The organism is Cedecea davisae DSM 4568 (assembly GCF_000412335.2).
In the GTDB taxonomy this organism is placed as follows: domain Bacteria; phylum Pseudomonadota; class Gammaproteobacteria; order Enterobacterales; family Enterobacteriaceae; genus Cedecea; species Cedecea davisae.
Genome location: NZ_KE161030.1, coordinates 147,331 through 258,486 on the forward strand (window position 1 = coordinate 147,331; position 111,156 = coordinate 258,486).

At 54.9% G+C, this 111,156-nt stretch carries 112 protein-coding genes, 4 tRNA genes, 1 other RNA gene and 1 pseudogene (2 of these 118 cut by a window edge); 66 read left to right on the top strand and 52 right to left on the bottom strand.

Annotated elements, in window-relative coordinates; genetic code table 11:
* Nucleotides 1-1,164 carry the 3' portion of a PTS sugar transporter subunit IIC gene (locus HMPREF0201_RS00690; RefSeq protein ID WP_039897820.1) on the top strand. It extends 162 nt beyond the left edge of the window, so only the last 1,164 of its 1,326 coding nucleotides appear in the window; the start codon falls outside the window, past its left edge; the stop codon is at nucleotides 1,162-1,164.
* A 130-nt stretch (nucleotides 1,165-1,294) separates the two neighbouring features.
* Here the strand turns inward: HMPREF0201_RS00690 and HMPREF0201_RS00695 are convergent, their stop codons facing one another.
* Nucleotides 1,295-2,515 carry an amino acid deaminase gene (locus HMPREF0201_RS00695; RefSeq protein ID WP_016517511.1) on the bottom strand — a complete coding sequence of 407 codons (1,221 nt, stop codon included), beginning with the start codon at nucleotides 2,513-2,515 and terminating at the stop codon, nucleotides 1,295-1,297.
* A 202-nt stretch (nucleotides 2,516-2,717) separates the two neighbouring features.
* On the opposite strand from HMPREF0201_RS00695, the gene HMPREF0201_RS00700 reads away from it, so the two are divergent.
* Nucleotides 2,718-4,154: an N-acyl-D-amino-acid deacylase family protein gene (locus HMPREF0201_RS00700; protein ID WP_039899075.1), complete on the top strand. Its 1,437-nt coding sequence runs from the start codon at nucleotides 2,718-2,720 to the stop codon at nucleotides 4,152-4,154.
* 20 nt (nucleotides 4,155-4,174) lie between these two features.
* Nucleotides 4,175-4,567 carry a RidA family protein gene (locus tag HMPREF0201_RS00705; protein WP_039897821.1) on the top strand — a complete coding sequence of 131 codons (393 nt, stop codon included), beginning with the start codon at nucleotides 4,175-4,177 and terminating at the stop codon, nucleotides 4,565-4,567.
* 4 nt (nucleotides 4,568-4,571) lie between these two features.
* On the opposite strand, the gene HMPREF0201_RS00710 is transcribed toward HMPREF0201_RS00705, so the two are convergent.
* From HMPREF0201_RS00710 to HMPREF0201_RS00760, 11 genes are all read right to left on the bottom strand, one after another.
* Nucleotides 4,572-5,435: a MurR/RpiR family transcriptional regulator gene (locus tag HMPREF0201_RS00710; RefSeq protein WP_016517514.1), complete on the bottom strand. Its 864-nt coding sequence runs from the start codon at nucleotides 5,433-5,435 to the stop codon at nucleotides 4,572-4,574.
* A 57-nt stretch (nucleotides 5,436-5,492) separates the two neighbouring features.
* Nucleotides 5,493-6,341 carry a metal ABC transporter permease gene (locus HMPREF0201_RS00715; RefSeq protein WP_016517515.1) on the bottom strand — a complete coding sequence of 283 codons (849 nt, stop codon included), beginning with the start codon at nucleotides 6,339-6,341 and terminating at the stop codon, nucleotides 5,493-5,495.
* Nucleotides 6,338-7,195: an iron/manganese ABC transporter permease subunit SitC gene (sitC, locus tag HMPREF0201_RS00720; protein ID WP_016517516.1), complete on the bottom strand. Its 858-nt coding sequence runs from the start codon at nucleotides 7,193-7,195 to the stop codon at nucleotides 6,338-6,340. The genes HMPREF0201_RS00715 and sitC overlap by 4 nt, the downstream gene beginning before the upstream one ends.
* On the bottom strand, nucleotides 7,195-8,013 hold the full coding sequence (locus HMPREF0201_RS00725) for a manganese/iron ABC transporter ATP-binding protein (protein ID WP_016517517.1): 819 nt from the start codon (nucleotides 8,011-8,013) through the stop codon (nucleotides 7,195-7,197). The genes sitC and HMPREF0201_RS00725 overlap by 1 nt, the downstream gene beginning before the upstream one ends.
* On the bottom strand, nucleotides 8,010-8,924 hold the full coding sequence (locus HMPREF0201_RS00730; protein WP_016517518.1) for a metal ABC transporter substrate-binding protein: 915 nt from the start codon (nucleotides 8,922-8,924) through the stop codon (nucleotides 8,010-8,012). Before HMPREF0201_RS00730 ends, HMPREF0201_RS00725 begins: the two co-directional genes overlap by 4 nt.
* 166 nt (nucleotides 8,925-9,090) lie before the next feature.
* On the bottom strand, nucleotides 9,091-9,936 hold the full coding sequence (yghU, locus tag HMPREF0201_RS00735; RefSeq protein ID WP_016517519.1) for a glutathione-dependent disulfide-bond oxidoreductase: 846 nt from the start codon (nucleotides 9,934-9,936) through the stop codon (nucleotides 9,091-9,093).
* Nucleotides 9,937-10,051: 115 nt separating this feature from the next.
* The gene (locus HMPREF0201_RS00740; RefSeq protein ID WP_016517520.1) at nucleotides 10,052-10,675 is read right to left on the bottom strand and encodes an SDR family oxidoreductase; all 624 of its coding nucleotides are present in this window, start codon (nucleotides 10,673-10,675) and stop codon (nucleotides 10,052-10,054) included.
* On the bottom strand, nucleotides 10,672-11,169 hold the full coding sequence (gene hutX, locus HMPREF0201_RS00745; RefSeq protein WP_016517521.1) for a heme utilization cystosolic carrier protein HutX: 498 nt from the start codon (nucleotides 11,167-11,169) through the stop codon (nucleotides 10,672-10,674). Before hutX ends, HMPREF0201_RS00740 begins: the two co-directional genes overlap by 4 nt.
* Nucleotides 11,166-12,512: a heme anaerobic degradation radical SAM methyltransferase ChuW/HutW gene (gene hutW, locus HMPREF0201_RS00750; RefSeq protein ID WP_016517522.1), complete on the bottom strand. Its 1,347-nt coding sequence runs from the start codon at nucleotides 12,510-12,512 to the stop codon at nucleotides 11,166-11,168. Before hutW ends, hutX begins: the two co-directional genes overlap by 4 nt.
* Complete coding sequence (locus tag HMPREF0201_RS00755; RefSeq protein ID WP_016517523.1) at nucleotides 12,502-13,386, bottom strand: heme/hemin ABC transporter substrate-binding protein; 885 nt, start codon at nucleotides 13,384-13,386, stop codon at nucleotides 12,502-12,504. The genes hutW and HMPREF0201_RS00755 overlap by 11 nt, the downstream gene beginning before the upstream one ends.
* Complete coding sequence (locus HMPREF0201_RS00760; RefSeq protein WP_039897822.1) at nucleotides 13,386-15,530, bottom strand: TonB-dependent receptor plug domain-containing protein; 2,145 nt, start codon at nucleotides 15,528-15,530, stop codon at nucleotides 13,386-13,388. Before HMPREF0201_RS00760 ends, HMPREF0201_RS00755 begins: the two co-directional genes overlap by 1 nt.
* 1,628 nt (nucleotides 15,531-17,158) lie before the next feature.
* Between HMPREF0201_RS00760 and HMPREF0201_RS00765 the strand changes: the two genes are divergently transcribed.
* Entirely contained in the window at nucleotides 17,159-17,614 is a 456-nt protein-coding gene (locus HMPREF0201_RS00765) for a hypothetical protein (protein ID WP_016517527.1), read from the top strand.
* 15 nt (nucleotides 17,615-17,629) lie between these two features.
* Nucleotides 17,630-18,139 (top strand): hypothetical protein, encoded by a 510-nt coding sequence (locus tag HMPREF0201_RS00770; RefSeq protein WP_039897823.1) that lies wholly within the window; start codon nucleotides 17,630-17,632, stop codon nucleotides 18,137-18,139.
* Between the two features lie 88 nt (nucleotides 18,140-18,227).
* On the opposite strand, the pseudogene HMPREF0201_RS23270 reads toward HMPREF0201_RS00770, so the two are convergent.
* Nucleotides 18,228-19,130 (bottom strand): annotated as a pseudogene (locus HMPREF0201_RS23270) (IS4 family transposase); the annotation flags it as partial.
* Between the two features lie 398 nt (nucleotides 19,131-19,528).
* Between HMPREF0201_RS23270 and asr the strand changes: the two are divergent.
* From asr to HMPREF0201_RS00785, 3 genes are all read left to right on the top strand, one after another.
* A complete protein-coding gene (gene asr, locus HMPREF0201_RS22305; protein ID WP_016517532.1) occupies nucleotides 19,529-19,906 on the top strand; it encodes an acid resistance repetitive basic protein Asr in 378 nt (125 codons plus the stop codon).
* Between the two features lie 229 nt (nucleotides 19,907-20,135).
* The gene (gene ydgU / locus HMPREF0201_RS23565; RefSeq protein ID WP_455423512.1) at nucleotides 20,136-20,219 is read left to right on the top strand and encodes a small membrane protein YdgU; all 84 of its coding nucleotides are present in this window, start codon (nucleotides 20,136-20,138) and stop codon (nucleotides 20,217-20,219) included.
* 271 nt (nucleotides 20,220-20,490) lie between these two features.
* The gene (locus HMPREF0201_RS00785; protein WP_016517533.1) at nucleotides 20,491-21,633 is read left to right on the top strand and encodes a Fic family protein; all 1,143 of its coding nucleotides are present in this window, start codon (nucleotides 20,491-20,493) and stop codon (nucleotides 21,631-21,633) included.
* Between the two features lie 425 nt (nucleotides 21,634-22,058).
* Here the strand turns inward: HMPREF0201_RS00785 and HMPREF0201_RS00790 are convergent.
* From HMPREF0201_RS00790 to aspA, 6 genes are all read right to left on the bottom strand, one after another.
* Nucleotides 22,059-22,134 (bottom strand) — tRNA-Phe (locus HMPREF0201_RS00790).
* Nucleotides 22,135-22,248: 114 nt separating this feature from the next.
* Nucleotides 22,249-22,824 carry a transcriptional regulator gene (locus HMPREF0201_RS00795; protein ID WP_016517534.1) on the bottom strand — a complete coding sequence of 192 codons (576 nt, stop codon included), beginning with the start codon at nucleotides 22,822-22,824 and terminating at the stop codon, nucleotides 22,249-22,251.
* 38 nt (nucleotides 22,825-22,862) lie between these two features.
* Nucleotides 22,863-24,635: a protein-disulfide reductase DsbD gene (locus HMPREF0201_RS00800; protein ID WP_016517535.1), complete on the bottom strand. Its 1,773-nt coding sequence runs from the start codon at nucleotides 24,633-24,635 to the stop codon at nucleotides 22,863-22,865.
* Complete coding sequence (gene cutA / locus HMPREF0201_RS00805; RefSeq protein ID WP_039897826.1) at nucleotides 24,611-24,934, bottom strand: divalent cation tolerance protein CutA; 324 nt, start codon at nucleotides 24,932-24,934, stop codon at nucleotides 24,611-24,613. Before cutA ends, HMPREF0201_RS00800 begins: the two co-directional genes overlap by 25 nt.
* A gap of 87 nt (nucleotides 24,935-25,021) precedes the next feature.
* Nucleotides 25,022-26,323, bottom strand: coding sequence for an anaerobic C4-dicarboxylate transporter (locus tag HMPREF0201_RS00810; protein WP_016517537.1), 1,302 nt, complete (start codon nucleotides 26,321-26,323; stop codon nucleotides 25,022-25,024).
* A 115-nt stretch (nucleotides 26,324-26,438) separates the two neighbouring features.
* Nucleotides 26,439-27,875, bottom strand: coding sequence for an aspartate ammonia-lyase (aspA, locus tag HMPREF0201_RS00815; protein ID WP_016517538.1), 1,437 nt, complete (start codon nucleotides 27,873-27,875; stop codon nucleotides 26,439-26,441).
* A gap of 343 nt (nucleotides 27,876-28,218) precedes the next feature.
* Between aspA and HMPREF0201_RS00820 the strand changes: the two genes are divergently transcribed.
* The 4 genes from HMPREF0201_RS00820 (at nucleotide 28,219) to HMPREF0201_RS00835 (ending at nucleotide 31,290) form a co-directional block, all read left to right on the top strand.
* Nucleotides 28,219-28,695, top strand: a complete 477-nt coding sequence (locus HMPREF0201_RS00820; RefSeq protein ID WP_016517539.1) for an FxsA family protein — start codon at nucleotides 28,219-28,221, stop codon at nucleotides 28,693-28,695.
* A 134-nt stretch (nucleotides 28,696-28,829) separates the two neighbouring features.
* Nucleotides 28,830-29,123: a co-chaperone GroES gene (locus tag HMPREF0201_RS00825; protein ID WP_008453772.1), complete on the top strand. Its 294-nt coding sequence runs from the start codon at nucleotides 28,830-28,832 to the stop codon at nucleotides 29,121-29,123.
* Between the two features lie 40 nt (nucleotides 29,124-29,163).
* Nucleotides 29,164-30,807, top strand: coding sequence for a chaperonin GroEL (gene groL / locus HMPREF0201_RS00830; protein ID WP_016517540.1), 1,644 nt, complete (start codon nucleotides 29,164-29,166; stop codon nucleotides 30,805-30,807).
* Between the two features lie 111 nt (nucleotides 30,808-30,918).
* Nucleotides 30,919-31,290, top strand: a complete 372-nt coding sequence (locus tag HMPREF0201_RS00835) for a DUF4156 domain-containing protein (protein ID WP_262360750.1) — start codon at nucleotides 30,919-30,921, stop codon at nucleotides 31,288-31,290.
* A 40-nt stretch (nucleotides 31,291-31,330) separates the two neighbouring features.
* Here HMPREF0201_RS00835 and epmB read toward each other — a convergent pair whose 3' ends face one another.
* Entirely contained in the window at nucleotides 31,331-32,359 is a 1,029-nt protein-coding gene (gene epmB / locus HMPREF0201_RS00840) for an EF-P beta-lysylation protein EpmB (RefSeq protein ID WP_016517542.1), read from the bottom strand.
* A gap of 41 nt (nucleotides 32,360-32,400) precedes the next feature.
* Here epmB and efp point away from each other — a divergent pair, with 41 nt between their 5' ends.
* From efp to ecnB, 3 genes are all read left to right on the top strand, one after another.
* Nucleotides 32,401-32,967 carry an elongation factor P gene (efp, locus tag HMPREF0201_RS00845; protein WP_016517543.1) on the top strand — a complete coding sequence of 189 codons (567 nt, stop codon included), beginning with the start codon at nucleotides 32,401-32,403 and terminating at the stop codon, nucleotides 32,965-32,967.
* 62 nt (nucleotides 32,968-33,029) lie between these two features.
* Nucleotides 33,030-33,164 (top strand): entericidin A/B family lipoprotein, encoded by a 135-nt coding sequence (locus tag HMPREF0201_RS00850; RefSeq protein WP_016517544.1) that lies wholly within the window; start codon nucleotides 33,030-33,032, stop codon nucleotides 33,162-33,164.
* A gap of 101 nt (nucleotides 33,165-33,265) precedes the next feature.
* A complete protein-coding gene (ecnB, locus tag HMPREF0201_RS00855) occupies nucleotides 33,266-33,412 on the top strand; it encodes a lipoprotein toxin entericidin B (protein WP_016517545.1) in 147 nt (48 codons plus the stop codon).
* 31 nt (nucleotides 33,413-33,443) lie between these two features.
* On the opposite strand, the gene HMPREF0201_RS00860 is transcribed toward ecnB, so the two are convergent.
* Nucleotides 33,444-34,052, bottom strand: coding sequence for a response regulator transcription factor (locus tag HMPREF0201_RS00860; RefSeq protein ID WP_016517546.1), 609 nt, complete (start codon nucleotides 34,050-34,052; stop codon nucleotides 33,444-33,446).
* 288 nt (nucleotides 34,053-34,340) lie between these two features.
* On the opposite strand from HMPREF0201_RS00860, the gene sugE reads away from it, so the two are divergent.
* The gene (gene sugE, locus HMPREF0201_RS00865) at nucleotides 34,341-34,658 is read left to right on the top strand and encodes a quaternary ammonium compound efflux SMR transporter SugE (protein ID WP_016517547.1); all 318 of its coding nucleotides are present in this window, start codon (nucleotides 34,341-34,343) and stop codon (nucleotides 34,656-34,658) included.
* Here the strand turns inward: sugE and HMPREF0201_RS00870 are convergent.
* Both HMPREF0201_RS00870 and ampC read right to left on the bottom strand, forming a co-directional pair.
* The gene (locus HMPREF0201_RS00870; RefSeq protein WP_016517548.1) at nucleotides 34,655-35,188 is read right to left on the bottom strand and encodes a lipocalin family protein; all 534 of its coding nucleotides are present in this window, start codon (nucleotides 35,186-35,188) and stop codon (nucleotides 34,655-34,657) included. The genes sugE and HMPREF0201_RS00870 overlap by 4 nt on opposite strands.
* A gap of 107 nt (nucleotides 35,189-35,295) precedes the next feature.
* Nucleotides 35,296-36,447 carry a CMY2/MIR/ACT/EC family class C beta-lactamase gene (ampC, locus tag HMPREF0201_RS00875; RefSeq protein ID WP_083478391.1) on the bottom strand — a complete coding sequence of 384 codons (1,152 nt, stop codon included), beginning with the start codon at nucleotides 36,445-36,447 and terminating at the stop codon, nucleotides 35,296-35,298.
* A gap of 128 nt (nucleotides 36,448-36,575) precedes the next feature.
* Here ampC and ampR point away from each other — a divergent pair, with 128 nt between their 5' ends.
* Nucleotides 36,576-37,451: a LysR family transcriptional regulator AmpR gene (gene ampR, locus HMPREF0201_RS00880; RefSeq protein ID WP_016517550.1), complete on the top strand. Its 876-nt coding sequence runs from the start codon at nucleotides 36,576-36,578 to the stop codon at nucleotides 37,449-37,451.
* Nucleotides 37,452-37,492: 41 nt separating this feature from the next.
* Here the strand turns inward: ampR and frdD are convergent, their stop codons facing one another.
* From frdD to frdA, 4 genes are read right to left on the bottom strand one after another with little or no spacing between them, the layout of a single operon-like run.
* Entirely contained in the window at nucleotides 37,493-37,852 is a 360-nt protein-coding gene (gene frdD / locus HMPREF0201_RS00885) for a fumarate reductase subunit FrdD (RefSeq protein ID WP_016517551.1), read from the bottom strand.
* 10 nt (nucleotides 37,853-37,862) lie between these two features.
* Nucleotides 37,863-38,258: a fumarate reductase subunit FrdC gene (frdC, locus tag HMPREF0201_RS00890; RefSeq protein ID WP_039897829.1), complete on the bottom strand. Its 396-nt coding sequence runs from the start codon at nucleotides 38,256-38,258 to the stop codon at nucleotides 37,863-37,865.
* A 10-nt stretch (nucleotides 38,259-38,268) separates the two neighbouring features.
* On the bottom strand, nucleotides 38,269-39,003 hold the full coding sequence (locus HMPREF0201_RS00895) for a succinate dehydrogenase/fumarate reductase iron-sulfur subunit (RefSeq protein WP_016517553.1): 735 nt from the start codon (nucleotides 39,001-39,003) through the stop codon (nucleotides 38,269-38,271).
* Complete coding sequence (gene frdA, locus HMPREF0201_RS00900; RefSeq protein ID WP_039897830.1) at nucleotides 38,996-40,786, bottom strand: fumarate reductase (quinol) flavoprotein subunit; 1,791 nt, start codon at nucleotides 40,784-40,786, stop codon at nucleotides 38,996-38,998. Before frdA ends, HMPREF0201_RS00895 begins: the two co-directional genes overlap by 8 nt.
* Nucleotides 40,787-41,169: 383 nt before the next feature.
* Here frdA and epmA point away from each other — a divergent pair, with 383 nt between their 5' ends.
* The 3 genes from epmA to HMPREF0201_RS00915 all read left to right on the top strand — a co-directional run bounded on the left by epmA (nucleotide 41,170) and on the right by HMPREF0201_RS00915 (nucleotide 43,441).
* Entirely contained in the window at nucleotides 41,170-42,147 is a 978-nt protein-coding gene (epmA, locus tag HMPREF0201_RS00905) for an elongation factor P--(R)-beta-lysine ligase (RefSeq protein ID WP_039897831.1), read from the top strand.
* 68 nt (nucleotides 42,148-42,215) lie between these two features.
* The gene (locus tag HMPREF0201_RS00910) at nucleotides 42,216-42,746 is read left to right on the top strand and encodes a GNAT family N-acetyltransferase (protein WP_016517556.1); all 531 of its coding nucleotides are present in this window, start codon (nucleotides 42,216-42,218) and stop codon (nucleotides 42,744-42,746) included.
* A 65-nt stretch (nucleotides 42,747-42,811) separates the two neighbouring features.
* Nucleotides 42,812-43,441, top strand: a complete 630-nt coding sequence (locus HMPREF0201_RS00915; RefSeq protein WP_016517557.1) for a LysE family translocator — start codon at nucleotides 42,812-42,814, stop codon at nucleotides 43,439-43,441.
* A gap of 59 nt (nucleotides 43,442-43,500) precedes the next feature.
* Here HMPREF0201_RS00915 and yjgA read toward each other — a convergent pair whose 3' ends face one another.
* The gene (yjgA, locus tag HMPREF0201_RS00920; protein WP_016517558.1) at nucleotides 43,501-44,055 is read right to left on the bottom strand and encodes a ribosome biogenesis factor YjgA; all 555 of its coding nucleotides are present in this window, start codon (nucleotides 44,053-44,055) and stop codon (nucleotides 43,501-43,503) included.
* A gap of 100 nt (nucleotides 44,056-44,155) precedes the next feature.
* Between yjgA and pmbA the strand changes: the two genes are divergently transcribed.
* Entirely contained in the window at nucleotides 44,156-45,508 is a 1,353-nt protein-coding gene (pmbA, locus tag HMPREF0201_RS00925; RefSeq protein WP_039899078.1) for a metalloprotease PmbA, read from the top strand.
* 58 nt (nucleotides 45,509-45,566) lie between these two features.
* Nucleotides 45,567-45,953 carry a cytochrome b562 gene (cybC, locus tag HMPREF0201_RS00930; RefSeq protein WP_016517560.1) on the top strand — a complete coding sequence of 129 codons (387 nt, stop codon included), beginning with the start codon at nucleotides 45,567-45,569 and terminating at the stop codon, nucleotides 45,951-45,953.
* Between the two features lie 36 nt (nucleotides 45,954-45,989).
* Here cybC and HMPREF0201_RS00935 read toward each other — a convergent pair whose 3' ends face one another.
* On the bottom strand, nucleotides 45,990-46,622 hold the full coding sequence (locus HMPREF0201_RS00935) for a CatB-related O-acetyltransferase (RefSeq protein WP_016517561.1): 633 nt from the start codon (nucleotides 46,620-46,622) through the stop codon (nucleotides 45,990-45,992).
* Nucleotides 46,623-47,011: 389 nt separating this feature from the next.
* Here HMPREF0201_RS00935 and mdcA point away from each other — a divergent pair, with 389 nt between their 5' ends.
* The 8 genes from mdcA to mdcH all read left to right on the top strand — a co-directional run bounded on the left by mdcA (nucleotide 47,012) and on the right by mdcH (nucleotide 54,092).
* Complete coding sequence (mdcA, locus tag HMPREF0201_RS00940; protein WP_039897832.1) at nucleotides 47,012-48,667, top strand: malonate decarboxylase subunit alpha; 1,656 nt, start codon at nucleotides 47,012-47,014, stop codon at nucleotides 48,665-48,667.
* A complete protein-coding gene (locus tag HMPREF0201_RS00945) occupies nucleotides 48,667-49,536 on the top strand; it encodes a triphosphoribosyl-dephospho-CoA synthase (protein WP_016517563.1) in 870 nt (289 codons plus the stop codon). Before mdcA ends, HMPREF0201_RS00945 begins: the two co-directional genes overlap by 1 nt.
* A 10-nt stretch (nucleotides 49,537-49,546) precedes the next feature.
* Nucleotides 49,547-49,846, top strand: a complete 300-nt coding sequence (gene mdcC, locus HMPREF0201_RS00950) for a malonate decarboxylase acyl carrier protein (protein ID WP_016517564.1) — start codon at nucleotides 49,547-49,549, stop codon at nucleotides 49,844-49,846.
* On the top strand, nucleotides 49,839-50,669 hold the full coding sequence (locus HMPREF0201_RS00955; RefSeq protein WP_016517565.1) for a biotin-independent malonate decarboxylase subunit beta: 831 nt from the start codon (nucleotides 49,839-49,841) through the stop codon (nucleotides 50,667-50,669). The genes mdcC and HMPREF0201_RS00955 overlap by 8 nt, the downstream gene beginning before the upstream one ends.
* Complete coding sequence (gene mdcE, locus HMPREF0201_RS00960; RefSeq protein WP_016517566.1) at nucleotides 50,669-51,469, top strand: biotin-independent malonate decarboxylase subunit gamma; 801 nt, start codon at nucleotides 50,669-50,671, stop codon at nucleotides 51,467-51,469. Before HMPREF0201_RS00955 ends, mdcE begins: the two co-directional genes overlap by 1 nt.
* Before the next feature lie 134 nt (nucleotides 51,470-51,603).
* The gene (locus HMPREF0201_RS00965; protein ID WP_016517567.1) at nucleotides 51,604-52,563 is read left to right on the top strand and encodes an AEC family transporter; all 960 of its coding nucleotides are present in this window, start codon (nucleotides 51,604-51,606) and stop codon (nucleotides 52,561-52,563) included.
* Between the two features lie 3 nt (nucleotides 52,564-52,566).
* The gene (locus tag HMPREF0201_RS00970; protein ID WP_016517568.1) at nucleotides 52,567-53,187 is read left to right on the top strand and encodes a malonate decarboxylase holo-ACP synthase; all 621 of its coding nucleotides are present in this window, start codon (nucleotides 52,567-52,569) and stop codon (nucleotides 53,185-53,187) included.
* Nucleotides 53,184-54,092, top strand: a complete 909-nt coding sequence (mdcH, locus tag HMPREF0201_RS00975) for a malonate decarboxylase subunit epsilon (protein WP_016517569.1) — start codon at nucleotides 53,184-53,186, stop codon at nucleotides 54,090-54,092. Before HMPREF0201_RS00970 ends, mdcH begins: the two co-directional genes overlap by 4 nt.
* On the opposite strand, the gene HMPREF0201_RS00980 is transcribed toward mdcH, so the two are convergent.
* The 3 genes from HMPREF0201_RS00980 to HMPREF0201_RS00990 are packed head-to-tail and all read right to left on the bottom strand — an operon-like array spanning nucleotide 54,076 to nucleotide 55,637.
* Nucleotides 54,076-55,014 carry a LysR family transcriptional regulator gene (locus tag HMPREF0201_RS00980; protein WP_016517570.1) on the bottom strand — a complete coding sequence of 313 codons (939 nt, stop codon included), beginning with the start codon at nucleotides 55,012-55,014 and terminating at the stop codon, nucleotides 54,076-54,078. The genes mdcH and HMPREF0201_RS00980 overlap by 17 nt on opposite strands.
* A 34-nt stretch (nucleotides 55,015-55,048) precedes the next feature.
* On the bottom strand, nucleotides 55,049-55,327 hold the full coding sequence (locus HMPREF0201_RS00985) for a helix-turn-helix domain-containing protein (protein ID WP_016517571.1): 279 nt from the start codon (nucleotides 55,325-55,327) through the stop codon (nucleotides 55,049-55,051).
* Nucleotides 55,317-55,637, bottom strand: a complete 321-nt coding sequence (locus tag HMPREF0201_RS00990) for a type II toxin-antitoxin system RelE/ParE family toxin (RefSeq protein WP_016517572.1) — start codon at nucleotides 55,635-55,637, stop codon at nucleotides 55,317-55,319. Before HMPREF0201_RS00990 ends, HMPREF0201_RS00985 begins: the two co-directional genes overlap by 11 nt.
* Nucleotides 55,638-56,087: 450 nt before the next feature.
* On the opposite strand from HMPREF0201_RS00990, the gene HMPREF0201_RS00995 reads away from it, so the two are divergent.
* The 10 genes from HMPREF0201_RS00995 (at nucleotide 56,088) to HMPREF0201_RS01040 (ending at nucleotide 64,842) form a co-directional block, all read left to right on the top strand.
* Nucleotides 56,088-56,390, top strand: a complete 303-nt coding sequence (locus HMPREF0201_RS00995; protein ID WP_016517574.1) for a PRD domain-containing protein — start codon at nucleotides 56,088-56,090, stop codon at nucleotides 56,388-56,390.
* Between the two features lie 17 nt (nucleotides 56,391-56,407).
* Nucleotides 56,408-56,770, top strand: a complete 363-nt coding sequence (locus tag HMPREF0201_RS01000) for an SFCGS family glycine-rich protein (protein ID WP_016517575.1) — start codon at nucleotides 56,408-56,410, stop codon at nucleotides 56,768-56,770.
* A gap of 2 nt (nucleotides 56,771-56,772) precedes the next feature.
* Nucleotides 56,773-57,069 carry a DUF4312 family protein gene (locus tag HMPREF0201_RS01005; protein WP_016517576.1) on the top strand — a complete coding sequence of 99 codons (297 nt, stop codon included), beginning with the start codon at nucleotides 56,773-56,775 and terminating at the stop codon, nucleotides 57,067-57,069.
* A 24-nt stretch (nucleotides 57,070-57,093) separates the two neighbouring features.
* On the top strand, nucleotides 57,094-57,870 hold the full coding sequence (locus tag HMPREF0201_RS01010) for a DUF4311 domain-containing protein (RefSeq protein WP_016517577.1): 777 nt from the start codon (nucleotides 57,094-57,096) through the stop codon (nucleotides 57,868-57,870).
* 9 nt (nucleotides 57,871-57,879) lie between these two features.
* Complete coding sequence (locus tag HMPREF0201_RS01015) at nucleotides 57,880-58,521, top strand: DUF4310 family protein (RefSeq protein ID WP_016517578.1); 642 nt, start codon at nucleotides 57,880-57,882, stop codon at nucleotides 58,519-58,521.
* A 54-nt stretch (nucleotides 58,522-58,575) separates the two neighbouring features.
* The gene (locus HMPREF0201_RS01020) at nucleotides 58,576-59,679 is read left to right on the top strand and encodes an amidohydrolase/deacetylase family metallohydrolase (protein ID WP_016517579.1); all 1,104 of its coding nucleotides are present in this window, start codon (nucleotides 58,576-58,578) and stop codon (nucleotides 59,677-59,679) included.
* A gap of 13 nt (nucleotides 59,680-59,692) precedes the next feature.
* Nucleotides 59,693-60,805: a DgaE family pyridoxal phosphate-dependent ammonia lyase gene (locus tag HMPREF0201_RS01025; protein ID WP_039897834.1), complete on the top strand. Its 1,113-nt coding sequence runs from the start codon at nucleotides 59,693-59,695 to the stop codon at nucleotides 60,803-60,805.
* A gap of 2 nt (nucleotides 60,806-60,807) precedes the next feature.
* Complete coding sequence (dagF, locus tag HMPREF0201_RS01030; protein ID WP_016517581.1) at nucleotides 60,808-61,548, top strand: 2-dehydro-3-deoxy-phosphogluconate aldolase; 741 nt, start codon at nucleotides 60,808-60,810, stop codon at nucleotides 61,546-61,548.
* Nucleotides 61,549-61,733: 185 nt separating this feature from the next.
* Nucleotides 61,734-62,885, top strand: coding sequence for a lactonase family protein (locus HMPREF0201_RS01035; protein ID WP_016517582.1), 1,152 nt, complete (start codon nucleotides 61,734-61,736; stop codon nucleotides 62,883-62,885).
* Nucleotides 62,886-62,931: 46 nt separating this feature from the next.
* A complete protein-coding gene (locus HMPREF0201_RS01040) occupies nucleotides 62,932-64,842 on the top strand; it encodes a BglG family transcription antiterminator (RefSeq protein ID WP_039897836.1) in 1,911 nt (636 codons plus the stop codon).
* A 102-nt stretch (nucleotides 64,843-64,944) separates the two neighbouring features.
* Here the strand turns inward: HMPREF0201_RS01040 and dolP are convergent, their stop codons facing one another.
* The 4 genes from dolP to HMPREF0201_RS01060 are packed head-to-tail and all read right to left on the bottom strand — an operon-like array spanning nucleotide 64,945 to nucleotide 68,626.
* Complete coding sequence (gene dolP, locus HMPREF0201_RS01045) at nucleotides 64,945-65,520, bottom strand: division/outer membrane stress-associated lipid-binding lipoprotein (RefSeq protein WP_039899080.1); 576 nt, start codon at nucleotides 65,518-65,520, stop codon at nucleotides 64,945-64,947.
* 32 nt (nucleotides 65,521-65,552) lie between these two features.
* On the bottom strand, nucleotides 65,553-66,143 hold the full coding sequence (gene diaA, locus HMPREF0201_RS01050) for a DnaA initiator-associating protein DiaA (RefSeq protein ID WP_008453676.1): 591 nt from the start codon (nucleotides 66,141-66,143) through the stop codon (nucleotides 65,553-65,555).
* Nucleotides 66,144-66,164: 21 nt separating this feature from the next.
* Nucleotides 66,165-66,560 carry a YraN family protein gene (locus HMPREF0201_RS01055; protein ID WP_016517585.1) on the bottom strand — a complete coding sequence of 132 codons (396 nt, stop codon included), beginning with the start codon at nucleotides 66,558-66,560 and terminating at the stop codon, nucleotides 66,165-66,167.
* Nucleotides 66,518-68,626, bottom strand: a complete 2,109-nt coding sequence (locus tag HMPREF0201_RS01060; protein ID WP_016517586.1) for a penicillin-binding protein activator — start codon at nucleotides 68,624-68,626, stop codon at nucleotides 66,518-66,520. The genes HMPREF0201_RS01055 and HMPREF0201_RS01060 overlap by 43 nt, the downstream gene beginning before the upstream one ends.
* Before the next feature lie 62 nt (nucleotides 68,627-68,688).
* Here HMPREF0201_RS01060 and rsmI point away from each other — a divergent pair, with 62 nt between their 5' ends.
* Nucleotides 68,689-69,555, top strand: coding sequence for a 16S rRNA (cytidine(1402)-2'-O)-methyltransferase (gene rsmI, locus HMPREF0201_RS01065; protein WP_016517587.1), 867 nt, complete (start codon nucleotides 68,689-68,691; stop codon nucleotides 69,553-69,555).
* Between the two features lie 142 nt (nucleotides 69,556-69,697).
* On the top strand, nucleotides 69,698-70,333 hold the full coding sequence (locus HMPREF0201_RS01070) for a hypothetical protein (RefSeq protein ID WP_039897838.1): 636 nt from the start codon (nucleotides 69,698-69,700) through the stop codon (nucleotides 70,331-70,333).
* 8 nt (nucleotides 70,334-70,341) lie between these two features.
* Here the strand turns inward: HMPREF0201_RS01070 and HMPREF0201_RS01075 are convergent, their stop codons facing one another.
* From HMPREF0201_RS01075 to kbaZ, 8 genes are all read right to left on the bottom strand, one after another.
* Nucleotides 70,342-72,231, bottom strand: coding sequence for an alpha-galactosidase (locus tag HMPREF0201_RS01075; protein ID WP_016517589.1), 1,890 nt, complete (start codon nucleotides 72,229-72,231; stop codon nucleotides 70,342-70,344).
* 23 nt (nucleotides 72,232-72,254) lie between these two features.
* Entirely contained in the window at nucleotides 72,255-73,133 is an 879-nt protein-coding gene (gene kbaY, locus HMPREF0201_RS01080) for a tagatose-bisphosphate aldolase subunit KbaY (protein WP_016517590.1), read from the bottom strand.
* Nucleotides 73,134-73,143: 10 nt separating this feature from the next.
* Nucleotides 73,144-74,298, bottom strand: coding sequence for an SIS domain-containing protein (locus HMPREF0201_RS01085; protein WP_016517591.1), 1,155 nt, complete (start codon nucleotides 74,296-74,298; stop codon nucleotides 73,144-73,146).
* A gap of 342 nt (nucleotides 74,299-74,640) precedes the next feature.
* Entirely contained in the window at nucleotides 74,641-75,075 is a 435-nt protein-coding gene (gene agaF, locus HMPREF0201_RS01090; protein WP_016517592.1) for a PTS galactosamine/N-acetylgalactosamine transporter subunit IIA, read from the bottom strand.
* A 15-nt stretch (nucleotides 75,076-75,090) separates the two neighbouring features.
* Nucleotides 75,091-75,966 (bottom strand): PTS N-acetylgalactosamine transporter subunit IID, encoded by an 876-nt coding sequence (agaE, locus tag HMPREF0201_RS01095; RefSeq protein ID WP_016517593.1) that lies wholly within the window; start codon nucleotides 75,964-75,966, stop codon nucleotides 75,091-75,093.
* Nucleotides 75,956-76,738: a PTS N-acetylgalactosamine transporter subunit IIC gene (gene agaW / locus HMPREF0201_RS01100; protein ID WP_016517594.1), complete on the bottom strand. Its 783-nt coding sequence runs from the start codon at nucleotides 76,736-76,738 to the stop codon at nucleotides 75,956-75,958. The genes agaE and agaW overlap by 11 nt, the downstream gene beginning before the upstream one ends.
* 10 nt (nucleotides 76,739-76,748) lie before the next feature.
* Complete coding sequence (gene agaV / locus HMPREF0201_RS01105; RefSeq protein ID WP_016517595.1) at nucleotides 76,749-77,222, bottom strand: PTS N-acetylgalactosamine transporter subunit IIB; 474 nt, start codon at nucleotides 77,220-77,222, stop codon at nucleotides 76,749-76,751.
* A gap of 24 nt (nucleotides 77,223-77,246) precedes the next feature.
* Nucleotides 77,247-78,539, bottom strand: coding sequence for a tagatose-bisphosphate aldolase subunit KbaZ (gene kbaZ, locus HMPREF0201_RS01110; protein WP_016517596.1), 1,293 nt, complete (start codon nucleotides 78,537-78,539; stop codon nucleotides 77,247-77,249).
* Between the two features lie 251 nt (nucleotides 78,540-78,790).
* Here kbaZ and HMPREF0201_RS01115 point away from each other — a divergent pair, with 251 nt between their 5' ends.
* The 3 genes from HMPREF0201_RS01115 to HMPREF0201_RS01120 all read left to right on the top strand — a co-directional run bounded on the left by HMPREF0201_RS01115 (nucleotide 78,791) and on the right by HMPREF0201_RS01120 (nucleotide 81,378).
* Nucleotides 78,791-79,600, top strand: a complete 810-nt coding sequence (locus HMPREF0201_RS01115; protein ID WP_016517598.1) for a DeoR family transcriptional regulator — start codon at nucleotides 78,791-78,793, stop codon at nucleotides 79,598-79,600.
* Nucleotides 79,601-79,658: 58 nt separating this feature from the next.
* Nucleotides 79,659-80,037, top strand: an RNA gene (gene rnpB / locus HMPREF0201_RS22240) — RNase P RNA component class A.
* 243 nt (nucleotides 80,038-80,280) lie between these two features.
* Complete coding sequence (locus HMPREF0201_RS01120; RefSeq protein WP_016517599.1) at nucleotides 80,281-81,378, top strand: AAA family ATPase; 1,098 nt, start codon at nucleotides 80,281-80,283, stop codon at nucleotides 81,376-81,378.
* Nucleotides 81,379-81,446: 68 nt separating this feature from the next.
* On the opposite strand, the gene HMPREF0201_RS01125 is transcribed toward HMPREF0201_RS01120, so the two are convergent.
* A complete protein-coding gene (locus tag HMPREF0201_RS01125) occupies nucleotides 81,447-82,148 on the bottom strand; it encodes a pirin family protein (protein WP_016517600.1) in 702 nt (233 codons plus the stop codon).
* 105 nt (nucleotides 82,149-82,253) lie between these two features.
* Between HMPREF0201_RS01125 and HMPREF0201_RS01130 the strand changes: the two genes are divergently transcribed.
* Nucleotides 82,254-83,144, top strand: a complete 891-nt coding sequence (locus HMPREF0201_RS01130) for a LysR family transcriptional regulator (RefSeq protein ID WP_016517601.1) — start codon at nucleotides 82,254-82,256, stop codon at nucleotides 83,142-83,144.
* A gap of 38 nt (nucleotides 83,145-83,182) precedes the next feature.
* On the opposite strand, the gene mscM is transcribed toward HMPREF0201_RS01130, so the two are convergent.
* From mscM to rsgA, 3 genes are all read right to left on the bottom strand, one after another.
* Nucleotides 83,183-86,521 carry a miniconductance mechanosensitive channel MscM gene (gene mscM, locus HMPREF0201_RS01135; protein ID WP_039897840.1) on the bottom strand — a complete coding sequence of 1,113 codons (3,339 nt, stop codon included), beginning with the start codon at nucleotides 86,519-86,521 and terminating at the stop codon, nucleotides 83,183-83,185.
* 36 nt (nucleotides 86,522-86,557) lie between these two features.
* Nucleotides 86,558-87,523 (bottom strand): archaetidylserine decarboxylase, encoded by a 966-nt coding sequence (asd, locus tag HMPREF0201_RS01140; protein ID WP_016517603.1) that lies wholly within the window; start codon nucleotides 87,521-87,523, stop codon nucleotides 86,558-86,560.
* 79 nt (nucleotides 87,524-87,602) lie between these two features.
* The gene (gene rsgA / locus HMPREF0201_RS01145; RefSeq protein WP_039897842.1) at nucleotides 87,603-88,658 is read right to left on the bottom strand and encodes a small ribosomal subunit biogenesis GTPase RsgA; all 1,056 of its coding nucleotides are present in this window, start codon (nucleotides 88,656-88,658) and stop codon (nucleotides 87,603-87,605) included.
* 113 nt (nucleotides 88,659-88,771) lie between these two features.
* On the opposite strand from rsgA, the gene orn reads away from it, so the two are divergent.
* The 4 genes from orn (at nucleotide 88,772) to HMPREF0201_RS01165 (ending at nucleotide 89,802) form a co-directional block, all read left to right on the top strand.
* Nucleotides 88,772-89,317, top strand: a complete 546-nt coding sequence (gene orn, locus HMPREF0201_RS01150; protein ID WP_016517605.1) for an oligoribonuclease — start codon at nucleotides 88,772-88,774, stop codon at nucleotides 89,315-89,317.
* A 185-nt stretch (nucleotides 89,318-89,502) separates the two neighbouring features.
* Nucleotides 89,503-89,578: transfer RNA gene (locus tag HMPREF0201_RS01155), tRNA-Gly, on the top strand.
* Between the two features lie 36 nt (nucleotides 89,579-89,614).
* A tRNA-Gly gene (locus tag HMPREF0201_RS01160) sits at nucleotides 89,615-89,690 on the top strand.
* A gap of 36 nt (nucleotides 89,691-89,726) precedes the next feature.
* Nucleotides 89,727-89,802, top strand: a tRNA-Gly gene (locus tag HMPREF0201_RS01165).
* A gap of 273 nt (nucleotides 89,803-90,075) precedes the next feature.
* Here the strand turns inward: HMPREF0201_RS01165 and queG are convergent.
* The gene (gene queG / locus HMPREF0201_RS01170) at nucleotides 90,076-91,215 is read right to left on the bottom strand and encodes a tRNA epoxyqueuosine(34) reductase QueG (protein WP_016517608.1); all 1,140 of its coding nucleotides are present in this window, start codon (nucleotides 91,213-91,215) and stop codon (nucleotides 90,076-90,078) included.
* On the opposite strand from queG, the gene nnr reads away from it, so the two are divergent.
* The 15 genes from nnr (at nucleotide 91,214) to HMPREF0201_RS01245 (ending at nucleotide 108,894) form a co-directional block, all read left to right on the top strand.
* Nucleotides 91,214-92,725 carry a bifunctional ADP-dependent NAD(P)H-hydrate dehydratase/NAD(P)H-hydrate epimerase gene (nnr, locus tag HMPREF0201_RS01175; protein ID WP_016517609.1) on the top strand — a complete coding sequence of 504 codons (1,512 nt, stop codon included), beginning with the start codon at nucleotides 91,214-91,216 and terminating at the stop codon, nucleotides 92,723-92,725. The two genes, queG and nnr, sit on opposite strands and share 2 nt — an antisense overlap.
* Nucleotides 92,726-92,729: 4 nt before the next feature.
* Nucleotides 92,730-93,191, top strand: coding sequence for a tRNA (adenosine(37)-N6)-threonylcarbamoyltransferase complex ATPase subunit type 1 TsaE (tsaE, locus tag HMPREF0201_RS01180; protein WP_016517610.1), 462 nt, complete (start codon nucleotides 92,730-92,732; stop codon nucleotides 93,189-93,191).
* Between the two features lie 13 nt (nucleotides 93,192-93,204).
* Nucleotides 93,205-94,533: an N-acetylmuramoyl-L-alanine amidase AmiB gene (amiB, locus tag HMPREF0201_RS01185; protein ID WP_016517611.1), complete on the top strand. Its 1,329-nt coding sequence runs from the start codon at nucleotides 93,205-93,207 to the stop codon at nucleotides 94,531-94,533.
* Nucleotides 94,534-94,542: 9 nt separating this feature from the next.
* Nucleotides 94,543-96,423 carry a DNA mismatch repair endonuclease MutL gene (mutL, locus tag HMPREF0201_RS01190; RefSeq protein ID WP_016517612.1) on the top strand — a complete coding sequence of 627 codons (1,881 nt, stop codon included), beginning with the start codon at nucleotides 94,543-94,545 and terminating at the stop codon, nucleotides 96,421-96,423.
* Nucleotides 96,416-97,360 (top strand): tRNA (adenosine(37)-N6)-dimethylallyltransferase MiaA, encoded by a 945-nt coding sequence (gene miaA / locus HMPREF0201_RS01195; RefSeq protein ID WP_016517613.1) that lies wholly within the window; start codon nucleotides 96,416-96,418, stop codon nucleotides 97,358-97,360. Before mutL ends, miaA begins: the two co-directional genes overlap by 8 nt.
* A 101-nt stretch (nucleotides 97,361-97,461) precedes the next feature.
* Nucleotides 97,462-97,773 (top strand): RNA chaperone Hfq, encoded by a 312-nt coding sequence (hfq, locus tag HMPREF0201_RS01200; protein ID WP_016517614.1) that lies wholly within the window; start codon nucleotides 97,462-97,464, stop codon nucleotides 97,771-97,773.
* Between the two features lie 75 nt (nucleotides 97,774-97,848).
* Nucleotides 97,849-99,129: a ribosome rescue GTPase HflX gene (gene hflX, locus HMPREF0201_RS01205; protein WP_016517615.1), complete on the top strand. Its 1,281-nt coding sequence runs from the start codon at nucleotides 97,849-97,851 to the stop codon at nucleotides 99,127-99,129.
* 84 nt (nucleotides 99,130-99,213) lie between these two features.
* Nucleotides 99,214-100,470: an FtsH protease activity modulator HflK gene (hflK, locus tag HMPREF0201_RS01210; RefSeq protein ID WP_016517616.1), complete on the top strand. Its 1,257-nt coding sequence runs from the start codon at nucleotides 99,214-99,216 to the stop codon at nucleotides 100,468-100,470.
* A gap of 2 nt (nucleotides 100,471-100,472) precedes the next feature.
* Complete coding sequence (hflC, locus tag HMPREF0201_RS01215; protein ID WP_016517617.1) at nucleotides 100,473-101,477, top strand: protease modulator HflC; 1,005 nt, start codon at nucleotides 100,473-100,475, stop codon at nucleotides 101,475-101,477.
* 61 nt (nucleotides 101,478-101,538) lie between these two features.
* Entirely contained in the window at nucleotides 101,539-101,736 is a 198-nt protein-coding gene (locus HMPREF0201_RS01220) for a DUF2065 domain-containing protein (RefSeq protein ID WP_039897843.1), read from the top strand.
* A gap of 102 nt (nucleotides 101,737-101,838) precedes the next feature.
* Nucleotides 101,839-103,137 (top strand): adenylosuccinate synthase, encoded by a 1,299-nt coding sequence (locus tag HMPREF0201_RS01225; protein ID WP_016517619.1) that lies wholly within the window; start codon nucleotides 101,839-101,841, stop codon nucleotides 103,135-103,137.
* Nucleotides 103,138-103,314: 177 nt separating this feature from the next.
* A complete protein-coding gene (gene nsrR, locus HMPREF0201_RS01230) occupies nucleotides 103,315-103,740 on the top strand; it encodes a nitric oxide-sensing transcriptional repressor NsrR (RefSeq protein WP_039899082.1) in 426 nt (141 codons plus the stop codon).
* A gap of 37 nt (nucleotides 103,741-103,777) precedes the next feature.
* A complete protein-coding gene (rnr, locus tag HMPREF0201_RS01235) occupies nucleotides 103,778-106,222 on the top strand; it encodes a ribonuclease R (protein WP_016517621.1) in 2,445 nt (814 codons plus the stop codon).
* Between the two features lie 195 nt (nucleotides 106,223-106,417).
* Complete coding sequence (gene rlmB / locus HMPREF0201_RS01240) at nucleotides 106,418-107,149, top strand: 23S rRNA (guanosine(2251)-2'-O)-methyltransferase RlmB (protein ID WP_016517622.1); 732 nt, start codon at nucleotides 106,418-106,420, stop codon at nucleotides 107,147-107,149.
* Between the two features lie 110 nt (nucleotides 107,150-107,259).
* Nucleotides 107,260-108,894: an isovaleryl-CoA dehydrogenase gene (locus HMPREF0201_RS01245; protein WP_016517623.1), complete on the top strand. Its 1,635-nt coding sequence runs from the start codon at nucleotides 107,260-107,262 to the stop codon at nucleotides 108,892-108,894.
* 19 nt (nucleotides 108,895-108,913) lie between these two features.
* On the opposite strand, the gene yjfN is transcribed toward HMPREF0201_RS01245, so the two are convergent.
* A complete protein-coding gene (gene yjfN / locus HMPREF0201_RS01250) occupies nucleotides 108,914-109,189 on the bottom strand; it encodes a DUF1471 family protease activator YjfN (protein WP_016517624.1) in 276 nt (91 codons plus the stop codon).
* Nucleotides 109,190-109,345: 156 nt separating this feature from the next.
* Entirely contained in the window at nucleotides 109,346-109,675 is a 330-nt protein-coding gene (gene bsmA / locus HMPREF0201_RS01255) for a biofilm peroxide resistance protein BsmA (RefSeq protein WP_016517625.1), read from the bottom strand.
* 166 nt (nucleotides 109,676-109,841) lie between these two features.
* On the opposite strand from bsmA, the gene yjfP reads away from it, so the two are divergent.
* Nucleotides 109,842-110,570 carry an esterase gene (gene yjfP / locus HMPREF0201_RS01260; protein ID WP_016517626.1) on the top strand — a complete coding sequence of 243 codons (729 nt, stop codon included), beginning with the start codon at nucleotides 109,842-109,844 and terminating at the stop codon, nucleotides 110,568-110,570.
* Nucleotides 110,571-110,572: 2 nt separating this feature from the next.
* On the opposite strand, the gene ulaR is transcribed toward yjfP, so the two are convergent.
* A protein-coding gene (gene ulaR, locus HMPREF0201_RS01265) for an HTH-type transcriptional regulator UlaR (RefSeq protein WP_016517627.1) crosses the window boundary here: on the bottom strand, nucleotides 110,573-111,156 show its 3' portion. The gene runs 172 nt beyond the window's last position; 584 of the gene's 756 nt are visible here — the last part of the coding sequence; the start codon falls outside the window, past its right edge; the stop codon is at nucleotides 110,573-110,575.

A 111,156-nucleotide genomic window follows, 5' to 3' on the forward strand; every position in this document is an offset into this window, starting at 1 on the left:
TACATGGACTTTATCGCGCCGTGGCGCGATATGCTGGATGTGCCGTTCCGTTTCACGGTTGGGCTGATGTCGCTGTACGCGGCCTTTACCATCGGATCTTTCCTCGGTAAGAGCTACAAGCTGAACGATATTACCAGCGGCCTGCTGGCGATGCTGGCGACCCTGCTGATGATTGTGCCGGTGAATATTAAACAAGGCGTGACGGTCGCCGGGGAGGCCGTTGCCGGGCGCTATATTCCTATCACTTCCCTTAGCTCACAGGGGCTGTTTGGGGCGATCATTTCTTCTCTGATTGCGATTGAGATCTATCGCTTTATTAAAGTACGCAATATAGAAATCAAAATGCCCGCTGGCGTACCGCCGGTGGTTGCCAGCTCGTTCTCAGCGCTGTTCCCGACGCTTGCCGTGGTGCTGATTTTCTGGATACCCCGCCATTTTCTGAATGTCGATATTAACGCCATCATCAGCTACATCATCATGCCGCTGAAGGGCTTTATGACCGGCACAAACCTGTTTGGCGGCATCGTAACTCAGCTGTTTATTGATGTGTTCTGGGTGCTGGGGATCCACGGCCACGCGGTGATGGGGCCGCTGATCCGTCCGCTGTGGGATCAGGCGATTGTCCAGAATATGGAGTTGTTCCAGTCCGGCGTTAGCGCTTACGACTTGCCGAACATCTTTACCGAGCAGTTCTTCCAGTGGTATGCGCAAATGGGCGGCACCGGCTCAACGCTGGCGCTGGTGGTGTTGTTTATTCGTTCGCGGGTGATTTACCTGAAACAGCTGGGAAAACTGTCGTTTATTCCCGGCCTGTTTAACATCAACGAGCCGATGATTTTCGGCGCGCCGATTGTGATGAACCCGATCCTTGCTATCCCGTTTATCCTCGCGCCGATGGTGAATACCGTGGTGGTGTATCTGTTTACTATCAGCGGGTTAATTCCGCGCATGATGGTGAAACCACCGTTTACCGTCCCGGCTCCGCTGGGGGCATTAATAACCACTAACTGGAACCTCATCGCCTGCGGGCTGGTGTTTATCTGCTTCTTTATCTCGCTGGCCATCTACTACCCGTTCTTTAAGGTTTACGAGAAGAAGATGCTGGAGACCGAGCTTCAGCAGCAGGAAGAGGAGAAGGCTAAGGCGCTGGCCGAAGCGAAGTAAATTTGCTGCTGCCCCTCTCCCCTCAGGACTGAGTGCTCTTTCATCTTCTCTCCCCAGAGTGGGAGTTCAGGACAGCATGGTTTTTTTATCCCCTCTCCCTTCAGGGAGAGGGTTAGGGTGAGGGTAAAAATTAGAATGCCGTCTCCAGCTCATCCAGCACGTTATACTCGTCGTCTACCAGCAGCAGCGCCTTCCATTTATCAAACGTCAGGCAAGGGTGGGAGGTGCTGAACACCAGAATATCGCCAACCTGCACATCCACCCCCGGCTTAAGTTTCAGCATCGCGTGCTGATCCATAATGCCGGTTGTTTCGATTGTTTCTGCCGGGGAGGCCAGCGCTTTGCCCTCGCGGTAATGGGCGACAGGCTGCGGCAGGCCGGCATCGAAGGCGCTGTCTCGCTTGCCAAAGTTCACAATCGCACGGTCGCTTTCCGGAACCGACTGCACCATCGCTACCAGTTCCAGAGCTGAAGTTAAGTCCCCGCCGAGATCGCAGGCAACCTGGTCCCGAGCCATTAACTGTTCCTGCGCTTCCTGATAAATACCGGCGTCGTGGGTGATGTAGCAGCCAGGGCGAATTGCGATGCGGCAGTTGGCCGGTTTTTCTGCGGCCAGCCAGATGTTGCACACAACGTCATACCAGACCGAGCCTGCGCCGGTTAGCAGGAATTCACCTTCTACATAGCGTTCCAGATTACAGGCCAGCGCGGCGGCATCACGCAGCAGTGCTTCGATTTTCGGCTGAGGATTTTCGCCGTGCAGCACGCCTTCGTACATCTCGAGGCCCCGCAGGCGCAGACCCGGCAGATCGGCTAATTGCCCGGCCAGGGCCAAAGCTTGTTCCGGGCTACGGCAGCCACAGCGGCCGCCGGGAACGCCAAGCTCAATCAGTACGTCCAGCGTTTGTCCCTGCTGGCTAAAGAAGGCCGACAGCGCGCGGGCGTTAGCCTCGCTGTCCACACAGCACAGGTAGTCAACGTCGGGGTACTTCTTCTTCAGCTGTGAAATCAACGCCATATTCGCTTTGCCAACCAGCTGGTTCACCATCAGAACGCGGTGGATGCCGCTAACCATGGCAATGCTCGCCTGCCAGGCGCTGCCGACGCCAATTGCCCAGGCTCCGGCTTTTTGCTGCTGCTGGAAAATCCACGGCGTCATGGTGGTTTTACCGTGTGGGGCGAGCGAAACGCCGCGTGCATCCGCATAGCTTTGCATCCAGCGGATATTGCTTTTCAGGGCTGATTTTTTGATGACGGCTGCGGGCAGGCAGACGTCTTCATTCAGGATATTGGCGGGGGGGTTAATGAGGGCTGACTTATGGGGTACAAGGTTAATTTCCTGGTATTTCATAACGCACTTCCTCCGGGGTTATTCTTTCTTTCAGATTAAGTATCAATTTTAATATGTTGTTAAATATATTGTTTTTAATTTTTACCATTGATAAATGAATAAAAGTATCATTGATTTGTCGGTGTTTTGTTTAGTTTTTCACTGTTTTTCCGGCTTGTAAATGGTTAACTTGCACGCAGATTATTATTGGCGTGAGGCGCAGATGAAGTTTGATTATCTCTTCAGGAATGTCACCGTTATTGACGGCTCGGGCGGGGCGGAATATCGCGCCGACGTTGCGATATTGGGCGACCGTATTGTCGATATTGCCCCGTCCATTACCGGCGAAGCCGAATGTGAAATTGACGGCGGCGGGCGCGTGCTGGCTCCCGGCTTTATTGACGTTCACACACATGACGACATCAACGTTATTCGTTTCCCTGAATATCTGCCCAAAATTAGCCAGGGCGTGACCACGGTGATTGTCGGCAACTGCGGTATCAGCGCGGCTGGAGCGACTATCAAAACGCAGGTCCCGGACCCGATGAACCTGCTCGGTGAAGCGGAGCAGTTTATTTACCCGACCGTTGAGGCTTACTCCCACGCGGTTGAGCAGGCGCGCCCGGCAATCAACGTTGGCACGCTCGTCGGCCATACCGCATTGCGTAACAACCAGATGGATGACCTGTTCCGCACGGCTTCGGCGGATGAAATCAGCGCCATGCGCAAGCAGTTAAAGCTGGCCTTGCAGCAGGGCGCTTTGGGGCTTAGCACCGGCCTGGCGTACGCCAGTGCGTTTCAGTCCTCTACTGAAGAAGTGATGGCGCTGGTGGAAGAATTGGCGGCAGAAAAGGGTATTTACACCACTCACCTGCGTTCTGAGTTCGAACCTATCCTTGATGCGCTGGATGAGGCCTTCCGTATTGGCCGCCACGGCAACGTGCCGGTGGTGGTGTCGCACCACAAATGTGCCGGAGCAAAAAACTGGGGGCGCACGGTTGAGACCCTGAAGCTGTTCGATAAGGTACGCCAGCAGCAGGATGTTTCCTGTGACTGCTACCCGTATTCGGCGAGTTCTTCGACGCTGGATATGAAACAGATAACCGACGAGTTCGACATCATCATTACCTGGTCCGGGCCTCACCCTGAAGTGGCGGGGCAGACCCTGAAGCAGATTGCGCAGAGCTGGTCGATGTCGCTTCACGAAGTGGGAAAATTACTGATGCCCGCCGGAGCAATTTATTACAACATGGACGAACAAGACGTGCGTCGCGTGCTGAGATACCCGGTAACGATGGTTGGCTCCGACGGGCTGCCCAACGACCCGATGCCGCATCCTCGCCTGTGGGGCGCGTTCCCGCGGGTGCTCGGGCACTACAGCCGCGATGAGAAATTGTTCCCGCTCACCGAAGCAGTCCATAAGATGACGGGCATGTCGGCGGCGCGTTTTCAACTGCCCGAGCGCGGGCTGGTGAAGCGCGGTTATTATGCGGATCTGGTTTTGTTTGACCCGGCTACGGTCCGTGATGTGGCGAGCTTTAGTCATCCGAAGCAGCCTGCGGCAGGTATTGAAGCCGTCATGGTTAACGGCGTGATGAGCTATGGCGCCGGGCAACAGGTAACTGGCCGCGCGGGAAGGTTCCTGCGTCGGCAGGCATAATTCATGAACAAGGAGCAATGATGAGCATTAAACGTTATGGCGTTGGCGGCAGTACCGGAACTGGCGGGCAGAGCCTGCCGTTTGCAAAAGCCGTTGAAGCGGCAGGCTGGCTATATGTTTCAGGCCAGACGCCGATGAAAGACGGAGAAGTGGTTGAAGGCGGTATTGTCGAACAGTCACAGCTGGCGATTCAGAACTGCGTGGATATCATGACCGAAGCGGGCTACACCCTGGCTGACGTGGTACATGTGAAGGTTTACCTGACCGATGCCCGCTATTTTCAGTCATTTAATAAGGTGTTTCGCGACTTCTTTGGCGGCCACCCGCCGGCCCGCGTTTGCTGCGTAGCGGACCTGGTGGTGGACTGTAAAGTTGAAGTGGATGTGACCTGCTACCGGGCTGACCGGGGCTAAGGTTCTAATCCCCAAGCGGCTGGCGATCCACGCCGCCGCGATGGCTGTCCAGCGCCAGCTTGATGCGGCGCAGCCGGTCTTTAGCCTGGCTTTTGTTGGCCATCGCCAGTTCGGTGGCCAGCACATCAACCATCGCCAGCATCGCATAGCGCGAGGTGCTGGGCTTAAAGATGTAGTCGTTTTCTCTGACAACCAGCGGCAGCACGATATCTGCCTGCTGCGCCAGCGGGGTTTCCTGCGGCGTAATCGCGATGACCTTAGCGCCATACTGGCGGGCAATCGCGGCGCTTTCCACCACTTCCGGCGTGTAGCCGCCCAGCGATAACGCCACCACCACGTCGTTAGATGACACCGAAGCTGCCATCATTCTGACCAGCAGTCCGTCGCTCTGGCTGACGACCGGCAGGCCAAGACGGAACAGGCGAAACTGTAACTCCTGGGCGCAAATCGTTGAGCCCCCGCCCATCCCCAGCGCCAGTATTTGGCGGGCATCGCTAAGATACGCCACCGCTTTTTTCAGCGACTGAGGGTCAAGCACCCGGCGGTTAATCTCCAGCACGTTGATGATGGTTTCATAAATTCCCTGTACGCCTTCGAGATCCGGCACGTCGAGTATAAAACGCTGCCCGACCGCCAGCGACTGAGCCAGTTTTACCTTCAGCTCGCGCACGTCTTTACAGCCAATGGCGCGGGCAAAGCGGGTTATCGAGGCCTGGCTGGTTTCCGTCAGGCGGGCGAGCTCGGCAATCGGCAGCGTCGCGGCGGACTGCACATCGTCCAGAATAAACTGGGCGATGCGCTTTTCGGTGGCCGTCAGTTCGACAAAACGGTCGGTGATGCAGGAAATGATGTCGATGGTGTAGCTCATGGCGCAACCTTGATACTGGCGAAAAGAGAGAAGATACTTTGTACCATAAAAGTGCCGTCAGGGTTGCTGCGTGATGGCCTCCATCCGCCGCTGTTTCATGGTGGCCCGAATAAAAGCGGCGATAAATACCAGCGCGGAGAGCACTACGATGGTAGGGGCGGGCGCACTGTCGATAAAGAACGAGAGATAAACACCGGCGAAAGAAATCACGATAGCCAGCGTCACGGCGACCAGCATCATCGACAGGAAAGTGCGCGTCAGCAGCGAAGCAATAGCGCCGGGCGCGATAAGCAGCGAAATAGCGAGAATTATCCCCACGGCTTTCAGCGCCGCAACAATTGTCAGCGAAACCAGGCACAGCAGGCCATAGTTGAGCAGCTTGACGTTGAGGCCGGAAACCTGGGCCTGGATAGGATCGAAGGCGTGCAGCAGCAGGTCTCGCCATTTCAGGGCTACAACCAGCGCGGTAAGCAGCACAATGGCGCCGGTTTGCAGGATATCGCTGTAGCTTACGCCGAGCATATCGCCGAACAGAATATGGTCGAGGTGGATGTCCGGCTTGAGGTAGACGTAGAGCACCAGCCCCGCGCCGAACATGCCGGAGAAGACGATGCCCATAACCGTATCGCGTTTGATGCGGCTGTTATCCTGCAAATAGCCGGTGGCAAAGGCGCAAAACAGCCCGGCAACAAACGCCCCGACGCCGAGCGGCAGGCCCACCATCCAGGCGATAACCACGCCGGGGAACACCGCGTGGCTCATGGCGTCGCCCATCAGTGCCCACCCTTTGAGCACCAGGAAGCAGGAGAGCAGCGCACACGGGATAGCGACCAGCGTGGTCATCACCAGGGCATTGATCATAAAGCCGAATTCAAAAGGAGAAAGCAGGGTGTCTAACAGGCTCATGGCGTTTGCTCCAGGCTCAGGCGCGCGCGGCGGCGGTTAGCCAGCAGGCCGTGTTTAGGGGCGAACACGAAGGTCAGCAGGAACAGCAGGGTTTGCAGAACCACGATAATGCCCCCCGTTGCGCCGTCAAGGAAGTAGCTTATCCAGGTGCCGAAGGCGCTGGTCAGGGTTCCCAGCGTGACGGAAATCACCAGCAGCTTAGGAAAGCGGTCGGTCAGCAGGTAAGCCGTCGCGCCGGGCGTGACCACCATGCAAATCACCAGGAATGCGCCAACGGTTTGCAGCGCGGCTACGGTTGTTGCCGAGAGCAGAGTAAAGAACAAGCCCTTCAGCCACAGCGGGTTAAGGCCTATGGAGCGCGCGTGGTTCTCGTCGAAGAAGGTGACCATCAGGTCTTTCCATTTCAGCAGCAGAATAGCCAGCGAGACGAAACCGATAATCGCCAGCTGCACGATGTCGGACGGGGCAATGGCGAGAATATTCCCCAGCACAATGGTCTGAATATTTACCGAAGTGGGGTTGAGCGACACCATAAACAGCCCGAGGCCGAAGAACGACGAGAAGATAAGGCCGATGATGGTGTCTTCCCGCAGGTGCGTGCGCTGGTTCAAAAACAACATGGTGCCTGCCGCCAGGCCGCCGGAGAAAAACGCGCCGATAGAAAACGGCAGGCCCAGCATGTAGGCCCCGGCCACGCCCGGAACGATGGAGTGGGAAAGGGCATCGCCGATAAGCGACCAGCCTTTCAACATCAGGTAGCAGGAGAGAAAAGCGCAGACGCCGCCAACCAGCGCCGAAACCCAGATGGCGTTGAACATGTAGCCATAGCTGAACGGCTCAAGCAGAACTGACATTACGGCTCCCCTTTTAGCGCCGCGCCGCGGATAAATGGCCGCTCGTCGTCGGTTACCACGCTGGTTTCTTTCCCGGTCAGCGTGACGTGGCGCAGCACGCCGCTGAATGCCAGTTCAAGATTTTCCTGAGTAAAGGTTTCTGCCGTTGGGCCGCAGGCCAGCACGGTGCCTTTAACCAGCACGGTATAGTCGCAATAGTCGGTTACCGCGCCGAGATTATGGGTGGAGACCAGCATGGTGCGGCCTTCATCACGCAGTTCGCGCAGCAGGCTGATGATTTGCTCTTCGGTTTTCACGTCCACGCCGGTGAACGGCTCATCGAGCAGAATTACCTGGCCGTCCTGGGCGATGGCGCGTGCCAGGAATACGCGTTTTTTCTGGCCGCCGGAAAGCTCGCCTATCTGGCGTTTACGGAACTCGCTCATCCCGACCCGAGCCAGCGCGTTTTCTACCGCCAGCTTGTCTGTTTTGCCGGGAATACGCAGCATCCCCATATGGCCGAAGCGGCCCATCATTACAACGTCCTCAACCAGCACAGGGAATGTCCAGTCAACGTCCTCGGACTGAGGTACATAGGCAACGAGGTTATTTCGCAGCGCCTGGCGAGTGGGCAGACTCAGTATCGAGATGCTGCCGCTGGCGAGGCGCACGAACCCCATAATCGCTTTAAACAGCGTGGACTTCCCGGAGCCATTAACCCCGACCAGCGCGGCAATGGTGCCGGTCGGAATTTCAAAGCTCGCCGCCCTCAGCGCCGTGTGGCCGTTACGGTAGGTGACGCTGGCGTCCTGGACGACAATTCCTGCCCGGCGACTCATTTTTTTAGCCCTTCATTAATGCCATTGACGATGGTGCTGGTGGTCACGCGAAGCAGGTCAATATAGGTCGGTACCGGGCCATCTGCGGCGCTCAGAGAGTCGACATACAGCACTCCGCCGTATTGAGCGCCCGACTCTCTTGCTGCCTGGCGAGCGGGCTTATCTGAGATGGTGCTTTCGCTGAAAATTGCCGGAATGTGGTATTTGCGAATGCTGTCGATGACTTTGCGCACCTGCTGCGGCGTGCCCTGCTGGTCGGCGTTGATGGGCCAGAGGTAAAGCTCTTTCAGGTCAAAGTCGCGGGCCAGATAAGAGAATGCGCCTTCGCTGGTCACCAGCCAGCGCTTGTCGGCGGGAATTTTTGCCAGCTCTGCGCGCAGCGGTTCGATAGTTTGTTTGATTTTCTGCTTATAAATCTCTGCATTGCGTGTATACACCGCGGCATTATCCGGGTCGTATTTGACGAAGGCATCGCGGATATTATCGACGTAGATCAGCGCATTTTGCGGCGACATCCACGCGTGCGGGTTAGGTTTACCGTTATAAGGCCCTTCGGTAATGCCGGTTGGCTGGATGCCGGTGGTTACCACAACTTCGGGAACGCCTTTCAGGTGCTGGTAAAACTTCTCAAACCACAGCTCAAGGTTGAGGCCGTTAGTCAGGATCAACTGCGCGCCCTGCGCCCGGCGAATATCTCCCGGCGTGGGCTGGTATTCGTGGATTTCAGCGCCCGGCTTGGTTATCGACTCGACCTCGGCGGCGTCTCCGGCGACGTTTTTTGCCATGTCGGCAATAATGGTAAACGTGGTCACCGCTTTAAATTTTGCCTGCGCCAGCGCGGAGCCAGAAAGCATCATCAGCGCCGTGCCGGCCGCCAGTATTATCTGTGTAAGTCTCAATTTCCCGGGCATCGTCTTCCCTCACGAGTGATTATTGATTCAGCGTTTATAGCACATGCTATAAAACATAGCTGTTGCTATAACTAAATGCAAATAATTATCATTTGTGTGATTTGAGTAAGCGGGTGCTGCGGGAAAAATACCCTCTCCCTTTCGGGAAGAGGGCTGGAGGAGGGGCTTATAAACCTAAGGTGTCAAAATCAGAAGCGTCATGGCGCTCGGCCAGTTGAACATCGCCCCAGGTGCGGTTAACCACGCGGCCACGTTTTACCGCAGGGCGGTTGGCGACTTCATCGGCCCAGCGGCCAAAGTGCTTGTAAGACGCCACGTCGAGGAATTCGGCGGATTCGTACAGGCCACCCTTCGCCAGCGAACCATACCAGGTAAAGATGGCAATGTCGGCGATGCTGTATTCATCTCCGGCGATAAAGCGGTGTTTTTCGAGCTGCTTGTCGAGCACGTCCAGCTGGCGCTTGGCTTCCATCGCAAAGCGGTTGATGGCGTATTCAATTTTTACCGGTGCATAGTGGTAGAAGTGGCCGAAACCGCCGCCCAGGTACGGAGCGGAGCCTTGCAGCCAGAACAGCCAGTTCAGCGCTTCGGTGCGCCCTGCGATATCTTTCGGCAGGAAGTGGCCGAATTTATCTGCGAGGTAAAGCAGGATGTTGCCGGACTCAAAGACGCGCAGCGGCGGCGTGACCGAGTGGTCAAACAGCGCCGGGATTTTTGAGTTTGGGTTCACTTCCACAAAGCCGCTGGAGAACTGGTCGCCTTCGCCGATGCGGATCAGGTGTGCGTCGTATTCTGCGCCGCTAACGCCCAGCGCCAGCAGCTCTTCCAGCAGGATAGTGACCTTCTGGCCGTTTGGCGTGCCGAGCGAGTAGAGTTGCAGCGGGTGCTTGCCTACCGGCAGCGTTTTTTCGTGGGTCGGGCCGGAAACAGGGCGGTTGATGCTGGAGAACTGACCGGCGTCGGTCTTGTTCCAGGTCCAGACTTTTGGTGGCTGATAGTTGTGTTCGGACATGTGGTTTTCTGCCTTCTTCTCAGGTTAGTTATCCTTCGATAATTACCTGGAAGTGTAGCAGGAGGGAAGAGCAGGCCGGGCAATACAGCCAGAAAAGCGAAAGCCCGGCGCTGTATCAGGCGGGTTTTAACCCCGGTTCAACAAGACCGTAAACCTGACCGTTAAGGCTGGGTGAACGAGCCAGTTCCGCGGCGTGGGCGGCAACATCTGCACGCATAACAAGGCCGTGGATTTCGGTGTGCTGGCTGCGAATGGCTTTGCCCGTTGGTTCACCATGAAGCAGGCCGCCGGGGCGCAGAATGGCGAAGTCCAGCGTGCTGGTTTGCAGCCAGCTTTCTGCGAGGGATTTTTCCCGTACGGCCTGGCCAAATGCTGCTTTTGCGCGATCGGATAACCAGGGCCAGCTTTCACCGCAGCCAAGCGAGGTGACCAGCACCATACGCGAAATACCCGCTTTTTCGGCGCAGTCGATAACCGTGCGGTGAGCAAGATAATCCTGCGAGCCGCCCATGGTTGAAATCACTGTGGCTTCCGTTCCCGCCAGGCGGCATGCCTCTTCCACGCGCGCTTCATCGCAGGCGTCGCCGACGACAACTTCAGCTCCGGCATTACGCAAGTTTTGCGCGGCTTCTTCATTGCGCACGAGTGCAATGACTCTGCGCCCTTCGCTAAGCGCCAGCATCGCGGTTAAAGCCCCAACCCCTTTTCCACCTGCTCCAAAAATTAACCACGGCGTCATGCAGTACTTTCCTTTAGTTTTTGAGCCAGCATGCGGAAGGCTGCAAGCTGGCTGGTTAACAACTGGCGATGTTCGTCGCGGCCAATAAATATTTTCAGCATCGCGCTCTGCGCCTGATTGAAGAACAGAATCGAAGCGGTGTCCATCCCCATGAACTGGCGTTCGACCAGCGCGATGTGGGTGCAGTTTTCCGCTTTGATATGCCCCGTCATGCCTTTCTTCCCGCGAAGGTTAAAGTAACCGTGGCGGTGGAAGCCAGAAGGAAGCTCTCCGGAGAATTCAAGAATAACATCTGCGGTGTGAACCAGCGTGGTGACGCTGCCCCATTCGCCCACCGCATCCCAAACGGTATCAAAATATTCGCCGCCCACCAGAGCCAGCGGAGGCAACTGCTTGACTACATCCAGCAGCGTGGTGCTGTATTGGGCGGCGATGGATTCCAGGGTGCCGTCCGGCTGCGTTTTTAAATATTCTTCGAGAGAAACGGGATTCATTGGGTAACTCCTTGAGGTTTTTGGTCCATATTTTCAGGCGTATTGAGCGCGGGGAGCAGTATTTGCAGAGACTGAAAAATATTGCTGGCCCAGAAGCGGCCTTCGTCCGTCAGGCGCAGGCAGGTGGAGCTGTCGCGCGTTAAGCCCGCCGCGTGCCATTGGGTTAACAGCGGCTGAAGCTCGCCGGCGTGAGCGGTCAGTTCATCAAGCGGCACGCGGGCGGTTTCGATGCCGGACTGTAGCCGGTGCCGCCAGCGATAGCCCGGGTCCGTTGTGTGGGTCATCATCATGAGTGGTTTTTTGCCAGCGGCAACGGAGGCGTGCCAGGCTTCCAGATTGCGTTCGACCATCCACGAGTAGCCGTTTACCGAGCCACCTGCACCGGAGCCAAATGCCAGGCAGTCCGCACCCTGTTTGATCAACAGGTTGTAGAGATTCCGTTCGCGCGTGGTGCGTGCCCAGTGGCTGTTGCTGATGCAGCGCCAGCCCGCATCATCCATAAATTCGCAGCCCTGAAGATAGAGGTCGCGGCGTTCAGAAGGTGAGGGAAGCGCAACCCGGCCGTTCTCCACCGCTTTGCCAAGCGGCGTTTGAGGCAGCAGGTTGAGAGCATAGAGATCGACGCCGTCGAGGCCGATGTCTCCCGCAATAGCCAGATCCTCTGCCCACAGTTTTTGATCCTGCCCCGGCAGGCCAAACAGCAGATCGCAAACTACCGCGGCGCGATCGCGCTTGCAGAGGTTTTCCATAAAACGCCTGGCGGTTGGGCCGTCTGACGTGCGTGCCATTTTTTTACGTATTTTGCTATTAAACGACTGAATGCCAATAGAAAAGCGGTTGGCCCCTGCGTCCAGGCAGGCATCTATCCGCTCATCGTCAAAGTTCAGCACCCGGCCTTCAATGGTAATTTCGCAGTCAGGGGCAAGCGGCAGGCTGCGGCGTAGGGCGGTGATAATGCGGGCCAGATCTTTGGCTGACAGAGCGGAAGGCGTACCGCCACCAAAATAGATTGCGTGGATCGGCGCGGACTGATGCAGGGGGCTGCTGGCCTCCAGTTCTATTTCTCGCAGCAGGGCATCCGTGTAGCGGGCACAATGATCTTCTTCGTAACGGTTCTGATAAAAACCGCAGAAAGTACAGTGCGTTGCGCAGAAGGGGATATGCAGGTATACCAGCCGTTTTCCTGCGGGCGCGGGAGTATTGATAACGTTCTGCCAGGCCTGCTCAAGCTGTTCTTTGGCTATGGGCATTGCACCGCGCCACGGCATGGTGGCGTGACGATCTTTAAAAGGCTGGCCGCCGGGCAATGCGAAGTGGGATTTGAGATCCAGTTCAGGTTTCATTATTAACATCGCTCATATTTTCAAAAAATAACTCACCGTTCTGGCTGGGCTCCGGCCAAAACTGGTGATGCAGCTGTTCCACGGCTTCTGCGATTCGCGGCCCCATCCCTAAAATCAACGCCTGGTCGATAATGACTATGCGCTTATTTTTCCAGGCGGAGGTGAGCGTGATCCCGGGGATGGCTTTCAGCGCGTTGGGGTCGCCTTGCGTCATTTGAGTGGTAGCCACAATCACGTCCGGGTTCGCGGCGATCATCGCTTCGGTGCTGTAGCTCTGGTATTGGCGATGCCGGGCAATATTATTGGCGCCCGCCATCTTCAGGATGGTATCCGCGACGCTGCCTGCACCCGCCACTTGGGGAAGGCTGCCTCCGGCGGAGAGAATGAACATGGCTCTTACGGGGTGACTTTTTTGCGCGCTACTTTTTGCAATGGCATCAAGCCGGTTCTGTAGATTAGCGATCAATGCCTCGCCCTGCTGAGGGCGCGCCAGGGCATTGGCAAGTGTCTGAATGTTGGCGTACATCTGGTCAACCGTGGCCGGAATACGCGGAAGAGTCAGAACATTTAGCTTCAGCTTTCGGAGCTGCTCAAAGACGATTTGCGGCTTCGCATCCTGCCAGGTAATAAACGTGGTGGGGCGCAACGAGAGGATAGATTCGCTGCTTAACTGCATCCATGTTCCGATATGCGGCAATTTTTCGCTTTCCGGCGGCCAGGCGGTTGTTTCGTCCACGCCGACGACATGCTGGCCTGCACCCAGGGCGAAGATCAGCTCGGTTAGTGACCCCCCGGCGACAACCAGTCGTTCGCTGGCGCCGGCAGAAACCGAAACGGCAAGCGCTAACAGCAGGGCAGCGATGTTTTTGCTCATCAGAACTTCCACCCAAAGCCGGCTGCCGCATTAAAGCCTGCCGCCGGGATCGCTTCCTGAGCGGTCTGATAGCGTTTATTTGTCAGGTTATTTAGCGCAAGGTTAACTTGATACTGGTCGTTCGAACCAAATTCCGCGTTGAATGCCAGGTTTAGCGTTGCCCAGCCTGGATAACGTTTTTCGGCATCGCTGGTGCTGTCTCGTGCGCTGGAGGCTACGCGAATAAACGCGTCCGACGTTAAGTTAAAGGCATTGAGCAGCAGCGTATGCTTCACTCCGACACGGCCATTGAGGCCTGGCTCGCCGGTGTTCCATGTTTTTAACGAGCTGCCTTCATACTGGCGACGCAAGATATTGCCACTCACGTAAGGAGACACTGCCCAGCCGTTGTATTCCGCACTCAGCTCCATGCCATACGTTTTGGCCCGATTTATATTGTCGTAATAGCGATAATTGCTGCGAGAACCGCTGGTATTGCCCTGGCAGACTGCCTGCCCGTTGCAGGCCAGAGAGGCAATGTAGTCTTTTGCTTCTGAGTAATAGACGGCGCTGTCTATCATCCACATATTGCCTTTATAGCGGGCGCCCATTTCGTAGTTATTGGAGTGTTCGGCGTTGAGGCCCGGATTGCCGTAAGTTACGCCGCCGCCTGCTGAGGTCTGCATAAACTGCTGCGTCAGGGTCGGGAAGACATAGCCCTGAGCAAAGGCTGCACGCAGTTCAATATCTTTAAATCCTGAATAATTCAGGCTGGTGGAGGTGACAAACTGGTTATCGCTGGTGGTCTGGCCGTTTGCAATCCTGCTGGTTGCTACGCCATTTTCAACCTTCTGAGAGTGGCTTTTCACCAGTTTTGACGACAGCCAGTACTGGCGGGCACCAAGGGTCCAGGTCCAGTCGTCCGCAAATTGCCAGGCATTTTGGGCGAACAATGACGTGTTGCTTTGCTCCGACTCATCCTGGGATTGGGTGCGGGTTTCGATATCAAAGAATCCCGTTTTTGCCGTCTGGCGCGTGTAGCCCTGTGAGGTTTGGGTAAGCTTATCGTGTTGATATTGTGTGCCTATCACCAGATCATTATTCGCCGGTAGCGAGAAGTTGCTTTGCAGCGTGACCCCCTGGGTGTACTGCTTGTCGTTGGTATGCGTCTGGTTTCTGACCGTCAGCGCTTTAATCATCGGCGACGGGATCGTCTGCGTAGTGGCGACTTCGTTTTCAAACGTGCGGGCGATAGTCTGGCTATACGCATCGAGATGGATTTTTTTCAGGTAGTCGCCGTCGGCATCAAAATCGTAAAACAGCCCTATTTTTTCACGCGTCATATCGGGGATCTTGACGCTGAAGGCATCAAACTGGTTGTCGGTATCGCTGTACCAGGTTTGGGTAGAGAGGCGGTAGCGATCGAGCGAGAGGCCAATTTTATGACGATCGAAGTTGTAGCCCAGCCAGATGCCCTGGCCGTTGTTGCGGAAGTTGGTATTGTTCAGGCGGCCATCCGGCGTGTCGCGGTTGCCTTGATCTGAATAGCTTCCGTTGATTCGATAATCGAAACGCCCGATACTTCCCCATGCCGCAGCGGACTCCTGCCAGCCAGCTGTCGACGAGTTGTAAGTCGCTTTTACTATCCCGCCCAGCGGCTTGTCTCCGCCTTTTTTGGTGATGAAATTCACCACTCCGCCGATGGCCTGGGAACCATAGAGTACGGAGTAAGGGCCTTTAACGACCTCAATGCGTTCAAGTGCCGACTCATCAATCAGTAAGCCTGCGCCATAGTCCTGCCCGGCTCGCTGGTAGGTCACCTGCTGGCCGTCAATGAGGATTAGCACGCGCGATGAGGCTTCGCCGCGGATGCGTATTTGCTTGCGTCCCGCGAGGGCGTTATCGGTTATTTCCACGCCGGGAATATCCCGCAGATCGTCGGCAACCGAAACGCTGGTTGAGTTTTCCAGCGCCTTGCTGCCAATCACCTGAATGGTTGCCGGGCTGTTCCACAGGTTGAGATCCGAGCGGCTGGTGCTGACAATCATCGTTTCTTCAGATGGGGCGTTCACGTGAGCCGGTGTCGCTACCGTTGCCGAAACAGAGGTGACGACAAACAGCGGTAAGGTAGAGAAAGCGAGCCTGTCTTTACGTGTCCCTGGCATAATTATCCATCCATATAAATGTTAATGATAGTTATTATCGTTCGTGTTTATATCCAGGAGTGAAGACGATATCCACCGTTTAACGTGCAAACCATATACAACTTTGATTTTGGTCAAAATTGCCCCCCGGCCCGGCGGTTTCTGGTTCAAAATCAATTGAAAATACAGGGATTAAATACGGGGTTAAGGGAGAGAGGAGGAGTGAGTTGCTTTTGAGACTACGTTTATAGCTATCGTTATATGTTACTTAGGACCTCGCCTATTATTTTTTCCTTTTATAACAATTAGTTAATGATCAATGGCGAAATTCTCGATCAGTGAAGCGGCCGGGTTTGGCAATGTCAGTTATGCCACTTACACCTCTGCTGTAAAGTCCGGGAAATCTGTAAAAGCCAATTATGCATCTAAGCTTATTCAATTTTTAAGTACGTTATAAGATGCAAAAAGCGGACGATATAAGATATATATATTGATGCTAGCACTACGTCGGTTAACCGTTATTTTTGCAGGATTTGCAGCACATAATTGCCTGATACCATTTGAAAATTAAGGGCTGAAAGGAGTCGTAAATGCCCTTGAAAGATATTTTGCTTGATGCAGTCTGTGAAGTACAAGCTGGAACACTCATCGCTACAACCATAGTATTTCCCACTATGGAGAAAGTTCTGAAATCGTAAATGCATTATTACCCTATAAATACCACATCCCTTAGAATGCAACGTCCGCACTGGCGTACAGCTGTCCTAGCATAGTGAACCGTTTTATTAGGATCTGATTTTTCCATAAGGCATTACTAATATGAACATGCGTTGTACCGATTCATTCTTCTTTATTTTATATATCCCAGAACACCTAATTATGTCGTCTACTAATCTCGTCGAATAGATTGCTCTTACATTCTGGCAACCGAAATTTTTGCTGTCTTTATTTGTAAGCGACGACAGGAATCACTTTCTGAAATATATGTACGGTGGTGATGTATACGCGAGGGAAATCAACCGTTACACATTTGTGCGCCAAAGGATATTTCTTTGAAACTAGGTCTGATTCTACGAAGCTGAAAAATAAATGCATAAAGAGAGAAAGAATTGGGGTAAATTTTGTTGAGCCGCTAGGTTGATAACGATAACAAAAAAAAACTAGCCACCCTACATCCCGATACTCAATTAGTCGCACCCGGTTTTGCACATGCGTAAGTTTTATCAACTATTTTTCCACTAATACATAGGTGAAAACCTGGAAAAATACGTTACGCTGTTTATTTATCGCCTTTTTTCGCTAGATAGTGCTGTTAATAGCATGCAAGTACACCAATTTATCTAGTGTGATTTGGTTTTTTCAGTCCAGGAATAAAGTAGTCTTTTGCCGCAGAACAGCGCTGGAGGTATCTCAGCAATACGTGAAATGAGGTGTTATGATGAATATTGATTTTACGTAGTCCTTTACTTCTCACTTTTGATTTTTTGGATCATAATATATGCCATGATCAATTATAATAACTAAATGTTCTAGGTTTTTTTTCATTTTAATGATGTATTTTTGTTAATTTTACATACTTCATTTTACTGTTTTTTATTTTTCATTTATAATGGATGAGTTAAGTTCAAATATTGTAGGTTGAGGGTGTTATGATAAAAAAATTGTTAGAAGAAAACTCTAAGAACACAAACGTTGAAATAATAAAAGATGAATGTGTTGATGGTGATGAGAAAATGCGAAGAATTGTCGGTAAATTCATTAGGGATGGTATGATTTATTCCTTCATGAATGTAAGCGGGGGGGCGTGGAGTTATATATCTATAAGATTTCAATTCATATATACTGCGAAAATAAAAAAAATAATTCGTAGTGATATTCTTGAGATTGTTAATTCATCAAATAAGATGATACCGTCGATAAAAATTTGTCTGAATGATGTAAAAGGTAAGGATATAATGATTAATTTCAGTTTTGAGATGCCTTATCTTAAAGGGGATGTATTAGATGATGTGATCAATCCAGCTATTGATATGATTTCTTTTGCGCCAGACTTGTTCTCAACGAGGATGACTGAAAAGGGTATTCTTCACAAGACTATATCATAATTCGAGGTGTTTATGATGTCGGTTGGTGATTTTTTAAAAATGAAGTATACAGGGAAGATCCTTACTCTTTTTTATGCGGTTATTCAGGCTGGTATATCCTTCGTGGTGATAAAAATTTCTACTGAGACTGTTAATCAGGGGAAGTTAAGTCTATCTATTACATACGCAGTCCTTGCTCTTATTTTGGGTTTAGTATCCATAGGTCGTGATCATATAATTATATATATGGATTCGTCTAGTCCATATAATAAAGAAAAAAATGAACATGATATAACAAAAATACTCCTTGAAGCAGCAAGAGAAGAGATTGAAGAGAAGAAGGACTTAATTCACACGATAACATCCAATTTAAACAATACATTTATTAATTGTAAGACATCAGTGAATAGAATTAAAGAAATAGAAGTTCTGTTAACATCCTTAAATAGAAGCGCAAAAATATCTAACTGTGGCAACTCAAAGCTATCTAAAACAAGTGGTGGAAATCTTCTTAAATCCATTATGGATGCAGGGCAGAATAGTTGAGATGTGTATGATCTTGGCTTGAGTGCATGATCGATGTAATTTTTGTCATGTAAACAAAAAACGACCCTTCGGGTATAATCCCAGTCAGTTAAGCAACTGACTGGCTTTTTTTCGCTTTTTTGTACTTATAGGGTTCTTCCCTAACCACTTTCGGAAACACCCTTTCTCTTCGTGCTGATAGCCTTACCATATACGCTATCCTCTCCAGACTCCGTAGCAACTCCGGGATACGCCTAGGCGACGCTCCCTGTAATGTCATCAGTTTTCGTGTTACCAAACTACGAGACTCTGAGAAGATCAACTGATTTGGCCAGTAACCTTTCGATCTACCCGCCATTTTTATCATCTGATAACGCACAAGATTGTCTGGCAGCAACGCTTCCCCGCAGCTACTGCTCCACAATCTCCGGTTTTACTCTGCAGAGAGAGTCTGCTCTGCATCATCGTCTGTTTGATTTCCCTGTATTCCAGCTCTATTTCGCAGGGGAGTGTACACGGCTCTGTTATCTCCCTGCCCGGATAACGCATCGCGTCTATCATTGAGGTCAACAGATGGCAGATTTTTCCTTTGCGGGTGAACGTCATCAATTGGGGCGTTATTTTCTTGCCCAACTCCGGCCACTTCTTCTTCGCCCCGTGGCGTGGTGTTCAGTTTCACCAGATGGTCACCTTTGCCCAGCTTACTGACTTCTTCATACTTCGCTCCTTTTTTCAGGGGCGCTGTTCACCCGCTTAGTTCCATGCATTCAGAAGCCCCAGAGAATAGAATACTTTATCAATTTATGTCACTGTGTTATCCCCGATCAGCTCTATCAACTGCTCTGCTGGCATATATTCACTTTCCTTGGTGGTGCCAAAGGCCGCAGTCGTTAACAGGTGACTGGTTGGCTCCATCAGGCAGACTGCAGATAAGGGCAGGGGCGACTGGCGTATCCTGTGTCCACTGGGCTATGCCATCTACGTTCAGCAGTGTCAGTCCGCACCAGTTGGGAAACGTCTTAACCGTGATAACGGGCTTTCGCAGAGCATAGAAACTTAATTCGTTAACCCAGAATAGCCGTTGCCAGTCATACTTTTTAATATATCTTTTTTCTATGGATCTCTTCTCAGCGGATAGTGCTAGTGCCAATTCGCCATATCGTTCCGGTTTTGATCCTAGTGGACACTTAGCGGTGCAGATGTAAGAGGGATTTTTTGCAGGCTTGTATGGCAGAGTGATAAATGATTTTGTTACTTGAGAGTACGGCTAAAAGCGATGCCATTCTTTGTTGTACATTTCATTACACGCCGATACCAATCACTCACTGAAGAGTTTTGTCGGCAGGCCTATAGTTCATTTCAACGGCCCCGCAGTGGGGTTAACACTCAAATAAATTCGAGGATGTCGAAATGAAAAAAGTATTAGCTCTGGTTGTTGCCGCTGCTATGGGTCTGTCTTCTGCCGCTTTCGCTGCTGACACTACTGCTACCGCTCCGGCTGCTGCTCCGGCAACTACCGCCGCTGCGCCAGCTGCCGCTAAAGCACCTGCTGCAAAAGTAACGCACCATAAGAAACACAAAAAAGCTGCCGCTCAGAAAGCCCAGGCTGCTAAAAAGCACCATAAAAAAGCCGCTAAGCCAGCGACCGAGCAGAAAGCTCAGGCTGCCAAAAAGCACCACAAAAAAGCAGTAAAACCGGCTGCCGCTCAGAAGGCTCAGGCTGCTAAAAAACACGTTAAGAAACACCATAAAGCTGCTGTGAAACCAGCTGCTCAGCCAGCAGCATAAGTTTAACGGGGCAACCCCGGTAGCTTAAAGCGTTAACACGAACACCCGGCTTGCCGGGTGTTTTATTAGGGATAAATAACGACGTTTGGAACGTATTTATCGCCTGCGGAAAAACGCAAAGAAGGGTGTCTTCTGCTTTACCCCAAACAGGTAAAAATCCCGTTTTTTACCTGTTTGCCACCGAGCCAGACACCCGGCTTGCCGGATGTTTCTTTCTGGAGTGCAGATAATGTTGCGACGCTACAGTTTCGAGTTAATCCTCTCCCTGCTGATAACCTGCGGCGTTATCGCGCTGAATTTTTGGCTTAGTTAGTTCCATCCGCCGTTTCTGTTCTCGCCTTTGGCCTTTTTGGCCGTCAAAAAGAATGTTAACCCATGCTCTCTTCCGACGATCGTGCGAAAAAATGTCTGACCGCCTTTAGCGTGGACCTGTGTTTATTTGGCCTCGCAAGATAAATCAGATAAGTGGGCTGGAAGGATTTGATATAATGTGGAATTACAAAAAATCTAATTCATAGATTATATTGAGATTTTTGCTAAACTTTTGAGATGTTGCTATAAGCAAGTTGAGATGGTTAAACATCATGGCTCAATTTAATCACTTTGAACTCTCGCTTCTGAACCCTAGTTTTGACTCCCCTTTGGTCGATGCGCTGACGGAACTGGAGTTACTACGGCATCTGAGGCTGGAAACGGATGTCCACCCTATTCTGTTTGCGCAGTTGAAAGCCGTTTTCCACATGCTGGAGAGCTTGGGTTCTGCGAGGATCGAGGGGAATCACACGACACTTGCCGACTATGTTGAAAGCAAGGTTGAAGGAACACAGAGTTCCACAGACCAGCTCAAAGAAATCAACAATATTGAAGCCGCGATGGAGTTCATTGACGAATACCTGAGCAATGGCGATGAGATAACGGAATATTTTATCCGCGAGTTACATAGCCTGGCAGTTGTGGGGCTGCAACAGGAGGGCGATAAAACGCCCGGTGCATATCGACAACATAACGTTAGTATCGCCCAGTCCGATCATTTTCCTCCGGATCACATCCGTGTTCCTGATTATATGATGGAACTGACCGCTTTTATTAATCGTGCCGACAAGCCAAAGTATGATCTGATGAAGATTGCGCTGGTACATCACCGTTTTGGCTGGATACATCCATTTGGTAATGGCAATGGCCGCACGGTCAGATTGCTGACGTATGCGTTACTGATCAAATATGGTTTTAATGTTCAGGCGGGTGGCAGGGTACTTAATCCGACAGTGGTATTCTGTAACGATCGCGAACGTTATTACGCCATGCTTTCGTTAGCCGATAAGGGAACCGATCGGGGGCTGGAGGAATGGTGCTTATATGTCCTTTCGGGGATCTCATCTGAGCTGAAGAAAGTCGATCAACTGACAAATAATGCTTTCCTGAGCAAAAAAATCCTGTACCCGGCTATCGACTTTTCGCTGGAGAGAGGACTGATAAATTTGCTGGAATCGAAAGTTCTGAAACGTGCAGTTGAGCTGGGGACGATAAAAGCAGGCGATCTCCGCACCGTTTTACCTGACCTTAAACCGACGCAGGTGACCTATCAGCTAGGTAAGCTGATTGAGCGGGGATTACTCCAGCCTGTAGAAGAAGGTGCTCGCATCTATACGGCGAAGTTTTCGAACTCATATCTGATTCGTGGGGTGATTAAGGTACTGAGGGAAGAAGGTTTTATTCCTGATTTGTGAGATCAGGGGATATCTGACTGATAATTTCTGTTTAAGTCTTCTTGGCCAGATAACGTAAATTTTAGATAAAAATCTAAAAACAAAAAACCAGCCCGTAGGCTGGTTTCTCTAAATAATGCTGCCCGGACTCGGACAAAAACGTCGGGAACGTTTTTGAACAGCGCTTGCGCTGACCCAAAGGGCGAGTATCAGGATGAGATGAGTACAAAAACGTCGGGAACGTTTTTGAACAGTGCTTGCGCGGGCCCGAAGGGCGAGTATCAGGATGAGATGAGTACAAAAACGTCGGGAACGTTTTTGAACAGTGCTTGCGCTGGCCCGAAGGGCGAGTATCAGGATGATACGAGTAACCGAACTTTAGTTCGATGAAGAGGCCAGACGCCAGAAAGCAAAAAACCAGCCCGTAGGCTGGTTTCTTTAAATAGTGGTGCCCGGACTCGGAATCGAACCAAGGACACGGGGATTTTCAATCCCCTGCTCTACCGACTGAGCTATCCGGGCAACGGGCGGCATTAAACCGTAAAGGCCGTTAGGCGTCAACGGCTTTGTCATAAAAAATAGCTGAAACCATGCTGATTGGCTGCTTTTCATTCAGAGCGGCTAAAAAGTGCAGCTTCAGGTTAAGGCACCGCCCTGGCGGCACAGCGCAAAGCGCAGAATGTCTTCTGCCAGCGTGCGGGCCGTGTCGATGTCTGCCTGGCTACGTTTGACCAATAGCTTGCTCAGGCAGCCTTCTAATACTAACTCCATCTGGTGCGCAACCATGGTCGGGTCGTCCACTTCCATCTGGGTTAGCAGCTCGTGAGTGTACTCCCAGGCCGCCTTTTTCTGCTGATCCGCGAGCTGATGGATCGGATGCGTTGGGTCAGGGTAGAAAGTGCAGGCGGCAATAAACAGACAGCCGGGGTAGCGCTGGTTATTGACGCATTCGGCCAGCGCCTGGTAGCGCCTCAGCAACTTCTGCTCAGGAGACATTTCCTCATCCAACATCAGCTGGCGGCGCCAGACATCCACCTGCGAGCTGAGATAACGCAGGGCGTCGTACAGCATGGCTTCGCCGTCCGGCCAGAACTGACGGATCTTGTCGACAGGATAATCGGCCTCGGCGGCCACCATCTCCAGCGTCGTGCTGGCTATGCCTTCTCGTTCAAGGACATGCAGGGCGTGCTCTAAAACTTCTTCGCGTTGCACGGTCTTCTCCTTACGTTTCCCAACGGGTTAAGTGTTGTTTACTGCCTGCGATTGTGCAAATGCTCGCTAAACACCTTTGCATCCATAAAGCCGGTTACGCGGTCCGCCGGTTGCTCCTTGCCGTTGGCGTCAAAGAACAAAATTGTCGGCAGGCCAAGCACCTGTAGATGCTTCAACAAAGCCTTATCGGCGGCGTTGTTTGCCGTCACGTTGGCCTGAAGTAAAACGGTGCCAGATAGCGCGCTTTGCACCTGAGGATCGCTAAAGGTGTATTTTTCGAACTCTTTACAGGCCACGCACCAGTCTGCATAAAGGTCGAGCATTACCGGCTTGCCTTTAGCGTTCGCCAGTGCCTGGTCCAGCTGTTCAACGGTGGCTATCTGATTAAAGCTAAGGTGCGGAGTATTCTGCGTGGCCGCAGGTGCACCAAACGCCCAGTCCTGTAGCGGGCGAACGCAAACCAGCGCGGCGCCAAGTAGGGCGATTTGCAGTACACGTAGCCACGATTTTTTCGCACCCAGGCTGGTAATAAAGGCCCAACTAAAGAATGCCACGCCGAGCAGGCTCCAGAGGCGCAGGCCCCAAATGTCGCCCAGTACACGCTCCAGAAGGAAGACCGGCAGGGCGAGGATCACGAAGCCAAACGCGGTTTTAACGCTTTCCATCCACGGGCCGCTTTTCGGCAGCAGCCGGTTGCCAAAGACGGTGATGAGGATCAGCGGCAGGCCCATGCCGAGGGCATAGAGGTAAAGCGTGCCGCCGCCGAGCCACATGTTCCCGCTCTGGGCGATGTACAGCAGGATGGCGCTGAGTGGCGCAGTCGTGCACGGCGAGCAGATAAGCCCGGCCAGCGCGCCCATGGCAAAGACGCCGCCTGCCGAACCGCCCTGTTGACGGTTGCTGATAAGCGCAAGGCGGGTCTGAAGCGAGGAGGGCAGTTGCAGAGTAAACAGGCCGAACATCGAGGCGGCCAGCAGGATAAACAGCGCCGACAGGCCGATAAGCACGTAAGGATGCTGTAGCGCGGCCTGGAATTGTAGCCCGGCAGCGGCAACGACCAGGCCGAGGGCGGTATACGTCAACGCCATGCCCTGCACATAGACAAAGGCCAGCAGCAGCGCTCTGGCGGTTGAAAGCCGCTGTTTACCTCCCAGCACGATGCCGGAGATAAGCGGGTACATCGGCAGCACGCAGGGAGTAAAGGCGATGCCGATCCCTATCAGGAATGCCCATAGCGAAGAGAAGGGGAGCGATGAGGGGGCGGAGTTGTCTGTGCCCCTCACCCCGGCCCTCTCCCCAGGAGGGGAGAGGGGGGAAGAAATATTGGCCTCATCTCCCGGAGGGGAGATACGGGAAGAATTTGCAGAGTCAGATTGAGCCAGGGGAGCTACCGCACTCAGCGGCACAACGCGAGTTTCCGGTGGATAGCAGAACCCTGCTTCGGCGCAGCCCTGGTAGGTCACGCTTAGCGTTGAACCTTTGCTGGCGGAATTTATCGTTACCGGCAGGGAAAGCTGGTCGGTAAAGATCTCCGTTTTGCCGTAGAACTCGTCTTCATGCCAGCTGCCTTTGGGGACGCTAAGCGGCGCAATGTCGGCGCTGGCGGGCTGGACTTTGATCTGCTGGCGATAAAGGTAATAGCCGGGTTTTATCTGCCAGTTAAGGGTGAGCTGGTGTTCGGACTGCTGGAAATCAAAGGCAAAGGCCTGATCCACCGGCACAAACTGGGTTTTATTCTGGCCGTCAAAAAGCCCGGCGAAGGCCTGCGAGCTACAAAGCAGCAGGACTAGCGTAAGGATGCGTAAAGCCATGAGAGATATTCACTGTTTCCATGTGCAACTGGCAGAACCAGTAATTCTGGAGTTTGATAAGGGTGGTGGGATTTCAGGCAGGCAAGCAGCGCTTCCTGGTGCTCCACGTCGCTTTTCAGCAGCATTTGTACTTCGTACTCCTGCTCCAGTTTCCCTTCCCAATAATAGAGCGAGGTTGCGCCCGGCAGCAGCGTAACGCATGCCGCAAGCTTCTCGGCCAAAACTTTAGCCGCCAGGTCCTGAGCGCTGGCTTCATCCGGTGCGGTACAGAGTACAACTACAGCCTGAGTCATCGACATCACAAACCTCATTACGGGAGGAAATGGCATCGACTATAGCATGAGGAGGAGAAGACGGGCCGAATTACGACCCGTCTTTGAGGAGATTTACAGCAGCACGCTACCTATCAGGAAGCCGAAGCATACCGCCAGCACTACGCCCATCGTGCCGGGAATAAAGAACGGGTGGTTGAAGACAAATTTGCCGATGCGGGTCGTGCCGGTATCGTCCATCTGCACCGCCGCAACCAGGGTTGGGTAGGTTGGCAGGATAAACAGGCCGGAGACGGCGGCAAAAGAGGCCACTGCGGTTAAAGGCGATACGTTAAGAGCCAGCGCCATCGGCATCAGTGCCTTCGCGGTGGCGGCCTGGGAGTAAAGCAGGGCCGAGGCAAAGAAGAAGATTATCGCCAGCAGCCACGGATGCCCCTGGATAACGCTGCCCGCCGTCTCTTTGATCCAGTCGATGTTAGCGGCAACAAAAGTATCGCCCAGCCACGCAACGCCGAGGATACAAATACAGGCGCTCATACCGGCCTTGAAGGTGCTGGAATTCAGGATGCTTTCCGTTTCCACGCCGCAGATGACCGTTGTCAGCGTGGCGACGGCCAGCATAATAATCAGAATCGCGTTGGTGGTGTTCATTAGCGGCGTTGCCACCAGGCCCAGGCTCGGGCTGTTGACGATGGCATAGATAACCACGCCAACCACGCCCAACAGGAAGAGGAGGACGGAGGTTTTGGCGCGTGGTTTAATTTCAATCTGCTTGTCGCCGCGCAGCTCAATCAGGCCTTCTTCCAGGCGTTTCAGATAAACCGGGTCGTCAGAGAGTTTGGAGTTGAACAGAATAGACACCAGGAATGACATCACCAGCACCGCCAGCAGCGTGGACGGAATCACGACCGACAGCAGATGAATATAGCTGACGCCGTGGCCTTCCATCACCGAAGACATGTAAACCACCGCGGCGGAAATTGGTGAGGCGGTAATGGCTATCTGGGCAGAGACCACGGCCGTCGAGAGCGGGCGGCAGGGTTTAATGCCCTGTTCTTTGGCGACTTCGGCAATCACCGGCAGCGTGGCCAGTGAGATATTGCCGGTGCCGGCGAAGATAGTCAGGAAGTAAGTCACAATAGGCGCAAGAATGGTGATGTACTTAGGGTTCTTGCGTAACAGCTTCTCGGTTTGGTGAACCAGGTAGTCGAGGCCGCCCGCAATTTGCATCGCGGAGATGGCTGCGATAACCGCCATGATGATAGAGATAACGTCGAAGGGAATGCTGCCAGGTTTCACGCCGATGGCCGCGAGAACCAGTACCCCAAGCCCTCCCGCGTAGCCAATGCCTATCCCGCCAAGCCTTGCCCCCAGAAAAATCGCTGCTAACACGATGATGAGTTCGATGACTATCATGGTTGCTTCCTTGATGTTTTAATGAGATGAAAATGAGTTGTTATGTTTTCGTATACCGTTGAAATGAAAAAGGCACGTCCGGTTGGACGTGCCTTTTGGCGTTTATGCTGATGAATTATTGTTCGTTTTCATCGGTATAGCGCTTAGCTTTGTAAGCCGGGTGCATCAGGTTATGGACGGAGAAGATATCGTCCAGCTCGGCTTCGGTCAGCAGGCCACGCTCCAGTACGACTTCGCGCACGCTCTTGCCGGTTTCCGCACAAATCTTGCCGACGATATCGCCGTTGTGGTGACCAATGAACGGGTTCAGGTAAGTCACGATGCCGATGGAGTTATACACGTAGCTTTCACACACTTCTTTATTAGCGGTGATGCCGTTGATGCATTTTTCCAGCAGGTTGTAGCAGGCGTTGGTCAGGATGTGGATAGACTCGAACATCGCCTGGCCAATAACCGGCTCCATCACGTTCAGCTGTAGCTGACCGGCTTCGGAAGCCATGGTCACAGTGGTGTCATTGCCGATAACTTTGAAGCAGACCTGGTTAACCACTTCTGGCACTACCGGGTTCACTTTGGCTGGCATGATGGATGAACCCGCCTGCAGTTCCGGCAGGTTAATTTCGTTCAGGCCGGAACGCGGGCCGGAAGAGAGTAGGCGCAGGTCGTTACAGATTTTCGACATCTTCACGGCCAGGCGTTTCAGCGAGCTGTGTACCATGACATAAGCGCCGCAGTCGGAGGTTGCTTCAATCAGGTCTTCCGCCGGTACGCAAGCCAGGCCGCTCACTTCAGCCAGCTTCTGAACCGCCAGCTGCTGGTAACCATCCGGGGTATTCAGGCGAGTACCGATGGCGGTTGCGCCGAGGTTAACTTCAAGCAGCAGTTCCGCGGTGCGCAGCAGGTTACGAGTCTCTTCGGTCAGCAGCACGTTGAACGCGTGGAATTCCTGGCCGAGGGTCATTGGGACGGCATCCTGCAGCTGGGTACGGCCCATTTTCAGAATTTCTGCGAACTCAACCGCTTTACGCTGGAAGCCTTCGCCCAGCTGGTTGATAGCGTCGATAAGTTTGATGATTGAGGCGTAAACCGCAATACGGAAGCCGGTTGGGTAGGCGTCGTTGGTGGACTGGCATTTATTGACGTGGTCGTTCGGGTTCAGGAACTGGTATTCACCTTTCTGGTGGCCCATCAGTTCGAGGCCGATATTGGCGAGCACTTCGTTGGTGTTCATGTTGACGGAAGTACCGGCGCCGCCCTGGTAAACGTCTACCGGGAACTGATCCATGCATTTGCCGTTGTTCAGAACTTCATCACAGGCCTGGATAATGGTATTAGCGATGCTCTTCGGAATGGTTTGCAGTTCCTTGTTCGCCATTGCCGCCGCTTTTTTTACCATTACCATACCGCGTACAAATTCCGGTATGTCGCTGATTTTACTGTTGCTAATGTAGAAGTTTTCAATCGCACGCAGAGTGTGAACACCATAATAGGCATCCGCTGGCACTTCCCTGGTACCTAACAAATCTTCTTCGATACGAATGTTATTTAACATGTGAACCTTCTTAGTAAAGCTGCAGATAAATGCGCTGTATTATTCACACACACGAAATGTGGTTGTGAGTTTAATTGACCGATGATTATGTCCATATTCGGCCGCGTTTTCGTGATCATATGCTGATGATAGCGAAAAGCAGTAACCTGGATCACTTATTAAAAGCCGCGTTGCATAACAATTATTAATATGTGATATAGGTCAACAGTTGAAAATTTCCAGAAAAATTTCACCGCTCAAGCATTGATCTTTTCCGCTCTCGTCGCCATTTCACCTCTACGCGTGATTGCTAACCCATTTTTGCGAGGCCACTTCAGGACTCGCCCGATTACAGGAGCGTACGGTGCGCTGGATCCCGTTTATCGCCATTTTCCTTTATGTGTACATCGAGATTTCGCTGTTCATACAGGTGGCACATGTTATGGGGGTCTTTATGACCCTGATTCTGGTTATCTTCACTTCGGTGATTGGCCTGTCGCTGGTGCGTAACCAGGGCTTTAAAAACCTGATGCTGATGCAGCAGAAGATGGCGGCGGGCGAAAGTCCGGCGGCCGAGATGATTAAAAGCGTTTCGCTGATCATCGCCGGTATCCTGCTGCTGCTGCCGGGTTTCTTTACCGACTTCCTCGGCCTGCTGCTGTTGCTGCCGCCGGTGCAAAAGCACCTGACGCTGAAATTGATGCCGCATTTACGTTTTTCCCGTATGCCGGGCGGCGGCTTTAGCGCCGGTAGCGAAGGGGGTAACACTTTCGACGGCGAGTTTCAGCGTAAAGACGACGGACCAAAGCGTCTCGATGACCAGCATCGCGACGATCGTTAAATTTTAGTTTTTTTTGTTTTCCCCCCTTGAAGGGGGGAGAGCCCATCCCCATTTCTCAGGTCACCAGCCGATAACCCGTTTGGGCCGGCGTTACCTAAATATCTGATACTGACTTTCTCAAAGGAGAGCTATCAATGAGCATTCGTCCATTACATGATCGTGTCATCGTCAAGCGTAAAGAAGTTGAGTCCAAATCTGCGGGCGGCATCGTTCTGACTGGCTCAGCAGCAGGCAAATCAACTCGTGGCGAGATCATCGCTGTCGGTAAAGGCCGCATCCTGGAAAACGGTAGCGTGCAGCCGCTGGACGTTAAAGTAGGTGACATCGTTATCTTCAACGATGGCTACGGCGTGAAGTCCGAGAAAATCGACAACGAAGAAGTGCTGATCATGTCCGAAAGCGACATCCTGGCAATTGTTGAAGCGTAATTTGACGCACGAACCTGAACGAATTTGAGGAATAGAAGAAATGGCAGCTAAAGACGTAAAATTCGGTAACGACGCTCGTGTAAAAATGCTGCGTGGCGTTAACGTACTGGCAGATGCAGTGAAAGTTACCCTCGGTCCTAAAGGCCGTAACGTGGTTCTGGATAAATCTTTCGGTGCACCGACCATCACCAAAGATGGTGTTTCCGTAGCGCGTGAAATCGAGCTGGAAGACAAGTTCGAAAACATGGGCGCGCAGATGGTGAAAGAAGTTGCCTCTAAAGCGAACGACGCTGCAGGCGACGGTACCACCACCGCAACCGTACTGGCTCAGGCTATCATCACCGAAGGTCTGAAAGCCGTTGCTGCTGGCATGAACCCAATGGATCTGAAACGCGGCATCGATAAAGCCGTTGTTGCCGCTGTTGAAGAGCTGAAAACGCTGTCCGTTCCGTGCTCCGACTCTAAAGCAATTGCTCAGGTTGGTACTATCTCCGCTAACTCCGACGAAACCGTAGGTAAACTGATCGCTGAAGCGATGGATAAAGTCGGTAAAGAAGGCGTTATCACCGTTGAAGACGGTACTGGCCTGGAAGACGAACTGGACGTAGTTGAAGGTATGCAGTTCGACCGCGGCTACCTGTCTCCTTACTTCATCAACAAGCCGGAAACCGGTGCTGTTGAGCTGGAAAGCCCGTTCATCCTGCTGGCTGACAAAAAAATCTCCAACATCCGCGAAATGCTGCCGGTGCTGGAAGCCGTTGCTAAAGCAGGCAAACCGCTGCTGATCATCGCTGAAGATGTTGAAGGCGAAGCGCTGGCGACCCTGGTGGTTAACACCATGCGCGGCATCGTGAAAGTGGCTGCGGTTAAAGCGCCTGGCTTCGGCGACCGTCGTAAAGCTATGCTGCAGGACATCGCAACTCTGACCGGCGGTACCGTTATCTCTGAAGAGATCGGTATGGAGCTGGAAAAAGCGACTCTGGAAGATATGGGTCAGGCTAAACGCGTTGTTATCAACAAAGACACCACCACCATCATCGATGGCGTGGGTGAAGAGGCCGCTATTCAGGGCCGCGTTGGTCAGATTCGTAAGCAAATCGAAGAAGCAACCTCTGATTACGACCGTGAAAAACTGCAGGAGCGCGTAGCGAAACTGGCAGGCGGCGTTGCGGTAATCAAAGTCGGTGCTGCTACCGAAGTTGAAATGAAAGAGAAAAAAGCACGCGTTGACGATGCCCTGCACGCGACTCGTGCTGCGGTAGAAGAAGGCGTGGTTGCCGGTGGTGGTGTTGCGCTGATTCGCGTAGCGTCTAAACTGAGCGCGCTGCGTGGCCAGAACGAAGATCAGAACGTGGGTATCAAAGTTGCGCTGCGCGCAATGGAAGCACCTCTGCGTCAGATCGTTCTGAACTGCGGCGAAGAGCCTTCTGTAGTGGCTAACACCGTGAAAGCGGGCGACGGCAACTATGGCTACAATGCTGCAACTGAAGAATACGGCAACATGATCGACATGGGTATTCTGGATCCAACCAAAGTAACCCGTTCTGCTCTGCAGTACGCGGCTTCCGTTGCGGGTCTGATGATCACCACCGAATGCATGGTTACCGACCTGCCTAAAGGCGACGCGCCTGATTTAGGTGCTGCTGGTATGGGCGGCATGGGTGGCATGGGCGGCATGATGTAATTCGCCTTAGCACCTTGTGTTAAAGAAACCCTCAGTCAGAAATGTCTGAGGGTTTTTTCTTTTGTCCACAGTCTGGTATAAGGTCTTACCGGGCGATAACGGCTCAATACCTTGATTACGGGGAATAACATGCGCATGAAAGTCTCATCAGGAGTGGTTGTGGCAGCGCTGCTGCTGGCAGGATGTAGCACGGGCAACTCGCTGACAGCCAGCGGCCAGAGCGTTCGTTTCGTGGAAGATAAGCCGGGGAGCGAATGCCGTCTGTTAGGCACGGCGACCGGCGAGCAGAGCAACTGGCTGTCCGGCCAGCACGGCGATGAAGGCGGCTCTATGCGCGGCGCGGCGAATGCACTGCGTAATAATGCGGCCGAGATGGGCGGTAACGTTCTGTACGGCGTGAGCAGCCCGAGCCAGACGCTGCTTTCAAGCTTTGCCCCGACCGCCAGCAAAATGACCGGCCAGGTTTATAAATGCCCGAACTGATTTAGCCTGTACCCTCTCCTTCGGGAGAGGGTAGCTTGCCTCACTTTTGCCGCAGCTGTAAATCCAGCGGCGTCTTGCTCGGCTCTCCGCCAATCTCTCTTGCCAGTTTCGGCACCATATAACCAGACACCAGCGTCAGCAGCTCGCGCATAATCGCCCGTGCTTCTTCGTCTTCCACCATGAAATGCGCCGCCCCCTGTACTTTGTCGAGTACGTGCAGGTAATAGGGCATCACGCCCGCATCAAACAGCGCATTGCTCAGGTCGGCCAGAGTCCGGGCATTATCGTTCACGCCGCGCAGTAATACGCTTTGGTTGAGCAGCGTCACGCCAGCCTGGCGCAGTTTTGCCATCCCGCTGCGGAACTCGTCGCCAAGCTCTTGCGCATGGTTGATGTGGTTTACCAGCAGAATTTGTAAGGTGGAACGGGCAAATCTTTCTGCCAGGGCATCGGTAATGCGGGCCGGAATGACAATCGGCAATCGGCTGTGAATGCGCAGACGCTTGATGTGTGGAATGGCCTCCAGTTCGTTGATAAGCCAGTCCAGTTCGCTATCTTTTGCCATCAGCGGATCGCCGCCGGAGAAGATGATTTCATCCAGTTCCGGGTGTTCGCTGATATAGCCCATCGCCGTTTGCCAGTTGCGCTTATTGCCCTGGTTGTCGGCATACGGGAAATGGCGGCGGAAGCAGTAGCGGCAGTTAACGGCGCAGCCGCCTTTAACCAGCAGCAGGGCACGGTTGCGGTACTTATGCAGCAGGCCTGGCACTACGCTATGCTGCTCTTCCAGCGGGTCGGTAGTGAAGCCTGGCGCGGCAACGAACTCCTGCTTTGCGGTCAATACCTGGCGCAGTAAAGGATCGTTCGGGTTGCCTTTTTCCATGCGCGCGACGAATGCACGCGGCACACGCAGCGCGAAAAGTCGCCTTGCTTCGCGCCCGGCAAGCAGTTCTTCATCGTCCGCTACATTTAAAATGTGCAGCAGTTCATCAGGATCGGTTATAACATCGGCAAGTTGCGTTAACCAATCTTCTCTGTGAGGGGGATTTAGGGTTACAATGTGTGCCATTTTTTTGGCTAAGCTACCAGTTAACAATTTCAGAGGGCCTTATGGCGACTTATTCTAGCAACGATTTCCGTGCCGGTCTTAAAATCATGATGGATGGCGAACCGTACGCGGTTGAAGCCAGCGAATTCGTAAAACCGGGCAAAGGCCAGGCATTCGCGCGCGTTAAGCTGCGTCGTCTGCTGACCGGTACCCGCGTTGAGAAAACCTTCAAGTCTACCGACTCTGCTGAAGGCGCTGACGTTGTCGATATGAACCTGACTTACCTGTACAACGACGGTGAGTTCTATCACTTCATGAACAACCAGACCTTTGAGCAGCTGGCCGCGGACGAAAAAGCCGTTGGCGAAAATGCTAAATGGCTGCTGGACCAGGCCGAGTGCATCGTGACCCTGTGGAACGGCCAGCCTATTTCCGTGACTCCGCCAAACTTCGTGGAGCTGGAAATCATTGAAACTGATCCAGGCCTGAAAGGCGATACCGCAGGTACCGGCGGTAAACCAGCTACCCTGAGCACCGGCGCTGTAGTTAAAGTTCCGTTGTTCGTACAGATCGGCGAAGTCATCAAAGTTGACACCCGCTCTGGTGAATACGTTTCTCGCGTGAAGTAATTCGCGAAGGTTCGCGGCGCGGTGCATTCAGGCTCGCGCCGCCGCTTTGTGAGGCAGGGAAGATGAACCGTTTACTGAAACAAATGCTTTTTCTCTCACTGTTAGCCACTGCGCTGTCGGGCTGTCATACGACCCGTGGATTCGGCGAAGACTTGCAGCATCTCGGCGGCGCTATCGAGCGCGCGGCCAACAAATAATTTCCTCTGTTCCGAAAACGCTTCACTTTTCCTTCATCGCTCCGTTTTTTGTCTATGCTTAACAAGCTATACACAAACAACATTGGTAAAAGGAAAAGCTCATGATTAAGAAAACCATTGCTGCGTTTTTCTCTCTCGTCGTTCTTTCATCCTTGTTGACCGCCTGCAATACCACGCGCGGCGTAGGTGAGGATATCCAAAGCGGCGGACATGCAATTTCTGGAGCAGCAACTAAAGCCCAGCAATAACGATTTGCGGTACGGTAATATAACCGTGCCGCTATTCTAAAACGGCCTCAGGAATATTCAGGAATAGCGCCAGTCGATTATCCGCGCCCAGTTTTAAACGAATATTACGCTTGTAGGTGTAAACTGTTTTTATACTTATATCCATTACCCGCGCGATATATTCATTATTCGCCTCTTCCTTCCAGAGTTTTAATATTCTCTCTTCGCGTAAAGTCAGTAGCGGAGTTATATGACGTTTTGTTTCACGAAACGGCGGTCGTTGTGCAATGGTCTGCTGAATAATTGCGGTTAAGTCCGGTAAAGATAGCGACTTATCCCAAATGTCATGGCTGCCCTGGGTTGCGCAGTATTCGGCAATCAGGGAGTGCTGGCCGCTTTGCAGCAGAAGAAGGCGGGTGGTGTCGCCGCAGGCGGAGTAAATGGTCGAAAGTTGCTGGATATTATGTAATGAGGTTGAAAAGCTATTAAAGTCGGCAATAACCATATTGGGCTGCCATTTTATAATTTTCTCCCGGGCGAGAAGTAAATTGTCTGTCTCTGAAATACTCACTGCCGTAGCCAGATTATTTTTCTGATTGAGCAAGTGCGTCAGTCCCTGACGGCTGAAGTAACACCTATCAACCAACAATATTTTATACATTTTCACGTTTCACGTTAATCATTACTACGGCGTTTGCAGGCTGGCAAACCACGTTTAATCATATGTACAAAAGTAGTCAAATGAATCAGGGAAATACGAGCTAATTCGCGGTCAATTCCAGGCTTAGCAAGGCCTGTCGATTGAAACGATTATTTCATTGTGGGGCGTGTAGGCGCGGTTTTCCAGAGCACTAAAGCGGTGCTAAGATAGTGTTCTCACCTAAGCCTTGCGGGACGACCCGCAAGCGCATCTTACAGCGGGGACGGCCCCATTTTTACTGGAGCTGTTATGGCCTGGATTATTCTTTTCATTGCCGGATTACTGGAAGTTGTTTGGGCAGTAGGGCTTAAATATACCCACGGTTTTAGCCGCCTGTGGCCAAGCGTTATCACGATTATTGCTATGGTGGTTAGCATGGCGCTGCTCTCCTGGGCGATGAAGACGTTGCCCACCGGCACGGCCTACGCGGTATGGACCGGTATTGGTGCCGTTGGGGCCGCGATTACCGGTATCTTGCTGCTCGGAGAGTCGGCTAACCCGGCACGCCTGATTAGCCTGGCTCTGATCGTATTGGGCATTATTGGGCTGAAACTTTCCACTCATTAAGAGCCGGGTTGTTTCACCCAGATGAGTTTATCCACCGCGAATCCCTGCCGGGTGGCGGCGGCTAGCATTTGCTGTTTAATCTCGTTGCTAATGGTTGGCGTGCGGGAAAGTATCCACAGATAGTTGAGATCCGGCCCGCAGACCAGCGCATGGCGATAATCTTTATCCAGCGCAATCACGTTGTAGCCGCCATAGAAGGGGCCAAAGAACGAAACCTTCAGCGCGGCTACGCTCGGGTCTCCGGTAAAGTAAGCTTTGCCCTCGCTTTGCTGCCACATCTGCCTGTCGGGGTTGAAGCCGCGGTTAATCACGCGCAGGCCGCCGTCATCCATAAAGCTATAAGTTGCCGTAACCTGATTCAGGCCGCTTTCAAAACTATGATCCAGCCTGGCAATTTCGTACCAGGTGCCGATAAAGCGTTTTGCTTCGAAGTTTTTAACCACCGTGACGCTGGCGGGAGGGGTTGGGGCGCTACAGGAGACAACGAAAAATGCAACCGCAAGCGCGGTGACAGCGGGCCAAATGCGCATAGCAGATTCCTTCCAGGGTTTTTAGCTAAGTGTAGATGGCGGCAGGGAAAAAAGTGTGAGCGAAGCCGGAAATAATACGGCCCGTGGTGAACAGGCCGTGAAGGAGGTTATTGCAGCGCTTCAAGAATAGCGTAGGCGGCTTTTACCCGCTCAGGATTCGGGTAGCTTTTGTTCGCCAGCATCACGATGCCCAACTGCTTTTCAGGAATAAAGGCCACATAGCTACCGAAGCCGCCGGTTGAGCCGGTTTTGTGTACCCAGGATGCCTTCACTACCGGGGCCGGTGGGTTAATAGCCACCGCGGTCTGCGGGGCAAGGGCGACTTTATTATCGCTGCCGTCGATAACCACTTTGCCCTTCAGCGGCCAGTTCAGCATTTCCCAGCCCAGACCCTGATACATGCTGCCAATCCGCCAGTAGCGAGACTGTGCAAGCTTGATCCCTTGTTGCAGATTTTTCTGTTCAACCCGCTCCGGCGCCATATTCGCCTGCACCCAGTGCGCCATATCTTCGATACTGGACTTAACGCCGTAGGCTTCTGCATCCAGCATACCCGGTGAAACACGTACTGCTTTGTCGTTGCGGTAGCCCCAGGCGTAATGGCTCTCTTCAGTGGGAGGAACGGTTATCCAGGTATGGGTCAGCTTTAATGGCTCCAGTACTCGCGTTGTCATCGCCTGCTCGAAGCCCATTCCTGAAGGCTTAACCATCAGCGCCCCAAACAGCCCAATGCTGGCGTTGGCATAGAGCCTTTTGCTGCCTGGTGCCCACTGCGGCTGCCACGACTGGTAAAAGTTGAGCAGCGAGGCGCTGTCGGTAACTTCATCAGGCACCTGTAGCGGCAAGCCACCTGCTGTATAGGTTGCCAGCTGTAATAGCGTTATTCCTTTCCACTGGCTGCCGGTTAGCTCTGGCCAATATTTTTGTGCCGGATCGCTCAGGCTTATCTCGCCGCGAGCCAGCGTATCCCCGCCCAGCACGCCGGTAAATGTTTTACTGACCGAACCAAGTTCGAACAGCGTTTGCCGGGTTACCGGCTCGTTATGCTGCACGTCGGCTTTGCCCCAGGTGAAATACAGCGGGTAGCCTTTATAGATAACGGCGACTGCCATGCCCGGGATCGCCTGCTCTTTCAGCAGCGGCGAAATCGTGCGATTAACGATTTTTTCGATCTGCTGCGCGGTGAGCTGCTTTGGCGCGGCAAAAGTAGAGCATGGGGCGGCGAGCAGCAGCGTCAGGCAGAGGGATTTTTTCATGATTGATAACCTTCCATAGAGAGATGATAGCTGTCCGGGCCCATCAGACGAGGCAAGTTTGTTGGATTTGACTCTGGATGACAAACGATTAAATTTGGCATTAGCCTTAAGATTTTCTAACGGAAAAAGCCATGACACGCAGCTATATTCCCCTTAACTCGCTACGCGCCTTCGAAGCCGCCGCCAGGCATCTAAGTTTTACTAATGCCGCTATCGAGCTAAACGTCACCCATTCGGCGATTAGCCAGCAGGTGAAATCCCTTGAAGAGCATCTGCACTGCCAGCTTTTTGTTCGTGTTTCCCGCGGCTTAATGCTCACTACGGAAGGGGAGAACCTGTTACCTGTGCTAAACGACTCGTTCGACCGCATAGCGGGAATGCTGGACCGTTTTTCCGGCGCTCAGGCGAGGGAGAAACTGAAGGTAGGCGTTGTGGGGACGTTTGCTACGGGTTTTTTGTTGCCGAGGCTCGAGCATTTTCGCAGGCGTTATCCGCATATCGATTTACAACTCTCGACCCACAACAACCGGGTTGACCCGGCGGCAGAAGGGCTGGATTACACGGTGCGGTTCGGCAGCGGAGCCTGGCATGGCACCGAAGCTACATTCCTGTGCGATGCCCCGCTGGCTCCTCTGTGCTCTGCCGCGCTGGCATCAGAGCTAAAAAAGCCTTCGGATGTCCTGAAGTTCACCCTGCTGCGTTCCTATCGGCGCGACGAGTGGGCCGCCTGGCTGCACGCCGCGGGTGAACAGCCGCCCTCGCCAACGCATCTGGTGATGGTATTTGACTCCTCCGTGACGATGCTGGAGGCCGCGCAGGCGGGTGCCGGGGTCGCCATCGCCCCGGTGAATATGTTTACTCACTTGCTGAACAGCGAGCGAATTGTCTGCCCCTTTGACACCCGTATAAGCCTGGGAAGTTATTGGTTAACGAGGCTGCAATCCCGGGTGGAAACCCCGGCTATGCTGGATTTTTCGAGCTGGCTTGCCGGGCAATGTGCAAACTAAAAAGGCCTGCACGGTGGCAGGCCTTGTCGTGTACTGAGCGGTTAAAGCGTCAGCAAACCGATGACGGTTACCACGGTTAAAATAGCGGCAAGCCCATAGAACACCCATTTCCCGGCCGGAACGTGGATTTTCAGGTCGTGCATCGCGTGGTGAATGCGGTGCAGGCCACACCACAGCGGCAGGACTATCATCAGCAGCAGGAACAGGCGGCCAATCCAGCTGTGGGAGAAGGCATACACGCGTTCAAAGCTCAGGGCATCGCCTGGGAACAGGCCAAGCGGCAGCATGATGCCGACCAGCAGCACGATAACCGGGGCGAAAATCGCGCCCCACATCCCGCCTGCGCCAAACAGACCCCAGAATACCGGCTCGTCGGAGCGTTTTGGATTTTGATTGATCACGACATCCTCCTTACCAGAACAGTGCCACAAGCAGCACAACGATAGTCACCAACGCGGTGACGGCCCACAGCCCTTTAATCACCGGCTCTGGCCCCATTTTTTCATCCTTAACGATGATGTTAGCGGCCTTAGGGGCCAGCTCAAACCAGGTTTTGGTATGCAGCAAGGCGGCGGCCAGGGTGATGAGGTTGAGAATAATCACTATCGGGTTTTGCAGAAAACCAACAAAACCAGCCCAGCTTTCCGCGCCGTGCTTCAGGGCGAAAATCCCGTAAATCAGCACGATGCTGAACCAAACGGTGGGAACCGAGGTGCCTTCCCTCAGCATATAGAAACGGTAGAAGCCAAGCTGCCGCCACCACGTCGGTGCCATGGGGCGAACATAAGGCTTACGTTTAGTCGTCATGGTGCACTCCTTAGCGTGGTTTCAGGGTGGCAATCAAAAAGTCTTTCGAACTTTCGACTTTGCCCTGCTGGATGGCGGCTGCCGGGTCAACGTGTTTCGGACACACTTCGGAGCAGAAGCCCACGAAGGTGCAGCTCCACACGCCGTTCGGCCCGTTAAGCTGCGGCATACGCTGCTTCTTGCCGTGGTCACGGCTGTCCAGGTTGTAACGATGGGCGAGGGTAATCGCCGCCGGGCCAATAAACTCAGGGTTGAGGCCAAACTGTGGGCAGGCGGCATAACACAGCCCGCAGTTGATGCAGCCGGAGAACTGGTGGTATTTCGCCATTTGGGCAGGCGTTTGCTTGCTCGGCCCCTGCTCCGGCGTACGAGCGTTGCCGATGATGTACGGCTTAATCGCTTCCAGGCTCTCGATGAAGTGGGTCATATCGACCACCAAATCACGCTCAATCGGGAAGTTGGCCAGCGCCTCCACCTTGATGCCGTTGGTGTATTCACGCAGGAAGGTTTTACAGGCAAGCTTCGGCACTTTGTTGACCATCATGCCGCAGGAGCCGCAGATAGCCATGCGGCAGGACCAGCGGTAGCTGAGATCCGGCGCGAGGTTATCTTTGATATAGCCCAGAGCATCCAGCAATGAGGTTTGCTCGTCAAAAGGCACTTCGTAGATTGCGCTATGCGGTTCGCTGTCCGTTTCCGGGTTGTAGCGCACAATCTCAATCTTCAGATTCTGCATCTCAGCCATTTGCCTTCTCCTTTTTGTCGGCGGATTCCGCTTCCGCGCCGTACACGCGTTTTGCCGGAGGCAGCGTTGTAATCTTCACGTCGCTATAGTCGAGGCGCGTGGTGCCGTCGGCGTCGCGGAAGGCCAGCGTATGTTTCAGGAAGTTGACGTCATCACGTTCGGTACAGCCTTCGTCGAGGCGCTGGTGGGCGCCGCGTGACTCTTTACGCGCCAGCGCCGAGTGCGCCATACATTCGGCAACGTTCAGGCCGTGGCCCAGCTCGATGGTGTAAAGCAGGTCGGTGTTGAAGACGCTGGAGGTGTCGGTAATGCGCACGCGCTTGAAGCGCTCCTGGAGTTCGGCCAGCTTATCGACGGTTTTCTGCATCAACTCAGGCGTGCGGTAAATCCCGCAGCCTTCTTCCATAGAAAGCCCCATCTCGTCGCGTATTTTCGACCAGTTTTCATTGCCTTCCTGGTTCACCAACTGCTTCAGGCGCGCTTCAACGTCGGTTGCCTGAGCGTTCAGCGCAGCGTCGTTGGCTGGCTGTGCCTGAGCGGCACGCTCGACGGCTTTTTCACCCGCCAGGCGGCCAAACACCACCAGCTCTGCCAGCGAGTTAGAGCCCAGACGGTTGGCGCCATGCAGGCCGACGGAGGAACATTCGCCTACCGCAAACAGCCCCTTGATGCGGCTTTCACACTGGGCGTCGGTTTCAATGCCGCCCATGGTGTAGTGTGCGGTTGGGCGCACCGGAATCGGTTCTTTAATCGGGTCAACGCCGACATAAGCCTTCGCCAGCTCGCAGATAAACGGCAGGCGCTCGAGCAGTTTTTTCTCGCCGAGATGGCGCAGGTCGAGGTAAACCACGTCCCCGCGTGGGGTGGAGATGGTGTTGCCTTTGCGCCACTCGTGCCAGAAAGCCTGAGATACTTTATCGCGCGGGCCAAGCTCCATATATTTGTTCTTCGGTTCGCCGAGCGGGGTTTCTGGCCCCATGCCGTAATCCTGCAAATAGCGATAGCCGTCTTTATTTACCAGGATACCGCCTTCGCCGCGGCAGCCTTCGGTCATCAGGATGCCGGAGCCCGGCAGCCCGGTTGGGTGATATTGCACAAACTCCATGTCGCGCAGCGGTACGCCGTGGCTGAGCGCCATGCCCATGCCGTCGCCGGTGACGATGCCGCCGTTGGTGTTATAGCGATAAACGCGCCCCGCACCGCCCGTTGCCATGACGACCGCATTGGCGCGGATTTGCACCAGCTCGCCTTCCATCATGTTCATGGCAACCAGGCCGCGAGCCTGGCCGTCATCCACCAGGATGTCGAGGACAAAATGTTCGTCAAAGCGTTGGATTTGTGGGAACTGGAGTGAAGTCTGGAACAGGGTGTGGAGCATGTGGAAGCCGGTTTTATCGGCGGCGAACCAGGTACGTTCTATCTTCATGCCGCCGAAGCGCCGCACGTTGACGCTGCCGTCAGGGCGGCGACTCCACGGGCATCCCCACTGCTCAAGCTGGGTCATCTCGGTTGGGCAGTGGTGGACAAAGTAGTCGACCACGTCCTGCTCACAAAGCCAATCCCCCCCGGCTACGGTGTCGTGGAAGTGGTATTCAAAGCTGTCGTTATCCTGCGCGACGGCGGCGGAACCCCCTTCGGCGGCAACCGTGTGGCTGCGCATTGGGTAGACTTTGGAAATCAGAGCGATTTTTGCCTGTGGGTTGGCCTGGGCTGCCGCAATGGCTGTCCGTAGGCCTGCTCCACCGGCGCCTATAATGGCGAGATCGGCTTGAAAGGTTTGCACGACATTCCTCCAGATTTTAGTGATTCGCAAAGCTACACGACCAATGGGTTGTTCACCGTCGATACGGCGGCGGCTGCGAAAGGGATTTCCCTGCTCCTTTGTAGGTAGATTGAGTATAACCGGAGGGATTTTAGGGAAATTTGATTTGTTCGATTTTTTTGCCGTTCTGTGAGCTGATTAATTACTTCTGTTAATGAATCAGGTCACATAATTGACTTTGAAAATGGTGTAAAAGCGGCAAAAAAACGGCGCGCCGAATCTAAAGGAAAGCCAGCGATTTCCCGGCTGCTCTGCGCCATAAGCAAAATTTTCTGCGCAAAATTTGTCTCCTTTCTGTGATGCGGGTAGACTTCTCGGCCTTGTATAAATACGGAGAATTACCCATGAGCGAAACGGCCACCTGGCAGCCGAGCGCGTCCATCCCCAATCTATTAAAACGCGCCGCCATTATGGCGGAGATCCGGCGCTTCTTTGCCGATCGCGGCGTTCTGGAGGTGGAAACACCCTGCATGAGTCAGGCGACGGTCACCGACATCCATATGGTGCCGTTTGAAACCCGTTTCGTTGGTCCAGGCCACTCTCAGGGCCTCAATCTGTACCTGATGACCAGCCCGGAATACCACATGAAGCGCCTGCTGGCGGCGGGCTGTGGCCCGGTTTTCCAGCTATGCCGCAGTTTCCGTAATGAAGAGATGGGGCGTCATCACAACCCTGAATTCACCATGCTGGAGTGGTATCGCCCGCACTACGATATGTACCGTCTGATGAACGAGGTCGACGACCTGCTACAGCAGGTGCTGGAGTGCGGTGCGGCGGAGAGCCTCTCTTATCAGCAGGCTTTCCAGCGCCATCTGGAAATAGACCCGCTCTCTGCCGACAAAGCGCAGCTGCGCGAAGCTGCGGCGAAGCTCGACCTGAGCAACATTGCCGACCAGGAAGAAGACCGCGACACGCTGCTGCAATTGCTGTTTGCCATGGGCGTTGAGCCGCAGATTGGTAAAGATAAGCCGACTTTCGTTTACCACTTCCCGGCAAGCCAGGCTTCGCTGGCGCAAATCAGCACCGAAGATCACCGCGTGGCCGAGCGCTTTGAGGTTTACTTCAAAGGTCTTGAACTGGCGAATGGTTTCCACGAGCTGACCGACGCGCGTGAACAGCAGCAGCGTTTTGAGCAAGATAACCGCAAACGCGCGGCGCGCGGCCTGCCGCAACAGCCGGTAGATGTTAACCTGCTGGCGGCTTTAGAAGCAGGCATGCCGGACAGTTCCGGCGTGGCGCTGGGCGTTGATCGCCTGATTATGCTGGCGCTGGGGGCAGAAAAACTGGCTGACGTGCTGGCCTTTACGGTCGACCGCGCTTAATCCCCAACTGCGTATCGCGCTGTCGGCGGAGAGTTTCGGCGGCAGCGCAGGCTTTATGGACGATAACTATGCTGACGATAAAAAGGATAACCGACCGCAGTTCACGCTATTTTGATGTCGTGGACGAGCTGTATGAAAGCGCCTTCCCGCGCCATGAAAAACGCCAGCCTGCGGCGAAGGTGAGCGCCCTGGCTAACCCGAATTACAGTCTCCAGGCCTGGTTCGACGGCGAGGAGTTTATCGGCATGATTGGCGCGTGGGACTTCGGCGACTATAGCTATATTGAGCATCTGGCGGTCAACGGCCAGCTGCGCGCCCAGGGCTACGGCAAAAGAATGCTCAGCCAGTTTTTACAGCTTTACCCGCAAACCATTCTTGAAATCGATCCGCTGACGACCGAGGTTGCCTGCAAAAGGCTGCGTTTTTATCAAAGCCTCGGTTTCTGCGAAAACAGTTATCAGCATCACCACCCGACTTATCACCCGGAAATCCCCGATCACGAACTGATCGTGCTGAGCTATCCGCAGAAAATCAGCGAGCCTCAGTATCTGCGATTTTTTGATGATTTATGCCGCGTGGTTATGGCGCGTCGGCCTTAAATTTTCTCTTCGTCCGGCGGCAAGTTTTCGCCGGGCATTGATGTGCTTTCACCAGGATCTTGTTGATGGATATCACCACTCTGTTTTTCTACGTCATTGCCGTCAGTGCGGTAATGGTCACGCCCGGCCCGTCTATGCTGCTGGCTTTAAATAACGGCGCCACCTACGGGATGCGCATCGCAGGCTATGGTTTTCTTGGTGCGGTGCTGGCTGACCTGCTGCTTATTGGCGCTGTCGGCTGCGGGCTTGGCGCGCTGTTACAGGCTTCCGAGCAGCTGTTTGCGGTGGTGAAGTGGGGCGGAGCTCTCTATTTGGTCTATCTGGCCTGCGTGCTGTGGCGCGCCCCGGCTAAAGCTTTAACGGTTAGCGCCTCGGCGGCGGTAGCGACGGGGAAAACGGCGTTTCTGCGCTCGCTGATGGTTGGCCTGTCTAACCCAAAAGGGCTGCTGTTCTTCTCGGCATTTTTACCGCAGTTCATTCGCCCGCAGGAGCCGGTGGCAACCCAGTATCTGATTCTGGCGCTGGTCAGCGCGGTAATCGACTGCATTATGATGACGATTTATGCCTGGGGTGGCCGCCACGCGATGCGTAAATTTTCCGCTAATGTTATGCGCTGGGTAAACCGTAGCTGTGCGGGGATGCTCGCCGTGCTGGCGGTTGGGGTGGCGCTCTATCGCCGCAGTAATTTGACCTGAGAAACGGGCAGGGAAGTTTTGCGCTGGCCCGGCGAAAAGCCTTCGGCCAGCGCTAACTTTTAGCGCTCTTGCTCTTCTGCGAGTTCGCGCAGATAAGAGAAGATCTGACGGTATGACTTAGGCGGCTTATTGGCCGCTTTTTCTTTTTGCGCGTTACGGATAAGCACGCGCAGCTGCTGGCGGTCAGCCTGCGGGTATAGTCTCAGCACTTCGGTCATCGCTTCGTCGCCTTCTTCTACCAGGCGGTCACGTAGCGCTTCCAGCTTGTGGAACAGCGAAACCTGCTGGTTATGGCGGTTTTTCAGCTTGTCGAGCGCCTGACGAATCGGGTCAACATCGCGGGATCGCATCATTTTGCCGATCAGCTGCACCTGGCGTCGGCGGCCTTCTTTTTTAATGCGCTGCGCCAGCTCAATGGCGGCACGTAAATCGTCGTCGAGCGGGATTTTATCGAGGGCGTTTTTACCCAGCTCCATCAGCTCCATACCCAGGCGTTTTAGCTCTTCGGCATCGCGCTTAATTTCGCTTTTACTGACCCAGATAATTTCATCATCTTCGTCTTCATTTTCATTATCGGGCACATCGTCGAGCCAGTCTTCGGGCTGCTTGGTCATATTAGGCTCCTTAAAAAAGTTGACGCGGATATTACCAGCAAAGGGGCTGCACTGCGAAATTGTTCTGATCCTGTTAGACTTGAACGACTCACCTTACATTATGGCAGTCGCGATGAAAGTAAACACGCAAGTAGCACAACAACGTCAGGTTCTGGAGCAGGCGGTTTCACAGGCGCTGGAGCTGGCGAAAGGCAAATCGGACGGCGCAGAAGTCGCGGTCAGCAAAACCACCGGTATCAGCGTCAGCACCCGCTACGGTGAGGTGGAGAACGTCGAATTTAACAGCGATGGTGCGCTGGGCATCACCGTTTATCATCAAAATCGCAAAGGCAGCGCCTCCTCTACCGACCTCAGCCCGGACGCGATTGCCCGCACCGTGCAGGCGGCGCTGGATATCGCTCGCTTTACTTCCCCCGACCCTTATGCGGGCGTGGCGGACAAAGAGCTGCTGGCCTTTGACGCGCCGGACTTAGACTTGTTCCACCCGACAGAAATCGATCCCGACAAGGCCATTGAGCTGGCGGCCAGGGCAGAGCAGGCCTCTCTGAACGTGGATAAACGCATTACCAACACCGAAGGCGGCAGCTTCAATAGCCATTACGGCATTAAAGTGTTCGGCAACAGCCACGGCATGCTGCAAAGCTACTGCTCCACGCGCCACTCGCTCTCCAGCTGCGTGATTGCCGAAGAGAACGGCGATATGGAGCGTGATTATGCCTACACCATTGGCCGTGCGATGGAAGACCTGAAAACGCCTGAATGGGTAGGTGCCGATTGCGCCCGCCGCACGCTTTCTCGCCTTTCCCCGCGCAAGCTGTCGACCATGAAAGCGCCGGTCATTTTTGCCAATGAAGTGGCGACCGGGCTGTTTGGCCACCTGGTTGGCGCGATTGCAGGCGGCTCCGTTTACCGTAAATCCACCTTCCTGCTGGACGCACTCGGCACGCAAATCCTGCCGGAATGGCTGACCATTGAAGAGCATCCGCACTTGCTGAAAGGGCTGGCTTCCACGCCGTTCGACAGCGAAGGCGTCGTGACCTCTCGCCGCGATATCGTTAAAGACGGCGTGCTGCAACAGTGGCTGCTGACCAACTATTCTGCGCGCAAGCTGGGCCTGAAAAGTACCGGCCATGCCGGCGGCATTCATAACTGGCGCATTGCCGGTCAGGGCCTCGGTTTTGAGGAAATGCTGAAAGAAATGGGCACCGGGCTGGTGGTGACCGAGCTGATGGGGCAGGGCGTAAGCGGCATTACCGGGGATTATTCTCGCGGTGCGGCGGGCTTCTGGGTTGAGAACGGCGAAATACAATATCCGGTGAGCGAAATCACCATCGCCGGTAACCTGAAGGACATGTGGCGCAACATTGTTACCGTTGGCAACGATATAGAAACACGTAGCAATATTCAGTGTGGTTCAGTCTTACTTCCGGAGATGAAGATAGCCGGTCAGTAAAGCAATGTGGCGCGTCGTTCCGCGCCCGTTTCTCATATAAAAAAGATAAGGTGAGTAAATGCGTAAGCAACTGATTGCAATGTTAGCAGTATCATCCGTTTTGTTGTCCGGCGCCGCTTTTGCTAAAGACGTTGGCGACGACATGGACATCATCGCGAAGAACTACAAAACCGTGCTTAGCACCAAAGATGCAGCCGAGCTGAAAACCTCGCTGAGCAATATGCGTGAAGCGGCGCTGGACGCGCAAAAAGGCACGCCGCCAAAGCTGGAAAACGAAGCAGCCGACAGCGCCAACATGAAAGAGTACCGCCACGGATTTGATATTCTCGTGGGCCAGATTGACGGCGCTCTGAAGCTGGCAAACGAAGGCAAAGTGCAGGAAGCTCAGGCCGCGGCCGGAGAATTTAAGGCCACTCGCGATACTTACCACAAGAAATTCCGCTAAGTTTTAAAACGGGCGGGTTTAACCCGCCCGCTGTCATTACGCCAGACTCCTCACGGCAAGCTCCAGCGCGTCAATATCGTTATTGCTCAACAACGGCCTGATGGTCTCGAACTGCTCGTCGCTAAGCCGGTACACATTCAGCTTCAGCAGCCGCTCTATGGTCGATGGATCAAAGCGCCAGGCAATAACCCTGGCCGGATTGCCGCCAACTACGCTATAGGGGCTAACGTCTTTGGTGACTACGCTCCCTGCGGCAACAATCGCCCCTTCACCAAGGGTTATTCCCGGCATAATCATCGCCCGCATGCCAATCCAACTGCCGTCGCCTATATGGGTATCCCCTTTGGGTCGATACGATCCCTTGAGGGTTTCCATAAACGGATACAGCGAAAACCAGTCGCTGCGATGCGTATTATTGCCGCCCATTAAAATAACCGCTTCCGCGGCGATGCAGACGTAATCGCCAATCCAAAGCCGATCAAGGTGGCCGATTGGTTCCCAGCTTTGGCTGAGCGCATCGCCCTGGAGATAGCGAACAACGCTGTTTTCAAAACCGTTATCCCAGCAGTCGCTGTAATAGCTGTGGCGGCCTTTAATATGAATATTGGGGTTGGTCACCGTTTCGTGCAGGTACTCCACACGAGACCAGTGTTTATCTGTCTCTGACATGATTTATTTCTCACAATAGTGTGCCCACGGAACAGGGTTCCGCCTCGGTTTACAGAAAGGAAAGCATGAAGGGCGCTAAGCGATGCGCGGCTGCTTTAACAGAGGATTAATGAGCATTGTGATGACCTTTTAGGCTTTAACATCAAGAGAGAGAACGGGGTAATTTTATCATTACCGGTGCCGGAGTAAACCTTTTACCCGCCAAAACCCCACAGGCTAGCTGAAGCCCGCCCGCTTTTCACTTTAAGTCTGTCACAAAACGAAATATCCATTATTACTCTAAGGCTAATGATTGATCCCTGAGCTTAATTGATAGCCTCTCCCGCGCGGCGCACACTTTATCCAGACTAAAGCAAATCAAAATGATTAGCTGAATCAGGAGGTTAATAATGAGTGCTAGCCAAACGCCTGCCCGCGTCTGGAACACCCGCCGCAGCGAGAAACAGCGGCGTATGGCGTCCAGCAACGTGCAGGGGAAGGTCATTCCCACCGGCAATCTTGTCGAGGTGATGGAAAAGCTGATTGCTCCGGGCGACCGGGTGGTGCTGGAAGGGAATAACCAAAAACAGGCGGATTTCCTTTCCCGCATGCTGGCCGAAGTCAGCCCGGCAAAAGTTCACGACCTGCACATGATTATGCCGAGCGTCGGACGTAGCGAACATCTCGATATTTTTGAGAAAGGCATCGCCCGCAAGCTCGACTTCTCATTCTCAGGAACCCAAAGTCTGCGTATCTCCCAACTGCTGGAAGACGGCCAGTTAGAGATAGGCTCTATTCATACCTACATTGAGCTTTATGCCCGCTTGTACGTCGATCTTGCGCCGAACGTAGCGCTGATTGCCGGGTATAAAGCCGACCGCAAAGGCAACCTGTACACCGGGCCGAGTACCGAAGATACGCCAGCACTGGTCGAAGCCGCCGCCTTCCACGACGGGATTGTTATCGCCCAGGTCAATGAGCTGGTCGACGATGATTGCGATTTGCCGCGCGTTGATATTCCCGGTTCGTGGATTGACTACGTGGTGGTTGCCGATAAGCCGTTCTTTATCGAACCGCTGTTCACCCGCGACCCGCGATTGATCAAACAGGAACACATCCTGATGGCGATGATGGCCATCAAAGGTATCTACGCCGAGCATCAGGTGCAGTCCCTAAACCACGGTATCGGCTTCAACACCGCCGCCATCGAACTGCTGCTCCCGACTTACGGCGAACAGCTTGGGCTGAAAGGCAAAATCTGTAAGCACTGGACCCTGAACCCGCATCCGACGCTGATCCCGGCGATTGAAAGCGGCTGGGTGGAGAGCGTTCACTGCTTCGGCGGCGAGCTGGGAATGGAAGAGTACATTCGCGCTCGCCCGGACGTGTTCTTTACCGGTGCGGACGGCTCCATGCGTTCCAACCGCGCGATGTGCCAGCTTGCGGGCCAGTACGCGGTGGATATGTTCATCGGCTCAACCCTTCAGGTTGACGGCCTTGCCAACTCTTCAACCGTCACTCGTGGCCGCCTTTCCGGTTTTGGCGGTGCGCCAAATATGGGCCATGACCCGCACGGCCGCCGCCATGCAACGCCAGCCTGGCTGAACATGATTACCGAACCAGACCCGATGCAGCGCGGCAAAAAGCTTGTTGTGCAGATGGTCGAAACCTTCCAGGCGGGCGTGAAACCGACCTTCGTAGAAACCCTGGACGCGGTGGAAGTTGCCAAAACTTCCGGGATGCCGCTGGCTCCGGTGATGATTTATGGCGATGACGTTACCCACGTCCTGACCGAAGAAGGCATTGCTTACCTGTACCGTGCGGAGAGCCTTGAAGAGCGCCGCGCAATGGTTGCGGCCGTAGCAGGCATTACCGACATCGGCCTGGGCGTGGATGCGAAGCGCGTGGCGGCTCTGCGCCAAAGCGGCAAAGTCGTTTACCCGGAAGATATGGGTATTCGCCGCAGCGATGCTACGCGTTCTCTGCTGGCTGCCAGCAGCGTGGCGGACCTGGTTGAATGGTCCGGCGGTCTTTATAACCCGCCTGCGAAATTCCGGAGCTGGTAATGAAATTACATCCACAGAAAGGCGTTGAGGAAAGTGTGAGCGAGCTGGCAAGGGCGGCGACCCAAAGCCTTCTTGAAGAAGCGCGTTTAAGCCCGAAACCCGGTCTGGTGGACAGTCGGGGAAACGGCGCGCATCACGACCTTAGTCTGGCGCTGATGGAGCGCTCGGCGCACAGCCTGACCCCGACATTTCATGCTCTGGCATTACAAAGCTGGGAACGTCCGGCAGACATCGCGCTGCGCCAGTTGGTGGGGCGTCTTGGCCGCGAAGGTGAGCAGCAGATGATGGCCGCTACCGGCGGCGTTAACACCCATCGCGGAGCCATTTGGGCGCTTGGCCTGCTGGTTTCGGCTGCCGCGATGCACGGCATGGCGGGCAGCAGCAAAGCTATTGCCGCTACCGCCGCCCAACTAGCGGCCCTGCCGGACGATGCCGCGCCAAAAATCTTCAGCAAGGGCTTAAGGGCGACGCGGCGTTATCGCGTACCGGGCGCCAGAGAGGAGGCTGAGCAAGGTTTCCCTCACGTCATGCATCTTGCGCTGCCGCAGCTGCGACGTAGCCGTCAGTTCGGGGCTTTGGAAAGCGAGGCGCGGGTTGATGCCCTGATGGCGATTATGACCTCGCTTTCGGATACCTGTGTGCTCTCCCGTGCCGGATTAACCGGCCTGGAAACCATGCAGAACGGCGCGCGTAGCGTGCTGGTAGCCGGAGGCAGCGCAACGGCGGAAGGCCGCAGCGCGCTGGCGGTGCTTGACCAGCAAATGCTGGCGCTCAATGCCTCTCCGGGCGGCGCGGCAGATTTACTCGCCGCAACCTTGCTGCTGGACGGTATCGCCAACGATGCCGCCCCGCTTCACACACTTATTTAACGAGGGCGTTATGGAACACATTACGTTGTCATTTCCGGCAACCCGCACGGCCAAAGGCAAGGCCCTGGCTGGCGTGGTTGGCTCCGGCGATATGGAAGTCCTGTTTACCGCAGACCAGGGGCAGGCGCTGACCATCGACATCACCACTTCCGTCGATAACAGCGAGCAACGCTGGAAAGCATTATTTACCCGTCTCAGCGCGCTGAGCAGCCTGCCTGCCGGGCAGATGCAGATCCACGACTTCGGCGCGACGCCGGGCGTGGCGCGTATTCGTATTGAACAGGTTTTTGAGGAGGTGGCTCATGCGTGACGACAGCAGCTTTATTGAACTGAGAGCGCGTGACCGTGCGCGCCTGCTGTTAGACGAAGGCAGCTACCGTGAACTGCTTGACCCGTTCGACGGCATCATCTCGCCGTGGTTAGGGCCGCAGGGCATTGTGCCGCAGTCTGACGACGGCATGGTGGTCGCTAAAGGCACCATTAACGGCGGGCCAGCGGTGGTGATTGCCATCGAAGGTGCGTTCCAGGGCGGCAGCATGGGCGAAGTCTCCGGTGCGAAAATGGCCGCGGCGCTTGAGCTGGCGGCGGAAGATAACCGCAACGGAATTCCTACTCAGGCCGTGCTGTGTCTTGAAACCGGCGGCGTGCGCTTGCAGGAGGCTAACCTTGGCCTGGCGGCGATTGCAGATATCCATGCGGCGATAGTTGACCTGCGCCGTTATACCCCGGTCATCGGCGTGGTTGCCGGTACCGTGGGCTGCTTCGGCGGGATGTCGATTGCCGCGGCGCTTTGCAGCTACCTGATTGTAACCCGCGAAGCGCGCCTCGGCCTGAACGGCCCGCAGGTTATCGAGCAGGAAGCGGGGATTGATGAATACGACTCCCGCGACCGTCCGTTTATCTGGAGCATGACCGGGGGCGAGGTTCGCTTCCAGAGCGGGCTGGTTGATGCCCTGGTGGGCGACGGCGTTCATGCCGTGAAGCAGGCGGTGAACGACGCTATTGCCAAAGGCGTACCGGCGAAGCACCGCACCGATAACTACGCGTGGTATCTGGAGCGCCTGACCCACTTCGACACCAACAAACAGGCCGATGCCGAACAGATCAAACAGCTTTTTGGGGAGAAACACTAATGAGCCAGAAACTGAATCGTGCCGCCGTTTGGCTGGACACTTTAGCCCCGAACGCGCCGCGCATGGCAGGCCTGTGCGCCTCCGTGCAGGTGGCTGACGGCAACGTTGACGGGAAACCGGCGCGCTTTATCGCCGTCGTGCCGGACGCCAATAATCATTATCCCCGCGCCGCAGGCGGCGAAGTTGGCCTGCTCGAGGGCTGGACGCTGGCAAAAGTCGTCAGCGAAACCGTTGCCGAAGACGCCGATAAGGCCGAAAAGCGCGCCATTGTGGCGGTGATTGATGTTCCAAGTCAGGCTTATGGCCGCCGTGAGGAAGCATTTGGTATTCACCAGGCGCTGGCCGGTGCGGCCGGAGCTTATGCTAACGCTCGTCTTGCCGGTCACCCGGTTGTTGGGCTGATCGTGGGTAAAGCTATGTCCGGGGCGTTTCTGGCGCACGGTTATCAGGCAAACCGCCTGGTGGCCTTTAACGACCAGGGCGTAATGATCCACGCGATGGGTAAAGAGTCGGCCGCCCGCATTACGCTGCGCACCGTAGAGGCGCTGGAAAAACTGGCCGCCACCATCCCGCCAATGGCCTACGACATTAGCAATTATGAAACGCTGGGGCTGCTTTCCGCCCTGCTGGACATCAACAACCCGGATGCGCCGCAAAGTGAAGATGTGGCAAAAGTAAATGCTGCATTAGTGGCTGCCGTTGATGAAGCTCGCACAGATAACACGTTGAAAAACAGACTCAATGCTAAGAACCGTCATAGCTCGGCGCTGGTTCGCGAACGCATGCGCGCCAGCTGGTAGTAAGCGCTGGTAATAAGACAGACCTGCCAGACGATAAAGCCAGGCGCGTACTGCGCGCCTGAGTAAAAAAAACGTCTGAAAAAATAATAACCATCGCGACCGTGCTGACTCTCTTTTTTAACCAAGGTGAAGTTATGACTTACGTGATTGTTCATGCTCTGGCTCCTATTTTTGTCATCATGCTACTGGGCTTTTTCGCCGGCAAAGCGAAGATGGTCGATAACAAAAATGTCTCGCTGTTAAACATTTTTGTCATGGATTTTGCGCTACCTGCGGCACTGTTCAGCGCTACCGTGCAAACTCCGTGGCTTGGGATCGTTCAGCAGTCACCGCTGATTGTGGTGCTGGTGCTGGCGATGTGGATAACCTATGCGGCGATTTATTTCCTGGCGACCAGCGTGTTTAAAAAGTCTCCGCAGGATGCGGCCGTACTGACTTTGACCGTAGCCTTACCTAACTACGCGGCGCTGGGTCTGCCAATCCTGGGCAGCGTGCTGGGCGAAGGCCCGTCGACTTCGCTGTCGGTGGCGGTCTCAATTGCCTGCGGTTCCGTTCTGATGACGCCGTTCTGCCTGCTGATTCTGGAACGCGAAAAAGCGCGCGCTGCCGGTGAAGCCAGTGGTTCTACGCTGGCAATGCTGCCGGTGCTGATGTGGCGTTCGGTGAAAAAACCTATCGTCTGGGGGCCGCTGCTGGGGGTTGTGCTGTCGGCACTCGGTATTCGCATGCCGGAGCTGCTGTTGGCTTCAATTAAGCCGCTGGGCCTGGCCGCAACTGCTGCTGCGCTGTTCCTGACCGGGGTTATCCTTTCTGCCCGTAAGCTGCAAATCAACACCGTGGTGATAACGGCGACCATTACCAAACTGCTGATTCAGCCGTTTATCGCCTGGGGCATCGTGCTGGCGCTGGGCCTGACCGGGCCGGTAGCCATCACCTCTATCCTGATGATTGCGCTGGCGGCAGGTTTCTTCGGCGTGGTATTTGGAAACCGCTTTGGCGTGCAGTCTCCGGATGCGGAAGCCGTGTTGTTGCTAAGCTCGGTACTCTCTATCCTGTCGCTACCGCTGTTTATCTCACTGACTTCAGGACTTTAACTTATGTCGACATTCCGCCCCCACGATCTCCTTTGGCTGGCTGACCGCAGCGCTCTTGAAGGCGCTGGCGAGGAGTGGGTCGCAGGCCAGTGGCGCCCCGCGCTGCCGGTGGTGGTGCGGCGGGATGTTGAACGTGAAGGGTGCATTCCGGTGGGTATCCGCGGGATGCGTCGGGAGCAACGTGCTGCCGGGTGGGCGAATGCCGCAGGCGTTAAGCGTGTTGTCAGCCCGGAAGCATTAGCTAGCCGCGAGGCACTTCTTCATTCTCCTTTTGTCTCTATGCCGCCGGTTCAGAGCGCAATTCAACTGGCAGGTCGCCAGTGGCCGTGGGTCTGGGGCATAACCGGAAGCGTTGGCTATGCGCTGGCGACGGAAGTGCCGGTGCTGCACGCTGAGAGCGATCTCGACTTGCTGATTCGCTGCCCTGAACCACAGGAGATGGAGGCGCTGGTGGAATGGCAGGCATTGACCGCCAGGCTGCTGTGCCGCGCCGATACGCAAATTGAAACGCCTTACGGCGGATTTGCGCTGGCGGAATGGCTGAGGGCAGGGCGAGTGCTGCTGAAAACCAGCCGTGGCCCGGTGCTGACCAGCAATCCATGGATGCCGGAGGACGATGTATGAAAATACTCTTTACTTTTCCCGGACAGGGTACGCAGCGGCCAGGTATGCTGCAAAATCTGCCCGAACGCGACGCCATAATGGCGCAGGTGCGTAGCGTTCTGGGGGATGAAACCGACCTGCTTGATACTCATTCTGCTCTCAGACATACCCGCGCCGTGCAGCTTTGCCTGTTGATAGCCGGGGTGGCCTGGGCGCGAGACCTTGAGCGCAACGGCGTTGAGCCGGATATGGTCAGCGGTCTGTCAATCGGCGCTTTTCCGGCGGCGGTCATTGCCGGAGTATTAAGCTTTGAGGATGCTTTAAAACTGGTTGCGCTGCGCGGCGATCTTATGGAACAGGCTTATCCTGAAGGCTACGGCTTAACCGCCATCGTTGGGCTGCTTTTAGGCCAGGTGGAAGCCCTGGTCGAGGGCAGCGGAACCTATATCGCCAATATCAACGCCGAGCAGCAAATTGTTATTGCCGGGCGCGAAGACGATATGGCGCAGGTGGCGCAAAAAGCGCTGGCAAAAGGGGCGCAAAAAGCACGGCAGCTCGCGGTTAGCGTTCCTTCTCACTGCGCATTGCTGAATGAACCGGCCCAGAAACTCAAACAGGCTTTTGACGGCGTGAGCGTAAACCGGCCGCGCCGTGCTTACCTCAGCGGCAGCACGGGCCGCGTGCTATGGCAACCGGAGCAAATAGCCGAAGATTTGGCGCTTAATATGGCGCGTACGGTGCGCTGGCGTGATGCGATGGTGGCGGCCAATGAGAGAGATGTGCGCCTGGCAATAGAAATGCCGCCGGGAAGCGTATTGTCAGGGCTGACCCGGCAGGCGTTCCGTGAAGGGGTGACAGTTTGCCGCGAGCAAAATAGCGTGGCGGTGATTTCACGCCTTGCCGAACGAACTAGAGCGGCGCGTTAGGCGTATCGACAAACGAGCGGGCGTACATACGCCCTTCGGCCGCCAGCGCCAGCAGGTTCGGGTCAAGCTCGCGGGCACGAGGGAAGACAATAGCGATAGTCTGCTTCATCTGATATTGCTCGGCGAGCCTCAGCAGTTGCACTGAATTTTCATAAACCTTTTTCATTCTTCCCGGTATCAGCGTTAGCCCGACACCCGCCTGCACCAGACTCACCATCGAGAAAATATCGTTTACGCGAGTGACGATTTCCGGCTCAAAACCGGCGATATGGAAGGCTTCCTGAAAACCTGCATAGGTGGCAAAACCTTCGGCCAGGGAAACAAACTTCTCGCCGTCAAACTCACGTAAATCCGCTGGATGGCTGGTATCCAGGGGGTAATTTCCCGGTGTGGCGAGAAAAATATCGTCCTTGAACAGCGGCAGAACTTCGAGCCGCGAGCGGTCTACTTCGCCTTCGGAGAGGGATATCAGAATGGCATCCAGTACGCCGTCTTCCAGCATATTGAGCAGCACCTGGTTGGAACCCATGGTGAGATCCATTTCTAAATCCGGGCGGCGAAGCTTCATGCCCATAATCAGTTTCGGCACGGTTTCCAGCGTCAGCGAATAGAGCGTGCCGATGCGTAACCGCCCCTGGCCAACGCCCGCCGTCTGGCGAGCCTCAATAAGCCCCCGCGACATTACCGCCACCGCTTCTTTACTGTGCTCCAGCAGGGTAAAAGCCGACTCCAGCGGCACCAGATTGCGCCCTTTATGAATAAACAACGGGCAGCGCACGCCTTCTTCCAGCGTATGCAGGGCGCGATGCACGCTAACCCCGCTGATACCCAGCGCTTCGGCGGTGCGGGCAATGTTGCCCTTTTCCATAAACTCCATAAATATCTCAAGCTTACGGAAGGTGATTTCGGCGTCGATTTTCATGCGGGGGATTGGGCTTCCTGGTCCAGAGGCAGGTTTAAACCTGCTGAAGTCTGAAGTTTACGCCACAGGCGCGTGCATAGCGCATCAGGGTTTCGTAGCTCATTTTAGTGGCATTTCTTTCCATTCTTGAAACGGTTGGAGGTTTAACGCCCATTTTTTCCGCTACCTGAGCGGAGGTGAGTCCTGCTTCAGCACGCCACTTCTGTAATGTTTCCTGAAGGCATTCTAATGCCTCTTCTGCTTCCCAGGCGGCACGATACTCAGGGTTGTGCATGGATTGTTCATGAATCTGGTCGAGTGTTTTATATTTCATGCTTCATTTCCTCCAGCCTACGGAAGGCTAACACAATTTCTCCAGGTGGGATCTTCGGGGATTTTTTGATGAAAATGCGCAGCAGAAAAATACGTTCACCGCTCTGATAGAACCATAATCCTCGTGCTATGTCCGTGCCCATCGTCCGTATTTCAAACAAGCCTTTTCCGAGATGTCTGGTGTCAGGTTCTCTGAGTAAACGGGGATTAGCTTCCAGTTTCTTTAATAACCTGGTCATTTTCACCTGAAGGATGGCGGGGAGCTCGGTGAATTCCGTTTCCGCTTCATTGTGAAAAACCACAGTGAACATACTCTCCTCCTGAGAAAATATTAGCTTATAGGCTATGTTAGCTCAAGAGCTAACCAGATTTTAAACCCGCGAGGGACTTAATCCGGATTCGATTCTACAATTATTTTTTCTTAACGCTGCGCTCCTCTCCTGGCTTTGCGCAGCTCCTCGCAGGCCGTTTCCACTTGGTCATAAGCAACGCCAATGATGGCGACAAAACCTTCCTCTCATCACAGTTTCGAACAAAAAGGGCCGCTGGATATTTCCCGTTTCATTGCCCGGTTATGTGACCTAACGCACGTCATGGCAGTGAAAAACCTTCATTCCCGCCCTTTATGTGGAACAGATCACTATTGCCGCCCCGATTTCCACTTCGAAGTGGAAAACAACTCGCTACAAACCTTTCTCCCCGCCGGATAGCTTAAAAACAGATTAGTTAACGAGGTACCCAGGGTGAACAACGGAGCGGTAATGGTTAATGAAGCCGAGGAATTAACGGCGCGCGTACAGGGTTTTATCCACGCGCTGTTTAAGAGCAAGAACATCACGCCCAACGCGGTACAGGAGCAGATGCTGGCCTCCCATGTGAAAGCGATGGCACATCGGTCGCTTACCGGAGAGCCGCTGCCGGAAGTGGATGAGAGCCTGTTCGAAGAAATATCTTCAGAGTCGATGGCGATGGCTCAGGCGGTAGTGGATCAGTTTGGCAACCTGCCGGTGGAAGAGGCGTGGTTACTGTCAGTGCATTTCGAAGTGGCGAAAGACAATCTTTGAATAATCAGGAGAGAACGATGGAACAAATTACCGTAGTGATCGGCGACCGTTTGGGTAAAGGCCAGAAAGTTGCCGCAGGGATCGAAAAAGCGGGCGGTCGCGCCGTGGTTATTCCGGGCGTCGCCGCCGACATGAAACTGGGTGACGTGATGAAGGCCGAGAACGCCACTTTTGGTATCTCCTTCTGCGGCAGCGGCGGTGCAGGTGCTATCACCGCGCAAACCAAACATGGCTACAAAGCGAAATACGGCATGCGCTCTGTGGAAGAAGGCGTCACCGCGATTAACGAAGGCAATAACGTTCTTGGCTTTGGTTTTATGGATAAAGAAGAGCTGGGTGAACGCCTGGTCCTGGCCTGGAACAAGAAGTACGGCAGCTAAGTATGAAAGAGAAATTCGCAACTACGGTGCGAGTCAGCGGGCGCGGCGATACTAAAGCCAAAGCCTTCTCCGATGCCCTGAACCAGGTTCAGGGTACGGTGCTCAAGTCCACCAACAAAATTCTGCTGCGCATTGAGCCACAGGACGTGCAGGTTGTTCAGGCGCAGGTCAGGGTGCGCAAAGAAGCTTTTCTGTTCTTCTTTCTGCGCCGGGAAAGGCGGAGCTACAGCGTGGAGCTGGATGTTTCCGTCAACGTGACGGCTCTTAACCTCGATGAGGTGGATTTCGTCGCGCACTAAAACAACTCCAACAAGGGCAGATACATGTTCCTCATTATCTTATTTAAATCACTCATTATCGGCGGGCTCGTCGGTGTGGGCGTTGGCGCCGGGGCCGCGCGTATGTTCCACGCGCCAACCTCTCAGGGAATGGGCGCATTTCGTACACTCGGCGAGCTGAACTCCTGCGAAGGCGATCCGGCTTCTCACTTCTCCTTTGGTCTCGGCTTCTTCTTCAACGCCTGGGCATCCTCGGTGGCTGCGGGGGCCTTCACCCAGGATGTTGACCATCGCATTATCCCTAACTGGGGTGCCGCGGCATTGATGGTGAAAAACCGTAACGTGGCAGAAACCCTGCATGACCCGAAAAAAATGGCCATCGCCTGCGGCATTATTGGCATGGTTGTGGTGGCCTTTCTCAACAGCACCGCCTCTGCGGTTCCTGCCGCGCTACAGGTGACGGCGGTTAAGGTTCTGGTGCCTGCGGCTAACCTGCTGGTTAACACCGTGATGCCGGTTATCTTCTGGCTGGCGGCAATTGATGCCGGTAAAAAATCGGGCTTCTGGGCAACCATTTTCGGCGGCGCAGCGCAGCTGATTATGGGCAACGCCGTACCGGGCCTGGTGCTGGGTATTCTTATCGGTAAAGGTGTTGAAGAGAGCGGCTGGCATCGCGTCACTAAAGTGATGATGGGGGCTATCGTTGCTCTGTTTGTGCTGAGCGCCTTCTTCCGCGGCTTCGATATGAAAATGATCGAATCCTTCCATCTGACCACGCCGGACTGGCTGAGTCTTATCCATAACGCCGTCAGCGGAAAATAAGAGGCCACCATGGAACAGAATAAAGGTTTTTGGTATGCCGACTGGTCGTTCCCGATCTTCGTTGGCCTGCTCTCTTCCGGCGTCTTTGCCGGGACGCATATGTACTACCTGTACGGTATCGGTGCCTTCAACGAAGTCGCTTTTGTGGCGATGCTGAAGTCGGGGATTGATACCGGCGTATACGGCGCGGTAGCCGCGTTCGGCGCCAGTTTCCTGTTTGCCCGCATCATTGAAGGTTCGCTGGTGGGGATTCTGGATATCGGCGGAGCCATTCAGACCGGCGTTGGTCTTGGCGTTCCGGCGCTATTGCTGGGCGCGGGCTTTGTCTTCCCGGTAGCCAACTTCGGCGCATCGCTGGTGACTGGCCTGGTGATTGGTCTGGCGATTGGCTACATCATCATTCTCGCCCGTAAATTTACCATCAACCAGAGCGACTCCACCTACGGCGCAGACGTAATGATGGGCGCGGGTAATGCCTCCGGTCGCTTCCTGGGGCCGTTGATTATTCTCAGCGCCATGACGGCGTCGATTCCTATTGGTATCGGTTCATTAATTGGCTCTTTGCTGTTTTACCTCTGGGGCAAACCGATTACCGGCGGTGCGATCCTCGGTGCCATGATCTTAGGCTCCATCTTCCCGGTAGCGTTGTAAGCAGTATTTCCAGGGCGGACGGGCTGCGGCTCGCCGCCAGTTAAGGAGAAAAACATGTTTGACCTGATCCTGCGCCAGGCGCGGCTGGTGGACGATACCGTTATCGATATCGCCCTGAAGGACGGCAAAATTGCCGCTTTGGGTAAGATTGCGGGCGCAGCAAGTGAAGAGCGCCAGCTGAACGGAGAATACTACGTCAGCGCCGGCTGGATTGACTCCCACGTCCACTGTTATCCCAAATCCCCTATCTACCACGATGAACCTGACAGCGTGGGCATTCACACCGGCGTGACGACCGTAATCGATGCGGGCAGCACCGGGGCTGATGACGTAGACGACTTCTATCAAATCACCCGCAGTGCCGCGACCGAAGTCTACGCCTTGCTGAATATTTCCCGCGTCGGGCTGATAGCCCAGAACGAGCTGTCGAATATGAACAATATCGACGGCGACGCGGTACGCGAGGCGGTGAAGCGCCTCCCTGATTTTATCGTCGGCCTGAAAGCGCGAATGAGCAGCAGCGTAGTCGGCGAAAACGGCATTGCGCCATTGGTGAGAGCGAAAGAAATTCAGAAAGAGAATGGCGATTTGCCGCTGATGGTTCACATCGGCAATAACCCGCCGGATCTTGACGAAGTGGCCGAGCTGCTCACCAGCGGCGACATTATCACCCACTGCTATAACGGCAAACCTAACCGCATTCTGAACCCGGCAGGCCAGCTTCGTGCTTGCGTTTCCCGGGCGATTCAGCGCGGCGTGCGGCTGGATGTTGGCCACGGTACTGCCAGCTTCAGTTTTGAAGTGGCGCGAGTAGCTATCCAGCAGGGCATTTTGCCGCACAGCATCAGCTCGGATATCTACTGCCGCAACCGCATTAGCGGCCCGGTACATTCCCTGGGGGCGGTGATGTCGAAATTCCTCTCCATCGGCCTGTCGCTACCGCAGGTTATTGACTGCGTGACTTCCCACGCTGCCGACGGGCTGAGGTTGAAAAACAAAGGCCGCCTGGCCGTTGGGCTGGACGGCGACCTGACCCTCTTTGAACTGCGCCGCGAGCCAACCGTCTTTACCGATGCCGAACAGCAGACGCTGACGGGCGATCGGGCGCTGGTGGCGCTTGCCGTGGTGCGCGCCGGGAAGTGGTTTGACTGTGAATAAGGGAGAGCAGAACATGTCTTCGATTTATGAGAAATACAATTTAAAACAAGTGATTAATGCTTCAGGCCGCATGACCGCATTGGGCGTTTCTACCCCACGCCCGGAAGTGGTTGAAGCGGTGACCACCGGCATGAATCATTATTTCGAAATGAAGGATCTGGTGAATAAAACCGGAGCCTACATTGCCGGGTTGCTCGACGTTGAAGCGGCGACCGTGGTTTCCTGCGCTTCTGCGGGTATCGCCCAGTCCGTGGCGGCGGTGCTGGTGAAAGATAATCAGTGGCTGATTGAGAACCTGCACGCGGCTCCTCTGGAGAATAACGAAATCGTGCTGCCAAAAGGGCACAACGTTAACTTTGGCGCACCGGTCGGCACGATGGTCAACCTCGGCGGCGGCAAAATTGTTGAAGCGGGTTACGCCAACGAATGTTCAGCCGACCAGCTTGCAGCGGCCATCTCTCCGCGCACGGCGGCGATTCTGTATATCAAATCCCACCATTCGGTGCAGAAAAGCATGCTCAGCGTTGAGCAGGCCGTGGTCGTCGCGCGTAAACACAATCTGCCGCTGATCGTTGATGCTGCGGCGGAAGAAGACCTGGCATGCTATTACCGTGCCGGTGCCGACCTGGTTATCTACAGCGGCGCGAAAGCCATTGAAGGGCCAACCAGCGGGTTGGTCATCGGTAAAGAGCAGTACGTTGAATGGGTAAAACTGCAAACCGGCGGTATTGGCCGTGCGATGAAGGTCGGCAAAGAAGGCATTCTCGGCCTGACCTGCGCCATTGAGCATTACCTTAGCGCGGCGAAAGAGAGCGGTGCGGAAATGGTCGCGAAGATGACGCCCTTTATCGAGAACCTGAATACGATTAACGGCGTAACCGCTCGTGTTGTCTGGGATTCCGCTGGCCGTGATATCGCACGCAGTGAAATTAAATTCGATGAAGCGACCGTCGGCATCAGCACCGGCGAGCTGGTGGGCGCGTTGAAGCAGGGCGAATACGCCATCTACTTCCGCGGCTACAAAGCTAACGAAGGCATTATCGAAGCGGATGTGCGCAGCGTGAGCGCGGCACAGCTGGAGATTATTTACCGCTGCATTAAAGCGCTGGTAAGCAAGGAGAAATAAGCATGAAACTGACCCCAAATTTTTATCGTGACCGCGTCTGTCTCAACGTGCTGGCAGGCTCTAAAGAGAATGCTAAAGACATTTATCAGGCGGCGGAAGGCCATGTGCTGGTCGGCGTGCTTTCTAAAAACTACCCGGATGTACCAAGCGCGGTTGCCGATATGCGCGACTACGCGGCGCTGATTGATAACGCGCTGTCCGTCGGGCTGGGCGCGGGCGATCCGAATCAGTCGGCAATGGTGAGCGAGATTTCCGGCCAGATCCAGCCGCAGCACGTCAACCAGGTGTTTACCGGCGTAGGCACCAGCCGCGCGCTGCTGGGCCAGAACGAAAGCGTGGTCAACGGCCTGGTTTCACCGACCGGCACCGTCGGCATGGTAAAAATCTCCACCGGGCCGTTAAGCTCGGGTGCGGCGGACGGCATCGTGCCGGTAGAAACTGCCATTGCGCTGCTGAAAGATATGGGCGGTAGCTCAATCAAATACTTCCCGATGGGCGGGCTGGAATGCCGCGCTGAATATCAGGCCGTAGCAGAAGCCTGCGCGAAGCATGACTTCTGGCTGGAGCCAACTGGCGGTATCGATCTGGAAAACTTTGAGGAGATCCTGAAGATTGCGCTGGACGCGGGCGTGAGCAAAGTGATCCCACATATCTACAGCTCGATTATCGACAAAGCCAGCGGTAATACTCGCCCGGCTGACGTGGCGACGCTGCTGGCGATGACGAAGAAGCTGGTGGGGTAAAGCACTGTTTCCCCTCACCCCGACCCTCTCCCCAAAGGGGTGAGGGGGAAAAGAAAGATCCCCTTTTCTCATAGGAGATAGGGGAAAAGTAGGTTGATGTGAAATAGAAAGATCCCCTCTCCCTTTTAGGGAGAGGGTTAGGGTGAGGGTATAATCCTCATCAACCACATTTCGAGGATCAACGCATGTCTGCACGCACTCTGCTTGTTGCTTCATTTGCCTTACTTGCCGCTGGAAACAGCGCGGCGCAAAGCCATTATGCCTGGGTCGGCACCTACAACCCAAACGGCGAAGGGCTTTATCGCTTCCTGGTTGACGCTAAGACCGGCGCGCTGAGCGATAAAACGCTGGTCAGCTCGCTGCCTAACGCCGCGCAGCTTACGGCGTCGCAGGACGGCAAAACGCTTTATGTTGCCAGCGAAGCGGAGAAAGGCGTGATAGCGGCATTGCGCGTTGGCGATGACGGCAGCGTGACCGAGCTGAACCAGGTCTCCTCCGGCGGTGCGGGACCGGTGTATCTCTCGCTAACGCCTCAGGGCAAGCACCTGCTGGTGGCAAACTATATTAGCGGCTCTATCGCCGTGCTGCCGGTGAATGCCGACGGCAGCCTGCAAGAAGCCAGCGATAAGCATCAGGACAGCGGCGAGCCGGGGGAGGCAAAACCGGAGGCTGCGGCAGAAGGCAGCTTTGCGGCCAGCGATCATAACGGGGCGCATGCGCACATGATTGCCGCCGATCCGAGCGGGAAGTTCGTCTTCTCAACCGATCTGGGTCTGGATCGAGTCTATCAATATCGTTTCGATCAGAGCAAAGGCTCGCTGGAGCCGAACGATCCGCCGTTTATTGCCGCGTCATCCAAAGGCGCTGGGCCACGTCATTTTGTCTTTTCTGCCGACGGTTCAGGCCTGTGGCTGATTAACGAAGAGGCCTCTACGCTTACTCACTACAAGCTGGATGGTGGCAAGGGTACGCTGAGCGAAGGCAAAACAATTTCGGCGCTGCCGAAGGGGTATAAGGGCACGAGTTTCGCGGCAGGCCTGGTGCTTAGCCGGGACGGCAAGCAGCTGTATGTTGCCAACCGGCTGCATAACAGCATCGCCCATTTTAGCGTGGCGGCGAACGGCGAGTTAACGCATCAGGATGATGTCTGGACGCGGGGCGATTACCCGCGCGGATTGACGCTGGACGGCAGCGGTAAGCATCTCTACGCCCTGAATCAGCGCAGTGACAATATCACCCGCTTTAGCGTGGCGCCGGGGAGCGGTAAATTGACCTTTATCGAGGATTATACGGCGGTGGGAAGTCCGTCGCAGATGGTCTTCACCCCGTTTAAGTAGAGCAGGACGGAGCGCCAGCGCGCTCCGCTAACCAAAGGAAACGGTTGTGAGATTTCCCAATCAACGTCTGGCTCAACTCTTTGAGATGCTGCAAAACGAAACGCTGCCCCAGGATGAACTGGCGCGGCGTTTGTCGGTTTCTACCCGCACGGTACGGGCCGATATTACGGCGCTCAATGCCCTGATGGCAGGCTTTGGCGCGCAGTTTACGCTGACCCGCGGCGCGGGTTATCAGCTGAATATTGAGGATGCCGAACGTTACGGAGAACTGGTTCAGCACCGGCCGCGCCAGCTTCGCATCCCGCGCACTTCGCCGGAACGTGTGCATTATCTGGTGGTACGTTTTCTGACGGCGGCATTTTCGCTCAAGCTGGAAGATTTGGCCGAGGAGTGGTTCGTCAGCCGGGCGACGTTACAAAGCGATATGGCCGAAGTCCGCGAGTGGTTTACGCGCTACCATTTGACCATAGAAACTCGCCCGCGCCACGGCATGAAGCTGTTTGGCAGCGAGATGTCGATTCGCGCCTGCCTGACGGACTTGCTCTGGCAGCTGACGCTGGAAGACAGCGAAAATCCTTTGCTGACGGAAGAAGCACTCAACGCAGGCGTTCCTGAGCTGCTAGCCGGGCCGCTGCATGACTGTTTTACCCGCTGCCGGATTCGCTTAACCGACGAGGGCGAGCAGTTTATTCGTCTCTATTGCTCGGTGGCGGTACGCCGCATTAGCGAAGGTTATCCGCTGCCGGAATTCACCGCTGATAACGTGGATGTCCAGGTAAAAGAGGCCGCTCGCCAGATAGCCGCATTGCTACAAAAGCTGGCGGGTAAACCGCTCTCCGAAGCAGAAGAGCAGTGGCTACAGGTGCACATCGCCGCGCGCCAGGTGCAGGAAGTTGCGCCCAGCGCTATCAGCGCCGACGACGATGAGGCGCTGGTAAACTACATCCTGCGCTACATCAACACCCACTATAACTACAATCTGCTGGGCGACGAGCAGCTGCACGCCGACCTGCTCACCCATATCAAAACCATGATTACCCGGGTGCGCTACCAGATAAATATTCCTAACCCGCTGTTGGCCAATATTAAGCAGCACTACCCGCTGGCCTATGACATGACGCTGGCGGCGGTATCGAGCTGGGGCAAATACACCCCGTATGCGATAAGTGAAAACGAAATTGGTTTTCTGGTGCTGCATATCGGCGTCGGGCTGGAGCGCCATTACAACATTGGCTACCAGCGCCACCCGCGCGTACTGCTGGTTTGCGATACCGGCAACTCCACGGTGCGCATGCTCCAGGCCATGCTGATGCGTAAATATCCGCAGGTAGAAATCACCAGTATCATCTCGTTGCGCGACTATGAGCAGTTGGAAAGCGTGGAGGCGGATTTTGTTATCAGCACCGCGCGCATAGCCGAAAAGGAAAAGCCGGTAGTGCTGATGGCTCCGTTCCCGACCGATTATCAGCTCGAGCAGCTCGGCAAGCTGGTGCTGGTGGACAGAACGCGGCCTTACATGCTGGAGAAATTTTTTGATGCCAGCCATTTCCGCATCATCGACGGCCCAATGACCCAGCAGCAGCTCTTTATGACGCTCTGTGAACAGCTGGAGCGTGAGGGCGTTGTGGATGCCGATTTCCATCCTTCCGTGGTGGAGCGCGAGGCGATTGTTAGCACCATGCTCGGAGAAGGCATTGCTCTGCCGCACTCCCTGGGGCTGCTGGCGAAGAAAACGGTGGTCTACACCGTGCTGGCGCCGGAGGGGATTAGCTGGGGCGACGAGACGGCGCACGTTATCTTCCTGCTGGCTATCAGCAAGAGCGAGTATGAAGAGGCGATGGCAATTTACGATTTATTTGTGACGTTCTTGCGGGAGCGGGCGATGGTTCGACTGCGTGACAGCAAGGATTTTGCCAGCTTTAAGGCGGTGGCGATGGAGTGCCTGAGTAAGCTGTAAATGTAGTTGGCCCTCACCCCGGGGAAAGTATAGAGGCAATTCAATCTGATAGCTGGTGTTATCCCCTCTCCCCTGTGGGGAGAGGGTTAGGGTGAGGGGCAGTTATTTCAGGATAGTGAACGCGGTAGTTACGTGCTTCACGCCGCTCACGCGGCTGGCAATATCGGCCGCAGCCTTGCCTTCACGCTCCGTCACCAGGCCAAGCAGGAACACTTCGCCGTTTTCGGTGGTGACCTTCACGTTAGACGATTTAACCTGATCGCTGGTCAACAGCTGCGAGCGCACTTTGGTGGTTATCCATGTGTCGCTTGAAGCCGTGCCCAGGCCTACCGGAGCCATGATGCGAATTTCGTTATACACTTCGGTGGCGCCGTCTACGCCCAACGCGATTTGCTTGGCGCGGGAAGCCAGTTCAGGGTTCGGAGACTGGCCAGCCAGCAACACTTTGCCCTGGTAAGCCGTGACGTTAATACGTGCTTCTTTCTTGATTTGCTCATCCTTGCTGAGCGCGCTGTTCACGCGTAGCTCCAGCGTGCCGTCATCAACCTGAGTACCTACGGTACGCGGGTCGGTTGCGGTTTTGGTCGCCACGGCGGCGCTTCCCACAACAACGGCACCGACGCAGCCCTGTAGCAGCAGCGCGGAAATAAGAACAGCAATTGGCGTAAAGGCCTTCATGTTCATTCCTTCTCCTTTCTCAAAGATTGCTATTAACCATCCTGGTGGGGAAATAGCGTATTGTCGATCAGATCGCATAAACAGTTCACCGTCAGCATGTGCATTTCCTGAATGCGTGCGCTGCGGTGAGAAGGGATGCGGATTTCTACATCCTGCGGCCCTAACAGCCCTGCCAGTTCACCCCCGTCATAGCCCGTTAGCGCGACGATTGTCATGTCGCGGGTGACGGCTGCCTCTACCGCTTTGACGATATCACGGCTGTTACCTCGGGTGGAAATTGCCAGCAGGACATCTCCGGCATGGCCCAGAGCACGCACCTGTTTGGCGTACACTTCCTCATGCAGGCGATCGTTAGCGATCGCGGTTAAGACCACATTATCTGCATTAAGTGCAATGGCCGGTAAACTGGGGCGCTCTGTTTCGAAGCGATTGATCATGCTGGCAGCAAAATGCTGTGCGTTGGCGGCGGAGGTGCCGTTGCCACAACAGAGGATTTTGTTGCCGTTCAACAGAGACTGAACCAGCGTCATTGCGGCACGGGAAATGGCGTCCGGCAGGGCTTCCGCTGCGGCAATCTGAGTTTGAATACTTTCCGTGAAGCAGACTTTGATTCTTTCGAGCACGTTGATTCTACCTGGAGTTTTTTAGATATCGGCGGCAAACGCGTTGGTCAGCCACTCTATTTCATTGCCGGTGAAGGCTAACACATCGAAACGGCAATCCACAGTATCAAAACTTTTCCCGCTGCTGCTCAGCCAAACCTGTGCGGCGTGCAGCAGGCGTTGTTGCTTAGAGCGGGTAACGCTGGCGGCAGCGCCGCCGAACTTATCGTTACGCCGAAAGCGAACTTCAACGAAAACGATAATCTGTTGCTGTTTCATTATGAGGTCGAGTTCACCGCCGCGTATGCGCACATTCGAAGCGATAAAGCGCAATCCCTTGCGCTCGAGATAGCGGCGCGCCTGCTGCTCATAGTGCGCGCCGCTTTGTTGGCGGTTCAGGAAACCGGGACGATCTGGCCCTGACTGAATTGCAGCCAATTTAACTTCCTGTTAATTACGCAATCCTGGTTGGCGGTCAGCTGCCCGGTATTCCCGTTAAGCTGGTAGCCCGGCACCTGGCGCATCTGGGAGAAATGGTTGGCCAGGGACCAGGCATCGACGCCCATGGCATACAGGCGAGCCAGCGAATAGTCGTTATTAACGCGGCTCAGCGCCTGCTGCATCAACTGCGGGTTGCCGCCGGAAAGCATCGGGATTTCGCTGAACTGCAGGCCTTCCATTTCCAGGCGGTAGTCCGGGCCGTTAACGCCCTGAGAGCTGCGGGAGCTGGCATACAGCTGCGCGGCGCTGCGGCTGCCGGTGCGCATGGCGATCATCGGTTTAATCAAAGCGACTTCATCGGAAGTGGCAACGATATACACCGAATCGACGCTGCCGCTGCTGCTGGCGGTGATTTGTGCATCCGTTGGTGCCGCCGGAATGGTCAGGCCGCCGATGGTTACGCCCGGCGCCGTGTTGGACGGTGTGCTGACCGGCGTACCGGTTAACGCTATGCCGGAGCCGCTGTTAATGCCGCGTTTGAGGTCGTTTACGGAGCCAAATTTCTGCTGTAGCACCAGGCCGCCGCCAATCTTCTGCCATTCGGTGGCAAAGGCTTTGGCCACGCGGTCGCCAAAGGCATTAGAAGGCAGCAACAGCAGCGGGCTGCGGTGATTTTGCTGCCAGATATGATGGGCCGCATCGCGGGCTTCGTCTTCCGGAGAAAGGGCGAAATAGCAGATATTTGGGCGATTCTGCACGGTTTCCGGCTGGTTAAGCGCCAGGATATTCAGCGGGCTGTTGGTACTGGCAAGCTCATCGACGTTATTTTTCAATAACGGCCCGACCACCAGGGTCGCGCCATCCTGCTGTGCCTGGGCCAGCACCTGAGACAGCGGCTGAGAGCTGGTATCGTAGACTTTGATTTCCGCCGATGGGTTGGCAGGGGCAGAGCTTGAGGCCTCTCCGGCAGGTTGTGCCGCCGGTGCCGCTGGCGCATCAGTCGCTGGCTGGATTGAGGCCGACTGTGCTTTTTGGTCGGTCAGATCGCTAACGGAAGCGCTGGCCGGGCTGACGGCGGCATTGGGGTCTACGGGTGCCTGAGCGGCCTGCGGTTGCTGCACCTGAGGCTGCGGAGCTGGCTGTTGCTGAGTATTAGGGTCTGTTGGCTGAACCTGTGGCTGCACGGCGGCAACCGGGGCAGAACCGCTGTTTTTAGCGGCCTCAAAACCCTGTTCGATAGCGCGGCCAAATACCGCGGCCTGGCCGTTTAGCGGCAGCAACAGGGCAATTTTCCCGGTCGAAGCAGGCTTGAAGTTCTGGACATTAACCAACTGGGTTGGGAGCGTCTTTGCGCCCGGATTGTTCGGGTAGCGCGTTTGCCAGTCCTGGATGCCCGCTTTTAGCATCTTCGGATCGTTGCGGTTATCGCTCCAGACGCGCTGTAAGTCCAGCCAGCCCTGCAGAGTATTCTCATCGGCGTTGATGACCATGCTGTTCATCTGCTCCGCGGAGAGCTGTGACAGCGCCTGCCAAATCCCGTCAATGTTCTTCTGGTGTGCATCGCCCTTGAGCAGCGGCTCCTGGGTAATATAAGCGCGCAGCAGTGCCAGAGAAGGACGCCCCTGAGAAGAGTCAATCACCGCCTGGTAATAACGGCTTTGCTGGCTCTTATCGAGCGTGGATGGATCTATCTTTTCCAGCAGGGCCGAGGCCGCGTTGAAATCTTTCTGCGCAATCTTCACTTCCGGCACCAGAAGCTGCTGTTCGCGGGCCTGGGCAGCGGTCAATTCCTGCGGCAGTTGGTTATACAGCTGTACGGCCTCCTGAGGTTTCCCCTCTTTCAGCAGGGCACGAATGGCGAGTAATTGCCAGTTGGTCTTGCTATCATCTGCGTTTTGCTGCATTTGCTGCAGATAGTACGCTGACCCGGCGGTGGTTTCGCCCTGCAGCAGCGCGGCGGATTGATCCGGCGCCTGAGTAGAACAGCCAGCAAAAATTAGCGCAGCGAGCAAAACAGGCAGGCAGCGCCCGGCTTTTGAACGATTCAAGGTTGAGGGTAGCATTCTGTATCCAGTGGTTTTTAAATCCCAATGTACAATATTAAATCGGCAATACGGATGAAACAATGAAACAACACGAAACGGCGGCGATTTTAGCCAATACGCTCTATATCGTCCCGACGCCTATCGGCAATCTCGGGGACATCACCCAGCGGGCCCTCTCGGTGTTGCAAAGTGTTGATCTGATTGCCGCAGAAGATACTCGCCATACCGGCCTTTTGCTGCAGCATTTTGCGATTAATGCGCGACTGTTCGCACTTCACGATCACAACGAGCAACAAAAAGCCGAAACCCTGCTGGCTAAGCTGAAAGAAGGCCAAAGCATTGCGCTGGTTTCTGATGCCGGTACGCCGCTGATTAATGACCCCGGCTATCATCTGGTGCGTACCTGCCGTGAAGCCGGGATCCGCGTTGTGCCGCTGCCCGGCCCGTGCGCCGCTATTGCCGCCTTGAGCGCCGCAGGTTTACCGTCCGACCGCTTCTGTTATGAAGGCTTCCTGCCCGCAAAATCCAAAGGCCGCCGCGACGCGCTGAAGGCGGTAGAGCAGGAGCCACGCACGCTGATTTTCTACGAGTCCACCCACCGCCTGCTGGATAGCATGGAAGATATCTGCGCGGTGCTCGGTGAGTCCCGCTATGTGGTACTGGCGCGCGAGCTGACCAAAACCTGGGAGTCTATCCAGGGCGCGCCGATTGGCGAGCTGCTGGCCTGGGTGAAAGAAGATGAGAATCGCCGCAAGGGCGAAATGGTGCTGATAGTCGAAGGTTTTAAGGCACAAAGCGATGATGAGCTACCGGCCGATGCCCTGCGCACGCTCGCATTGTTGCAGGCTGAACTTCCGCTGAAGAAAGCCGCCGCGCTTGCCGCCGAAATTCACGGCGTGAAGAAGAACGCGCTGTATAAATATGCTTTAGAAAACAATAAGGGATAACTTTCTCGAGACCCCTCGCAGTTTTTGAAGCATAAACGCTTTATTGTATAAATAATGAACTCCCTGGTGTTATTTTGCACTTCACTGAATAACTTTAAGGGAGTTAAAGTTTATGCCGGTATTGATACCAGGGGAGTCGAAAATGGCCGTTTATCCCATTAGCTATAGTCCTGCTGCACTGGAAAGAGCCTTCGATGTGTCAGGTACTACGGATATTCTTGGCCCACCTGCGCTTATCGTTTTACGCAAGGATAAAAGCGCTGCGGCCATTATTTATGCAGAACCCGTGCTGGATGAGAACGATGAGCTTCGCCATCCTGTTGTTGCCAAACTCGATTTAATTCCGCGTAAGAGTGCCAGGCAGAATGAATCGATTGTTGCCGTTAAGCGCTATTGGGAATCAAAAGCCGTTTCTCAGGTTGAGGGGATTGTTGTAGATAACCCCGCCCGGGATACCCGGGTTGCCACTACGCTTTATGAACACCTCATCGTTGAGCAGGATCTTATCCTGATGAGCGATCACGAGCAGTATATTGGCGGTCAGGCGATATGGAAACGCATTGCCCGTTCATCAAAGGATATAAGCGTTTTCATTCTGGATACCGAAAGCGGGTGCTTCTATCCCTATGATGGGGAAAGAGTATGCTATGACAGCGAATGTATTCCTGAGTCTGAAATCTGGAGCCTGTCGCCTGACGAGTCCCAGCATGGCATTGTGCTGGTGGCGGAAAAACGCACGAGTTTCTCTGTGGATGAAGGCCTGGTTTCCCAGGCCTGAAGTGAGCTCTACCTTACCGGCGTAGCCTCAACCACCAGCGTTTCCAGCGGCTTCAGCGTCACAATCAGCGGTTTACTGTAATCTCCCGTAAGCGTTGCGTTATCGCCATAAACGGCTTTTAGCGTAAAGCGTGTGGCCTCGCCGTCCGGTACTTCAAAGCTTTTACTCAAGTCCAGATAGTAGCTCTGCGGCTTATCGGATGGGTTACGCAGCCCAAAAATCGCTTTCTCCTTGCTCCAGGACGCCCAGCCATAAACCTCAAGCTGCGTTGGGTCGCCGCCTATCCAGTGGCTGTCTACCAGCACGTTGCTATTTTCCCGCGACCATTTAGCCGCTTTAGCCAGCGTGTCCCATTTGGCGCTGTTCAGCATCGACGGCGTAATATACAGCTCTTGCAGCTGGGTGCCGGTAGCAAAATAGCTCCAGGTCTGGTCGGCGAAGTCGCCGTCTGTCTGGATCTTCTCAAGCCCAAAGTAGGCATGCTCGGCGCTGACAATACCGTGATACATCAATGAGTTTATCGGGAACAGCGGGCCTTTTCGCACGATAGAGCGATAAGTTTCAGCGTCGCGGTAGGTTACCCATTGCTGTACCGGAGAGCCTTTGCCGTAGACGTTAATATCGTCGCCCTGTCGCCAGATGGAGTCGGCATAAAATAGCCAGGACGGGCTGGCGTTGGTGCCGGTCGTCAGGTTGATAAACAGGTCTTTATTGGCCGCGCGCATGTTTTTAATCAGTTCGATAGACGCATCGAAGTCGGAGGCAAAGGGGCTGCCTTTGATATAAGAGTTGGCGTTGCCCATGCCGTCGAGCTTGAACGAGGTAATGTGCTCGTTTTTGATTAACCCAATTATCTTCTCGTTAAAGTTGCGGAAGTAGTTGGGGCCGGAAAGGGCGAATTTTCCGTCTACCGTCTCAAAACCATTCTCTTTGGCGTGGGATACACGTTCATCGCGGGGTTTGTTATAACCGCCCCACGGCGAGAGCCACAGGCCGATTGAGGTATGCAGGCTGTCTGCCTTTTCTTTAACGGCGCTGAAGCCGTGTTTAAATGCCGGACCAAACAGCCATTTACCGGTGAGATCGTCCCAGCCATCGTCGAGCAGGAAGCCGTCCAGCTTAACGCCCCGTTTATTAATCAGCTCACGGGCGTATTCATCCATACGGGTGAGAACATCTTTCTCGCTGTAGGGCGTAAAGAAGCCGATGTCCATCCAGCTGTTGTAATGCAGATAGGGCTGGTAAGGCCGCGGACGCATAACGTTAATGAACTGATTAAAGCTGCGGCGAAGCTGGTCAGTGGCCTCAAAGGTTCCGAAATACGTGGTATAGGTAACGGGCGCGTCGGTTTTAATCGGCGTTTTTAGCTCGACGTTAAGGTTAGTGGTGGTTTCGTAGGCGTAAGTATTCACGATGGGCTTTTGCGGCAGCATAAAGAAGCTGTCGGCCACAATCGGCGAGCTGTTGACTGCGCCGTTGACGTAAGGTGCCTGAGCCTGCCCCTTGGTTGGGAAGAAGGTTATTTTAGCGACGTCGCGCGGCTGGCCCTTTGCCTGCAAGGTATAGTCGATAGCGGCGTATTTTCCTTTTAATACCTTGAACACTACGCTGACGGCAAAATCGTCACGCTCGTAATCTATCTGAATGGCATCGTCTTTTTTGCTGACATTTTTGATTTTAAAGTCAGCGGTATGAATGACCTTTTCATCGGGCAGCGTCAGAAAAAACAGCTCAACGGGCGCGAGTTTATGCCCGGACAGCTTGTCTTTCACTACCGCCGCAGAGTTTGCATCATCAAACGTTATCGCCAGATTGTTGTTATCCAGCTGGTATTGCGCCGCCAGCGCGGCATTGCTCATCAGCATGAGGAGTAGAGAGCTTTTTATTATTGTCTTCATCAGAGGTCCTTAGCGTTGCGAGGTTACAGAGCGGCTTCTGGTTCCGGCAGCAATTTATTGGCTGAGCCGCAAACCGCGACTTTGCTGCGCACCACTTCTTTCATTGCGTCCATGCCGACGCGCATGTAGTAGCGCGGGTCATTGCCTTCCGGGTTATCGGCAAACCATTTTTTGACCGCGGCGGCGAAGGCGATTTTGAGTTCCGTTGCCACATTCACTTTGCAGACGCCCAGCTCAATGGTGCGGCGAACAAATTCATCCGGAACATCGCTGGCGCCGTGTAAAACCAGCGGCACGGAGACCACTTCCCGGATTTCCCCCAGCCGCTTAAAGTCGATTTTTGGGCGTTTGGTATACAAGCCATGGGCGGTACCAATGGCGACGGCCAGGCTATCTACACCGGTAAGTTCAACAAAGCGCCGGGCTTCCTGCGGATCGGTCAGGAAGGCGCTCTCCTCATCGACATCCATATCGTCTTCAACGCCGCCAAGCCGGCCGAGTTCGGCCTCTACGCTACAGTCGAAGCGGTGGCAAAAATCCACTACCGATTTCACCAGCTTCACGTTTTCGGCAAACGGGAAGTGGCTGCCGTCGATCATGGCGCTGCGTACGCCCGCGTTAACCTTGCGGGTGATATCCGCCAGCGTTTCATGATGATCAAGATGCAGCGCCAGCGGAATGCCGTAGCTCTCGGAATAGGCCTCGCAAAGCGCATAAATTTCTTCGAAAGCGATATGTTTAAAAGTGCCCGGCGTACCGGCAAGGATAACCGGCGAGTTCAGCTCTTTGCAGACTTCTAAAATCGCCTGAATAGTCTCGGCATTGTGGATATTAAAAGCCGGTACCGCGTAGCCCCTGGCCTGTGCGTCCTGAAGCAGATATTTAGTGGAGATAATGCTCATGGGTAACCTCTCAGCCTTTCCAGGGATGAATCACTACGCCTTTCACCACGCGGTTTACGGTGCCGCTGGCGGAAGGTGTATCCGGGGTAATACCTGCTTTAACCGATGCGGTCAGGGCAAAAATTTGTGCATACATCAGGAAGCAGAACGCTTGTTCGATATCCAGAAACTCCCTGGCGGCGGGAAGCAGGATATGCGGCCCTGCTTCGATCTCCGGGCTGCTGACGGCTGAAATCGCGATGGTCTGCATTGCCAGTCGATCCCTGCGCAGTTCGGCCAGCAGATCCAGGTCGTACAGCCTTGTATATGGGTCACTTGAAATCAGCACGACTGCCAGAGTTGCGTTATTTACCAGCGATTTAGGGCCATGGCGGAAGCCGGTTGGCGAGTCGTAAAACGCGGCCAGTTTGCCTGCCGTAAGTTCCAGAACTTTCAGCGCGGCTTCGCGGGCTACGCCTTGTAAACCGCCGCTGCCGAGATAAACCACGCGCTGATATGGCTGGTCGCCAAACGGCATTTCGCTGAAGTCCCCCTGCGATTCGATTATCTGAGCGCAGCGGTGCGCCACGTCCTGGAATGAAGAGGAGTTGATAATATCCGGGGCAAATACCGCGAGGCAGCTGGCCATCATGGTGGTGATGCTGCTGGTCATTGCAAACCCGCGGTCGTGGGTTTCGGCCGGCATCAACAGCGGCAGAGATCGCTCGTCGTGTAAGGCATTACGGTAAAGGCTGCCGGCTTCATTGCAGGTAATCATCAGATGATGGCGGGGCTGCACCAGCTGATTCACCAGGTCAACCGCCGCCATACTTTCCGGGCTATTGCCGGAGCGGGCAAAAGAGACCAGCAGCGTGTTCTGCCCGGGCGAGAGGTAATCCAGCGGGTTGGTGACTAAATCCGTGGTGGGAATAGCGACAAAGTTCTTTCCGGTATGGCGAGACAGCCAGGGAGCAATAATATCGCCAATAAAAGCGGAGGTTCCCGCGCCGGTAAGCACAATTTTTAGATCTTCTTTTACCAGCAGCGGCGCAAGGAAAGCGTCGATTTGTTCGCGTAAGCGAGCGATCTGCTGTAGCGATCTGATCCAACTGGCGGGCTGCTGGCGGATCTCTCTTTCTGTCCAGGTGGTGCTGCCGCTGACGGCGGCTGCCGGGGTTTCGCTCATGACGTGGTCCTTAGTATTGCGTGGTCAGGTGTCAGCTCATGTGCGCATGACTACCTTTCGTTTCATTTCACTTAATGAGTTGCCTGCTTAAAAGGAAATGTATAGAAAGGAAAGTGTAAGATCAACATCAAAAAAGAAATAAAACGAAAATCGTGATCTATATTGAGAATTTTGTTTATCTCTTTAATTAATAATGGTTTTTATTGGAGTGATGGATTTTGGAAAGGAAAGAAAAGGTCTGCGACGGAGCAGGCCGCAGACCAAAGTGGTACACATTGAAAGCGCTATAGGGGGACGCTTTTATTAATCGAAATCGGCTTATGGCAGATCAATACTGCCCTGTCATATGCCTTCTCCAGCGGCCTCAACCGAGCGGTGGCGTGCCATCTCATCAACCAGGCTGGTTAAGCCGCGGTGGCCGCACTCGAGCGCCATCTGGCGAAATTCGCTGCTGTTCAGGCCTTCTCGCTCCAGCACCATTTCCAGAAGCAATTGAAGATTAATGCCGGTAATGACTTCGCGCCCGGGCCTTTCAAGCGCCAGGGTGGAGGCCACACGAAACGGTGTGCCGCCGAGCAAATCAGTCAGAAAAATTAGCCCCTCGCGCTCGTCAAGGCGGTTAATGGCTTCTTCAAACTGGCCGGTAAGCCGCGCGGTGGATGACGTTTCCGGGAAGTCGATGGCGATAATTTGCGGCTGTTCGCCCAGGATCTGTTTCATTGCCTGCTCCAGACCGCTGGCAAAACCTCCGTGCCCGCTGACAATTATGCTTAGCATGTGCTTTCCTCTCTTTTACAGGAAGTGAAGGAATTTCCCGACGACCGCCAGAACGACGGTGATGCAAATAAGCCGCAAAGGACTCCAGCCGCGGCGAACCAGGGCATACATCACCAGGGTGTAAACCAGCGGAAGAAACGCGGGCATCAGCTTGTCGATAACGTCCGTCTGAAGCTTGACGACGGCATCCCCGGCGGTAATTTCCAGCGTGGTGGACAGGCGAACATAGGTGGCAACCAGGGCGCCAATTACCGTCATCCCGACAATGGAAGCGGCATGGCCTACCTTGCGGGTATTGGCCTTGATAAGCGGAATGGCCGCAACACCCATGCGGTAAGCATAGTGCGCCAGCCCAAAGCGCAGGCCGAGGTGAACCACGTTAAACAGCACGATAAATATCACGGCGCCAAGAATAGATCCTTGTAAGGCCAGGCTGGCACCGATGCCGCCGCATATTGGCAGCAGCGTTAACCAAAACATGGCGTCGCCTATCCCGCCGAGCGGTGCGCCAACGGCAATTTTAGTGCTCTGAATACTGTTTACATCCTGCTTTGAACGCTCCATAGCCAGGATAATGCCGATAACGAAGGTCACGAGGAATGGATGAGTGTTAAAGAACCCCATGTGTCCTTTCATGGCTCGAGCGAGATCTTGCTTGTTAGTATGGATTTTTTTCAGGGCAGGCAGCAGGCCGTACAGCCAGCCGCAGGCCTGCATACGTTCGTAGTTAAACGAAGCCTGAAGCAGCATGGAGCGCCACGCTACGCGGTTAATGTCTTTCTTCGTCAGTTCAGCGCCAATGGTCTGATCCTGATAAATATTATCGTTGCCGCCGGTGATGACGGTTTCTGTTTCAGTGGCCTGAGGCAGAGTTTGGGTATCAGATGCCATCTTCAAATTCCTCTTGCTGGGCGCGGGAAGGCTGCGGGGGAGTCGGGTCTTTACGCATCAGGTCCATTAAAGCCATCGCCAGCGCTGCCGCAGCAATCGCCAGAACCGGCAGTTTGAGCCAGGCTGCGCAGACAAAGCCGATAATGAAGTAGGGGATGTAGACGTTTTTCATCATGATTTTTAGCAGCACGGCGAAGCCGATAGCGGGCATTATCCCGCCGGCAACGCCGAGGCCGTCAATCAAGCGGGCCGGCAGCATGTCAATGGCCGCTTTGGCGTGTTCTGCGCCAAAGTTGATCGGTAAAAATGCGCACAGGAAATAGAAGATGCCCAGAGCCAGCATGGCCAGGTAGTTGATTCGCTCTATGCCTCTGGTATCCGCGTTTGCCGCCATGCGGTCGGCGCGAGCCATTACCCCGGACATGATAGAGAACAGGAACGTTATCCCCATTTGCACCGCCACCGCAAACGGCACGGCAACGCCGACGGCAACTTCGGGCTTCACGCCGGTAGTGATGGCGAAAGTGGTGCCGACAATCGTCCCGATAATGACGTTAGGCGGCTGGGCACCGGCAAGCGGAGCCAGCCCCATCCAGACCAGCTCAAGGGTGCCGCCGGTGAGAATACCGGTGTGTAAATCCCCCAGAATCAGGCCAACCAGCGGGCCAAGCACAACCGGGCGGTGCATGTGCGTCAGGCCGTTGAACATATCCAGCCCGGCAATAAAGGCCAGGACACCTAACGCTATCGCTTGTAGTAAGCTGATTTCCATAGCAAATACCTCAGAGAAGTTTATAGAGATCCTGAGCCGATTCTGTGGGAACGCCCTGAACGAAACACTCCACCCCGGCCTGCTTAAGGCCGGAGAAAGCGGCAATGTCCTGTTCATCCACCGAGACGGTTTTGGCGACCTGTTTCTTACCTTCGACGTAATGCATGTTGCCGACATTGATGCGTTGGACCGGAACGCCGCCCTGGACCAGGGCTAAAAAGTCCTGCGGGCTTTTGCAGACCAGCAGAATTTTCTGGCGGTCTGCGGCTTTGTGAATGTTGTCGATAACTTTTTGCAGCGGCCAAAAACGTACCGCAATGCCTTCGGCCAGCACCATTTCCATCAGGTTTTGCTGGATGGGGTCTTCGGCGACTTCATCATTGGCTACCAGCACCAGGTTAGCGCCGGAAAACCCAACCCACTGCACGCCAACCTGGCCGTGGATCAGTCGCTCATCAATGCGGCTTAAAACAATGTTTGGCATGTTATTTTCCTTATTATCATTGTGTTAATCAGAAGACATTTCGCCATGACAGGCCGCATGGTACTGGCGCAGCACATCCTGAATATGATCGATTATCAGCTCGTGAGGTGTGGCTGATAGCTGGCTCTCACGCACTTTTGCGTACTGAAGAGGCAGGTACTGGCTGATCAGCGGCAGCGGGATAGGTTCATTCGCGAGATTTTTTACCAACGTGTCGTAGGCTTCATCGATATCACGATCCGGCCAGTAGTAGCGCACCCGGTCAGAATAGCTGTAGCCGCGAGCGAGCCGCAGGGCATCGCCTTTACCGTGATAGTGCTGCTGCCAGTGCGCCGGGTTGTCCAGCATAACCGTCTCCAGTACGTCCCTTAGGCCCGAGCATCTGTGGGCAGGAAGCAGCTCACGCTCGATGGCCGAGAGGGAGAACAGGGCTTCACGCAGTGCAAAGGTGAGCGCAGGGCCGACTTTCAGTATTGCGAAGTGGTTCTCAACCAGCCGGGACAGGGCCTGCGGCGTCTGGTAATCGGTCGAGTGGGCTTCAAAAACCATGGTTTCCGAGGCTTCAATCATCTTGCTTAGCGGCTGGGATTTCTCCGGGCAATAGTCAATGACCTGGGTGTGGTCGAACTCAACGCCGGGCTGGACTACCAGGCCGATGATGCGTGGCCACAGGCCGCTAAGCCCGCTTTGTTCGAAAGCATGTCGGTGGGCTTCCAGGGTCTTTTTTGCCGCCTGTGGCGAGGTTACGGCCAGTTCAGCCAGGGTTTCATGAGCGCCGCCGGGAACCGGGACTTCGGTGCCTATGACGTACACCAGGTCCGACATTCCAAAGTGCTCAATGCAGGTTTGCTCGGCTATCACCGCCAGCCTGGCCGCACGCCCTGCGACGAGTTCGTCGGTTAGCGGAACGGGGTCATCGGCACAGGACATGCTGCAATCGAGGTGAATTTTTTTAAATCCCGCGGCCACGTAGGTGCGAATCAACTCTTCGGCGTGAGCCATTGCCTCTTCGGCCGGGCGGGTTTGCCAGCGATTCGGGCCAAGGTGGTCTCCGCCAGGGATAATCCTGGCGTGGGGGAAGTTATGTTGCTCAGCCAGGCGGTAAACAAACCCGCAGAAGTCTGCTGGCGTCATTCCCGTGTAGCCGCCGTATTGATCAACCTGATTTGAAGTCGCTTCAATCAGCAAGTCTGCGTCCGCTTCGCGGGCATGACGCATCGCCGCCTCGAGAACGAGCGGATGGGCGGAACAAATCGCGAAAACTCCGCAATGCTTGTTCTTTTTGTGGTTAGCTACAAACTCGGTTAACTGTTTCACTTTCCTCTCCGCAGCGATTGATTAAAACAACTTCTTTCGATTCATTTCATTTAATCGTGCCTTATTGTGGTTTGAGAATAAAAAGAAAGATAATGGAATTGAGATCTGTTTCGCAAAAGAAACATAATGAAAGGGTGGGGTTGCAGTAAAAATGGCAGATGGTGCCGATTCCAGGGACTTGCTTTCCGCTAAAAGAAAGGTGTTAATAGGCAAAGAGAAATGAAACGAAAGATATATAGAAAGGATCTCCTATGAGCAACAGCGATTCGGCGACGGATAAACGTATCCCCGGCACCAGCGAACGGCGCGAGCAGATTATTCAGCGTCTCCGCCAGCAGGGAAGCGTACAGGTTAATGATTTGTCGTCATTTTTCGGCGTGTCTACCGTGACTATCCGTAACGATCTGGCCTTTCTGGAGAAGCAGGGCATCGCAATGCGTGCCTATGGCGGAGCGCTCATTTGCGAGCCTGGCAGCATGGCAGCAGAGCCTTCTGTGGAAGACAAAAGCTCGCTCAATACCTCCCTCAAGCGCAGCATTGCCAGAGTGGCGGCAGATCTGATTACGCCAGGATCTCGGGTGATTCTTGATTCAGGTACAACGACTTATGAAATAGCGCGCCTGATGCGCCAGCATAAAGATGTCATTGCGATGACCAACGGCATCAACGTAGCTAATGCGCTGCTCGAAGCGGAAGGTGTTGAGCTGTTAATGACCGGCGGGCATCTGCGGCGCCAGTCCCAGTCGTTTTACGGCGACTGTGCGGAGCAATCATTGCAGAACTACCATTTCGATATGCTGTTTCTCGGGGTGGATGCTATCGATCCGGAGCGCGGCGTGAGCACCCACAACGAAGATGAAGCAAGACTTAACCGTAAAATGTGCGAAGTGGCTGAGCGTATTATTGTGGTAACGGACTCCAGCAAATTTAACCGCTCCAGCCTGCATAAAATCATTGATACCCAGCGTATTCATCGGGTGATAACCGATAAAGGTATTCCGGCCGAAAGCCTTAACGCTTTGCGTAAAGGCGGCATTGATGTGGTGCTGGTTGGCGAGTAACCCTCACCCGTAGTCAGGCCGCGTGACAGGGGGGGCGAAACCCTCTATACTGCGCGCCGAAGCTGACCAGACAGTCGCCGCTTCGTCGTCGTCCTCCTTCGGGGGGAGACGGGCGGAGGGGAGGAAAGTCCGGGCTCCATAGGGCAGGGTGCCAGGTAACGCCTGGGGGGGAAACCCACGACCAGTGCAACAGAGAGCAAACCGCCGATGGCCCGCGCAAGCGGGATCAGGTAAGGGTGAAAGGGTGCGGTAAGAGCGCACCGCGCGACTGGTAACAGCTCGCGGCACGGTAAACTCCACCCGGAGCAAGGCCAAATAGGGGTTCACAAGGTACGGCCCGTACTGAACCCGGGTAGGCTGCTTGAGCCAGTGAGCGATTGCTGGCCTAGATGAATGACTGTCCACGACAGAACCCGGCTTATCGGTCAGCTTCAACCATTCAGAGACGCCCCACCAGTGAAAGCTGGCGGGGCGTTTTGCATTTACGGGACGGGAAGATGAATGACTGTCCACGACGTTCTTCATGGAAAGAAAGCGGCTTATCGCTCAGCTTCAACTTCTTAATAAACGCCCCGCAGGTGCAAGTTTGCGGGGCGTTTTGCTTTGTGATCTTCGAAACTGATGCGCTTCGTCAGGCATTTGTCATAATACCGCTCTGAGCCCACTACGCAGGCAGAGCCATGATCAAATCCTTGTATATCGACAACTACCGTTCCGTGCGCAAGCTTTCCATCGATCTGGAGCGCCTGAACGTGGTGTTTGGCCCCAACGGCTGCGGCAAGTCGAATATTTATAAGGCGATCCATTTGATCCACGGCGCGGGCACCGGGCAGCTTTCTCATTGGCTATCCGATGAGGGAGGGATCCAGAAAGTGATGTGGGCCGGTGAGCGGGCGCGTGGCTATGCCAGCGCTCCACGCAGGATGACATTGGCGGTAGAAACCGACTCTTTTGAGTATGAACTACAGGTTGGCTTCCCCGACAAGCTGCCTTACCCCACGATGTTCGATCTTGATCCTATTGTTAAAGAAGAACAAATCTGGCTTAGCGGCTACCGACGTCGCCCTTCCGCATCGATTATGCATCGTCGAAATCAGTCAGTTTTTCTCAATGATGTTAATAGCGAAAAGGTCACGCACGCCGCCTCTTTGTACGAAAATGAGTCGCTTTTTGGCCAGCTTGGCGAGCCGCATTTGTACCCTGAAGTCTCCAGCGCACGCGAAACGCTGCGCAACTGGCGTTTCTACCATGAGTTCGATATTTCGAAGGGGGCGGGACTGCGGCTCCCACAGGTTGGATACCGTTCGCCCGTACTTGCAGGCGATGGCTTAAACCTTGCCGCAGCGTTCCAGACGATCGTTGAGATTGGCGATAGCGAACTGCTGTTTACCGTGCTGGGTGAGGCATTCCCGGAGTGCGCATTTTTCTGCGACAACGCCGGCGGCCGCTTCCAGATGATGATGAACCGCCACGGCATTAACCGTCCGCTGGAATCCGCAGAATTCTCCGACGGGACGCTGCGTTTTCTGTGCCTGACGGTGGCCTTGCTTAGCCCGCGCCCGCCTCAGTTTATTGCCCTCAACGAACCGGAAAACAGCCTTCACCCGCAAATGCTTCCGGCCCTGGCGCGGCTAATAGCCGAGGCGAGCCGCTACACGCAAATCTGGCTCACCAGCCACTCGCCGGAACTGGCAAAGCTCATTGAGAAGCATACTTCGTTTACGCTGTATGAACTGGGGATTGAGCGGGGCGAGACGAGGGTTAATCGGCTTTCGTAATCCGATATCCTTCCACGCTAACCCCCTCTCCGAAACGGGCGTGGAGAGAGGGGCGGAGTGGATTAAATCTAGACTGGTAAGTCAATCAGCAACGCTCGCAGCGGCGTATCTGCCACCAAAGTAATATTCGCCTCATCCCGAATAAATGCCCCGTCGCCGCAGGTTAAGCCTTCCTTTTCTTCCGCAGGCGTAACGGCGTGTACCGTGCCGTGAATCGACTGCAGGTAGGCGCGCGGGCCGTGCAGCTGGAAGCTTAGCTGCTCACCTTTCTGCATTTCGATGTGATGCACCCACACCTGCTGGCGCAGCTGAAGGCTGTTATTGTCCCCGTCCGGGGAGGCGATAAGCTGGTGTGATGTGCCGCTGAGCGGGATCTTCTGCACCAGTGGATTTTCGCGTTCTGGGCAGGCGTCCAGCCAGAGCTGCATGCGGGTCAGCGACTTATCTTTGCTGATATTATGCTCGCTATAGCTGATGCCGGGCTGGGTTGAAAGCAACAAGGCTTCCCCCGCACTTGCCTGCACATGGTTACCTTCGCTGTCGCGGTACTCCGCTTCCCCTTCCAGGATCAGATTGAGGATGTCTACCTTAGGGTAGCTGCGCGGCTGAAACGACGCGCCGGGAGCCAGAACTTCCTGGTTGAGCACGCGCAGGGAGGCGTAGCCCAGCAGTTTCGGGTCGAAATAATGTCCAAAAGAAAAGGTGTAGCGAGCCTGCAGCCATCCGTAGTCAGCTTTACCACACTGTTTGGCTGTTCTTGTCGTAATCATAATTCTTGACCTCTCTTTACACTAAACCCATGGTAAGGGTCTGGACGCTTCATTGTTAGCCAGTTAATCTGCTCGGTATGTTCAAATTTCCTGAATGAGAACGAGATGGCAAAAGAAAGGGCGTTGACGCTGGAAGCGTTAAGAGTCATGGATGCAATTGACAGACGGGGCAGTTTTGCCGCCGCGGCCGACGAGCTGGGGCGCGTTCCGTCAGCCCTGAGCTACACCATGCAAAAGCTGGAAGAAGAGTTGGATGTGGTGCTATTTGACCGTTCCGGCCACCGCACTAAATTCACCAACGTCGGGCGTATGCTGCTTGAACGTGGTCGGGTTCTGCTGGAGGCGGCTGACAAGCTAACGACGGACGCTGAGGCGCTGGCGCGAGGCTGGGAGGCGAATCTGACAATTGTCACCGAGGCGCTGGTGCCAACCGAGAAGCTGTTCCCGCTGGTGAGTAAATTGGCGGAGAAAGCCGATACTCAGCTGTCTATCTTTACCGAGGTACTGGCCGGTGCCTGGGAGCGGCTGGAGCAGGGGCGTGCGGATATCGTGATCGCCCCGGATATGCACTTCCGCAGCTCGTCGGAGATAAACTCCCGTAAGCTCTATAAGGTGATGAGCGTGTATGTTGCCGCGCCGGATCACCCGATTCACCAGGAGCCGGAGCCGCTCTCTGACGTTACGCGGGTGAAGTATCGCGGCGTTGCGGTGGCGGATACCGCCCGTGAAAGGCCGGTGCTGACGGTACGCCTGCTGGATAAACAGCCGCGCCTGACTGTCAGCTCGATAGAGGAAAAAAGGCTGGCGCTGCTGGCCGGGCTGGGCGTAGCAACCATGCCTTATCCGCTGGTTGAGCAGGATATTGCCGAGGGGCGTCTGCGGGTGGTTAGCCCGGAATACAGCAACGAAATTGATATCATCATGGCCTGGCGGCGTGACAGCATGGGTGAGGCAAAAGCCTGGTGCCTGCGCGAACTGCCTAAGCTGCTGAAATAAAAAAACGCGTTGGTTTTGCCAACGCGTTTTCTCTTCTGTTACAGGCTGCCCGGCGTTCTGCCGGCTCTTCCCGCGGACTTAATTGCTTTGGTGCTACGCTGCCCGCCGAGGCTCTCCAGACGCATCTGGAACGGTGGGAACGGCATCTCGATATTATGCTCGCGGAAGCCCTGCAGAATCAGCTGGTGGATCTCGTGGCGCAGCGGCATACGGTGGCCCATTTCAGCGGCATGTATACGCAGCTCAAATACCTGAATGCCCTGCTGGAGATCGACCAGGAAGGCTTCAGGCTGCGGCGTCTCCAGCACCAGAGAGCAGCGGTGTGCGGCCTGCAATAAGATCTCCGTAACCTCTTCAGTGTCGGCCTCAGAAGGCGCTGGCACGGTTAATACCACACGCGTTACCGAGTCCGAAAGCGACCAGTTGATAAACTGCTCGGTAATAAACGCCTGATTCGGCACGATGATTTCTTTGCGGTCCCAGTCGCTGATGGTGGTGGCGCGCGTATTAATACGCGTGATGGTTCCCGTCAGGTCGCGAATAGTGACCGTATCGCCAATACGGATCGGCTTCTCAAACAGGATAATCAGGCCGGAGACGAAGTTGGCGAAGATTTGCTGTAAGCCAAAACCGAGGCCGACACCGAGTGCGGCAACCAGCCATTGCAGTTTCGACCACTCGATACCGATCATTGAGAAGCCCACCAGGCCGCCTATCAGCAGCAGCAGATATTTGGTGATGGTGGTTATCGCGTAGCCGGTGCCCGGCGTTAAATCCAGGTGCTGCAGGATAGCCAGTTCCAGCAGGGCAGGCATATTACGCACCAGCTGAGTGGTAATAATCAGCACCAGGATGGCAATCAGCAGCGCACCAAGCGTAATTGGCTCAATGCTTTCCACTCCCTGCACCGTGGAAGTGACGTCCCACAGCGTGATGTTGCCGAGGAAGCCAAAAGCAGAATGGATTTCCGACCACAGAACAATCACCGACAGCAGCGCTATCAGCGTCAGAATCGAACGCACCAGGCGCAGCGATTGGGCGCTGATGGTATCAAGATCGACCTCCGGCTCGTCCACTGTTTCCACTGAACCTTCGGTGCTGTTGGCGTGCGCCGTCTCTTCTTCACCTCGTGCGCGCTGGGCAAGAATTTCGGCCCGGCGATGTTTGGCGCGGTCGAACGCCAGACGGCGGCGCTGAATCAGCATCCAGCGGCGGATGATGTGGTAAATCACCAGCAGCAGGAACCAAATAGCCACCGAGGTTTCCAGGCGGGCCAGCAGCGCCTGCGCCGTAGCCAGGTAGCCGACAGCGGCCGCCAGAATGCCAAACAGCGGAGCGCTTATCAGCAGGTTCCACAGGATGGTGTTGACGATGTTTTCGCCGTTGCCCTGTTTGTCGAGGTAGAGCGGCAGCCCGGCCCGCTTCAGGCTCAGGGTGACAATAGCCAGCGCCCCGCAAATCATGATGAAGCACAGCCTGCCCAGCGAGCCGGAGAACTCCCGGTCATTGAGGTTATCGAACATAATCAGCGCCATGATCAGCGGTACAATCAGCCCGATACTCAGAATGTAATAGCGCATTGCCCGGCCGACACGCTCGCGCGGCCAGCCAAAATGCACCACAAACAAACCGGTGGGGCGGGCAAAGGTGGCACAAATCATCACGCCCCAAAGTAGCGGCACGGTGGCGGTCACGCCGTCGCCAATTGCCACCGCAATCGGGTACGGCCAGGCCTCCTGGAGGCCATAACCCAGGGTGGCCCACAACACCGGCAGCGGGGAGGCGACCAGAATCGACCAGAACACCGTTCGCAGCGTCAAATAGAAGTGATCCTGGGTAACTTTGCCGACTTTTGCGCTGGAACGTTCAAGAAATGCGGTGAAGTGACGGCGAGAGCTGATGCTGAAGCCCACCAGGATTAATGCGCCAAACAGCGGCAGCAGCGTCTCTTTGCTGGTGACCATCATCACCGCCGCTTTACCCAACTGGCTGAAGGTATCCAGCGAAATCAGACGGCGCAGATCCTGCACCAGAACAAGCGGCCAGCTAATGCCCATAGGGCTGACGTCTGATGTCCAGAACAGATAGCGGTGGGTCGCTTCGTTAACTTCTTTCAGCGCGTCTTCCAGCTGGCTGTTCGCGACTTTGAGCTTGGTTAGCTCGAGGATCAGGGTATCGCCACCTTGCAAAAGAGAGTTGAGCAATTCGCGCTGGGTGCGTAGCTGAGCCTGCAAAATTTTGTTTTGCTCTGCCGTCAGCGGGCTGCCGTCCGCCTGGCGGACCTGGCGCAGCTGGGCGTGCTTGTTCAGCAGATCTTCAAAATGCAGGCGTTCGACGCGCAGCTGAGCCAGTTCGGTATCTAACTGCTGCGGTTTTGGCATATCCGGCAGGCGCGAAACCTGGGCGCGTAGCGCTTCACCCAGCACGTTTGAAACCCCCAGCCACTGGGACTGCTCGCGCAGCGTGTTAAGCGCCTGGCGTACCTGCAGGGTTTGATTGTTGGCCTGCCGCTGCTGGGAGGCAACGAGATCCATCCGCTGGGCCTGTTGGTTCAGGGCCTGGGAGAGTTCACGGTTGTTTTTGAACTGCTCGACGATTTCCGGCGGCAGGTTAGCGCTGGTTTCTGCCAGCAGCTCGGTGCTTTCAAGCGCCTGCTCGGCTTCACGCTGGCGCTGGCTGTTCAGCTGATTACGCAGCGCCTGAAGATAAGCGTCCAACTGCGTGCTTTGCTTTTGCGCCAGTTCGGCGCGCATGCGCGAAAGCTCCTGGCGATTGTTAGCGGAAAGCTGCGCCAGCTCCAGTTCATCGACCAGCGCCTTCAGGCGTGCGGACTCAGCCTGCTGGAAGAAATGCTGTGCCTGAGAGAGCGGCGAGCCGCCGCCTGTCTGAGTGCCTGCCCGGCGTTCAATATCGTTAAGCTGGCGTCGCGCCTCGGTTTGCTGCTGCGGCAGCTGGCTTAAAGAGTCGCTAATGTCGCGGGTGCGTTCTTGTTCCTGCTGCGCCAGACGGCTTTTATCCAGAAGCTGGCTGCTGACCTGCAGGATCTCCTGGTTGAGCGCGTCGCTGGACATTCCGGGCTGCACTTCATCGGGTTCATCCCGCAGGTTGGTCAGCTGCTTGCGCAGGTTTTGCGACAGTTTGGGGAAGTTATCAATGACCTGCTGATACTGTTCGGCGCGCTCGAGCGAACCTTTGCGTTCGTCCAGCGCGTTGAGAGCAGACTGGAGAGCCTCGACGATTTCCGCCTGGTTTGGCGTATTCTTGGCGGCCTTAGCCTGCTCCAGTTCCTGAGAGATTTGTTTTGCGTCGGGGGCGGTAGCTGCGTACGCCCCCAGGCTGAGGCACCAGGCCATCAGAATAGTGATAATCAGGCGCACGTCAGTTACCTTGCTAAAACTCGAAATAGAGAGCGGTTAGTCTTTGCGGCTATCTTCTTCCTGAACGTTGGGCGCTTCATCAGAGGCGACAACGTCGGCAGGAATTTCGCTTACCGGCACTTCAGGCTCGACAACCGGTGCGGTAGAAACGGCCAGCGCTTCGCCGATTTTAGTCGCGGAGAGGTTCTTCAACTGTTCGACCAGGTTTACCTTGCCCGGCGCAAACAGGTTAATCACCGTAGAGCCTAACTTAAAGCGGCCCATTTCCTGGCCCTTAAGCAGCGCAACGGAGCCTTCGCTTTCACCCGCAGGCCAGGTCCAGCGCTTGATAACGCCTTCGCGCGGCGGCGTAATGGTGCCGGCCCAAACGGTTTCGATGCTGCCAACAATGGTAGCACCTACCAGAATTTGCGCCATTGGACCGAATTCTGTGTCGAACAGGCAGATTACGCGTTCGTTACGGGCAAACAGGTTCGGAACGTTTTGCGCGGTCAGATGGTTTACGGAGAACAGGTCGCCGGGAACGTAGATCATTTCACGCAGGATGCCGTTGCACGGCATATGCACGCGGTGGTAATCGCGAGGAGACAGGTAAGTGGTGACAAAGCTACCGTTGCGGAACAGGTCTGCCATCAGGTAGTTGCCTGCAAGCAAAGCTTCCAGGCTGTAGTTATGGCCTTTTGCCTGCAGGATTTTGTCTTCTTCAATGTTGCCAAGCTGGCTGATTACGCCGTCGGCAGGCATCACCAGCACATTCGGGTCGGTATTCAGCGGGCGAGCGTCATCTCGCAGCGGGCGTACGAAGAAGTCGTTAAAGGTGCGGTAAGCGGCGGTATCCGGCTTCTGCGCCTCTTTCATGTCAACTTTGTAGTATTTCACAAACAGGTCGATGACCAGCTTGGTCAGCCAGCCAGCACGTTTGCTTGCGCCCCAGCCTGCCAGGCGAGTCAGCCACAGTTTTGGCAGAATGTATTGAAGCGAAAGTTTAATGTTGTCTAACAAAATAGCCTCCTGGCTAAATGCCCTGATGGTCGGGCTGATACAGAAAAGGGGGCGATTCTAGCGATGCCCAGCTTAATTGTCAGTCGTCAGTTTCAGAAAAGCTTTTACGCGTTTTTACCTGCGCCATACTTTCCAGAATGCGGTGGTAGTTTTCAAAGCGTGTTTCCGCTATCTCGCCGCGCTCGACGGCTTCACGCAGGGCACAGCCCGGATCGTTATCATGGCGGCAGTCGCGGTATTTGCAGCGGCCTAAATAATCATTGAATTCGACAAATCCGTGGGTGATTTGTTCAGGCTCAAGGTGCCACAGGCCAAATTCACGCACGCCCGGCGAGTCGATAACGTCGCCGCCGCCCGGGAAATGGTACAGGCGTGATGCGGTGGTGGTGTGCTGCCCGAGGCCGGAGACGTCGGAAACATCATTTACCAGAATTTGCTTGTCGATGAAGCCCAGCAGGTTATTAAGCAGGCTGGATTTGCCGACGCCAGACTGACCGGCAAAGATGCTGATGCGGCCAACCAGCTCGCCTTCCAGCTCTTTAAGGCCTTCCGCTTTGTAGCTGGACACCATCAGTACGCGATAGCCAATCTTGCGATAGATATCCATTTGCTGGTTGACCCACTTCAGGCCGTCTTCGTCCAGCAGGTCTGTTTTATTCAGGACCAGCAGAGGCTCAACGTCGAGGGTTTCGCAGGCGACGAGGTAGCGGTCGATAATGTTCAACGAGAGTTCCGGCAAAATAGCCGAAACAATAATGATTTGGTTGATATTTGCCGCGATGGGTTTTACGCCATCGTAAAAGTCAGGGCGCGTCAGAACCGAGGTTCGTTCATGAACCGCTTCGACAATGCCTTTTTTCGAGACGCCTTCTGCCGCCTCTTTCGCTAAGCGCCAGACCACCTTGTCGCCGGTAACCAGCGAACGAATGGTGCGACGAATGTTGCAGCGGTGGACCGTGCCTTCATGGGACTCTACGTCCGCGTGTTGGCCAAAGCGGCTGATAACCGTGCCTTCGCGCGGCTCACCAAACTGGGCGTCGTCGTAATCGGCTTTCTCCACGGTTTTTGTCAGACGACGCTGATGGTTCGCGTTAACGCGGCGCTGCTGGCCTTTGGAGAGTTTATTTTTGCTCAAGCGTACTGGCTCCTGGTCGCCCCTGGTGGGCAAAACCTCTATGATACACACTATTTTATACGAATTAACCCATCGTCAAGGGTGGGCGACGCACAAGAAGGGTGGAAAATAGCATGAGTGGAAACGAAAACAATCTGATTTGGATTGATTTAGAAATGACCGGTCTGGACCCCGAGCGGGATCGCATAATTGAGATTGCTACCCTGGTGACCGATGCCAACCTGAATATTCTGGCGGAGGGGCCGACCATCGCGGTACACCAGTCCGACGAGCAGCTTGCGTTGATGGACGACTGGAACGTTCGTACCCACACCGCCAGCGGCCTGGTGGAGCGCGTGAAGGCCAGCTCGTTTGACGACCATGCGGCTGAACTGGCGACGCTGGAGTTTCTTAAACAATGGGTGCCTGCGAATACCTCGCCTATCTGCGGTAACAGTATCGGCCAGGATCGCCGCTTCCTGTTCAAATACATGCCGGAGCTGGAGGCATATTTCCACTACCGTTACCTCGATGTCAGCACGCTGAAAGAACTGGCTCGCCGCTGGAAGCCAGAAATTTTGCCGGGCTTTAAAAAACAGGGTACGCACCAGGCGATGGATGATATTCGCGAGTCGGTGGCGGAACTTGCTTATTATCGCGAGAATTTTATTAAGCTTTAAAAACAGTCCCCTTGCCGAAAGGTGAGGGGAAAATAGCCACATGAGATGATAAAATAATCATCCTGGCGATTTAATCGGCAGTCAGATAAAAAACGAGAAAAAAAACGTTTCAGGGCTTGCGACAAAAACGAATTCTCGTATAATGCGCCTCCCGTACCGATGCAGAAATTGCAGAGATACACAGAGCGGGAATAGCTCAGTTGGTAGAGCACGACCTTGCCAAGGTCGGGGTCGCGAGTTCGAGTCTCGTTTCCCGCTCCAAAATTTGATTTGGCTTTCACAGCCAGCACCACCCAAGCGGGAATAGCTCAGTTGGTAGAGCACGACCTTGCCAAGGTCGGGGTCGCGAGTTCGAGTCTCGTTTCCCGCTCCAAAATTTGATTGGCTTTTACAGCCACGCACCACCCAAGCGGGAATAGCTCAGTTGGTAGAGCACGACCTTGCCAAGGTCGGGGTCGCGAGTTCGAGTCTCGTTTCCCGCTCCAAATTTTTCCTTTCAAGTACAAATTATCCACAGCGCCCAGCAGGCGTCGGGGATGGCATTTTGTGACTCTGCAATATTATTGTGAACAGACTTATCCACAGGATTGTCTGCGCCTTTCGCTATGCTACGAATGTAATATTTTTTACACTAATATTTTAATTCGTTGATTTTTATAGAAATAATTTAATTTCGAAATATTAATGTAATACTTGCGGAAATTTTGACGCTTGAATGACAAAGCGTTTTTGAATGTTATGCACACGCTGTGGACATATCACGCGTCGCGCACCAGCCCCTTTTCGATGACCCTGACCAGCCTCTGTTTCTTCGGCAACTGAACTTCCACTGCCTGCTCGCTTCGCCTGGCTATTTGTTGCGCAATCGCCCATTCAATATGCTCATCCAGAAGTGGGTGCTCACCTTTTCTCTGTTCAAGTGCGGCAAGATTAGCCTCATCCCAGGGGGCATTGCCGAGCGCAACCGCAATATTTCTCGACCAGCGTAAATGACCAATGCGGCGAATGGCCGATCCCTCTGTCACCCGCAGGAAGTGCTGCTCGCTCCAGGCGAACAGTTCGGTTAGCTGTGGGGCGTGCAGGGCGCGACGCGGGCTGAAATCGTCCTCATCGCTAAGCTGCGAGTAGCGGTTCCACGGGCAGATAAGCTGGCAGTCATCGCAGCCGTAAATGCGGTTGCCGATAAGCGACCTGAATTCCTCCGGGATAGCACCTTCAAGTTCAATCGTCAGGTAGGAGATGCAGCGGCGGGCATCCACCGTGTAGGGTTCAACGATGGCCCCCGTCGGGCAAATCGTCATGCATGCCACGCAGCGGCCGCAGGCTTCTTCCACCGGTTTATCGATCGGGAGCGGGATATCAACCAGCAGCTCGCCGAGGAAAAAGAACGATCCTGCCTCGCGGTTGAGGATAAGTGAGTGCTTACCTGTCCAACCCAGCCCGGCTTTTTCAGCCAGCGGGCGCTCAAGAAGCGGCGCTGAGTCAACAAAAGGTCTAAAATTCAGCGTGGAACAGTGGGTCTGGATCATTTCCCCAAGCTTTTTTAAGCGGTTACGCAAAACTTTATGGTAGTCACGGCCCAGCGCGTAGCGGCTGACGTAACCTAACTGCGGGTTTTTTAGCGTAGAGGCGAAAGCCGCGTTGGCGGGAAGGTAATTCATGCGCACGCTAATCACCCGCAGCGTGCCGGGCACCAGTTCGTGCGGGCGGGCGCGCATCATGCCGTGGCGGGCCATCCAGTCCATTTCGCCGTGGTATTGCTTGTCCAGCCATGCCTGCAGCTCCGGCTCGCTGGCGGAGAGGTCGGTATCGGTAATACCAACCTGCTGGAAGCCAAGCTCTTCGCCCCACAGTTTGATGTTTTGCGCTAATTGATTGTAATCGAGGGGCTGTGACATGACGGACCATAACCTGAAAAAGTACGCTAAAAGTATACCACATTCAGTCTGGCCAGCGGACTGGCTGCGTAACGCCGAGCCGGAGGCTGCCGACAGCCTCGGCCTGACGCTGTATGAACTGATGCAGCGGGCGGGTGAGGCGGCGTTTCAAATCGCACGGGAGCATTACCCGGAGACGCGCAGCTGGCTGGTTGTATGCGGCAAGGGCAATAACGGCGGCGACGGCTATGTTGTGGCTCGTCTGGCTCAGGCCGCTGGCATTCATGTCACCTTGCTGGCGGTAGAAAGTGACAAGCCTCTGCCGGAAGAGGCGCACCAGGCTCGCGCGGCCTGGCTAAACGCCGGTGGCGTTCCTCACGACCCGCAGCAGGCATGGCCTTCTGATACTGATTTGATTGTTGATGCGCTGCTCGGCTCCGGGCTGGCCAGCGCCCCGCGCGAAAACATATCGCGGCTTATCGAGCGTATTAATCAGCATCCTGCTCCGGTTATTGCCCTGGATATTCCTTCTGGCCTGCTGGCTGAGACCGGCGCAACGCCGGGGGCCGTTGTCCAGGCTAAGGATACCGTGACCTTTATCGCCCTGAAGCCGGGGTTGCTGACCGGTAAAGCGCGTGATGTGGTGGGCCGGCTGCATTATTCGGCTCTGGGGCTTGAGCCGTGGTTGCTCGGGCAGGAGCCTCCAATTGCGCGCTTCGATACACAGCAACTTGCCGACTGGATCAACCCGAGGCGCCCAACCTCGCACAAAGGCGATAACGGGCGGCTGGTGATTATCGGCGGCGACCACGGCACGGCGGGCGCTATCCGCATGGCCGGGGAGGCCGCGCTGCGTGCCGGGGCAGGACTGGTTCGGGTGCTTACCCGTCGGGAGAATATCGCGCCGTTGCTGACTGCTCGCCCGGAATTAATGGTTCATGAGCTGACGCCGGAATCGCTGGATGAGGCGTTGGAATGGGCCGACGTGGTTGCCATTGGCCCCGGCTTAGGCCAGCAGGAGTGGGGCAAAAAGGCCCTACAAAAAGTGGAGAACAGCCGTAAACCGATGCTTTGGGATGCGGATGCGCTCAACCTTCTGGCAATCAATCCGGATAAACGTCAGAATCGCGTGATAACTCCCCATCCTGGCGAGGCCGCACGGCTGCTTAATTGCGCTGTGTCACAAATTGAGAGTGACCGCTTACTTGCCGCCAGGCGTCTGGTAAAACGTTATGGTGGAACGGTGGTCTTAAAAGGAGCCGGTACGCTGGTTGCTCATCAAGATAGCCTGGCGATTATAGACGTGGGTAATGCCGGGATGGGCGGCGGCGGTATGGGGGATGTGCTATCTGGCATCATTGCCGCATTGCTGGCACAGAAGCTTACCCCGTATGATGCTGCCTGCGCGGGCTGCGTCGCTCACGGCGCGGCCGCAGATGTACTGGCCCGCCAGAGCGGAATGCGTGGCATGCTGGCGAGCGACCTGCTATCGACGCTTTACCTGTTTGTTAACCCGGATTTGAATACCTGAAGCCATGATGAATCGTGTTATTGAATTACCTGACGAAGCGGCAACATTACAACTGGGCGATAGCCTGGCGCGAGCCTGCGAAGGCGCAACGGTTATTTACCTGTATGGCGATCTTGGGGCGGGGAAAACCACCTTTAGCCGCGGTTTTTTGCAGGCGCTGGGTCATAAGGGCAACGTTAAAAGCCCGACTTATACGCTCGTTGAGCCGTATCAGCTTGATGACCTGATGGTCTATCACTTTGATTTATATCGACTGGCTGACCCGGAAGAGCTGGAGTTTATGGGAATTCGCGATTACTTCACCAACGACGCTATTTGCCTGGTTGAGTGGCCGCAGCAGGGGAAAGGTGTGCTCCCGGAACCGGATGTCGAACTTCACCTAAGCTACCAGGCGCAAGGGCGTGAGGCACGCATTGCAGCTGTTTCCTCATCTGGTGAGTCGTTACTGGCGCGGTTAGCCAAATAACAAGGATGACGGGATGATCTATCGCGTGAAAGGTTGGTTGATGGCCGGTTTCCTGCTGATGTGCTGCGCACAGGCTGGAGCGGCAACGCTTTCGGATATTCAGGTTTCTAACGGTGATAACCAGGCGCGTATCACCTTCAGTTTTATGGGTGACCCGGAATATACTTTTTCGCAGGACGATAAACGAAGCGTCGCGCTGGATATTAAGCAAACCGGCGTGATTCGCGGGCTTCCGCTACAGTTTAGCGGCAGTAATCTGGTGAAAAGCATTCGTTCCGGGCAGCCTAAAGACGAACAGTCGCTGCGTCTGGTGGTCGATTTAACCCAGCCGGGTAAAACGCGCGCCGTTAAGCAGCAGAACGGCGCCAATTATACCGTCATCTTTACCATTAATGCAGATGCACCGCCGCCTCCACCGCCGCCAGTAGTGGCTAAGCGCGCTGAGCCTGCGGCTCCCGTTCGCTCGCCCGATCCGGCCCGTAACCCCTTTAAACCGCAGCAGGTAACCGGCGTAATCGGCTCTAATACCGTTACCCGCCCGGCTGCCAGGGTTAAAAACAACGGCCAGTCGGACACCGTTGTGGTGGCGATTGATGCCGGGCACGGCGGCCAGGATCCCGGTGCCATTGGCCCCGGCGGCACTCAGGAGAAGAACGTCACTATCTCCATAGCCCGCAAGCTCAAGGTGTTGCTGAACGACGACCCAATGTTCCGCGGCGTGTTGACCCGCGATGGCGATTATTTTATTTCGGTTATGGGCCGCTCCGACGTGGCGCGTAAGCAAAATGCCAACCTGCTGGTTTCTATTCATGCTGACGCCGCGCCTAACCGCGATGCAACCGGGGCTTCGGTTTGGGTTCTCTCCAACCGCAGGGCTAATAGCGAGATGGCGGGCTGGCTGGAACAGCACGAGAAGCAGTCTGAGTTACTGGGCGGCGCGGGTGACGTGCTGGCTAACAGCCAGGCGGACCCTTACCTCAGCCAGGCGGTGCTTGATTTGCAGTTCGGTCATTCACAGCGCGTCGGGTATGATGTGGCGACAAAAGTGCTGGCCCAATTGCAGCGCGTAGGTTCGCTGCACAAACGCCGCCCCGAGCATGCCAGCCTGGGCGTGCTGCGCTCGCCGGATATCCCTTCTCTGCTGGTCGAAACCGGGTTTATCAGCAACAGCTCCGAAGAGCGCCAGTTAGGCAGCGACAGCTATCAGCAGCAAATTGCCCAGGCGATTTATGAAGGGCTGCGAAACTACTTCCGGGAGCATCCTTTGCAATCGGCTCCGGGGAGTGAGCAGACCGCCCGCACGCAGGCCGGTTCGCCGCAGCAGGTCGCGATTACTAACTAAGGAGATAACATGCCGATTCAGGTTCTGCCGCCGCAGCTTGCGAACCAGATCGCCGCTGGCGAGGTTGTAGAGCGCCCTGCGTCGGTAGTGAAAGAGCTGGTCGAGAACAGCCTCGATGCCGGTGCCACGCGCATCGACATTGATATTGAACGTGGGGGCGCGAAACTTATCCGCATCCGCGATAACGGCTGCGGCATTAAACAGGAGGAGCTGGCGCTGGCGCTGGCCCGCCACGCGACCAGTAAAATCGCTTCGCTTGACGATCTGGAAGCGATTATTAGTCTGGGATTTCGCGGAGAAGCGCTGGCCAGTATCAGCTCTGTGTCCCGTCTGATGCTGACCTCGCGTACCGCAGAGCAAAGCGAAGCCTGGCAGGCATATGCGGAAGGGCGCGACCAGGATGTTACGGTGAAACCCGCCGCACATCCGGTAGGGACGACGCTTGAAGTTCTCGACCTGTTTTACAACACTCCGGCACGCCGCAAGTTTATGCGTACCGAAAAGACCGAGTTTAATCATATCGATGAAGTGGTGCGCCGCATTGCGCTGGCGCGCTTCGACGTCTCCATCACGCTCAATCACAACGGTAAGATGATCCGCCAGTATCGTGCGGTTCAGGACGGAGCGCCTCGTGAAAGGCGGCTCGGCGCTATTTGCGGCACGCCGTTTCTTGAGCAAGCGCTGGCCATTGAGTGGCAGCACGGTGATTTGGCACTGCGCGGTTGGGTTGCCGAACCGCGCGCCACAACGTCTGCGCTGGCGGAAATTCAGTATTGCTATGTTAATGGCCGCATGATGCGCGACAGGCTAATTAACCACGCCATCCGCCAGGCCTGTGAGGATAAACTCGGGGTCGATCAGCAGCCGGCTTTCGTGCTGTATCTGGAGATAGATCCTCATCAGGTGGACGTTAACGTTCATCCCGCCAAGCATGAAGTGCGCTTTCATCAGTCGCGGCTGGTGCATGATTTTATTTATCAGGGCGTGCTTAGCGTGCTGCAACAGCAAAGCGAAAATGCGCTGGCGCTGGAAGAGACAACGGAGCTGCCCGCCGAACGCTGGCAGCCTGAAAACCGGGTTGCCGCCGGGCGTAACCAGTTTGCCACTCCGGCCGTAGAAAGCGAGCCTCGGGAGCCTTCGCCGCGCCCGGTTTCATCGTCTTCTTCGGCAGGCGGTGGGCGCTCTGGTGCGGGCGGTAGTACGCCGCTTTGGCCGCATGCTTCGCCGGGCTACCAGAAGCAGCAGGGCGCGTTATACCGCCAACTGCTGGACACGCCGGAAGTCAGCCAGCCGCCGGTAGCACGTGCAGAAGAGCCGGCCGCGCTGGAAGGCCACTCGCAAAGCTTTGGCCGGGTGCTGACGGTTTTACCTCCCGATACCGCTCTGCTTGAGCGCCAGGGTAAGCTTGCGCTGCTCTCGCTGGCGGTTGCCGAGCGCTGGTTAAAACAGGCGCAGCTCTCGCCCGGCAGCGAGGGGCTGCGCGCTCAGCCGCTGTTGATCCCTCTGCGGCTTAAAGTCAGCCGTGAAGAACATGATGTATTGGTTAAATATCAAGCGCTTTTGAAAGAAATGGGCATCGAATTTGATACTGACGCCCGTCAAATAACAATTCGCACAGTACCTTTACCTTTACGGAAACAAAATTTACAAATCTTGATTCACGAACTGCCAGGATACCTGGCGCAACAGGCAGAAGTCTCGCAGAGCCAGCTTGCTATGTGGATTGCTCGTCATCTTGCGAGCTATAACGAGCACTGGAGCCAGGCTCAGGCTATCGCCCTGCTGGCTGAAGTCGAACGTCTTTGCCCGCAGCTGGTGAAATCACCGCCCGGCGGCTTACTGCAACCTGTTGATTTACAATCGGCGATGAACGCCCTGAAACATGACTGAAGATAAAAAACTGCCTCAGGCGATTTTTTTAATGGGGCCAACGGCCTCCGGCAAGACCGCTCTTGCTATTAATTTGCGTAAAACTTTACCAGTAGAGTTGATAAGCGTGGATTCGGCCCTCATCTATCGTGGAATGGATGTCGGCACCGCTAAGCCAACGGAGCAGGAACTGGCCCAGGCGCCGCACAGGCTGCTGGACATTCTTGACCCGGCTCAGGCGTACTCCGCAGCGGATTTTCGCCGCGATGCGCTGGCCGAGATGGCAGAGATTACCGCCGCCGGGCGTATCCCGCTGCTGGTGGGCGGAACAATGCTTTACTTTAAGGCGCTGCTGGAAGGGCTTTCGCCGCTGCCGTCAGCCGACCCTGAAGTGAGAGCGAAGATAGAGAAACAGGCAGCAGAGCTGGGATGGGACGCGTTGCATCGCCAACTGGAACAGATTGATCCCGTTGCGGGCGCCCGGATTCATCCAAATGATCCGCAAAGGCTTTCCCGGGCACTGGAAGTTTTTTTCATTTCGGGTAAAACTTTAACGGAACTGACGCAAACGTCAGGAGAAGCTCTGCCGTATCAGGTGCATCAGTTCGCCATCGCCCCGGCGAGCCGTGAACTGCTCCATCAGCGAATTGAGCAGCGTTATCATCAGATGTTAGCTTCAGGTTTTGAAGCAGAAGTGCGGGCGCTTTTTGCTCGCGGAGATTTGCATACGGAGATGCCTTCCATTCGTTGTGTGGGTTACCGGCAGATGTGGTCTTATCTGGCGGGTGAAACCTCCTATGACGAGATGGTTTATCGAGGTATTTGCGCGACGCGTCAATTGGCTAAGCGCCAGATGACCTGGCTGCGTGGTTGGGAAGGTGTTCACTGGTTAGACAGTGAAAATCCTGAACAGGCATACAGCGAAGTGCTACAGGTTGTTAGTGCGAAGCATGGGTGAATGTGTACAATTGAAACGTCAGCGTGCGCAAATTTTTACGCAGTTTTTCAGAGCTAATCGCTCTTGAGTGACAAACAACAAACATATAAGGAAAAGATAGAATGGCTAAGGGGCAATCTTTACAAGATCCGTTCTTGAACGCACTGCGTCGTGAACGTGTTCCAGTTTCTATTTATTTGGTGAATGGTATTAAGCTGCAAGGGCAAATTGAGTCTTTCGATCAGTTCGTGATCCTGTTGAAAAACACGGTCAGCCAGATGGTCTATAAGCACGCGATTTCTACCGTTGTTCCGTCTCGTCCGGTTTCTCATCATAGCAATAACACCGGCACCGGCGGTTCTGGCGGCTACCATCACGGCGGCAGCGCGCAGGCTGGTTCTGCGACGCAACAAGACGGCGAAGAGACCGAATAAGGTCGAAGGCTGTTTTCCCGGTCGGGGGACCAGTTCAGCTGCGTTCCCCGCTGGTCTTTTTGAGAGGTTATACGCTTGTTTGACCGTTATGATGCCGGTGAGCAGGCGGTGCTGGTACACATCTATTTTTCGCAAGACAAAGATATGGAAGACCTGGTGGAGTTTGAATCCCTGGTCTCTTCAGCCGGCGTCGAAGCATTGCAGGTGGTGACCGGTAGCCGCAAGTCCCCGCACCCAAAGTATTTCGTTGGTGAAGGCAAAGCCGTTGAAATTGCCGAAGCTGTAAAAGCTACTGGGGCGTCGGTTGTGCTGTTTGATCACGCGTTATCCCCCGCCCAGGAACGTAACCTTGAAGCTCTGTGCGAGTGTCGTGTCATCGACCGCACCGGGTTAATTTTAGATATTTTCGCCCAACGTGCACGTACCCATGAAGGTAAATTGCAGGTTGAGCTGGCTCAGCTTCGCCATCTGGCTACTCGCCTGGTGCGCGGCTGGACCCACCTTGAACGTCAGAAAGGCGGGATTGGTTTACGCGGCCCGGGTGAAACCCAGCTCGAAACCGACCGTCGCTTACTGCGTAACCGAATTATGCTGATCCTCTCGCGCTTAGAACGAGTTGAAAAACAGCGCGAGCAGGGGCGCCGTTCACGCAATAAAGCAGATGTGCCGACGGTTTCATTGGTGGGCTATACCAACGCCGGTAAATCCACGCTGTTTAACAGAATTACCGCGGCAGATGTTTACGCCGCGGATCAGCTATTTGCCACACTCGATCCTACGCTGCGCCGCATTGACGTCGCAGATGTGGGCGAAACCGTGCTGGCAGATACTGTAGGTTTTATTCGCCATCTGCCGCATGACCTGGTAGCGGCGTTTAAAGCCACTTTGCAGGAGACACGTCAGGCCACGCTGTTGTTACACGTCATTGACGCGGCTGACTTCCGGATGCAGGAAAACATTGCAGCAGTCGATACCGTACTGGAAGAGATTGAAGCAGATGAAATCCCGTCTCTGTTGGTCATGAATAAAATCGATGCGCTGGACGAGTTCGAACCGCGCATCGACAGGAACGACGAGAATGTGCCGATCCGGGTCTGGCTTTCCGCTCAGACCGGGGCCGGTGTCCCACTGCTTTTCCAGGCTCTGACCGAGCGTTTGTCTGGTGAAATTGCGCAGCACACGCTGCGTTTACCTCCTCAGGAAGGCCGCTTGCGGAGCCGTTTTTATCAGCTTCAGGCAATAGAAAAAGAGTGGACAGAGGAAGACGGTTCCTTTGGGTTAGAAGTACGTATGCCCATCGTGGACTGGCGCCGCCTCTGTAAACAAGAACCGGCACTGGCGGATTACATCGTTTAGACGCAATCAAGCCGGCTCACAAATGTCCTGAAGACTATTTCCCCCTCGGGGGATATCACCGCACAACAAATATGGAGCATAAACATGGCGTGGAATCAGCCCGGTAATAACGGACAGGACCGCGACCCGTGGGGAAGCAGCAAGCCTGGCGGCGACTCTGGGGGTAACAAAGGAGGGCGCGATCAGGGGCCACCTGATCTGGATGATATCTTCCGTAAGCTGAGCAAAAAGCTCGGTGGCCTTGGGGGCGGAAAAAGTGGCGGCAGCGGCGGTGCTTCATCGCAGGGGCCGGGTAATCCCATTGGCGGTCGTATCGTCGGTATCGTTGCCGTCGCGGTCGTAATTATCTGGGCCGCAACCGGGTTCTATACCATTAAAGAAGCCGAACGCGGTGTTGTGACCCGCTTTGGTAAGTTCAGCCATCTGGTTGAGCCGGGTCTGAACTGGAAGCCGACCTTTATCGACAGCGTTCAGGCCGTTAACGTTGAGTCGGTCCGTGAACTGGCCGCCTCAGGCGTGATGCTGACTTCTGATGAAAACGTGGTGCGCGTTGAAATGAACGTGCAGTACCGCGTGACCGATCCGCAGCGTTACCTGTTTAGCGTAACCAGCGCGGACGACAGCCTGCGCCAGGCAACCGACAGCGCGCTGCGCGGCGTTATCGGCAAATACACCATGGATAAGATCCTCACCGAGGGTCGTACCATTATTCGTAGCGACACCCAGCGCGAGCTGGAAGAGACGATTCGCCCGTACAACATGGGGATAACCCTGCTGGACGTCAACTTCCAGACGGCGCGTCCGCCGGAAGAAGTGAAGGCGGCGTTTGATGATGCTATCTCTGCTCGTGAAAACGAACAGCAGTACATCCGTGAAGCGGAAGCTTACACCAACGAAGTCCAGCCGCGTGCTAACGGCCAGGCTCAGCGTATTCTGGAAGAGGCCCGTGCTTATAAAGTGCAGACCGTTCTGGAAGCGCAGGGTGAAGTTTCTCGCTTTGCCAGGTTGCTGCCTGAATATAAAGCCGCGCCGGAAATTACCCGCGAGCGTCTGTATATCGAAACCATGGAAAAAGTGCTTAGCCACACCCGTAAAGTGCTGGTTAACGACAAAGGTGGCAACCTGATGGTGCTTCCGCTGGATCAGATGTTGAAGGGTGGCGCTCAGCAGCCAGCTGCAAAGAGCGATAACAGCGCGGCGAGCAATCTGCTGCGTCTGCCGCCAGCGTCCAGCTCCGGCAGCAGTGCCAGCACCTCTTCGTCCTCCTCGAGTGGCGATGTCATGGATAGCCGTCGCGCTAACGCGCAGCGCAACGATACCCAGCGCGTAGGGAGTGAATAACGATGCGTAAGTCTTTAATTGCAGTAATTATCATCGTGCTGGTCGTGATTTACACCTCGCTGTTTGTGGTGCATGAGGGTGAGCGCGGCATTACATTACGCTTCGGTAAAGTCCTGCGTGATGACGAAAACAAACCGCTGGTTTATGAGCCGGGTCTGCACTTCAAGATCCCATTCATTGAAACCGTGAAAACCCTGGATGCTCGTATCCAGACCATGGACAACCAGGCCGATCGCTTCGTTACCAAAGAGAAGAAAGACCTGATCGTTGACTCCTATATCAAGTGGCGTATCAGCGACTTTAGCCGTTACTACCTGGCGACAGGCGGCGGCGATGTTTCTCAGGCAGAAGTCTTGCTGAAACGTAAGTTCAGCGACCGTCTGCGTTCTGAAATTGGTCGTCTGGATGTGAAAGACATCGTAACCGACTCTCGTGGCCGCCTGACGCTGGACGTGCGCGATGCGCTGAACTCCGGTTCTGCGGGTACGGATGACGAAGTCGCCACGCCGGCCGCGGACGATGCAATTGCATCGGCAGCAGCGCGTGTGACTCAGGAAACCAACGGCAAAGTGCCGGTGATTAACCCGAACAGTATGGCTGCGCTGGGTATTGAAGTGGTGGATGTGCGTATCAAGCAGATCAACCTGCCGACCGAAGTGTCCGAGGCTATCTATAACCGTATGCGCGCCGAGCGTGAAGCGGTTGCACGTCGCCACCGTTCACAGGGTCAGGAAGAGGCTGAGAAGCTGCGCGCTACCGCTGACTACGAGGTGACTCGTACGCTGGCAGAAGCCGAGCGTCAGGGCCGCATGACCCGCGGTGAAGGCGATGCTGAAGCAGCGAAGCTGTTTGCCGACGCGTTTAGCCAGGACCCGGACTTCTATGCCTTTATTCGTAGCCTGCGTGCTTATGAAGCGAGCTTCCAGTCCAACCAGGACATTATGGTCATGAGCCCGGACAGCGACTTCTTCCGCTACATGAAGACGCCAACTACCAGCTCACGCTAATCTTTAATGTGATGAAAGAGCCGGTTTACCGGCTCTTTTTTTATGCCCGTAAAGGATGATTATGAATTCAACAATCTGGCTGGCTCTTGCGCTGGTTTTAGTGCTTGAGGGGCTTGGGCCGATGCTTTACCCACGCATCTGGCGGCGTATGATCCTCGCAATGGCACAATTACCTGACACGCTGCTGCGCCGTTTTGGCGGAGGTCTTGTGGTTGCTGGCATCGTTATCTACTACATGTTGAGTCGCGGCGGCAACTGAGCAAAATTTATTCGGCAGAATACTATTTTGTGTACTAAAAGGGCTGTTCATCTGGGAAACCGATGGTAGAATCCTTTTTTAAGCAAACGGTGATTTTGAAAAATGGGTAACAACGTCGTCGTACTGGGCACCCAATGGGGTGACGAAGGTAAAGGAAAGATCGTAGATCTTCTGACTGAACGGGCTAAATATGTTGTACGCTACCAGGGCGGTCACAACGCAGGCCACACTCTCGTAATCAACGGTGAAAAAACCGTTCTCCATCTTATTCCATCAGGTATTCTCCGCGAAAACGTCACCAGCATCATCGGTAACGGCGTTGTGCTGTCTCCTGCGGCGCTGATGAAAGAGATGAAAGGGCTGGAAGACCGCGGGATTCCGGTACGTGAGCGTCTGCTGCTGTCTGAAGCTTGCCCGCTTATCCTTGACTACCACGTTGCGCTGGACGTTGCGCGTGAAAAAGCTCGCGGCGCTAAAGCTATCGGTACGACCGGTCGCGGCATCGGCCCGGCTTACGAAGACAAAGTGGCCCGTCGTGGCCTGCGCGTTGGCGACCTGTTTGACAAAGCCACCTTTGCAGACAAGCTGAAAGAAGTGATGGAATACCATAACTTCCAGCTGGTGAACTTCTACAAAGTTGAAGCGGTTGACTACCAGAAAGTGCTGGATGATGCGATGGCGGTTGCCGACATCCTGACCTCCATGGTGGTGGACGTGTCTGACCTGCTGGATCAGGCGCGCAAACGCGGCGATTTCATCATGTTTGAAGGTGCTCAGGGTACGCTGCTGGACATCGACCACGGTACCTATCCGTACGTAACTTCCTCTAACACCACCGCGGGTGGCGTTGCGACTGGCTCCGGCATTGGTCCACGTTATGTGGATTACGTTCTGGGTATCATCAAAGCCTACTCCACCCGCGTGGGTGCAGGTCCGTTCCCAACCGAACTGTTCGATGACATCGGCGAATTCCTGTGCAAACAGGGTAACGAATTCGGTGCCACCACCGGTCGTCGTCGTCGTACCGGCTGGCTGGATGCGGTTGCCGTGCGTCGTGCGGTGCAGATCAACTCCCTGTCCGGCTTCTGCCTGACCAAGCTGGACGTACTGGACGGCCTGAAAGAAGTTAAAATCTGCGTAGCCTACCGTCTGCCGGACGGCCGTGAAGTCACCACCACCCCAATGGCGGCGGATGACTGGGAAGGTATCGAGCCGATTTACGAAGTCATGCCGGGCTGGTCCGAAACCACCTTTGGCGTGAAAGAGCGTAGCGGTCTGCCGCAGGCAGCGTTGAACTACATCAAACGCATTGAAGAAGTCACCGGCGTGCCGATTGATATCATTTCTACCGGCCCAGACCGTACTGAAACCATGATTCTGCGCGATCCGTTCGACGCATAATGATGTGGCGGGGTGTGGCTCCACACCCCGTATTGCTCGTTTCCCGCCGCTTTATTCGCTATTCTCGCCAAATAAATTAGCTGGCAGCCTTATGGCTGGTTTATCATCAATATGTGCCTGGTTTAAGGTACACCTTGCCTTGTGCAAAGCGTTTCCCCTCCCACCCATGAGGTTGATGTGCAGTTAACGAGTTTTACTGATTACGGTTTACGTGCTTTGATTTATATGGCTTCTCTCCCCGAAGGGAGAATGACCAACATTTCTGAGGTGACAGAGGTGTACGGCGTGTCCCGAAATCATATGGTGAAAATCATCAATCAACTCAGCCGCGCGGGTTATGTAATGGCCGTGCGAGGAAAAAACGGCGGCATCCGCCTTGGTAAGCCTGCGGAGACTATCCGCATAGGCGACGTGGTGCGTGAGCTGGAGCCGCTCTCATTGGTGAACTGTAGCAGTGAGTTTTGTCATATCACCCCGGCTTGTCGACTCAAGCAGGCTTTGGCCGAAGCGGTGCAAAGTTTCCTGAAGGAGCTTGATAAGCACACGCTGGCCGATCTGGTGGACCAAAACCAACCGCTCTACAAATTACTGCTGGTGGACTAATCACACTCCATCTGTGGATGACAACGGAGGACCCGAAATGTCAAAAGATCCTTTTAAGGAACGAGAAGCCGAAAAATACGAAAACCCGATCCCAAGCCGGGAGTTTATTCTCGATCATCTCTCAAAACGTGAAAAACCTGCCAATCGTGAAGAACTGGCAGACGAACTAAAAATTTCCGGTGAAGAACAGATTGAAGCCCTGCGCCGTCGCCTGCGTGCGATGGAACGTGACGGGCAGTTGGTCTTTACCCGCCGTCAGTGCTATGCGCTGCCGGAGCGCCTTGATTTACTCAAAGGCAAAGTGATTGGCCACCGCGATGGCTTCGGCTTTCTGCGCGTGGAAGGGCGTAAAGACGACCTCTATCTTTCATCTGAACAGATGAAGATGTGCATGCACGGTGACCTGGTGCTGGCGCAGCCGCTGGGTGCCGACCGCAAAGGCCGTCGCGAAGCGCGTATTGTCCGCGTGCTGGAGCCAAGAACCGGTCAAATCGTTGGCCGCTACTTTACCGATGCTGGTATTGGTTTTGTGGTGCCTGACGACAGCCGCCTCAGCTTCGATATCCTGATCCCGCCTGAAGAGCTGATGGGTGCCCGTATGGGCTTTGTGGTGGTGGTTGAGCTGACCCAGCGCCCGACCCGCCGCACCAAAGCTATCGGCAAGATTGTTGAAGTGCTCGGCGACAATATGGGCACCGGCATGGCCGTGGATATGGCGCTGCGTACTCATGAAATTCCATACGTCTGGCCTAAAGAGGTTGAAGCGCAGGTTTCGACTCTGAAGGAAGAAGTGCCGGAAGAAGCTAAAATTGGCCGCGTTGACCTGCGTGACTTGCCGCTGGTGACCATCGATGGCGAAGATGCCCGAGACTTCGATGATGCCGTATTCTGTGAGAAAAAACGCGGCGGCGGCTGGCGCCTCTGGGTCGCTATTGCCGACGTGAGCTACTACGTGCGTCCGCCAACCGCGCTGGATAACGAAGCGCGCAATCGTGGCACTTCGGTCTACTTCCCGTCGCAGGTTGTTCCTATGCTGCCGGAAGTGCTGTCCAACGGTCTGTGCTCGCTCAACCCGCAGGTTGACCGCCTGTGTATGGTCTGCGAAATGACTATTTCAGCCGCAGGCCGCCTGACCGGCTACAAATTCTATGAAGCGGTGATGAGCTCCCACGCGCGCCTGACTTACACCAAAGTCTGGCATATGCTGCAAGGCGACCAGGAGTTGCGCGAGCAGTACGCGCCGTTGGTGAAGCACATCGAAGAGCTGCATAACCTTTATAAAGTGCTGGAAGTCTCCCGCGCCCAGCGCGGCGGCATCTCGTTTGAAAGCGAAGAGGCGAAGTTTATCTTCAACGCTGAACGTCGTATCGAACGCGTAGAGCAAACCGTGCGTAACGACGCGCATAAGCTTATCGAAGAGTGCATGATCCTCGCGAATATCTCGGCGGCGCGTTTCGTTGAGAAAAATAACGAGCCTGCGCTATTCCGCGACCACGATCGTCCGAGCAATGACGCCATCACCGCGTTCCGCTCGGTACTGGCGGAGTTGGGTCTTGAGCTGCCGGGCGGGCAGAAACCAGAGCCGCGTGATTACGCTGATCTTCTGGCCTCCATCGCCGATCGTCCTGACCATGAAATGCTGCAAACCATGCTGCTGCGCTCCATGAAACAGGCAATTTACGATCCGGAAAACCGCGGCCACTTCGGTCTGGCGCTGCAATCGTACGCGCACTTTACTTCGCCTATCCGCCGTTACCCGGACCTGTCGCTGCACCGTGCCATCAAATATCTGCTGGCAAAAGAGCAGGGCCATAAAGGCAACAGCACCGAGTCCGGCGGCTGGCACTACAGCATGGAAGAGATGCTCCAGCTTGGTCAGCATTGCTCGATGACGGAACGCCGCGCCGACGAAGCAACCCGCGACGTAGCGGACTGGCTGAAATGCGACTTTATGCAGGATCAGGTGGGCCAGGTCTTCAACGGCATCATCGCCAGCGTAACCGGGTTTGGTTTCTTCGTTCGCCTGGACGATCTGTTTATCGACGGGCTGGTTCACGTCTCGACGCTGGATAACGATTACTATCGCTTCGACCAGATTGGCCAGCGCCTGATTGGCGAGTCCGGCGGTCAGACTTACCGCCTGGGTGACCGCGTTGAAGTTCGGGTTGAAGCCGTTCACATGGACGAGCGTAAAATCGACTTCGCGCTTATCTCAAGCCAGCGTGCGCCGCGTGGCGTAGGTAAAACGGCGAAGGATAAAGCGAAGAAAGGAACCGGCGGAGCGCCTTCCAAACGCCGTCAGGCCGGTAAGCGCGTAAACTTCGAGCCTGACAACGCCTTCCGTAAAGAGAAGGATGGTGCCAAAGCGAAGAAAGAGAAGGCCGGAAAGAAACCGAAGAAAGCGAAAGCGCCTTCGGACAAAACCCGTAAAATAGCGGCTGCGACCAAGGCGAAGCGCGCGGCTAAAAAGCCGGTAAGCTGATATTACCCTCACCCTAATCCTCTCCCTGAAAGGGAGAGGGGACAAACAGAATGATGATGTACTCCCTCGTGTAAACGGAGAAGGCTTTATCGTTTTTCTCCCTCGTCCCTTTGGGGAGAGGGTCGGGGTGAGGGGCTAAACATAGACATGAATAAACCAACACGGGCGATCTCTCGTCCGCAATGAGTGACATCAATGAGTGAAATTATTTACGGCATTCACGCCGTCCAGGCCCTGCTTGAACGTGCTCCGCAGCGTTTTCAGGAAGTTTTTATCCTGAAAGGTCGCGAAGACAAGCGCCTGATGCCGCTGATCCACGCTGTTGAAGCGCAGGGCATTCCGGTTCAGGTGGCAAACCGCCAGTGGCTGGACGAGAAAGCCGAAGGCGCGGTTCACCAGGGGATTATTGCCCGCGTGAAGCCGGGCCGTCAGTACCAGGAAAACGATCTGCCGGACTTGATTGCCGAGCATGAACGTCCGTTCCTGCTGATCCTTGATGGCGTAACCGACCCGCACAACCTCGGGGCATGCCTGCGTAGCGCAGATGCTGCGGGCGTTCACGCGGTTATCGTTCCTAAGGATCGTTCCGCCCAGCTTAACGCGACGGCGAAAAAAGTTGCCTGCGGTGCGGCGGAAAATGTTCCGTTGATCCGCGTAACCAACCTGGCCCGCACCATGCGTCTGTTGCAGGAAGAGAACGTCTGGATTGTGGGGACTGCGGGTGAGGCTGACCATACGCTGTTCCAGAGCAAATTTACCGGCCCGATGGCGCTGGTGATGGGTGCGGAAGGCGAAGGTATGCGCCGCCTGACTCGCGAGCACTGCGACGAACTGGTCAGCATCCCGATGGCCGGGACCGTTTCTTCTCTGAACGTCTCCGTGGCAACCGGCGTTTGCCTGTTTGAAATCGTGCGTCAGCGCGGTTAATTAGCATTAACGCAAACGGGGTGTAAACCGCCCCGTTTGTGATCCCCCTCCGCGCAGAAGCGCCATCTCCGTCCATACTTAAAGGCATTGCCAAAGATGGAGGGAACAGGATGCGCTGGCAAACTCACACCGTTTTTAACCAACCGTTGCCCCTCAGCAACAGTAATCTCTTTCTTTCCGATATCTCCCTGCGAGAGGCGTTAGTTCGCGAAGGCGCAGGCTGGGATGCGGAGCTTCAGGCCAGTATTGGCCAGCAGCTGGGGTCTGCGGAATCTCTCGAACTGGGTCGTTTGGCTAACGCTAACCCGCCGGAGCTGCTGCGATACGATAGCAGCGGAGAGCGGCTGGACGATATCCGCTTTCACCCCGCCTGGCACCTGCTGATGCAGGGCTTGTTTGCTAACAGAGTGCATAACCTTGCGTGGCAGGAAGATGCCAGGCAAGGCTCGTTCGTCGCCCGTGCGGCACGCTTTATTCAGCATGCTCAGGTCGAAGCTGGCACGCTGTGCCCGATAACCATGACTTTCGGCGCCACGCCGCTGCTGCTTCAACATCTGCCGAAGGCGTTTGAAAGCTGGCGCAGGCCGCTGCTGGGTGACCGCTATGACGCGCATTTTCAGCCCGGCGAGCAAAAGCGCGGTTTGCTGATTGGCATGGGCATGACGGAGAAGCAGGGCGGATCGGATGTACTGAGCAATACTACTAAGGCGGAGCCGCTGGGCAGCCGGGGGACCGGTGAGCCTTATCGACTGGTCGGCCACAAATGGTTTTTCTCAGTACCGCAAAGCGATGCGCACCTGGTGCTGGCTCAGGCAAAAGGGGGCTTATCCTGCTATTTTCTGCCGCGCATTCTGCCCGATGGCCAGCGCAATGCGGTGCGCCTCGAAAGGCTCAAAGATAAGCTCGGAAATCGCTCTAATGCCAGCGCCGAAGCAGAATTCTGCGATGCGACCGGGTGGCTTATCGGCGAAGAAGGCGAGGGCGTGCGCCATATCCTTAAAATGGGCGGTTTTACCCGCTTCGATTGCGCGCTTGGCAGCCATGGCCTGATGCGACGCGCGCTGTCGGTCGCCCTGTATCATGCGCTCCAGCGGCAGGCCTTCGGTAAAAGCCTTATCGAGCAGCCGATCATGCGCCAGCTACTGGGGAAAATGGCATTGCATCTTGAAGGGCAAACCGCGTTTCTGTTCCGCCTGGCGCGGGCCTGGGAATCCCCGGGGGATGCTCAACAACTCGCCTATAGCCGCCTGTTCACGCCCGCCGCCAAGTTTAGTGTCTGTAAGGCCGGCATTGGGTTTGTGGCAGAGGCAATGGAGGTGCTGGGGGGGATCGGCTATTGCGAAGATAGCGAGCTGCCTCGCCTGTACCGCGAAATGCCGGTAAATAGTATCTGGGAAGGCTCAGGCAACATTATGAGCCTCGACGTGCTGCGCGTGCTGGCTAAACAGCCTGCGGTCATGGAGATGCTGCATAGCGAGTTTGACGAAGTAAAAGGGCAAAACCGGCATTTTGACCGCAGCTGGCGGCAGCTTCAGCAAAGGTTGCGTAAACCGCAGGAGGAGAGAGGGAGGGAGATTATCCGCCAGCTGGCAGATCTTGCCTGTGGAGCACAGTTGCTGCGATTTCTTTCTCCACCGGCCGCTGAAGCGTGGTGCCGCATGAAGCTTGATGACCGAGGCGAAACGCTTTTGCCCGAGCAGGTCATCAGCGATGTGCTGCTGCGGGCAACGGGAGGCATGGCCTGATGATTTCTCCGGCGGGTAATCAGGCGTAAATAATCGCCTGTGCTCGCCAGTTGTCGGCCTGGAGGTTTTCCTGCATTTGAATAATGCGGTACCAGGAAGCACCCTGCTCGTCAGCTTTCAGCGCAATCATGCGCTCGACGTCCTGCGGGCTGCCGAAAATATCATTCACCGAAATTAATCCGATTTCGTTAAGGCCCGTCACGCAATCCGCGCTGGCAAACTCGGCTGACTGAGCCAGAGTCGGAATCAGGCCAACAGATAACAGCAGTGTAGTTAAGGCAAGAGATCGTTTCATTGTCAGTTCCTTATTAATTTACCCCGAAGTCACAGGGCAATCCTTCGCTTACTCAAAGCAGACCCCGCTTCCTGAGGGCGGGGTTAATTGTGCACAAGAAACCATCAAGCGGCGAAAAGCTGTGTAAATATCAATAAATAACGCGTGTCCGCTACGTTATTTTCGATACAAAATAGCCTGTATGTACCACTGACCCGGTATTACGGTCTCATCATTCATAATGATGAGGTAATAATCGGCTTTCGCTGCTGCGGCTTTCTTCTTAATAATGGCTTCTGAGTCCATTGGAGAGCCGCGTACTACGGCTGAAACCGTGCCGATTTTGGTTAGCTCCGCAGTTTGAGGTCGCTGTATTTCCTGCGGATAATCGCGGAGCGGTGGAGCTGGCTGCGGCGAACCCTGAAGCACGCTGCAGGCGCTCAATAACGCCGCTGTAATTAGCACGGATAGCCGAAGCATGATGGTTTCTCGTTTCTTGACTGTCATAGTGTAGTTCCGGGTTTGGCGCTGAAAAGGGGGAATGTTCCCGATCTGTTATCTGAGGCGCGCTTTTAACTCACTTTCGAATGAAAATCGCTAACTGGATCTCACCGTTACAATAATCCCTAATAGCGGCTACTTTCCCTGATATTTCGCCGGAGGAGAAGAGAAGATGATTGAAATTTATAATGAGCCGTTTGCAGGCGTTGAAGTCCTGCATGCCGTACCCGCCGGAATGAAAGAAGCCCCGCTGCCAACGGTCATTTTCTACCACGGATTTACCTCCTCTAAACTGGTTTACAGCTACTTCGCCGTGGCGCTTGCCCAGGCCGGGTTCCGCGTAGTGATGCCGGATGCGCGCGACCACGGCGCTCGCTACGACGGCAACGCAAGCGCCCGGCTATTACAGCTCTGGCCGATTTTAAAAACCAGTATTGATGAATTTCCTGAACTTTATCAGGCGCTTCTGGACAAAAAATTGATTGCAAAGGGAAGAGTGGCGGTGGCCGGAGCTTCCATGGGGGGAATGACGGCGCTGGGCATCATGGCTCGCCACCCGGAGGTTCGCTGCGTTGCCTGCCTGATGGGATCGGGTTATTTCACTACTTTGGCGCAAACCCTTTATCCACCAGCGGCTGAAGAGAGAGAGGGAATTATTGCCGGACTGGTGGGCTATGATATCGGCCAGCAACTTGAACGCCTTGCCGACAGGCCGCTGCTGCTCTGGCACGGTGAGGCCGATGACGTAGTCCCCGCCGTAGAGACCCTGAGGCTCCAGCAGGCGTTAATCGCCAGCAAGCAGGACAAAAACCTCACCTGCCTGTGGGAAGCCGGTGTGAAACACCGCATTACACCCGAGGCGCTGGAAGCCACAAGCCAGTTTTTTGCCCGCCATCTGTAAACCTAAACCAGCATCACTTTAACACCGCGATCCTGAAGTTTTTTTACTACTTCAGGATCGGCGTGTTTGCCGGTTATCACTAAATCTATCTGGTCTGCGCGGCTAAAGAGCATACCGGCCCGCTGCCCAACTTTACTGCTGTCCACTAACACGGCCAGTTTCCCGACTACGCTCAACATCTTCTGCTCCGCCATCGCGGTGAGCATATCGGTTTTGTACAGCCCTTCGGCGGTAAGCCCTTTGCCGCTGGTAAACATCCAGTGTCCGGCATACAGAGACGTTTCGCTCTCCTGCGGGCCGAGCGTAATCGAGTGGCTCTTATTGTACTGGCCGCCCATGATGACCACGCTGTCGTGCTCCTGCTCGATAAGATAATTTGCCAGCGGCAAGTAATTAGTGATGATTTGTACCGGTTTGCCGCAAATCTGCTGGCCGAGTAAGAACGCGGTGGAACCGCAGTTAATGACTACGCTTTCGCCGGGGTTCACCAACTGCGAGGCGGCATTGGCGATGCGGCTTTTTTCATCGTGATTCTGCGCCAGATGGATATTCATCGGCGTCCAGCGCGGGCGCTGTTGGGTAATCG

Coding starts and splice junctions, on each gene's coding strand:
- bsmA (WP_016517625.1), bottom strand. CDS start 109,675: ATGACAGTCAAGAAACGAGAAACCATCATGCTTCGGCTATCCGTGCTA.
- aspA (WP_016517538.1), bottom strand. CDS start 27,875: ATGTTAAATAACATTCGTATCGAAGAAGATTTGTTAGGTACCAGGGAA.
- HMPREF0201_RS00970 (WP_016517568.1), top strand. CDS start 52,567: ATGTCGACATTCCGCCCCCACGATCTCCTTTGGCTGGCTGACCGCAGC.
- HMPREF0201_RS00990 (WP_016517572.1), bottom strand. CDS start 55,637: ATGTTCACTGTGGTTTTTCACAATGAAGCGGAAACGGAATTCACCGAG.
- HMPREF0201_RS01115 (WP_016517598.1), top strand. CDS start 78,791: ATGAGCAACAGCGATTCGGCGACGGATAAACGTATCCCCGGCACCAGC.
- ydgU (WP_455423512.1), top strand. CDS start 20,136: ATGTTGCGACGCTACAGTTTCGAGTTAATCCTCTCCCTGCTGATAACC.
- amiB (WP_016517611.1), top strand. CDS start 93,205: ATGATCTATCGCGTGAAAGGTTGGTTGATGGCCGGTTTCCTGCTGATG.
- pmbA (WP_039899078.1), top strand. CDS start 44,156: ATGGCAGTCGCGATGAAAGTAAACACGCAAGTAGCACAACAACGTCAG.
- ampR (WP_016517550.1), top strand. CDS start 36,576: ATGACACGCAGCTATATTCCCCTTAACTCGCTACGCGCCTTCGAAGCC.
- HMPREF0201_RS01070 (WP_039897838.1), top strand. CDS start 69,698: ATGGCCGTTTATCCCATTAGCTATAGTCCTGCTGCACTGGAAAGAGCC.
- sitC (WP_016517516.1), bottom strand. CDS start 7,195: ATGTCAGTTCTGCTTGAGCCGTTCAGCTATGGCTACATGTTCAACGCC.
- yghU (WP_016517519.1), bottom strand. CDS start 9,936: ATGTCCGAACACAACTATCAGCCACCAAAAGTCTGGACCTGGAACAAG.
- epmA (WP_039897831.1), top strand. CDS start 41,170: ATGAGCGAAACGGCCACCTGGCAGCCGAGCGCGTCCATCCCCAATCTA.
- HMPREF0201_RS00725 (WP_016517517.1), bottom strand. CDS start 8,013: ATGAGTCGCCGGGCAGGAATTGTCGTCCAGGACGCCAGCGTCACCTAC.
- hflC (WP_016517617.1), top strand. CDS start 100,473: ATGCGTAAGTCTTTAATTGCAGTAATTATCATCGTGCTGGTCGTGATT.
- hutW (WP_016517522.1), bottom strand. CDS start 12,512: ATGAAACCTGAACTGGATCTCAAATCCCACTTCGCATTGCCCGGCGGC.
- rnr (WP_016517621.1), top strand. CDS start 103,778: ATGTCAAAAGATCCTTTTAAGGAACGAGAAGCCGAAAAATACGAAAAC.
- HMPREF0201_RS00770 (WP_039897823.1), top strand. CDS start 17,630: ATGTCGGTTGGTGATTTTTTAAAAATGAAGTATACAGGGAAGATCCTT.
- HMPREF0201_RS01060 (WP_016517586.1), bottom strand. CDS start 68,626: ATGCTACCCTCAACCTTGAATCGTTCAAAAGCCGGGCGCTGCCTGCCT.
- HMPREF0201_RS00895 (WP_016517553.1), bottom strand. CDS start 39,003: ATGGCTGAGATGCAGAATCTGAAGATTGAGATTGTGCGCTACAACCCG.
- sugE (WP_016517547.1), top strand. CDS start 34,341: ATGGCCTGGATTATTCTTTTCATTGCCGGATTACTGGAAGTTGTTTGG.
- HMPREF0201_RS00980 (WP_016517570.1), bottom strand. CDS start 55,014: ATGAAAATCGACGCCGAAATCACCTTCCGTAAGCTTGAGATATTTATG.
- orn (WP_016517605.1), top strand. CDS start 88,772: ATGAGTGGAAACGAAAACAATCTGATTTGGATTGATTTAGAAATGACC.
- HMPREF0201_RS00860 (WP_016517546.1), bottom strand. CDS start 34,052: ATGTATAAAATATTGTTGGTTGATAGGTGTTACTTCAGCCGTCAGGGA.
- tsaE (WP_016517610.1), top strand. CDS start 92,730: ATGATGAATCGTGTTATTGAATTACCTGACGAAGCGGCAACATTACAA.
- mdcE (WP_016517566.1), top strand. CDS start 50,669: ATGAGCCAGAAACTGAATCGTGCCGCCGTTTGGCTGGACACTTTAGCC.
- mdcC (WP_016517564.1), top strand. CDS start 49,547: ATGGAACACATTACGTTGTCATTTCCGGCAACCCGCACGGCCAAAGGC.
- yjgA (WP_016517558.1), bottom strand. CDS start 44,055: ATGACCAAGCAGCCCGAAGACTGGCTCGACGATGTGCCCGATAATGAA.
- agaV (WP_016517595.1), bottom strand. CDS start 77,222: ATGCCAAACATTGTTTTAAGCCGCATTGATGAGCGACTGATCCACGGC.
- HMPREF0201_RS01005 (WP_016517576.1), top strand. CDS start 56,773: ATGAAAGAGAAATTCGCAACTACGGTGCGAGTCAGCGGGCGCGGCGAT.
- HMPREF0201_RS00710 (WP_016517514.1), bottom strand. CDS start 5,435: ATGAGCTACACCATCGACATCATTTCCTGCATCACCGACCGTTTTGTC.
- HMPREF0201_RS00705 (WP_039897821.1), top strand. CDS start 4,175: ATGAGCATTAAACGTTATGGCGTTGGCGGCAGTACCGGAACTGGCGGG.
- groL (WP_016517540.1), top strand. CDS start 29,164: ATGGCAGCTAAAGACGTAAAATTCGGTAACGACGCTCGTGTAAAAATG.
- mdcH (WP_016517569.1), top strand. CDS start 53,184: ATGAAAATACTCTTTACTTTTCCCGGACAGGGTACGCAGCGGCCAGGT.
- HMPREF0201_RS01125 (WP_016517600.1), bottom strand. CDS start 82,148: ATGATTACGACAAGAACAGCCAAACAGTGTGGTAAAGCTGACTACGGA.
- HMPREF0201_RS01075 (WP_016517589.1), bottom strand. CDS start 72,231: ATGAAGACAATAATAAAAAGCTCTCTACTCCTCATGCTGATGAGCAAT.
- HMPREF0201_RS01120 (WP_016517599.1), top strand. CDS start 80,281: ATGATCAAATCCTTGTATATCGACAACTACCGTTCCGTGCGCAAGCTT.
- ecnB (WP_016517545.1), top strand. CDS start 33,266: ATGATTAAGAAAACCATTGCTGCGTTTTTCTCTCTCGTCGTTCTTTCA.
- epmB (WP_016517542.1), bottom strand. CDS start 32,359: ATGGCACACATTGTAACCCTAAATCCCCCTCACAGAGAAGATTGGTTA.
- HMPREF0201_RS00935 (WP_016517561.1), bottom strand. CDS start 46,622: ATGTCAGAGACAGATAAACACTGGTCTCGTGTGGAGTACCTGCACGAA.
- HMPREF0201_RS01130 (WP_016517601.1), top strand. CDS start 82,254: ATGGCAAAAGAAAGGGCGTTGACGCTGGAAGCGTTAAGAGTCATGGAT.
- HMPREF0201_RS00765 (WP_016517527.1), top strand. CDS start 17,159: ATGATAAAAAAATTGTTAGAAGAAAACTCTAAGAACACAAACGTTGAA.
- HMPREF0201_RS00760 (WP_039897822.1), bottom strand. CDS start 15,530: ATGCCAGGGACACGTAAAGACAGGCTCGCTTTCTCTACCTTACCGCTG.
- nnr (WP_016517609.1), top strand. CDS start 91,214: ATGACGGACCATAACCTGAAAAAGTACGCTAAAAGTATACCACATTCA.
- yjfP (WP_016517626.1), top strand. CDS start 109,842: ATGATTGAAATTTATAATGAGCCGTTTGCAGGCGTTGAAGTCCTGCAT.
- hflK (WP_016517616.1), top strand. CDS start 99,214: ATGGCGTGGAATCAGCCCGGTAATAACGGACAGGACCGCGACCCGTGG.
- HMPREF0201_RS01025 (WP_039897834.1), top strand. CDS start 59,693: ATGTCTTCGATTTATGAGAAATACAATTTAAAACAAGTGATTAATGCT.
- cybC (WP_016517560.1), top strand. CDS start 45,567: ATGCGTAAGCAACTGATTGCAATGTTAGCAGTATCATCCGTTTTGTTG.
- HMPREF0201_RS00755 (WP_016517523.1), bottom strand. CDS start 13,386: ATGAGCAAAAACATCGCTGCCCTGCTGTTAGCGCTTGCCGTTTCGGTT.
- agaF (WP_016517592.1), bottom strand. CDS start 75,075: ATGCTAAGCATAATTGTCAGCGGGCACGGAGGTTTTGCCAGCGGTCTG.
- HMPREF0201_RS01000 (WP_016517575.1), top strand. CDS start 56,408: ATGGAACAAATTACCGTAGTGATCGGCGACCGTTTGGGTAAAGGCCAG.
- rlmB (WP_016517622.1), top strand. CDS start 106,418: ATGAGTGAAATTATTTACGGCATTCACGCCGTCCAGGCCCTGCTTGAA.
- HMPREF0201_RS00910 (WP_016517556.1), top strand. CDS start 42,216: ATGCTGACGATAAAAAGGATAACCGACCGCAGTTCACGCTATTTTGAT.
- hutX (WP_016517521.1), bottom strand. CDS start 11,169: ATGAATCCCGTTTCTCTCGAAGAATATTTAAAAACGCAGCCGGACGGC.
- HMPREF0201_RS01020 (WP_016517579.1), top strand. CDS start 58,576: ATGTTTGACCTGATCCTGCGCCAGGCGCGGCTGGTGGACGATACCGTT.
- HMPREF0201_RS01035 (WP_016517582.1), top strand. CDS start 61,734: ATGTCTGCACGCACTCTGCTTGTTGCTTCATTTGCCTTACTTGCCGCT.
- agaE (WP_016517593.1), bottom strand. CDS start 75,966: ATGGCATCTGATACCCAAACTCTGCCTCAGGCCACTGAAACAGAAACC.
- HMPREF0201_RS00825 (WP_008453772.1), top strand. CDS start 28,830: ATGAGCATTCGTCCATTACATGATCGTGTCATCGTCAAGCGTAAAGAA.
- HMPREF0201_RS00965 (WP_016517567.1), top strand. CDS start 51,604: ATGACTTACGTGATTGTTCATGCTCTGGCTCCTATTTTTGTCATCATG.
- mutL (WP_016517612.1), top strand. CDS start 94,543: ATGCCGATTCAGGTTCTGCCGCCGCAGCTTGCGAACCAGATCGCCGCT.
- cutA (WP_039897826.1), bottom strand. CDS start 24,934: ATGTCGATGACTCAGGCTGTAGTTGTACTCTGTACCGCACCGGATGAA.
- HMPREF0201_RS00870 (WP_016517548.1), bottom strand. CDS start 35,188: ATGCGCATTTGGCCCGCTGTCACCGCGCTTGCGGTTGCATTTTTCGTT.
- dolP (WP_039899080.1), bottom strand. CDS start 65,520: ATGAAGGCCTTTACGCCAATTGCTGTTCTTATTTCCGCGCTGCTGCTA.
- queG (WP_016517608.1), bottom strand. CDS start 91,215: ATGTCACAGCCCCTCGATTACAATCAATTAGCGCAAAACATCAAACTG.
- HMPREF0201_RS00945 (WP_016517563.1), top strand. CDS start 48,667: ATGAAATTACATCCACAGAAAGGCGTTGAGGAAAGTGTGAGCGAGCTG.
- HMPREF0201_RS01220 (WP_039897843.1), top strand. CDS start 101,539: ATGAATTCAACAATCTGGCTGGCTCTTGCGCTGGTTTTAGTGCTTGAG.
- HMPREF0201_RS01010 (WP_016517577.1), top strand. CDS start 57,094: ATGTTCCTCATTATCTTATTTAAATCACTCATTATCGGCGGGCTCGTC.
- yjfN (WP_016517624.1), bottom strand. CDS start 109,189: ATGAAACGATCTCTTGCCTTAACTACACTGCTGTTATCTGTTGGCCTG.
- efp (WP_016517543.1), top strand. CDS start 32,401: ATGGCGACTTATTCTAGCAACGATTTCCGTGCCGGTCTTAAAATCATG.
- HMPREF0201_RS00740 (WP_016517520.1), bottom strand. CDS start 10,675: ATGACGCCGTGGTTAATTTTTGGAGCAGGTGGAAAAGGGGTTGGGGCT.
- dagF (WP_016517581.1), top strand. CDS start 60,808: ATGAAACTGACCCCAAATTTTTATCGTGACCGCGTCTGTCTCAACGTG.
- frdC (WP_039897829.1), bottom strand. CDS start 38,258: ATGACGACTAAACGTAAGCCTTATGTTCGCCCCATGGCACCGACGTGG.
- hfq (WP_016517614.1), top strand. CDS start 97,462: ATGGCTAAGGGGCAATCTTTACAAGATCCGTTCTTGAACGCACTGCGT.
- HMPREF0201_RS00810 (WP_016517537.1), bottom strand. CDS start 26,323: ATGATAGTCATCGAACTCATCATCGTGTTAGCAGCGATTTTTCTGGGG.
- HMPREF0201_RS00800 (WP_016517535.1), bottom strand. CDS start 24,635: ATGGCTTTACGCATCCTTACGCTAGTCCTGCTGCTTTGTAGCTCGCAG.
- kbaY (WP_016517590.1), bottom strand. CDS start 73,133: ATGAGCATTATCTCCACTAAATATCTGCTTCAGGACGCACAGGCCAGG.
- HMPREF0201_RS01245 (WP_016517623.1), top strand. CDS start 107,260: ATGCGCTGGCAAACTCACACCGTTTTTAACCAACCGTTGCCCCTCAGC.
- HMPREF0201_RS00850 (WP_016517544.1), top strand. CDS start 33,030: ATGAACCGTTTACTGAAACAAATGCTTTTTCTCTCACTGTTAGCCACT.
- HMPREF0201_RS00915 (WP_016517557.1), top strand. CDS start 42,812: ATGGATATCACCACTCTGTTTTTCTACGTCATTGCCGTCAGTGCGGTA.
- HMPREF0201_RS00715 (WP_016517515.1), bottom strand. CDS start 6,341: ATGAGCCTGTTAGACACCCTGCTTTCTCCTTTTGAATTCGGCTTTATG.
- HMPREF0201_RS00730 (WP_016517518.1), bottom strand. CDS start 8,924: ATGCCCGGGAAATTGAGACTTACACAGATAATACTGGCGGCCGGCACG.
- HMPREF0201_RS00995 (WP_016517574.1), top strand. CDS start 56,088: ATGGTTAATGAAGCCGAGGAATTAACGGCGCGCGTACAGGGTTTTATC.
- agaW (WP_016517594.1), bottom strand. CDS start 76,738: ATGGAAATCAGCTTACTACAAGCGATAGCGTTAGGTGTCCTGGCCTTT.
- asr (WP_016517532.1), top strand. CDS start 19,529: ATGAAAAAAGTATTAGCTCTGGTTGTTGCCGCTGCTATGGGTCTGTCT.
- miaA (WP_016517613.1), top strand. CDS start 96,416: ATGACTGAAGATAAAAAACTGCCTCAGGCGATTTTTTTAATGGGGCCA.
- HMPREF0201_RS00955 (WP_016517565.1), top strand. CDS start 49,839: ATGCGTGACGACAGCAGCTTTATTGAACTGAGAGCGCGTGACCGTGCG.
- mdcA (WP_039897832.1), top strand. CDS start 47,012: ATGAGTGCTAGCCAAACGCCTGCCCGCGTCTGGAACACCCGCCGCAGC.
- HMPREF0201_RS01085 (WP_016517591.1), bottom strand. CDS start 74,298: ATGAGCGAAACCCCGGCAGCCGCCGTCAGCGGCAGCACCACCTGGACA.
- HMPREF0201_RS00695 (WP_016517511.1), bottom strand. CDS start 2,515: ATGAAATACCAGGAAATTAACCTTGTACCCCATAAGTCAGCCCTCATT.
- HMPREF0201_RS01225 (WP_016517619.1), top strand. CDS start 101,839: ATGGGTAACAACGTCGTCGTACTGGGCACCCAATGGGGTGACGAAGGT.
- HMPREF0201_RS00700 (WP_039899075.1), top strand. CDS start 2,718: ATGAAGTTTGATTATCTCTTCAGGAATGTCACCGTTATTGACGGCTCG.
- HMPREF0201_RS01015 (WP_016517578.1), top strand. CDS start 57,880: ATGGAACAGAATAAAGGTTTTTGGTATGCCGACTGGTCGTTCCCGATC.
- HMPREF0201_RS00785 (WP_016517533.1), top strand. CDS start 20,491: ATGGCTCAATTTAATCACTTTGAACTCTCGCTTCTGAACCCTAGTTTT.
- HMPREF0201_RS00985 (WP_016517571.1), bottom strand. CDS start 55,327: ATGAAATATAAAACACTCGACCAGATTCATGAACAATCCATGCACAAC.
- rsmI (WP_016517587.1), top strand. CDS start 68,689: ATGAAACAACACGAAACGGCGGCGATTTTAGCCAATACGCTCTATATC.